Annotated in this window: 88 protein-coding genes (1 of these 88 only partly in view); 41 read left to right on the plus strand and 47 right to left on the minus strand. The window is 56.9% G+C overall.

Annotated features, from left to right (window positions below):
* Position 1 precedes the first annotated feature (1 nt).
* Together Poly51_RS24860 and Poly51_RS24865 are read left to right on the plus strand one after the other, a co-directional pair.
* Complete coding sequence (locus Poly51_RS24860) at positions 2 to 2,431, plus strand: BatA domain-containing protein (protein WP_186775791.1); 2,430 nt, start codon at positions 2 to 4, stop codon at positions 2,429 to 2,431.
* Positions 2,428 to 5,184 (plus strand): VWA domain-containing protein, encoded by a 2,757-nt coding sequence (locus Poly51_RS24865; protein ID WP_146461174.1) that lies wholly within the window; start codon positions 2,428 to 2,430, stop codon positions 5,182 to 5,184. Before Poly51_RS24860 ends, Poly51_RS24865 begins: the two co-directional genes overlap by 4 nt.
* A 54-nt stretch (positions 5,185 to 5,238) precedes the next feature.
* Here the strand turns inward: Poly51_RS24865 and Poly51_RS24870 are convergent, their stop codons facing one another.
* On the minus strand, positions 5,239 to 6,951 hold the full coding sequence (locus tag Poly51_RS24870) for an arylsulfatase (RefSeq protein ID WP_146461176.1): 1,713 nt from the start codon (positions 6,949 to 6,951) through the stop codon (positions 5,239 to 5,241).
* A 106-nt stretch (positions 6,952 to 7,057) separates the two neighbouring features.
* On the opposite strand from Poly51_RS24870, the gene Poly51_RS24875 reads away from it, so the two are divergent.
* The 4 genes from Poly51_RS24875 to Poly51_RS24890 all read left to right on the plus strand — a co-directional run bounded on the left by Poly51_RS24875 (position 7,058) and on the right by Poly51_RS24890 (position 10,965).
* Positions 7,058 to 8,641, plus strand: coding sequence for a hypothetical protein (locus Poly51_RS24875; RefSeq protein WP_146461179.1), 1,584 nt, complete (start codon positions 7,058 to 7,060; stop codon positions 8,639 to 8,641).
* Between the two features lie 69 nt (positions 8,642 to 8,710).
* Entirely contained in the window at positions 8,711 to 9,595 is an 885-nt protein-coding gene (locus tag Poly51_RS24880; RefSeq protein ID WP_146461181.1) for an alpha/beta fold hydrolase, read from the plus strand.
* Positions 9,588 to 10,463, plus strand: a complete 876-nt coding sequence (locus tag Poly51_RS24885; RefSeq protein WP_146461183.1) for a triphosphoribosyl-dephospho-CoA synthase — start codon at positions 9,588 to 9,590, stop codon at positions 10,461 to 10,463. The genes Poly51_RS24880 and Poly51_RS24885 overlap by 8 nt, the downstream gene beginning before the upstream one ends.
* 4 nt (positions 10,464 to 10,467) lie before the next feature.
* The gene (locus tag Poly51_RS24890) at positions 10,468 to 10,965 is read left to right on the plus strand and encodes a 6-pyruvoyl trahydropterin synthase family protein (RefSeq protein ID WP_146461185.1); all 498 of its coding nucleotides are present in this window, start codon (positions 10,468 to 10,470) and stop codon (positions 10,963 to 10,965) included.
* A 7-nt stretch (positions 10,966 to 10,972) separates the two neighbouring features.
* Here the strand turns inward: Poly51_RS24890 and Poly51_RS24895 are convergent, their stop codons facing one another.
* From Poly51_RS24895 to Poly51_RS24905, 3 genes are all read right to left on the minus strand, one after another.
* Positions 10,973 to 12,769 (minus strand): endo-1,4-beta-xylanase, encoded by a 1,797-nt coding sequence (locus Poly51_RS24895; protein ID WP_146461187.1) that lies wholly within the window; start codon positions 12,767 to 12,769, stop codon positions 10,973 to 10,975.
* Positions 12,770 to 12,772: 3 nt separating this feature from the next.
* Positions 12,773 to 15,049: a tetratricopeptide repeat protein gene (locus Poly51_RS24900; RefSeq protein WP_315853686.1), complete on the minus strand. Its 2,277-nt coding sequence runs from the start codon at positions 15,047 to 15,049 to the stop codon at positions 12,773 to 12,775.
* 71 nt (positions 15,050 to 15,120) lie between these two features.
* Entirely contained in the window at positions 15,121 to 15,627 is a 507-nt protein-coding gene (locus tag Poly51_RS24905; RefSeq protein ID WP_146461189.1) for a hypothetical protein, read from the minus strand.
* Positions 15,628 to 15,859: 232 nt separating this feature from the next.
* Between Poly51_RS24905 and Poly51_RS24910 the strand changes: the two genes are divergently transcribed.
* Positions 15,860 to 16,639: a TIGR00282 family metallophosphoesterase gene (locus Poly51_RS24910; protein WP_146461191.1), complete on the plus strand. Its 780-nt coding sequence runs from the start codon at positions 15,860 to 15,862 to the stop codon at positions 16,637 to 16,639.
* Between the two features lie 37 nt (positions 16,640 to 16,676).
* Here the strand turns inward: Poly51_RS24910 and Poly51_RS24915 are convergent, their stop codons facing one another.
* Entirely contained in the window at positions 16,677 to 17,411 is a 735-nt protein-coding gene (locus Poly51_RS24915; protein WP_146461193.1) for a HisA/HisF-related TIM barrel protein, read from the minus strand.
* Positions 17,408 to 17,962, minus strand: coding sequence for a DUF2617 family protein (locus Poly51_RS24920; protein ID WP_146461195.1), 555 nt, complete (start codon positions 17,960 to 17,962; stop codon positions 17,408 to 17,410). The genes Poly51_RS24915 and Poly51_RS24920 overlap by 4 nt, the downstream gene beginning before the upstream one ends.
* Before the next feature lie 172 nt (positions 17,963 to 18,134).
* Here Poly51_RS24920 and Poly51_RS24925 point away from each other — a divergent pair, with 172 nt between their 5' ends.
* From Poly51_RS24925 to Poly51_RS24940, 4 genes are all read left to right on the plus strand, one after another.
* Positions 18,135 to 18,713 (plus strand): anthranilate synthase component II, encoded by a 579-nt coding sequence (locus Poly51_RS24925; protein WP_146461197.1) that lies wholly within the window; start codon positions 18,135 to 18,137, stop codon positions 18,711 to 18,713.
* Positions 18,714 to 18,862: 149 nt separating this feature from the next.
* The gene (locus tag Poly51_RS24930) at positions 18,863 to 20,359 is read left to right on the plus strand and encodes a hypothetical protein (RefSeq protein ID WP_246114748.1); all 1,497 of its coding nucleotides are present in this window, start codon (positions 18,863 to 18,865) and stop codon (positions 20,357 to 20,359) included.
* 124 nt (positions 20,360 to 20,483) lie between these two features.
* A complete protein-coding gene (locus Poly51_RS24935; RefSeq protein WP_146461199.1) occupies positions 20,484 to 21,119 on the plus strand; it encodes a DUF4332 domain-containing protein in 636 nt (211 codons plus the stop codon).
* Between the two features lie 81 nt (positions 21,120 to 21,200).
* A complete protein-coding gene (locus Poly51_RS24940; protein WP_146461201.1) occupies positions 21,201 to 21,935 on the plus strand; it encodes a DUF2007 domain-containing protein in 735 nt (244 codons plus the stop codon).
* Positions 21,936 to 21,951: 16 nt separating this feature from the next.
* On the opposite strand, the gene Poly51_RS24945 is transcribed toward Poly51_RS24940, so the two are convergent.
* The 6 genes from Poly51_RS24945 to Poly51_RS24970 all read right to left on the minus strand — a co-directional run bounded on the left by Poly51_RS24945 (position 21,952) and on the right by Poly51_RS24970 (position 31,644).
* Entirely contained in the window at positions 21,952 to 22,917 is a 966-nt protein-coding gene (locus Poly51_RS24945; protein ID WP_186775792.1) for a patatin-like phospholipase family protein, read from the minus strand.
* Between the two features lie 33 nt (positions 22,918 to 22,950).
* Complete coding sequence (locus Poly51_RS24950) at positions 22,951 to 24,888, minus strand: acyl-CoA dehydrogenase family protein (protein ID WP_146461205.1); 1,938 nt, start codon at positions 24,886 to 24,888, stop codon at positions 22,951 to 22,953.
* A 61-nt stretch (positions 24,889 to 24,949) separates the two neighbouring features.
* On the minus strand, positions 24,950 to 27,127 hold the full coding sequence (locus Poly51_RS24955; RefSeq protein ID WP_146461207.1) for a 3-hydroxyacyl-CoA dehydrogenase NAD-binding domain-containing protein: 2,178 nt from the start codon (positions 27,125 to 27,127) through the stop codon (positions 24,950 to 24,952).
* Positions 27,124 to 28,422: a thiolase family protein gene (locus Poly51_RS24960; protein WP_146461208.1), complete on the minus strand. Its 1,299-nt coding sequence runs from the start codon at positions 28,420 to 28,422 to the stop codon at positions 27,124 to 27,126. The genes Poly51_RS24955 and Poly51_RS24960 overlap by 4 nt, the downstream gene beginning before the upstream one ends.
* Positions 28,419 to 30,110 (minus strand): AMP-binding protein, encoded by a 1,692-nt coding sequence (locus Poly51_RS24965; RefSeq protein WP_146461210.1) that lies wholly within the window; start codon positions 30,108 to 30,110, stop codon positions 28,419 to 28,421. Before Poly51_RS24965 ends, Poly51_RS24960 begins: the two co-directional genes overlap by 4 nt.
* A 268-nt stretch (positions 30,111 to 30,378) precedes the next feature.
* Positions 30,379 to 31,644, minus strand: coding sequence for a lactate racemase domain-containing protein (locus tag Poly51_RS24970; protein ID WP_146461212.1), 1,266 nt, complete (start codon positions 31,642 to 31,644; stop codon positions 30,379 to 30,381).
* A gap of 104 nt (positions 31,645 to 31,748) precedes the next feature.
* Between Poly51_RS24970 and Poly51_RS24975 the strand changes: the two genes are divergently transcribed.
* The 3 genes from Poly51_RS24975 to ilvE are packed head-to-tail and all read left to right on the plus strand — an operon-like array spanning position 31,749 to position 33,935.
* Positions 31,749 to 32,204, plus strand: a complete 456-nt coding sequence (locus Poly51_RS24975; protein WP_146461214.1) for a 3-hydroxyacyl-ACP dehydratase FabZ family protein — start codon at positions 31,749 to 31,751, stop codon at positions 32,202 to 32,204.
* Complete coding sequence (locus tag Poly51_RS24980) at positions 32,201 to 33,031, plus strand: enoyl-ACP reductase FabI (protein ID WP_261344131.1); 831 nt, start codon at positions 32,201 to 32,203, stop codon at positions 33,029 to 33,031. The genes Poly51_RS24975 and Poly51_RS24980 overlap by 4 nt, the downstream gene beginning before the upstream one ends.
* 46 nt (positions 33,032 to 33,077) lie before the next feature.
* Complete coding sequence (ilvE, locus tag Poly51_RS24985) at positions 33,078 to 33,935, plus strand: branched-chain-amino-acid transaminase (RefSeq protein WP_146461216.1); 858 nt, start codon at positions 33,078 to 33,080, stop codon at positions 33,933 to 33,935.
* A 149-nt stretch (positions 33,936 to 34,084) separates the two neighbouring features.
* Here the strand turns inward: ilvE and Poly51_RS24990 are convergent, their stop codons facing one another.
* From Poly51_RS24990 to Poly51_RS25025, 8 genes are all read right to left on the minus strand, one after another.
* Positions 34,085 to 35,434, minus strand: a complete 1,350-nt coding sequence (locus Poly51_RS24990; RefSeq protein ID WP_146461687.1) for a sigma-54-dependent transcriptional regulator — start codon at positions 35,432 to 35,434, stop codon at positions 34,085 to 34,087.
* Between the two features lie 74 nt (positions 35,435 to 35,508).
* Positions 35,509 to 37,167 (minus strand): sensor histidine kinase, encoded by a 1,659-nt coding sequence (locus Poly51_RS24995; RefSeq protein WP_146461218.1) that lies wholly within the window; start codon positions 37,165 to 37,167, stop codon positions 35,509 to 35,511.
* 174 nt (positions 37,168 to 37,341) lie between these two features.
* Positions 37,342 to 38,235: a hypothetical protein gene (locus Poly51_RS25000; RefSeq protein ID WP_246114749.1), complete on the minus strand. Its 894-nt coding sequence runs from the start codon at positions 38,233 to 38,235 to the stop codon at positions 37,342 to 37,344.
* A gap of 18 nt (positions 38,236 to 38,253) precedes the next feature.
* Complete coding sequence (gene queG, locus Poly51_RS25005) at positions 38,254 to 39,366, minus strand: tRNA epoxyqueuosine(34) reductase QueG (RefSeq protein ID WP_146461220.1); 1,113 nt, start codon at positions 39,364 to 39,366, stop codon at positions 38,254 to 38,256.
* Positions 39,363 to 41,096: a prenyltransferase/squalene oxidase repeat-containing protein gene (locus tag Poly51_RS25010; RefSeq protein ID WP_246114750.1), complete on the minus strand. Its 1,734-nt coding sequence runs from the start codon at positions 41,094 to 41,096 to the stop codon at positions 39,363 to 39,365. Before Poly51_RS25010 ends, queG begins: the two co-directional genes overlap by 4 nt.
* A complete protein-coding gene (locus Poly51_RS25015) occupies positions 41,093 to 41,503 on the minus strand; it encodes an ExbD/TolR family protein (RefSeq protein WP_146461222.1) in 411 nt (136 codons plus the stop codon). Before Poly51_RS25015 ends, Poly51_RS25010 begins: the two co-directional genes overlap by 4 nt.
* A gap of 53 nt (positions 41,504 to 41,556) precedes the next feature.
* On the minus strand, positions 41,557 to 42,456 hold the full coding sequence (locus Poly51_RS25020) for a MotA/TolQ/ExbB proton channel family protein (protein ID WP_449314221.1): 900 nt from the start codon (positions 42,454 to 42,456) through the stop codon (positions 41,557 to 41,559).
* A 131-nt stretch (positions 42,457 to 42,587) separates the two neighbouring features.
* On the minus strand, positions 42,588 to 44,441 hold the full coding sequence (locus tag Poly51_RS25025; protein WP_186775793.1) for a tetratricopeptide repeat protein: 1,854 nt from the start codon (positions 44,439 to 44,441) through the stop codon (positions 42,588 to 42,590).
* 287 nt (positions 44,442 to 44,728) lie between these two features.
* Here Poly51_RS25025 and smc point away from each other — a divergent pair, with 287 nt between their 5' ends.
* Positions 44,729 to 48,325: a chromosome segregation protein SMC gene (gene smc, locus Poly51_RS25030; protein ID WP_146461227.1), complete on the plus strand. Its 3,597-nt coding sequence runs from the start codon at positions 44,729 to 44,731 to the stop codon at positions 48,323 to 48,325.
* A gap of 15 nt (positions 48,326 to 48,340) precedes the next feature.
* On the opposite strand, the gene Poly51_RS25035 is transcribed toward smc, so the two are convergent.
* The 4 genes from Poly51_RS25035 to Poly51_RS25050 all read right to left on the minus strand — a co-directional run bounded on the left by Poly51_RS25035 (position 48,341) and on the right by Poly51_RS25050 (position 52,470).
* On the minus strand, positions 48,341 to 49,558 hold the full coding sequence (locus Poly51_RS25035) for an ABC transporter permease (RefSeq protein WP_146461229.1): 1,218 nt from the start codon (positions 49,556 to 49,558) through the stop codon (positions 48,341 to 48,343).
* A gap of 9 nt (positions 49,559 to 49,567) precedes the next feature.
* Entirely contained in the window at positions 49,568 to 50,617 is a 1,050-nt protein-coding gene (locus Poly51_RS25040) for an ABC transporter ATP-binding protein (protein ID WP_246114751.1), read from the minus strand.
* A 331-nt stretch (positions 50,618 to 50,948) separates the two neighbouring features.
* Positions 50,949 to 51,134 (minus strand): hypothetical protein, encoded by a 186-nt coding sequence (locus tag Poly51_RS25045; RefSeq protein ID WP_146461233.1) that lies wholly within the window; start codon positions 51,132 to 51,134, stop codon positions 50,949 to 50,951.
* 94 nt (positions 51,135 to 51,228) lie between these two features.
* Positions 51,229 to 52,470: a DUF1559 domain-containing protein gene (locus Poly51_RS25050; RefSeq protein WP_146461235.1), complete on the minus strand. Its 1,242-nt coding sequence runs from the start codon at positions 52,468 to 52,470 to the stop codon at positions 51,229 to 51,231.
* Between the two features lie 1,204 nt (positions 52,471 to 53,674).
* Between Poly51_RS25050 and Poly51_RS25055 the strand changes: the two genes are divergently transcribed.
* Entirely contained in the window at positions 53,675 to 54,244 is a 570-nt protein-coding gene (locus Poly51_RS25055) for a DUF2141 domain-containing protein (protein WP_146461237.1), read from the plus strand.
* Between the two features lie 67 nt (positions 54,245 to 54,311).
* Here Poly51_RS25055 and Poly51_RS25060 read toward each other — a convergent pair whose 3' ends face one another.
* The 3 genes from Poly51_RS25060 to Poly51_RS25070 form a co-directional block, all read right to left on the minus strand.
* Positions 54,312 to 55,763: a hypothetical protein gene (locus Poly51_RS25060; RefSeq protein ID WP_146461240.1), complete on the minus strand. Its 1,452-nt coding sequence runs from the start codon at positions 55,761 to 55,763 to the stop codon at positions 54,312 to 54,314.
* Positions 55,764 to 55,931: 168 nt separating this feature from the next.
* Positions 55,932 to 57,236, minus strand: coding sequence for a DUF481 domain-containing protein (locus Poly51_RS25065; RefSeq protein WP_246114752.1), 1,305 nt, complete (start codon positions 57,234 to 57,236; stop codon positions 55,932 to 55,934).
* Between the two features lie 113 nt (positions 57,237 to 57,349).
* Positions 57,350 to 57,754: a hypothetical protein gene (locus tag Poly51_RS25070; RefSeq protein ID WP_146461242.1), complete on the minus strand. Its 405-nt coding sequence runs from the start codon at positions 57,752 to 57,754 to the stop codon at positions 57,350 to 57,352.
* A 229-nt stretch (positions 57,755 to 57,983) separates the two neighbouring features.
* Between Poly51_RS25070 and Poly51_RS25075 the strand changes: the two genes are divergently transcribed.
* The 5 genes from Poly51_RS25075 to Poly51_RS25095 all read left to right on the plus strand — a co-directional run bounded on the left by Poly51_RS25075 (position 57,984) and on the right by Poly51_RS25095 (position 64,293).
* Positions 57,984 to 58,685 carry a PTS sugar transporter subunit IIA gene (locus tag Poly51_RS25075; protein WP_146461244.1) on the plus strand — a complete coding sequence of 234 codons (702 nt, stop codon included), beginning with the start codon at positions 57,984 to 57,986 and terminating at the stop codon, positions 58,683 to 58,685.
* Entirely contained in the window at positions 58,675 to 59,553 is an 879-nt protein-coding gene (locus tag Poly51_RS25080) for a hypothetical protein (protein WP_146461246.1), read from the plus strand. The genes Poly51_RS25075 and Poly51_RS25080 overlap by 11 nt, the downstream gene beginning before the upstream one ends.
* An 82-nt stretch (positions 59,554 to 59,635) precedes the next feature.
* The gene (locus Poly51_RS25085) at positions 59,636 to 60,994 is read left to right on the plus strand and encodes a Gfo/Idh/MocA family protein (protein ID WP_146461248.1); all 1,359 of its coding nucleotides are present in this window, start codon (positions 59,636 to 59,638) and stop codon (positions 60,992 to 60,994) included.
* Positions 60,995 to 61,127: 133 nt separating this feature from the next.
* The gene (locus Poly51_RS25090; protein WP_146461250.1) at positions 61,128 to 61,637 is read left to right on the plus strand and encodes an RNA polymerase sigma factor; all 510 of its coding nucleotides are present in this window, start codon (positions 61,128 to 61,130) and stop codon (positions 61,635 to 61,637) included.
* Between the two features lie 73 nt (positions 61,638 to 61,710).
* Positions 61,711 to 64,293 (plus strand): VWA domain-containing protein, encoded by a 2,583-nt coding sequence (locus tag Poly51_RS25095; RefSeq protein WP_146461252.1) that lies wholly within the window; start codon positions 61,711 to 61,713, stop codon positions 64,291 to 64,293.
* A 43-nt stretch (positions 64,294 to 64,336) separates the two neighbouring features.
* Here Poly51_RS25095 and Poly51_RS25100 read toward each other — a convergent pair whose 3' ends face one another.
* A complete protein-coding gene (locus Poly51_RS25100; protein ID WP_146461254.1) occupies positions 64,337 to 64,747 on the minus strand; it encodes an acyl-CoA thioesterase in 411 nt (136 codons plus the stop codon).
* Positions 64,748 to 64,896: 149 nt separating this feature from the next.
* On the opposite strand from Poly51_RS25100, the gene Poly51_RS25105 reads away from it, so the two are divergent.
* Positions 64,897 to 65,400 carry an acetolactate synthase gene (locus tag Poly51_RS25105; RefSeq protein WP_146461256.1) on the plus strand — a complete coding sequence of 168 codons (504 nt, stop codon included), beginning with the start codon at positions 64,897 to 64,899 and terminating at the stop codon, positions 65,398 to 65,400.
* Between the two features lie 131 nt (positions 65,401 to 65,531).
* Here the strand turns inward: Poly51_RS25105 and typA are convergent, their stop codons facing one another.
* Complete coding sequence (gene typA / locus Poly51_RS25110; RefSeq protein WP_146461258.1) at positions 65,532 to 67,385, minus strand: translational GTPase TypA; 1,854 nt, start codon at positions 67,383 to 67,385, stop codon at positions 65,532 to 65,534.
* A gap of 150 nt (positions 67,386 to 67,535) precedes the next feature.
* The gene (locus Poly51_RS30720) at positions 67,536 to 68,051 is read right to left on the minus strand and encodes a hypothetical protein (protein ID WP_186775794.1); all 516 of its coding nucleotides are present in this window, start codon (positions 68,049 to 68,051) and stop codon (positions 67,536 to 67,538) included.
* A 561-nt stretch (positions 68,052 to 68,612) separates the two neighbouring features.
* Between Poly51_RS30720 and Poly51_RS25120 the strand changes: the two genes are divergently transcribed.
* The 10 genes from Poly51_RS25120 (at position 68,613) to Poly51_RS25165 (ending at position 77,708) form a co-directional block, all read left to right on the plus strand.
* Positions 68,613 to 69,965, plus strand: a complete 1,353-nt coding sequence (locus Poly51_RS25120; RefSeq protein WP_146461260.1) for a Na(+)-translocating NADH-quinone reductase subunit A — start codon at positions 68,613 to 68,615, stop codon at positions 69,963 to 69,965.
* A 3-nt stretch (positions 69,966 to 69,968) separates the two neighbouring features.
* Entirely contained in the window at positions 69,969 to 71,258 is a 1,290-nt protein-coding gene (locus tag Poly51_RS25125; RefSeq protein WP_146461262.1) for an NADH:ubiquinone reductase (Na(+)-transporting) subunit B, read from the plus strand.
* Positions 71,245 to 72,150 carry a Na(+)-translocating NADH-quinone reductase subunit C gene (locus tag Poly51_RS25130; RefSeq protein WP_146461264.1) on the plus strand — a complete coding sequence of 302 codons (906 nt, stop codon included), beginning with the start codon at positions 71,245 to 71,247 and terminating at the stop codon, positions 72,148 to 72,150. The genes Poly51_RS25125 and Poly51_RS25130 overlap by 14 nt, the downstream gene beginning before the upstream one ends.
* Positions 72,143 to 72,766 (plus strand): NADH:ubiquinone reductase (Na(+)-transporting) subunit D, encoded by a 624-nt coding sequence (locus tag Poly51_RS25135; protein WP_146461266.1) that lies wholly within the window; start codon positions 72,143 to 72,145, stop codon positions 72,764 to 72,766. The genes Poly51_RS25130 and Poly51_RS25135 overlap by 8 nt, the downstream gene beginning before the upstream one ends.
* A 7-nt stretch (positions 72,767 to 72,773) precedes the next feature.
* Positions 72,774 to 73,412, plus strand: coding sequence for an NADH:ubiquinone reductase (Na(+)-transporting) subunit E (gene nqrE, locus Poly51_RS25140; protein ID WP_146461268.1), 639 nt, complete (start codon positions 72,774 to 72,776; stop codon positions 73,410 to 73,412).
* Positions 73,413 to 73,437: 25 nt separating this feature from the next.
* Positions 73,438 to 74,658 carry an NADH:ubiquinone reductase (Na(+)-transporting) subunit F gene (gene nqrF, locus Poly51_RS25145; protein ID WP_146461271.1) on the plus strand — a complete coding sequence of 407 codons (1,221 nt, stop codon included), beginning with the start codon at positions 73,438 to 73,440 and terminating at the stop codon, positions 74,656 to 74,658.
* 65 nt (positions 74,659 to 74,723) lie between these two features.
* Positions 74,724 to 76,055, plus strand: coding sequence for an FAD:protein FMN transferase (locus Poly51_RS25150; RefSeq protein ID WP_246114753.1), 1,332 nt, complete (start codon positions 74,724 to 74,726; stop codon positions 76,053 to 76,055).
* Positions 76,056 to 76,179: 124 nt separating this feature from the next.
* On the plus strand, positions 76,180 to 76,728 hold the full coding sequence (locus tag Poly51_RS25155) for a hypothetical protein (RefSeq protein ID WP_146461273.1): 549 nt from the start codon (positions 76,180 to 76,182) through the stop codon (positions 76,726 to 76,728).
* A 71-nt stretch (positions 76,729 to 76,799) separates the two neighbouring features.
* Positions 76,800 to 77,183, plus strand: a complete 384-nt coding sequence (locus Poly51_RS25160; protein ID WP_146461276.1) for a group I truncated hemoglobin — start codon at positions 76,800 to 76,802, stop codon at positions 77,181 to 77,183.
* Positions 77,184 to 77,207: 24 nt separating this feature from the next.
* Positions 77,208 to 77,708 (plus strand): hypothetical protein, encoded by a 501-nt coding sequence (locus Poly51_RS25165; protein WP_246114754.1) that lies wholly within the window; start codon positions 77,208 to 77,210, stop codon positions 77,706 to 77,708.
* 89 nt (positions 77,709 to 77,797) lie between these two features.
* Here Poly51_RS25165 and Poly51_RS25170 read toward each other — a convergent pair whose 3' ends face one another.
* The 4 genes from Poly51_RS25170 to Poly51_RS25185 form a co-directional block, all read right to left on the minus strand.
* Complete coding sequence (locus Poly51_RS25170; protein ID WP_246114755.1) at positions 77,798 to 78,790, minus strand: hypothetical protein; 993 nt, start codon at positions 78,788 to 78,790, stop codon at positions 77,798 to 77,800.
* A 395-nt stretch (positions 78,791 to 79,185) separates the two neighbouring features.
* Positions 79,186 to 81,783, minus strand: a complete 2,598-nt coding sequence (locus Poly51_RS25175; RefSeq protein WP_146461279.1) for a DUF1592 domain-containing protein — start codon at positions 81,781 to 81,783, stop codon at positions 79,186 to 79,188.
* A gap of 18 nt (positions 81,784 to 81,801) precedes the next feature.
* On the minus strand, positions 81,802 to 83,082 hold the full coding sequence (locus Poly51_RS25180; RefSeq protein ID WP_186775795.1) for a DUF1552 domain-containing protein: 1,281 nt from the start codon (positions 83,080 to 83,082) through the stop codon (positions 81,802 to 81,804).
* Between the two features lie 129 nt (positions 83,083 to 83,211).
* The gene (locus tag Poly51_RS25185) at positions 83,212 to 84,108 is read right to left on the minus strand and encodes a helix-turn-helix domain-containing protein (protein WP_146461283.1); all 897 of its coding nucleotides are present in this window, start codon (positions 84,106 to 84,108) and stop codon (positions 83,212 to 83,214) included.
* 213 nt (positions 84,109 to 84,321) lie between these two features.
* Here Poly51_RS25185 and Poly51_RS25190 point away from each other — a divergent pair, with 213 nt between their 5' ends.
* Both Poly51_RS25190 and Poly51_RS25195 read left to right on the plus strand, forming a co-directional pair.
* A complete protein-coding gene (locus Poly51_RS25190; protein ID WP_146461286.1) occupies positions 84,322 to 84,981 on the plus strand; it encodes a hypothetical protein in 660 nt (219 codons plus the stop codon).
* 39 nt (positions 84,982 to 85,020) lie between these two features.
* Positions 85,021 to 86,244, plus strand: coding sequence for a lichenase (locus Poly51_RS25195; RefSeq protein WP_146461288.1), 1,224 nt, complete (start codon positions 85,021 to 85,023; stop codon positions 86,242 to 86,244).
* 66 nt (positions 86,245 to 86,310) lie between these two features.
* Here Poly51_RS25195 and Poly51_RS25200 read toward each other — a convergent pair whose 3' ends face one another.
* Together Poly51_RS25200 and Poly51_RS25205 are read right to left on the minus strand one after the other, a co-directional pair.
* Positions 86,311 to 87,363, minus strand: a complete 1,053-nt coding sequence (locus tag Poly51_RS25200; RefSeq protein ID WP_146461290.1) for a vWA domain-containing protein — start codon at positions 87,361 to 87,363, stop codon at positions 86,311 to 86,313.
* 272 nt (positions 87,364 to 87,635) lie between these two features.
* Positions 87,636 to 89,423, minus strand: coding sequence for a 30S ribosomal protein S1 (locus Poly51_RS25205; protein WP_146461292.1), 1,788 nt, complete (start codon positions 89,421 to 89,423; stop codon positions 87,636 to 87,638).
* A gap of 329 nt (positions 89,424 to 89,752) precedes the next feature.
* On the opposite strand from Poly51_RS25205, the gene rpiB reads away from it, so the two are divergent.
* Positions 89,753 to 90,235, plus strand: a complete 483-nt coding sequence (gene rpiB / locus Poly51_RS25210) for a ribose 5-phosphate isomerase B (protein WP_146461294.1) — start codon at positions 89,753 to 89,755, stop codon at positions 90,233 to 90,235.
* A gap of 127 nt (positions 90,236 to 90,362) precedes the next feature.
* On the opposite strand, the gene Poly51_RS25215 is transcribed toward rpiB, so the two are convergent.
* From Poly51_RS25215 to Poly51_RS25225, 3 genes are all read right to left on the minus strand, one after another.
* Complete coding sequence (locus Poly51_RS25215; protein WP_146461296.1) at positions 90,363 to 91,460, minus strand: hypothetical protein; 1,098 nt, start codon at positions 91,458 to 91,460, stop codon at positions 90,363 to 90,365.
* 258 nt (positions 91,461 to 91,718) lie between these two features.
* Positions 91,719 to 92,522 carry an MBL fold metallo-hydrolase gene (locus tag Poly51_RS25220; RefSeq protein WP_146461298.1) on the minus strand — a complete coding sequence of 268 codons (804 nt, stop codon included), beginning with the start codon at positions 92,520 to 92,522 and terminating at the stop codon, positions 91,719 to 91,721.
* A 142-nt stretch (positions 92,523 to 92,664) separates the two neighbouring features.
* Entirely contained in the window at positions 92,665 to 93,558 is an 894-nt protein-coding gene (locus Poly51_RS25225) for an NAD-dependent epimerase/dehydratase family protein (RefSeq protein WP_146461300.1), read from the minus strand.
* A 218-nt stretch (positions 93,559 to 93,776) separates the two neighbouring features.
* On the opposite strand from Poly51_RS25225, the gene Poly51_RS25230 reads away from it, so the two are divergent.
* Both Poly51_RS25230 and Poly51_RS25235 read left to right on the plus strand, forming a co-directional pair.
* Positions 93,777 to 95,030 carry a S1C family serine protease gene (locus Poly51_RS25230; protein WP_246114756.1) on the plus strand — a complete coding sequence of 418 codons (1,254 nt, stop codon included), beginning with the start codon at positions 93,777 to 93,779 and terminating at the stop codon, positions 95,028 to 95,030.
* A 112-nt stretch (positions 95,031 to 95,142) separates the two neighbouring features.
* The gene (locus Poly51_RS25235; protein WP_146461302.1) at positions 95,143 to 96,156 is read left to right on the plus strand and encodes a trypsin-like peptidase domain-containing protein; all 1,014 of its coding nucleotides are present in this window, start codon (positions 95,143 to 95,145) and stop codon (positions 96,154 to 96,156) included.
* A 32-nt stretch (positions 96,157 to 96,188) separates the two neighbouring features.
* Here Poly51_RS25235 and Poly51_RS25240 read toward each other — a convergent pair whose 3' ends face one another.
* The 3 genes from Poly51_RS25240 to metG are packed head-to-tail and all read right to left on the minus strand — an operon-like array spanning position 96,189 to position 99,582.
* Positions 96,189 to 96,719, minus strand: a complete 531-nt coding sequence (locus Poly51_RS25240; protein ID WP_146461304.1) for a GNAT family N-acetyltransferase — start codon at positions 96,717 to 96,719, stop codon at positions 96,189 to 96,191.
* The gene (locus tag Poly51_RS25245) at positions 96,704 to 97,537 is read right to left on the minus strand and encodes an alpha/beta hydrolase (protein ID WP_146461306.1); all 834 of its coding nucleotides are present in this window, start codon (positions 97,535 to 97,537) and stop codon (positions 96,704 to 96,706) included. The genes Poly51_RS25240 and Poly51_RS25245 overlap by 16 nt, the downstream gene beginning before the upstream one ends.
* Positions 97,537 to 99,582, minus strand: a complete 2,046-nt coding sequence (metG, locus tag Poly51_RS25250) for a methionine--tRNA ligase (RefSeq protein WP_146461308.1) — start codon at positions 99,580 to 99,582, stop codon at positions 97,537 to 97,539. The genes Poly51_RS25245 and metG overlap by 1 nt, the downstream gene beginning before the upstream one ends.
* Positions 99,583 to 99,932: 350 nt before the next feature.
* Here metG and Poly51_RS25255 point away from each other — a divergent pair, with 350 nt between their 5' ends.
* Positions 99,933 to 101,360 carry a trypsin-like peptidase domain-containing protein gene (locus Poly51_RS25255; protein WP_246114757.1) on the plus strand — a complete coding sequence of 476 codons (1,428 nt, stop codon included), beginning with the start codon at positions 99,933 to 99,935 and terminating at the stop codon, positions 101,358 to 101,360.
* 81 nt (positions 101,361 to 101,441) lie between these two features.
* Positions 101,442 to 102,347 carry an SMP-30/gluconolactonase/LRE family protein gene (locus Poly51_RS25260; protein WP_146461310.1) on the plus strand — a complete coding sequence of 302 codons (906 nt, stop codon included), beginning with the start codon at positions 101,442 to 101,444 and terminating at the stop codon, positions 102,345 to 102,347.
* An 8-nt stretch (positions 102,348 to 102,355) separates the two neighbouring features.
* On the opposite strand, the gene Poly51_RS25265 is transcribed toward Poly51_RS25260, so the two are convergent.
* The gene (locus Poly51_RS25265) at positions 102,356 to 103,939 is read right to left on the minus strand and encodes a serine/threonine-protein kinase (RefSeq protein WP_246114758.1); all 1,584 of its coding nucleotides are present in this window, start codon (positions 103,937 to 103,939) and stop codon (positions 102,356 to 102,358) included.
* A 122-nt stretch (positions 103,940 to 104,061) separates the two neighbouring features.
* On the opposite strand from Poly51_RS25265, the gene Poly51_RS25270 reads away from it, so the two are divergent.
* Together Poly51_RS25270 and Poly51_RS25275 are read left to right on the plus strand one after the other, a co-directional pair.
* Positions 104,062 to 109,716 carry a hypothetical protein gene (locus Poly51_RS25270; RefSeq protein WP_146461312.1) on the plus strand — a complete coding sequence of 1,885 codons (5,655 nt, stop codon included), beginning with the start codon at positions 104,062 to 104,064 and terminating at the stop codon, positions 109,714 to 109,716.
* Positions 109,717 to 109,837: 121 nt separating this feature from the next.
* Positions 109,838 to 110,308, plus strand: coding sequence for an Hsp20/alpha crystallin family protein (locus Poly51_RS25275; protein ID WP_146461314.1), 471 nt, complete (start codon positions 109,838 to 109,840; stop codon positions 110,306 to 110,308).
* A gap of 254 nt (positions 110,309 to 110,562) precedes the next feature.
* On the opposite strand, the gene Poly51_RS25280 is transcribed toward Poly51_RS25275, so the two are convergent.
* The 4 genes from Poly51_RS25280 to Poly51_RS25295 form a co-directional block, all read right to left on the minus strand.
* Positions 110,563 to 111,576 carry a DUF1559 domain-containing protein gene (locus Poly51_RS25280; protein ID WP_146461316.1) on the minus strand — a complete coding sequence of 338 codons (1,014 nt, stop codon included), beginning with the start codon at positions 111,574 to 111,576 and terminating at the stop codon, positions 110,563 to 110,565.
* Between the two features lie 212 nt (positions 111,577 to 111,788).
* On the minus strand, positions 111,789 to 112,319 hold the full coding sequence (locus tag Poly51_RS25285; RefSeq protein WP_146461318.1) for an NUDIX hydrolase: 531 nt from the start codon (positions 112,317 to 112,319) through the stop codon (positions 111,789 to 111,791).
* A gap of 10 nt (positions 112,320 to 112,329) precedes the next feature.
* Complete coding sequence (locus tag Poly51_RS25290; RefSeq protein ID WP_186775821.1) at positions 112,330 to 113,892, minus strand: BamA/TamA family outer membrane protein; 1,563 nt, start codon at positions 113,890 to 113,892, stop codon at positions 112,330 to 112,332.
* A 137-nt stretch (positions 113,893 to 114,029) separates the two neighbouring features.
* A protein-coding gene (locus tag Poly51_RS25295) for a BamA/OMP85 family outer membrane protein (protein WP_146461322.1) crosses the window boundary here: on the minus strand, positions 114,030 to 115,343 show its 3' portion. 78 nt of this gene lie beyond the right edge of the window; the window shows 1,314 of its 1,392 coding nt (coding positions 79–1,392); its start codon lies off the right edge, out of view; its stop codon occupies positions 114,030 to 114,032.

Raw genomic sequence — 115,343 nt, forward strand, 5'->3', positions numbered from 1 at the left:
CTTGTTCCTTTTTCCAGCCCTCACGATCGGTTTTTTGTTCGTCGTGGTGCCGCTGTTGGTCCACTTGATCAACATGCTTCGGCATCGCCGACAAGCGTGGGCAGCAATGGATTTTTTGCTGGCCAGTTATCGCAAGCAGAAAAAATGGATTCGTTTACGTCAGCTGCTGCTATTGCTTTCACGTTTGGCTGCCGCTGCCCTGTTGATCGCGATGCTGTGCGGTTGGACCGGCGGCGGGCGCACGTTCGGTATTCTAGGTTCGGCGACGACACATCATGTGGTCGTCCTTGATGACAGCTATTCCATGGGCGATGCCAGCGTCAATACAAATGGGACGTTGGAGGCGGGCGAAGCCAACGCGAGCGCATACGCGAGATCATTGGGAGCACTCCAGGACTTGACGCGTCGATTGGCAACGGACGACGGCATCCACCAGTTAACGGTCATCCGAGCAAGCCGCGCCGCCATGCTGACTCGCAGCGGCAGCGAGTCAGCCGACGTCGCGGCCGATCTTTCGGCGCAAACGATTACCAGCGACGTTCGCTTGATCAGCCGAATCATGGCGACGGGTCCCTCATCGATTCGGACCGATCTGGTTCCTGCACTCGACCAAGTCACCGAGTTGACCAACGCGACACCGGCCGATGCCAAGTACTTGTATATCGCAAGTGATTTTCGCCAACGCGATTGGGGCAATTCCGAACGCTTGGCCGCAGCGATGCGGAAGCTGGACGGCGACGTCTCGATACGCATGATCGACTGCGCTGCGCCACCGGCACCCAACTTGGCGATCACCGATATTTCGCCCGCACAGGACGTGTGGGTCGCCGGCGTTCCGGTCGTTGTTCGAGTGAAAGTGAAAAACTATTCCGCGTCGCCGGTCAAAAACGTTCCGCTGACCACCCGCGTCATCCGCTATTCATCCGATGTCGTGATGACCGATCCGACGCGTCAATTCAGCGGCGAAGTTGAGTCGATGCCATCGATCGTGATCGAATCGTTAGCAGCAGGCGAAGAGACCACCAAGAGTTTTCAGGTCTTCGTCACTCAAACGGGCACCCACGCGATCGAAGCCAAGTTGCCCGACGATTCTCTTGCGATCGACAACGTTCGTTCATGCACGCTGCCCCTTTCGGATGTTGAAAAGGTTCTGGTGATCGACGGTGATACCGACCGTCGCGGTGCCTATCACATCGCGTCGGTATTGAATCCTGGAAGCCAAGTGCGCATCGGCGCAATCCCCGACATTCAGCCGCCATCGTATTTGCGTTCGGCAACGCTAGAAACCCTCGCACCCTATCGTGCCATTTATTTGGTGGACGTTGACGAAATCGGCGAGAACGCGGCCGACTCGCTATCGAAATATGTACGCCGTGGTGGAGGTCTGGCGTGGTTCCTGGGTGGTTCGATCGACCGCGAGACGTACAACCGAGTCCTATTGGGACAGGATCGTGCGTTGCTGCCTGCTCCGCTTGGATCATCACTTCCATTGCCGCCGGGATCCGATTCGCAGTCCGACGTCGGGCTGGGCGAATCGGCATCGACGCTGCTGTCGCCTCTTCAAGCGGTCGGCGAAAGCGCCCTGGCACTGGTTGGGTTGTCGCAATCGTGGCAACTCGAAACGGCACCGCTACAGAACGAACTCGATGTTGATAGGCCGCGGGTTCAAACCGTGCTGACTCGCCGCGACGGCTTGCCCTTGGTAACGCTTCACGATGTAGGACGGGGGCGCGTGATCACGGCGCTCACCGGACTGGATGGATCGTGGACGAATTGGCCGGGTGATCCGACCTTTGTGGTCTTCCTTTTGCAATCCAACGCGATGCTGTGGAGCGGTGCTGCCCCGCCGACGCACCGTATGATCGACGATCCGATCGACAAACGATTGTCCGCTCGTGACTATGCCCCCGAAGCCTCGTATGTTCCCGCCGTCAACGAACCGCCGCGCGTGCCGATGGAGATCACGGCCACGGAACAGACCGAAAAAGCTACCGCCGAGTCTTCTGTCATCACGTTCGGCCTCAATCCCAGCGAAATGGTGATCGAAGGACAGGACAACGTCGACGAAATTCTCCGCCCCGGAATTTCCGAGTGGGTACTGGTACGATCCGATGGGCGAACCGAAGTCGTTCCCGTTGCTTCGGTAATTCACGCCGGCGAAGGCGAACTCGATCGCGCCGATCCCGCCGAAGTTGCTCAACAGTTTCTACCGCTTGAGCTGCAATTCGTGACCAGCAGCGATTGGAGCGAGCAGAACCAAACGGCAGGCAGTTCGACCATCACATTGTTACTCTTGTCGCTGCTCGTTGCCATTTTGGCTGCCGAACAGACGCTCGCCTACTGGGCCAGCTACCACGTCAAACCGACCGGAGCCAAGGCGCTGGCAAAATCACAGATGCCAGCCGCCTCGACACTGGGAGGCCAATCATGAACGGAACCGATACAAGTCAAATCGTTTATGAATTTGTGCGAGCCAACTCGTTGGAAGGTTGGTGGGTTTGGGCCTTGTTGGTCGCTGCTTTGGCGACCGCGTTATGGGCTTGCATTCGGTATTACCGCCGCGACGTTGCCGAACTCTCGGTACCCATTCGCGCCGTGCTGGTCGGACTGCGAGTCGCAACGGTCATCGCGTTGGTTTTCTTTTTCTTCGACCTACAACGTCGCGCACAACGAATGGTGACGCGTCCCAGCGAGGTTGCCGTTCTGGTCGACACCAGCCAAAGCATGTCGTTGCCATCGGGCTCCGCAATTAGCACTCAAAGCCGATCCGAACGCGTCGAACAATTGCTGAAGCAAACCGATGTGCTGGATTCTCTTTCCAAAGAGCACCGCGTTTCCGTTTACGGCTTTGGCGACGATTCACAACCGCGGCTGATTCAGTCCCTGGGCATCGGTACCGATCGTGAACCCGAAAACTCCGTCGAAGCCAACAACACAGACCTTTCTAAACCGGCAATGGTAGGTTCGCTGTTGATTGCAATCGGAGCGGTTTTTGCGGTCTTGTCATTGTTGATCGGCGCCGCGGGACGTGGTGCGTCCGTCGGTCCGTGGGTGCTGTCCAGTGCAGTTTGCTTGATACCCGGGATCATCACGCTGGGGACCACCTACTGCGTCCGCACCGAACAAACATTGACGCAATTGATGGGAATCGACGCTCCCACGCCAGATGATCCAGACGACAAAACAGATCCCCAACCGGAGCCCGACCAGCCGATTCGAGTGATCGATTGGAACGATGCCATCGCCGCGTCGGCGCCGCAAACACATATCGGCGACGCGATTCGCGGCGTGCTGGCCGACCATGATCCGTCGACTTTGGCCGGGATCGTCCTGGTTTCAGACGGGCAAGCCAACGGCGGCAGCGATATGGGGACGGCCGTAGCGTCGGCGCGGCGCAGCGAAGTCGCTGTTTATCCGGTCGGCTTGGGCAGCAGCGATGCGCCAACGAACATTCGCGTCGTCGACTTGGATGCACCCCGACGCGTCTATCCGGGTGACAAATTTGCGATCACGGCCGTGCTGCAGGCGAGCGGATCGAAGCCATTGGAAGTCGAGGTGCAGTTGCTCGACGGCCTGGACAATACGTCGACCGAGAACGGGCAAGACGATTCGCGACAAGCGGATGGAAAGATTAAACCGCCCGGTGATGTCGTCGACTCACAAACCGTCCAAGTCAACAACGACGGCACACTGACGGGGATTCGTTTTGAACTTGAGCCGGAATCCGTCGGCCGACGTCGACTGGCGATCCGAGTCATTGCACCAGCCGAAGATCAAAACGATCGTGATGATTTGCGCGACGCCCGCTACGAAGTGGTCTCTCGCAAATTGCGCGTGCTGGCGATCGCCGGTGGCCCGACTCGCGAGTACCGGTTCGTTCGAAATTTGCTTTACCGCGATAAGTCGGTCGAAATCGATGCATGGTTACAGACCGGACAACCCGGGATCAGTCAAGATGCCGATCGGTTGCTAACCACGTTTCCGGAAACGGCGGAGGAGCTATTCGAATACGACGCGATCGCCATGTTCGATCCGAATTGGAATAGCCTTTCGGCGGAAGATTTGGAACTGCTTGATCGATGGATATCCCAACAAGCCGGCGGCATGATTCTTGTCGCCGGACCGGTCTATCACCCGCAATGGATTCGTCGCCAAACGGACCCGAGAGTCGCTCGGATTCGCGGATTCTTTCCTGTCAATCTGTCGACGCAATCACCACTGTTGTCGGGAGGCCGTCAGGGCGGCGAGACGGCGTGGCCGCCTAAATTCACTCCCGAGGCGCGTCGTGCAGAATTCCTGTGGATCGCCGAGGCTCCCGAAGACAGCTTCGATGTCTGGGATGACTTCGATGGCGTATATGATTACGTCGATGCAAAGAGCGCCAAACCGGGTGCGAAAGTCTATAGCTACTTCAGCGATCCGACGACCGAAATCGCGGGCTCCTTACCCGTCTATCAGGCGTCACAGTTCTACGGTGCCGGACGGATTTTCTTTCAGGGCAGTGGCGAGATGTGGCGACTGCGAGGCGAAAGCGACGCGTACTTTGACAGTTTCTATACCAAGCTGGTCCGTTGGGTCAGCGAGGGTCGACTGCTGCGTGACAGCAACCGCGGTATCTTGATGGTTGATACATCGCGAGCCATGGTTGGGGACACGATCACCGTTCGCGCCGTCTTGTCGGATGAACAATTCGAACCATTGGACGTTCCCGAAGTACGCGCAAAACTACTGGCGCCCAGCGGCCGCATCGACGATCTGCGCCTGAATCCGCTCAAGGGCGAACCCCGCGCCGGCACCTATGGTGGTCGCTTTGTTGTCCGCGAAGCTGGCAGTTACGAGATCCGATTGACGCTTGGTGATGCGCTCGACGAACAAGTCGTTCGGCAAAGCGTGCAAGTTCGATTACCCACCATTGAATTGGAGCGTCCCAAACGCAATGACGTTGATCTAGAACAGTTCGCATCCATGACCGGTGGCGTCTACTTGCCAATCAATGATGACGTGACCGACGAATCGATCGCTACGGCTCTGGTTTCGAATCTGAAACCACAGCCGCAAACAACGATTCTGCCAGGGACACCAGACATCGACTTCAACCGACGCCGAAATGCCGTTCTGATGTGGTTGATCGGAACGATGTTGACGATGGAGTGGGTCACCCGTCGACTGCACCGATTGGCGTAAGTGATTGGCAGCACGCTTCGTTCTTACGACCATCATGACCGTGGTGTCGTTCCGTTAACGCTTGCCTCGGCCGGGCTGGTTTTTCGGATTTAGCGGCAGCACGTTTGCTCGCTGAGCATACGCCATCCACATGGCCACGAGCTCTTTAACGCGTTCGGGCTTTTCGAGACTCAGATCGTTTTGTTCACTACGGTCGACCGAGATGTCGTACAGTTCCCATTTGCCGTTCTTGCCTTTCGCGACCAGCTTTTCGTTGCCGACGCGAATCGCTCGGTTACCTTCGTGTTCCCAATAGATCGCCTCGCGCTCAATGGAATTGCCATCGAACGTGGGAACCAAACTTTTTCCTTCCATCGGCTTGATCGTTTGCCCGCCGTGGAACGTGGTCGGATAGGTTGCGCCGGCAACATCAACGGCCGTCGCCATCAAATCGATCAAGTGGCTTGGTGTGCTTTCCAATTCACCGTGACGGCGGATGCCTTCAGGCCAGTGCGCGATCAGCGGCGTCGCGATTCCCCCTTCGTGAACATAGTGCTTGTATTCGCGAAAGGGCGTGTTGGAAACCGTCGCCCAGCCTTCGCCATAACCGATCGCTGTATCCGCAGGTCCGGCCATCGCCCCCTTGCCCGTTCGCATCGGAAATCCGTCACGAGACTGTTTGGGCGTCATATCGGGCTGGAGATAGTCATCCGCCAACACCGCCATCGTCGGTGCGGCGGCACGAGGCCCACCCATGCCGCCGCGGCCGTAACCTTCGGCGCATCCGCCGTTGTCTTGGAAGAAACAGATCAACGTATTCTCGATCTCGCCCGTCTCTTTCAGTGATTCGATCAACCGTCCGATCCCTTGGTCCATGTTGTCGATCATCGCCGCGTAGACCTCCATGTTTCGCTTATCCCAGTCCCAATAGGTCAATTCTTTTTTGTTGTCAGGGATCGGCCAATTGACCGTATCGGACTTTGTGATCAGACCGAGATCAAGCATTTTTTGGTAACGCATGTTACGGATCGAATCGTAGCCCTGGTCGTACTTACCTTCGTGCTTAGCGATGTCATGTTCTAGGGCGTGCATCGGCCAGTGAGCCGCAGTGAAAGCGACGTACATAAAGAACGGTTGATCGCCGTTGTCGTAATGATGTTCGCGAACGAATCGCGACGCATGATCGGCGATCGCATCGGTGTAGTAGAACGTACCGTTGGCCATCTGATCCGGCGTGTACTCGGGATCGGTCAGCGGCGAAACAAATTGGTTGTCACGAGTCAGTGTGTTGGGATCAAAGAAACTTCCGGCACCGTGGATCGTTCCGTAGAAACGATCAAACCCACGTTGCAGCGGCCAGTTGTGCTTGTCCGCTTCGGTCTTTGGATCAACTTGCTTTGTCACGTGCCATTTGCCGGCCATGTAGGTCCGATAACCTGCCGGCTTCAATGCCTCGGCAATCGTCACGCAATTTCGATTGAGTTCACCGCGGTAACCGTCGAACCCTCGGTCATCCATCATGTGACCGACGCCCGCTTGATGAGGATAAAGCCCCGACATCAAACTCGCCCGCGTGGGACAACACCGACCCGTGTTGTAAAACTGGGTAAAACGCAGGCCCTTGGACGCCAATGAGTCCAAGTGGGGCGTCGGTATCTCGCTGCCATAGCAACCAATATCGGAAAACCCCATGTCATCGGACAGAATATAGATGATGTTAGGCTTGTCGGCGGCGATAGCGACGCTCGACGACGTCAACAAACACAGAACCAAACAATAGAATCGCATTAAAAAGCTCGAGGCGATCGTGGAAGAAAATCGTAGAACGGATAAACAGAATACACGCATGTGGATTTGCAAATCGACGCAAACGAGGATTTCATCGATCATTGTCGTGAATCATCTGACGCAGTACGCCAGCTTGCCGTTGTTTGCAGTGTTGTCGATAGCGATGATTTCAGTTTCAAATTCTGATGCCCTCGCGGCCGGTGGAATCTTGAACCTAACGGTTCACGACGAAGATTCAGGCGCACCGACCACAACACGAGCGGAGATCGTGCGAGTCGATAAGCCCGACAAACCAATGCCGATCCGAAAAACGGTCCCGGCCGGGATGGGAATCGTGTTGGATCGGGCCCTTGAGCTATCAGTGCCCGATGGTGCGTACATTTTCCGCATGATCCGTGGCCCTGAATACAGAATCATCACGGGCAATTTCACGCTCGAAAGATCAAGCCTGGACGACCACAACGTCGATCTACCCAGGATGATCGACATGCAATCCAAGGGCTGGACCAGCGGTGACTGCTGCGTTGTAACCTCGCCGTACAGCTTGCCGCTGCGGATGGTTGCCGAGGACCTGCACGTTGCGGCGGCGCTAGGACACGTTGACGCAAAGCCGATCGCAGGACGTGACCGCGACGATCCGCCGACGATCGATCCGATGTGGATCCGTGAAGATGCAAAGCACCGCGACGGATTGGTCTTTTATGGCATTGACCCCGCCTCGTCCGATTCACCAGATGAAACGAATCGTGAAGCAATGGATGTTTCCACATACGACCCAAGCATCAAGATTGCGATCGAGAACCCATTTGCGTGGCCTTTGCCTATTTGGTTGGCAAGCGACCGAATCGATGGGCTTTTTGTCATGGGCGATTGGTTGCGTCTGGATCGCAAGGTGTTGTCGGTGAAAGACGGCCGTGAAACGACCGGCTTGATCAAGGGCACGACGCAGGCGGTGGGACGGTGGGCTGAACGAATCTATTGGAACACGCTCGAAGCGGGGTTTCGGATTCCGCCAATGGCCGGAAGCGGCAACGAAAGCGGTGCATCGCCCGTCGGCTACAACCGGCTGTACGTGACAGCCCCAATCGGAAGCTATCGCAACGACGGTTCGGCGGAAACTGCCCGTGAAGGAAACTCCGTTGCGAACGAAGATGCTTGGTGGCGAGCCGCGTGGAACGGTCAAAGTGTCGCGACAAACGGCCCGATGCTGCGACCGATGCTGGGCGGCGAAATCCCAGGCCACGTCTTTACCGCTACCCAAGGCGAAGCATTGCAACTGCAACCCGAAGTTGACTTGTCGACGCGAGATCCCGTCGACTACCTGGAAGTCGTTCACAATGGACAAGTCCACTACAAAGCCAAACTCGACGAGTTTGCCCGAGCCGGTGGAGTGATCCCGCCGTTGGTCGTCCGCGAAAGTGGATGGGTCGTCATGCGGGTGGTGACGTTGTTCGATGATCACTACAGGTTCGCGACCAGCGCCCCGTGGCACATCGAATTCGATGGTCATCGCCGAGTGACCTCGGAAGCGGTACAGTTTTTCCAACTGTGGCAGAACGAATACGAAGAACGGCTAAAAAAACTCCCCCCCGACGAACTGACCCAATACATTCCACAAGTCAAAACGGCCCGCGAATTTTGGTCCCAACGATCGTCGGAAGCGGTCGACGCCACCGGCATGCGTCCCTGATTTGCCGACCTGGACGGGCTCTCTGGTGACGGGTTTCGCAACTCATGCCGATTGGCGAAACTAGCGGCCATGAAATCGATCGCTGCAGACCTTTTGCCCTATTCGTCCGCCGAGCTTGACCTCGGCCGTCACACGCTGCGCTATTTGGATGAAGGAGACGGTGAACGTACGATCCTTTGCGTCCACGGAAACCCGACATGGAGTTTCTATTGGCGACGGGTGATCGACCGATTCTCGCCTTCGATGCGAGTCGTTGCCGTCGACCATCTGGGTTGTGGCCGGAGCGACAAGCCGCCACGAGACGACTTTGCCTACACGATGGCGGCCCACCGAGACAACTTGGTCAAGTTGATCGATCATCTGGATTTGAAAAATGTGACGCTGCTGGCGCACGACTGGGGCGGCGCGATCGGATTGTCGTCGTTGGTCCAGCGGCACAGTCGCTTCGAACGAATCATGCTGCTCAATACCGCCGCATTCCCACCGCCGTACCTGCCGTGGCGGATCGCGGCGTGCCGCATCCCAGTAATCGGCAAGGCTGCGGTACGCGGCGGAAATGCGTTCGCGCGAGCCGCAATCACCATGGCCATGGACCGAAATCGGATGACGCCCGACGTCGCCAAAGGGTTGTTGGCGCCCTACAACAATTGGGAAAATCGAGTCGCGATCGACGCTTTCGTGCAAGACATCCCGATGCACCCGAGTCACCCGACCTACCAGACACTTGCCGATTTAGAAAACGAACTGCCGGGCCTTGCGGACATGCCATCATTGTTGGTGTGGGGCATGAAAGATTGGTGTTTTCGTCCGGAGTGCCTGCGTCGTTTCCAGTCCGTTTGGCCGAGTGCGACATCCGTCGAGATCGCGGATGCCGGCCACTATGTTATCGAGGATGCCCCCGACGAGACGCTTGACGCAATCGATACCTTCTTGTCGCAAACGACCGATGGTTGATCCCTTCGAAACCATTCGTCATCAGATACATTCACCATCGGATGCCGTTCGATGGGCGTGCATTTTGGAAGCAACCGCTCCCAAAGCTGGCAACGTCTTTCCGGGCCGGCCCTTTGATGACCTGCAATACATTGACTTCGTCAAAGCTGCCGAAGTCACTGCCACTGCGTTCAATGACGCATCGCTTCCGATTACTCGACGCATGCTGATGGCGGCGACGGCAACTCGGCAAGCGACCGCGACCAACGTGAACTTGGGAATCATCTTGCTGCTTGGTCCGCTGGTCGCGGCGGACGAGTCGCTTAAGGCCAGCGAGAAAGAACCGAACGATTGGTTGGCCGCACTTGAAACGGTGCTTGATGGTTTCGATCCCACGGATGGACAGAACGTATATGACGCAATCGCAATGGCGTCCGCCGGCGGGCTGGGCAACGTGGATTCGATGGACGTTCATCAACCACACGATCAAGTCGATCTGCGAGCAGCGATGATTTCGGCGCAGCAACGCGATCGAATCGCATTGCAATATGCTTCGGGATTCCGAGACTTCTTTGAACACGTTGTTCCCGTTGTCCGAAACGAGATCATGGGACAGGGCGACCTTTTGACTGGAATCAACCGTGCCCATGTGCAACTGCTTGCCGAATCGGTCGATACGCTGATTGCTCGGAAATGTGGTGTTGATGTTGCGAACGACGTTCAATCGCGGTCTAAACTCACGTGCCTGGATTCGGTACCGGAGATGGCTGAACTAGACGCTTACCTGCGTTCCCCCGACCATCGTCTGAACCCCGGCACGACGGCTGACTTGATCGCGGCGGCACTCTATGTATTGCTAAGAACCCCCAACCACTCTTTTCGAGATTGATTTCGTGACAAAAGCTACGTTCCGTGTTGATGTGACCAAAGAACAGTTTGTGTTTTCGGCCGCACACTTCATTACTTTTGCGGGCGATATCTGCGAACGCCTGCACGGCCACAACTATGGCGTCCGCGCGTCAGTGGAAGGTCCGCTGGACGAAAATCGCTACGTGGTGGACTTCATCGCGCTTCGCGACGCGGTCCTTCAACAAACCCAAGCACTGGATCACCACGTCGTGCTGCCGCGTGACCACGCGGAAATCAAAATCATTAGCGACGCCAAAGAAACGACGGCGACGTTTCGCCAGCGCCGATGGGTGTTTCCCAACGAAGACTGTGTCATCCTTCCCGTCGTCAACACAACGGCGGAAGAAATGGCTCGTGTGATCGCAGAGCGAGTGATGGAAGCAACACGTGAACAGTTTTCCGATGCGATCGACTGGATCGAAGTTGCCGTCGACGAAAACCATGGCCAGTGGGGTGTTTGCCGATTGCCGTGGAAAAAATAGAGCACCGCTACTGCAACGGTTCGACCACGCCATCGCGATCGACGTTCACGCGACGTGTTTTTCCATCGACGGTCACATCATACTCGCCAATAAAACCGCGAAACTGGACGTTCCCGTTTCCATCGGCGACCAACGATTCTTCCGTCGTCCATTCTTCCTTTGTCAACCGAATCCACTCGGCTCCCATCGCTGTCGGCGTCCAATCCTTGCGAAAGAGAGCCGCGGTGGGCTTCCAGTGTGCCCCTTCCCAGAAACCCCACGTCAGAACGCCGGCAACAGCCGGATGGGAAAAGCAGACGGTCAAAAAGTCTCGCGTGAAATCGGCCTTCAAAGGTTCGCCGGGAACTTCGACGTCATACTCGGTGATCAACACTTTCAACCCGAGCGAATGCCAGTGGTCCAGTTCGGCGACCAATCGTTCCGGCGGCGTCAACAAAGCACCGAAGTGCCCTTGGATTCCGATCCCGTCGATCGGCGCGCCATTATCGATCAAGTAGCGAACGGTTTGTTCGAAGTGTGCCTTGTGAGTCGTTGGAAAACCGCCGCGTACTAGACCCGCGTAATCGTTGTAGTAAAGGTCGGCGGTACTGGCGACTTCGTCCGCCGTCTTGAACCATCCCACCATCGCTTCGTCGCCCAACGTCGCGGTCAATTCGACGTTGTCGAATACTTCGTTCAAGACATCCCAGTCACGTACCAGCCCCTGGGTAACAAAACCCATTTCGCGAATGTGACCGTCAAGGACGCGAGTCAGCGCTTCGGGGCGATCTAGAATCGTCGGAACCCACTCGGGCAGGTTTCGTACGCCTGGCCAAATCATGACGTGCCCCCGCGCGGGAAACCTTTCTTGCTTCATCCAATGCAGCGCATCGATCGTGGCCTGGTGGCTGATCCAATTCGAATCCCAGCTTTGCCACTTCAAGCCGTTTTCGATGGTGCCGACATTGAAGTATTCCTTCAATGTTTCACGATATCGGTCGTTGTCCGAACCCTCGCCCGTCAACATCGGTACCGATACCGCGGTCCCAAAATCGAATGCGTGTCGAACCAATTTGACTTGGGCCTTCGAACCGGCACGAGCATTGCCGTCATCATCGCGAAGCGTCATTCGGATATCGCGTTTGCGATACTGCTCAATTCGTTCCGCTGCTTCGGTTCGCCAGGACGCATCGGGCTCCCGTCCCGCGTAAGTCAGTTCCGTGTTGGGAAGCGAGTCGGCATCGAACCCAGCGCCAAAGTTTTTTGCCGTGATGCCGCCAATTTCTAATGTTTCTGGCTGGTATCCGATTTGAAAGTTCAAGCCTGCTTGGCCAGCGTCGTAACTTTCTAGGCTCTTGAATCGGACCCAGTACTGCCGCCAACTGCCATCGGCGGGTGTCTCGGCGAGAAACTGTACGCTCTTGGTGTACGGCTCGCTGAAGCGTTCGAACACGAATTCAGCAACCGCTCCGCCCACACCACTCTTCGCGGCGCCTCGCATCCAAAATCCGACTAGCAACACATCATCTTTTTTTACCGGTGAAGTGATTGCCACGCCGAAAGCCGCGTCCCACGTGTTGTCGGGCTGTGTCGTCAACTGCACGCGCAAGGATTGGTCGAAATCAGCGTGGTCGACACTTGAAATTTCCGAAGTGCCGAACTTCCCGTCTCCCAACCGAACCTTCAATTGTTCGATTGTCGACGAATCCACCGCGACCAGCGAAACGCCCCCAGATACCGGTTGATCACCGTTGGCGACATGGCCGTCGAAATCCAATCCGCACAACAACAGAAACCCGAAGATCGAGATAGCGTTTCGCATCATTTTTCATTCCTGTTCTAGCTTTTCTTTCAACAAGTCACGTGCTTGTTGAAATTCGGCGACCTCGGGAGCCAACGCGACCGCACGCTCGATCTGAGCAAGTGCTTCTTCCATCTCACCGGCCAAATACAAAGACAATCCCAATCGATATTGAATCGGCGCGTTGTCGGGTGCCAAGCCGGCGTCTCGACGTAGTAGCGGCAACTCGGCCGTTCGAAGTTCTCGCACCCGAACCATCATAGCCGGCCCATCGGGCGAACGATTCTGCGAGGCAACGTTTTCCAGCAGGGATGCAAAGTTCGATCGCGGACCTGTCGTATTCGGCTCGATCCGAATCGCAGTTTCATAGGCGGAGATCGCTTCATCGATTCGACCACGCCGTTCACACAGCATTGCCCAAGCCATGTGAGCCCCCGCGCGATCCGATGTTTCCATCAACGACGCTTCGACTTCACTCAGCGACTGATCGACCCTAAGTTGTTCGGCGCCTGTTAGCGTTTGGTAGCCGCCCGACGCGACCAGCATCCGAGCGGCCTCGGTACGAACCAATCGCGACGGATCGCTCAGCAGCGGCAACAGAGTACGACGTGCGTCCTCCGGTGAGGACAACGCGAATGCACCCACGGCGGCGGCCCGAACGATCGGTGCCTGACTGGCGTCGTCGATCAACTGTTTCGCCGTCGGAATCACTTGGCTTGCTCCGGCGTCGACCAACTCGGCAATCGACGAGGCTCTCGCGAGTGCCGGCGCCGTTTCATCTGACTCCATCGCCAACCGCAACATCCCTTCCAACGATCCCGCTTCACGGCGTCTAAACGCGACAATGGGTTCGGCGAAATGAACCGGTTGCTTACGATCGTTTCCGTACCATTTTTCGCATGCTTCATCGCACCACTTATCCGTGGCCGAAATCGCATCGGAAATGACTTGGTTGCCTTGCTCGGCCGCCATTAGCCACTGTGAATACTCTTTCGTCGTAAACGTCTTCTTTAGCGGTTCACCGATCGATTCAAGCTGGTCGGCAACGTGGCAATGGCTGCACGCGTTGGGCGTGCCCAACTTGACGGACAAGTCGGGTCGCGGCACTCGAATACTATGGTCGCGCCGCGCGTCGACTTCCATATACGTCGTATGCGGCATGTGGCAATTGACGCACATCGCACCCGCCGATCCAACGGCGTGATGGTGGTGAGACGGCACGTCGTACTTGCCGGCGGCGTGTTGATGACACGAGGTACATGTTTCGTTACCGGTCTTCTTTAGCTTCAACGAATGAGGATCATGGCAATCGGTACAGCGAATGCCTTTGTGGTACATGCGGCTTTGGATGAAGGATCCAAACACATAAACTTCGTCTTTGATTTGTCCATCGGCGTGATAGGTGTCGGGCCTCAACAGTTCAAGGTTGTAGTGATCGGTGAACAGATCGCCTGGTTTGAATTGGTCGTCCAGCAAACCGCGACGACTGTGACATGGGGCGCACGATTGCAACTGGGGTTGTGGATCGAGTCCCTTCAATCGGGCAAGGCCGTATCCATGGATGCGATCCCAGAACAGCGACTTCTCGTTTGCCAATTCGACATGCAGGCTGCCCGGTCCGTGACAGGATTCACAGCTGACGTCAATCTCCGAATACGTCGTGTGGTATCGATTGGCGACGGGATCAAAGTTCCGCTTCAAATTGGTAGAGTGACAGTCCGCGCACATGGTCTGCCACCGCTGGGCGATGCCGGTCCAGTGCAGCGGGTCATCGGGCAATAGCTTGTCGGCGACGTCTGGTGGACGCAGATAAAACCATCGCTTATTGGCCGTGTCCCAACTGATTCGCAAGACCTGGACCCGCGCGATTTCGTGGTCCGGCATGTCCGCCGTCCGATCGAATTCGACCATGTACTGTTGCAGCGGATCGACGCCGAACACGTACTTGACTTCAAAGTCTTCCAATTCACCGGATGGTCCGTCTGTTCGAACCATGAATCGTTCGCCATCGCGAAACATCCGGCTGACCATGCCATCGTGCTCCAACGTTGCATCATCAAAATCGCCGAGCACCGTTTCAGACGTTGCGAAATCCATCGCTTTATCGTGATCCGAACCGACAAACAGCGCGGCTTGGTCGCGGTGGCAATCAATGCACGCTGACCGGCCGACGTAGTCCGCTTTTGTGCCAATCGGTTTCGCCGACCAGTAGTCAGCAAACACGCCGCCGGCCAGCAGCAACAACGCCGCACCGGCGATCAGCACCAAACGTTTGGATTTGGGCGAACTAGAAATCAGATGCAAGAGACTGTGTCGGGTTGGGAAAGGTAAGAAAACGGAAAGCTACAAACAGTCTACTCAGACGCCGCATCGAATCAGTCGTCGGTGTGGCTTAGTAGTTTGACCGCTTCCCGCCGCATTTGGGCAACCAGTCTGACGCCCGATTCGCTTGTTGGGTCCGCCGCCAACAACAACCGGGCCGCCCGCAGGAGTTGCTCGGCAGCCACCGCTCGTCGGTCTACATCAACGCTTTGGCGAGTACGACTGGTCAATCGGCGACCGGGATCCGTGTTCGTCGTGCGGTCATCCAAGATGCTGCCGTCAAGAATGCTGCCCTGGCTTTTGATGACGCCAAGGACATCGTCAAGGACACCGTCGCCCGTTTCGGCTGGCGCGTTCCCATCCAGTGCCTCGCGAATCTTATGCTCGACTTTCTCAGCGGTTTCCGGAGCGATGGTGTTGGTCCTCGGGACGGAATTTTGCGGCAACTGGATTTCCGCTGGAAGATCGGACTGTGGATTCAACGGTAGAGTCGCATTCTGGCCCGGCGCGGCAGATGCGATCCCCCACAAACACACCGCGAAGATCAAGTACTTGGTCATTCTGGCTTTGGTCCCATGCATATTTTCACTGATCGCCTTGAGTCTGGTTCGTGAAGAATATACGCGAAAACGCGAAATATAGCTCCCATAGGGCCGCACTTTCTGATACCGATCTCGCTTCACTTCGCGTGCGTGACCTAAACGTCGTCGGTGTGATCGCGTACCATATCGGCCTGCAACCGGCCTCGATGCCGATGGATTGCTTCGGACACAGGTCAGAACGGCTTAGCTCATGCGGATTCTCTTTCTCGGCGACATCGTAGGAAAACCGGGCTATTCGGCTGTCGTGAAGTATGCAGAATCGCTGCGGTCGGATTTGAAGCTCGACGCGCTGGTCGTGAATGCTGAAAATGCTTCCGACGGCTCGGGACTGATGCCACGACAATTCAAGCGGATGACCGATGTTGGCGTGGACGCCGTGACCCTAGGCGATCACATTTACCGCTGCAAAGAAATCATCGCCACGTTGAAGAAGACCAATCGAATGGTCAAACCGGCGAACTATCCTGCCGATTCGGCCGGCCGAACTTGGGTCGTCATCGAAACGCCCAAGGGCCCCCTAGCCGTAATATCGTTGATGGGACGCGTTTACATGCGACCGGTCGACTGCCCGTTTGACGCCGTCGATCGAGCGATCGAAGAAATTGGCGAATCCGCCAAACACATCCTGGTCGATGTTCACGCCGAAGCGACCAGCGACAAACAGGTCCTGGGGCGTTATTTGGACGGCAAAGTCACGGCGGTTTTGGGGACGCATACGCATGTGCCGACGGCCGACGCGTGCATTTTCCCTGGTGGAACGGCGTTTCAGTGTGATGTCGGCATGTGCGGCCCCTACGACAGCATCATCGGAAGAGACATCAAACGAATCATGCAGACGACACGGTCTTTTGAACCGTGCCATTTTCATGTCGCGACGCGCGATGTTCGGCTATGTGGCGCTCTCGTCGAGGCAAAGGAAAACGGGAAAGCAAAGTCGATCGAAAGATTTGAAATGAAGGTCGAACCGTGAATCGCTGAATCAAAAACATCGGAAAACAGACGTTCGATCAACCGGGCAAATCGTTATTTTCACGAAACCTATTCTCGTGCAACATCGTGCCGACCAAACATCCGTGGCATCCGGCACGAACCAATGTTTCGACGTCGTCCAGTGATCGAATTCCGCCACCTGAATAGATCCGTTGGCCTCGGCATCGGTCGGCGAGACGCTGGCATCGGACGGCAGTGATAGGGCCACGGCCCGTCCCAACTTGGGCGACATCCAAAACGATGATGCCACCCAATGCGAATTCCATCGCAGCTTCGATCCACCGGGACTCTGACGTTCCGTCGCCAACAAGATTCCCGTCGCGAAAATCGAGACTCAGAAAGACTCGCGATGCCCCAACCACATCTGCCAATTGCCCCACCGCGGCGATGCCGCTGGCGGATTCTGTTGCCGCGATGAACCCGACGGACGCATTGGTGTTGTGAAGAACATCGTTCACTGCTTGAAGCTGGTGTGGGCAATCGCCTTTCCAACCGACATCCAAAAGTATCTCTTCGTGGGGCTTGCGATTGCAAACATCGATCAAAGTTTGTGTCTGAACCTGGCCATGAAGAATTGCGTCCAGGTCGGCGACGTACGTGCGATTCACACCAAGGCGATGGTAGTGATCGACCAGTTCAGTGGGTGAACCGTTGCACCACGGCATCGGTTGATAGTTGCGACGATCACCCGCGATGGCGTGAACAGCGCACGAGTCCAACACATCAAGCACGCCGATGATCTTGTCGATCAAACGGACTTGTTTCCAGCATCGATCGAGAACAGCGACTCGACCTTGACGATTGCAAAGTCATCGGGAAACGTATGAATGGCTTGGACCAACATCGAATGACGACGCATTTCGACGCTAACGTAGCTGAGCGCCCCGAGTGCCATTCGCCCACTGGCGTCAAAATTGTGCAGCAAGCCTTCCGTGGGACCACTACCAAGTTGCTGTTGAACCATCCAAAACATGTCGGGGTCGACGGGTTCCAATTGGAAATGAGTCCGATAGTCGATGCCTTGACGGCAGTCCGCTCGTTCCGTGCGACTTCCCTTCAGAGGTTTCGACAACAACAAACGGCGCCGAGGCAGCGGTTGGTGGGCGCTGGTCGCGACCTCGCACAACGTCAATCCACCGGCGTTCCAAGTGACGACGTGGCCACAGTTGGTAATCTCGATCTGTGCAGAATAGTTGTCCCGTTCGACCCGGCGGCTTTTATGAATCGTGTACAGCTCGGGATGAAGCGAGCGGCTGAACACGTGGAATGCCAATTCGGCAACTTTAGGACGAACCGAAAGCACAGCAGATTTCCGTGGGGACGAACAAGGGAGTCAGTCGGTCGCCGTGGCGACGAGCTCATTATAGGCACCGTATCCGAACTGGCTAAAGAGCGTTTAAGCTAGTATCGAAAGAATATCTTTTTTGCTCGTTTCGACTTGAATCTCCATTGACATCATCGACGGGAATAGCCTCATGGTCGTCGTCATCGATAACTACGATTCGTTTACTTACAATCTGGTCCAGCGTCTCGGCGAAATCGATCCGTCGATCGACATTCGCGTTTTTCGCAATGACGAGTTGACGATTGCGAATCTGGACGAATTGTCTCCATCGCGAATCCTGGTCTCACCCGGTCCGTGTACGCCGAACGAAGCCGGGATCAGCGTGGATGTGGTCAAGCATTTTGCGGGGCGAGTTCCGTTGCTGGGTGTTTGCTTGGGTCACCAATCCATTGGACAGGCATTCGGCGGCAAGATCGTTCGCGCGCCGCAACTGATGCACGGCAAGACGGACGCGATCGTACATGACGATGGAGGACTGTTTGCCGAGCTCGCCAATCCCTTCATTGCGACGCGATATCACTCGCTCGTGATTGAGCCGTCAAGTTTGCCGCCCGAATTGATGGTGTCAGCGTGGACTGAGACGGGAGGCGAGCGTCAAATCATGGGCGTGCGCCATCGACACCACAAAATGGAAGGCTGGCAATTCCATCCGGAAAGTTTCTTGACCGAACCAGGCGTCGAAATGTTGAAGCGGTTTTTGCAGTGGTAAAAATTTCCAACCGTTTTTTCAGTTTCGATCAACTTGGATTCTAGATATGCCGAGCGATTCGCCTTGACCGGCAGTATCGCGGCAAGGTAATCCCCAATGACGGACGAGTGCGTTTGCCGTCCTCTTGAATTGCCTCGCCTCGATGTGCGATGAAACTAACCGCTTTGCGAAGCCGATCGAAGCCTTACAAGGGCCAACGTCATCGTCTTGAAACGACGATGTCACGCTGGGCTTTCGTGTTTGTGTGCTTGTGTTTCACGAATATTGTTTCCGCCCCGACGGCTTCAGCGCAGGTCAACATCGGCGCCGCACCGCAAAGCCCACAAACCAATCTGGTTCCCGTCGGCCCGCCGCCCGCTTCGTATCCACCGAGCACCTACGGCAGCTTCGACCCTTACGCCAATACGCCTTCGGCGAGCTCTGGCATCGGTCCACCCGTCGGACTCAGCACGCCACCATCGGCGTATCCAAGCACCGCGTATCCCGGCACAAGTTTTCCCGCCACGACACAGCAACCGTTCCGTCCTTTCGGCGGACTGTTCTCTCAACCGGCATCGGTGCCAAGCAATCCTCAGTTCAACGCGCCTCCTGGGGTTTACGGTTCACCTAGTGTTGCGCCCAGCTATGGCGACTCGTTCGCAGCGCCATCTTATGGGCCACCGTCCTACCAATACGACAACTCAAACGTCTACGGGCCTCCCGCCAGTTTTAACTCTCCGACGGCTTCGGGGTTTCCGAGCACCATTTACCCGTCGTCCTCGCCGACCACGCTATTCCCCGAAGGCATGTTTTCGGGGCCCATTTTTCCGGGCATGGACTCCGGCGGCTACAGCGCGTACCAATTGCTGCGCGGCCCCCGATTTCGCAACGGCTATGTCGGATTTGGTGACAGTGACGACGACTTGAACATGAACGACACGGACGTATCAATCGTCTTTGCGTTTCCCAATTTCTTCTATTCGAATCAACCCATTTTCGTTGTCCCGTCTTTCTCGATGCACCTCTGGGACGGCCCGAAAACGACTGCCAACAAGAACGCCGACCTGCCCGGCAGCGCCTACAGCGCGTTCTTGGACGTCGGTTGGAACTCCGATCCGAACCAGATGATCAGCACCGAACTTGGCGTCCGCATCGGAGCGTTCACGGACTTCGACACCTTCAACAGCGATAGCATCCGCATCCTGGGCAAGGCGCTCGCAAGTTTTCGGTTAACGCCGACATCGACGCTGAAGGGCGGCATTTACTATTTGGACCGGAACGAGTTGAAAATCGTTCCCGCCTTTGGTGTGCTGTGCCAACCGAATCCCTACACACGGGTCGATCTGTTTTTCCCGCAGCCCAAGTTTGCGAGATATTTCCGAACGTTGGGCACCCAAGACTTTTGGTGGTACCTGAGCGGCGATTACGGCGGCGGTTCGTGGACCGTCACCCGGGCCAGCGGAGGTGAAGACAGCATCGACATCAATGATATTCGCGCTGTGCTGGGTCTTGAGTGGGGCCGCAGTGACGAGATCCGTTCCGGCAAACGCATCGGCTTTGCCGAGATTGGATACGTGTTTGAACGCGAACTACGCTACCGTCGCAATCCCAATGACAACTTGAATCTTGACGACGGAATCATGTTTCGCGTCGGTCTCGGTTACTGAGCGACGTCGCCCGTTTCTAGACGATCGTTCTTTTTTCAAAACGGTCTAGCGGCCAGTGCATCGCGTCGACTAATCGAAGAAGTGTCGAGTGCCTTTTCTTCTCTCTCACTCCGCGCGGTAAACTATGATATTGCGATCTCTTCTGCGACTGTTTGGTACACCCACTGCCCCCAAGCCGATCACGTCACAACCTGACAACATCGTGCTGTACGCCCATTTGCCGCGTATGGTGGGCGAATCGAAAAACGACCCCACGCCTACGTCGAAGGCCAAGAAACGGCGATCAAGTCAAATACGCAACAGCGGCTCTCACCGCCAGCACCTGTTGAGCATGCGGCTGGAACACATTCGCATTTGCAGCCCACGTCGATGCAAGCGACTCAACGAATTCGGCATTGTCACCGCGGGTGATCTAGCCTCGGCCGACCCACACCGCTTGGCCGAACAATTCAACGCGCCGCGTAAGGCGTTGCGGACCATTCAACACTACCGTCGTGCGATTCGCTTCTCGGCGTCCGTGCCAGGAATGATGCCACGCGATGCATTGCTGTTGGTCAGCATTCATCGTCGCAGCATTCGCGGACTGGCGACCGAATCGGCCGCACAACTGTATCGGGACCTGCAACGGTTTGCCGAGAGCAGCCAGGGGCAAGCGTTATTGCGCGGCCGACGACTGCCCAGCACCCGAAGGTTGAAACGGTGGATCGCCCAATGCGAATCGATGGCGTCGTCGCCCGGGCTGCGGACTCGCGCCGCGTAGGACCCCGCTGTTGCCGACGCCATACGGACATTGCGATTAAAATGGCGGGGTGTAACCTCCTGGCCTGACCGAGACGCTGCGATGTCAACGAAAAATCGAATCCTGCATGTCTACACGGACGGCTTCGAGGCCGAAATCGTTCGAGACCGATTGGCGGCCGCCGGCATCCAAGCGTTCGTGGTCGGCACGGACATGGCGACGGCACTCAGCCTTGGCGGCGCAGGGACCATCCAAGGCGTTCGTTTGGAAGTCTCGCCCGCAGACTATGACCTGGCAATCGAAACGTTGGTCGACGACGATCGCCGTCTGCGCGAGGCCGGGTATTGGAAGTGCGGTCGATGTTCGGAACCGAATCAACCCGCGTTCGAACTTTGTTGGAGTTGCAACAAGCCGCGAAGCGACGACGACGAACGCATCCAAGCCGACCTATCGGACTTCGAACCACCATCGGCGCAAGCCAGCGACTTTGACGCGATCGAAGTACCGACGCAGGCGCCTTTGCCGACCGAGGATGGCAATCCGTATCGCCCCGTTCTGATGGATGATCGCGACGGTCATACGCACGAAGCTCGCTACGCTCCTGGGTTCAACGAAGATGAACTCGACGACAAAGTTCGGCGCGCGCTGGTGGCGGCATGCGCATCGACGATGTTATTGCCGCCTCTTTCGTCGGCCTATGTCATTTCGCTGCTGTGGCGACTGCCGCCCGCTGCCTATGGACACCCGTCGCGACGCCGGCGCATCAACGCGGCATGGTGGATCACGATGCTAGGCCTGATCATCGGCGTCGCTTACCTGAGCCTCTTCTTTGGGTAGGCCACATCCGACCAAGCTATGCCGCACCAATTTTGCGACCGTTGGAACGTTCGAACTGACCGAGCGATTCGATGGCGGCATGACGTCCCTCTTCGATCACTTGATTGGGATGGCTAAAGTCGAACCAAGCACGGGTTCCAATGTTCGGACGGATGACAACGTCCGCGGCATCCAGATAATATCGGCGCATCAAACGTTGACAAACGTCGTCCATCCGCATCATCACATCCAGCGCCGTGTCACACGCATCCACTCGCGTGTCGCCTTGGCCAACATCGACAGCGATCGTCAAATCATCGGCGTAAGATTTTGCGATCATCGCCGGCACCGTTTCAACCATGCCAATGTCGCAAAGCAGCAAGTCATCCCATCGCACCGGTGGAAAGATTCCTGGAATCGCTGACGAAGCTTGCACGGCCAACCGAAGTGGCCCTCGCTCCAAGACGACGCGTTGCCCGGACAACAAGTCGGCCGCCACAATGCTGGTCGGGACCGACAAATCGCTGATGTCACAATCTGGCAACAATCCGGCGATCGCATCTCGCAGCGGGGCATCCGAAATCAATGACGAACTAGTCACCGCTCGCGTCAATTTGCGATGCGCCGAAAGGATCTTTCGGATTCGCGAGTACCAACCGAACGTGCCTCCGGTTGATTCGTCATCGGTCGGCGGTGCCGCCCCGCAAAGTATCTGTTGCCCCAGTTGGAACTCGGGTGAATTCAGCAAGCCGATCGCCACCGATTCGGCGCGCCGAATGTCACCTTCAACCGCATAGAGAGCGCCGATCAAACTGCCGGCACTGACGCCGACGATCCGTTCGATGGAGATCCCAGTACGCAAGACACCTTCGATCGCGCCCAGGTGAGCTAGTCCCCGAGCGCCGCCACCGCCGAGCGCAACGACGGCCTGCCGACGAGACGGCAACCCACGATCGGCGTGAGAATACGCTTGCGGAAAGAATCGATTGATGAAGTTAACCACGGATGTCTCCCAGACTGAGTTCAGATAGGTACGTTACTTGTACGGCATCAAGATTTTCCCCGCTGCAACACCCTCCAGTTCCTGCCAGCCCTCCGTCGCGATCATCCGTCCCAAATCCGTTTCGGCGCGAAAGTCTTTGTCGGTTGGCGAGGCACACGCGATTCGTCGGCGCAGTTCGCCACACGCCACCGCGCCGGCCGCTTCGGTGATCGGATCACCCGACTTTGCCGCATGCAGGCTGGTGACCAACATGACGATCGCGTTCTGCAGCTTCGACGAAAGCGCCGACATGCGACATTGACGATCCGCCAACTTCAATTGGTGCGACCGCATCACGCCGCTAACCTCCATGGCCGCGTCGGAGAGTTGACGCTGTGCGAACAAAGCATGCGATCGGAGCACGGGTGACATCGTTGGCAGCCGCGACCATCGACTTCCCAAAACCATTTGGCCGCCGATCCAGCGTGCGTATCCCATCATGGGTGATCGCAGTGCCCACAGATGATTTGGGTTCATCAAATTGGGCTTGCTGATCCCACGATCATGCAGAACGCGACCGATCGGTTCAAAGTACCGCTTGCCGTGCTCTTTCACTAACGACTTGAAGAATGCCATTCCCAACATTTCACCTTCGCCTTCATAGATACACGGTGCCAGGAACTCGTGAACGTTGTCACCGAAAAGGTGTCCCTGCAAGAACGAACGGCCACCATGTGTCTTCATGAATAACTCAATTGCCGCTTCCTTTTGCGACTCGCTGCCGAAGATTTTCGCGACGATGCACTCCATCTCGCCTCGATATCCTTGATCCAGCAAGCCCGCGCACCAGTTCGTCAATGCATCGCACGCGACGATCAATCCGGCCATCCGGGCGACACGCCGTTGCACCAATTCGCGTCGTCCGATCGCTTGACCATAGGTCTTTCGATAGTCAGCCCAAGGCAACATCTCCGCCAGCATCCAACGCATCGTTCCGGCGGCGTTGGCACACAACGAAACCCGTCCGAGATTCAAACCGTGATACGCAATCGTCAATCCATCGCCATGCGCAGGAACCAAACGATTCTTTGCGGGGACACGAAAGTTCTTGAAGATCAGACCGTTGTTGTGAGCACGCGCGAGGGCATAGATCTTGTAGCGATGGACGCGGAACGTTTCGTCCTCGACTTCGGGAAGGTCGATGATCAAGACGCTGGGAACGCCATCAATTTTGCAAACCAGCCCGATCGTGCGGCCGGGAATTGCATTGGTGATGAACAATTTTTCTCCGTTGACGACGTAGTGATCTCCATCAAGCACGGCGGTCGTCTTCAGAGCCGTCAGGTCGCTGCCCGCACCGGGTTCGGTCAACGCGAATGCCGACAACGCGGTGCCATTGGCAAGTTTCGGAAGAAAACGTTGCTTCTGATCCTCGGTACCGAACGAACGCACCGGATCCACGGCGCCAATGCAACCGTGGACTGATGCCAATCCCGCGACCGTCGGATCGATCGCTGCCATCTCGGTAATCATCCGAGCGAACTCGGACATCGACGCTCCGGAACCACCGAACTCGGAATCGACCAGCAATCCCCAATAGCCGGCGTCGCCGAGTTGATCGAGCACTTCGTCGCTGATCTTTCCTTCACTGTTAAGCAATGTCCCTTGGTCGCGATGTCGACGGACAAGTCCCACCGACCGATCAACCACCGACTTCACCAGCGCCGACGTTGATCCGGTGTCATATGAAAACATATCAGACGACACTCGAGCATCCCAAACGGCGCGGTGCGCCGGGCTGCTGGTTGTTTGATATTGGGGCGAGAACAGACCCTCGACTTGATCATCAGCCGTGTCCAACACTCCGGTCCGACGCGCCTCGTCATCCGAAGCTCCGCCCAATCGCAAGGCAACTTCGGCGAACGAAGTACCGTTTACTTTGGGCACTTCGTGGTCGGTACCGCCAGATATCTCTCGAATATCAACGCTCATGTTCATTCTCCAAACGCGTTTCGTGGACCTATTCTGCGGGATGTCGCTAACACACTGTCGCTTAGGGTGACTCCTGATGTCCCAACTCGATGGAAGGCAACGGCTGTTTTGTACGGAAGGCGACGATGTCGTTGGTTGTGAAACGGTCACCCAATGTCATCTCAAGGCGTTCCGCATTTTCGAGAACGGTTTTCTTCCCGATCGATTCGATCATCTGCAACGGTCCGCCACGATGCGGGGCGAAGCCGGTCCCCAACACCATCGCCAGGTCGATCGCCCATGGTTCGTTCACGACCCGTTCTTGGTGGCACCGCGTTGCCTCCAACAACATCGGATAGATCAATCGCCGAGTGATGGGCGACAACCCGTCGTCGATCATGCCGGCGAATGATGGTGCTGTGGTAACTGCATTCCGTGTGCTCGACAGCATCCCACCGCCGCGTTTGCCGCCACGGTAGCGGTAAAATCCTTGTCCCGACTTTCGTCCCAGCAGTCCACGTGACACCATTGAATCCAAATGGTTGACGACCGACGCAACATCGGGCAGGACGCCGTCGAGCGATTTTGCAACATGGGCAGCGACATCAATCCCCACCTGATCGAGCAACTCAAGTGGCCCCATCGGCATTCCGAAACGACGAACTTCGCGATCGATCGCTTCAACGTCGCCCCCTTCGGCCACCATCAAAATGGCTTCGCCCAGGTACGGGAACAGAACTCGGTTGACCAAGAAACCGGGTGTGTCGGTGGTCACGACAGGTGTCTTGCCAAGTGTTTTTACAAACGCGACCAACCGAGCCATCGTCGCGTCGTCCGTGTCATGACAACGAACCACCTCCACCAGCTCCATCCGGTGAACGGGGTTGAAAAAGTGCAGTCCCGCCACTTGTTGCGATCGCTTCGTCGCCATCCCCATGCGAGTCACCGACAATGATGACGTATTGCTGGTCAAAATTGCGGATGACTTCAAGTGATGATCGAGTTCGGAAAACACGCGTTCCTTGACGTCGATTCTTTCAACGATCGCCTCGATCACCAAGTCGCAATCACCCATCATTGAAGCATCCGTCGTGACGACGATTTTTGAACGCAACCGATCGCGATCGATAGCGCTGAATTGTTTCCGGTTCGCGTATTCGCGCACCAGGCCATCGATGCGTGACGTGCCGGCACGACACGATTCATCGTCGACTTCTTTGATCACAACAGAGTAGCCGCGGACGGCGGCCAACTGACCGATTCCGGCTCCCATTACACCCGCGCCGACGACACCAACGCGGCGAATCGGCGAGCTGTGCATGGCCTTATGAGCATTGCTAATCCAAGTCGATGTCTTTCGCGCCCGCTCGCGAGCGAAAAATAGATTCAACAAATTTTTGCTCGTCGCGGTGCCCAACATTTCGACGAATCGATCCCTCTCGACCTTGAAACCATCGCGGCGTTTGTCGAACCCAGCGGCCATCGCATCGATCGCCGCCGACAAGGCAGGGTGATGCGTGCTTTTCGACCGAACCGACCGGCGTGCCATCGCAATCGTTATGCAGCGTCCAAGCGTTGTGTGATCCAGCAAACGAGACTTCCATGAAAGGGAATGTCTCGATTCGGATCGACCGTCGACCACTTCGTCAACGAACCGGTTCACCTCGCGTTGCCAATCATCGGGCTTGATGGCCAAATCGACCAAACCGATCCTGGCTGCCTCTTTTGCCGACAAGTGTTTGCCAGTCAATATCATCGGCATGGCTGCGGCTAATCCGACGACTCGGGGCAACCGCTGGGTTCCGCCCCAGCCTGGGATCAAACCTAATTGAATCTCGGGCAGCCCAATTTTCGTCGATGAGTTATCCCGAGCGATGCGATGGTCGCAAGCCAGGGCCCATTCCAAGCCGCCTCCCAAGCACGGACCATCGATCAAAAGGATTGTCGGCATTGGCAATTGTTCGATTCTTGCGAACAGTTGCTGCCCCGCTTCGATCAAACCGAACCCTTCCACTTTCGTTTCGATTCCCGCGATGACGGAAACATCGGCGCCGGCCAGAAAGCCACTCTCTTTGTCGCTGCGAAAGATGACCCCCGTGACGCCGAACGAACGCTCGAGTTCGCCCACGATCGTTTCGAGCTCCAACATTGCTACCCGAGTCAACACGTTGAGCGGACGTCCGCCAACATTGATCGCTACGGTGACCACACCACGGTGATCGGTGGAAACAACAAAATTTTCATACGGATTGATGTTCATGATCGTTTCTCCATTTCGGTTTCAACTATCACTGCAGCTCCTTGACCGCCGCCAACGCACAGCGTTACCAGCCCACGCTTGCCGCCCGATTCACGCAGGGCACGCAACATCGTCAATATCAACCGAGTCCCCGTGGTTCCCACTGGATGGCCCAAGGCAATCGCACCGCCATGGATGTTCAAGCGATCGCGATCGAGCGTTCCCAAGGGCGTCGATCGACCAAGATGCTTTTGTGAAAAGTCACGCGACTGCATTGCCCGCTCGCAAGCAATCACTTGCGCGGCGAAGGCTTCGTTGATTTCGATCAAGTCAAAATCAGCGAGCGAGAACCCCGTTTGATTGAAGAGTCTGTTCATCGCAAAAACGGGACCGAGTCCCATCCGCCGCGGGTCACATCCGGCCACGGCATACGATGTGACGTAGCCAAGTGGCTCGCCAGAAAATCGCGACACATCTTCGGAACGGCAAACCACCATCGCTGCGGCACCATCGGTCAACGGGCAACTGTTGCCCGCCGTCACGGTCCCGCCACGTTCAAAGATCGGACGCAGCTTCGACAATGATTCCATCGATTGACCGTAACGAATTGCGTTGTCTTTGCTCATCGACGTGTTCCCATACTCCATGGGGACGATTTCTCCAGACAAAAAACATCGCTTTTGAGCCGTTTCAGCCTTACGGTGACTGGCCATGGCGAACGCGTCTTGATCGTCGCGCGAGATAGAAAATTCTTTCGCAAGGATTTCAGCGGTTTGGCCCATGTTCAAGCCAGACACCGGATCGGTCAGCCCGAGTTCGACGCCGACGATCGGTTTGAAGTGTCGCGGTCGGAACGTGAACAAAGTCTTGATCCGCTCGAGCAACGTTTTTGATCGCGCCAACTTCATCCATATCGCAGCGGCTTCGGGGCGGACCAACAATGGTATTTGCGACATCGATTCGGTGCCGCCTGCCACGACGATGTCTGATCGCCCCAGTGCCAGCGAGTGCCACGCACCGATCACGGACTCGATCCCCGACGCGCAATTGCGATTGACCGTGTGGGCGACACGTTCCGGAGGAATGTTGGATGACAGCGCGATCACGCGAGCGATATTGGCGGCATCCGGCGGACCGGCTACGTTGCCGAACACGACTTCGTCGACATCGTCCACCGGGATGCCGCACCGTGAGACGGCACCCGTGAGCGCCGCCTTTCCTAATGTCACGGCCGATGCGCCCGCAAGCTCACCGAACGCTTTCGCGAAAGGAGTTCGCACTCCGCCGACAACCGCGATGGGGTCAACCTTGATCATGATTGCGTCTCCCGTAATTGGCGTCTCAGAACTTTTCCTAGGAAGTTGCGAGGCAGATCTCCGTCGACGCAGTGCCAGCGTCGCGGTCGCTTATATTTCGACAAGTGGACTTCACAGTACTTGTCGGCAGCATCTTCATCCCACGTAGCGCCCGGTTTCACCACGATGAACGCCACGACAATTTCGCCGCGGTTCACATCGGGCACTCCGACCACGGCGACATCGTCAACTTCCGGCATCTCGCGAATCGCGTCCTCGACTTCGCCGGGATAGACGTTGAATCCCGACGTGATGATCAGATCTTTTTTGCGGCCGACGATTCGGTAGTAGCCATCGGGTTCTCGTATCGCTAAGTCACCGGTGTGTAACCAACCGTCACGCACGGCTTGGGATGTTGCTTTTGCGTCGTTCCAGTAACCCAGCATGACTTGCGGCCCTCGAACGATCAGCTCGCCAATTTCGCCCGATCGAACATCCCCTGACTCAACAACCCCGAGCCCGTCATCTTCGGTTGGGTTCGCATCCACGATACGGCAATCCGTTTCGGGCAGTGGCAGTCCGATGAATCCGTACCGAGGCTCGCGAAACAGGTGCCCGACATGGGTGACCGGCGACGCTTCACTTAGGCCGTACCCTTCGACGACCAATGATCCGGTATGTTTGGCGAACTCCGATGCAACGCTTTGCTCCAGCGATGCGCCGCCGGAAATGGTCCACCGCAATCCCGAAATTTTCGGTGGGGCGCTGCGAAATCGCTCGTTCATGCTGACCAGCATCGCGGGTACCGCATGAAAGACCGTTGGGTGATGCGTTTCCATCAACGAAATGACTTGGCGCGTGTTGAATCGGTGGTGCAAAACCAACGTCGATGCGGTCGCGGCGCCGCCCATGATGTTGGCCGACATGCCGTAGCTGTGAAAAAACGGCAGCACCGCCAGCATCGTTTCACGGCCGAACGAACATTGCGTCCATTGATATTGTTGCCAAGCATTGGCGACCAAGTTGGTGTGGCTGAGCGTGACCGCCTTGGGAACGCCCGTCGTTCCGCCGGTCGGCAAGATGTATGCCGGATCCGATTCCGGATGGATCGTGATCGGTTGCCATGACTGAGTCGTCGCCGCGATCTGATCCCAGAACCAACGTTGACGGTCGCTCGACGGCAATGTCCAGCATCCTGTGCGTTGGTGGCGTTGCCACAAATAACCGATTTGATACAGCGACGGTAAATGTTCTCGAATCGACACCAACAACAGTCGTACCTTGGGATCGACAACCGATTGGCTGAGCATGTCAAGCGATACGACCATTCGACAATCGGTGCTGTCTAGCAACGTCGATATTTCTTCGGCAACCATCAACGGGCTGATCGCGATCGCGACAGCACCACATCGCCAAATTGCATTAGCTGCGATCACATATTCGGGAACGTTCGGTAACAGCAGACCGACGCGGTCGCCCGGTCGCACACCCAACCGTTGAAACATCGCCGCGGCCACGATCGTGTCGTGATTGAGCCGCCGGTAATCCCATACCTGATCGCCGTAGATCACTGCCGGACGATCCGGAAGTTGTTCGGCGGCGTGCGACAAAACGCCGAAAGCGGGAACGTCCGCGTAGCTCGCCAACCCGACGGCGTGAACGCTAGGTGACGTTTCTGGTCGAACCTGACTCGGGAACATCGCTCCCATGATGGGCCTCCCACATCTCAGTCGGATCGCGGCCGTCGGCTCGGAACCAGCCCGGACCAAAACTCACGCCACAGCGAGCTTGACGTTCGCCGCATGCGACACGAGCAAGAGAAGCGGAAAACCGAGCCGAAATCGCTCTCTCACCGCGTGCAATGCATTCTAGGCCCGAAACACACGGAAGGCAAGTAATTTACCCGCAAAGTGCAATAAGGGACAAAACGCAGCCTCAATCGAGTTTTCGAGCGATCCGCGTGATTTTAGACACACCTTAGAGCGGCGCCTGCCACAGCCCCAGGGCCGGGTTTTGGATGTAGTAAAACTCGGACCCGTCGATGTCGGTATGGAATCCATCGTTCAATTTCGTGACGTCATACCGCTTCATCAACTCGTTCACATCGCCCGGTGTGTAATTGACGCTTCGAATTTCATCGGCCGAGAGTTTGCCGGCCGCATAGACAACCTCGAAACGATTTTCGTGTGAGCCGTGAACCAAGTGGGCCGCTGCCGACGGGTTGGCTCGCAAGTCTTCGTTCTCGGCAAACAACTGAATGATTTCCGCCTTGGTTCGATAACCGTACTTGCGGATCAACAGGTCGATCGACTTGTCTTCGCCGAACTTTTTCACCGCGGGTCCGAGCACCGTCAAGCGTCCGCCTGTCGCGATGGCCAAGCGGGTTCGATAGATGGACTTGTTGCCCAGCCATGTGCTGGAGAACTCGCGCGGATCCAGATAAGCAACGATATGCTTGGGCGCATGATCCAGGTGAGTGATATTGACCTTCCTTGCCAACTCGGCCGCGGCAAAGAAGGTTTCGTGATCGTCGCCGATGTACAGCCCTCGCGTGTGAAGCGTCCCATCGGGCATTTGTTGAATGACCGTAAGCGCGTACAGCAACGGCATGCCTTTACAGAACTCGTCTTGAGCGTGGTTCAGGATTTGTCGCAACGGTGTGTTCGCTTGCCCCAATGTTTGCTCGATGCCATAGACAGCACTCAAGTAGTGGCTTTCATTGATTCCGGCAACGCCGCCGGTACCCACAAAAATGTTCTTGTTGTAGTTTGCCATTCCGATGACTTCGTGCGGCACAACTTGGCCGAGCGAGAAAATCAGGTCATGCCCACCCTCGACCAACATCTTGTTGACCTGTGCCTTCCATGGTTGGTCGTACAAACCGCCGGTCACCTTCTTGACGTATTCCGCGGACACTTCGCCAAGGGTGACGACGTCATCACGCCATCGGTGTGGGCGAAACAGGTGGTGCGGCACACCGGGGAACATATGGTCGAGTTGCTCGGGCTCCATTTCATCGTGAGTCCCCAGAGCCGGCATGATGTCGGTGACTCGATCGCCGAGCAATTCGCGACACAGCACTGTCAATTCGCCCGCCCGGCTGAACAATCGGGTTTGGTCGGGCGGCAACAAGAGGACTTTTTGCCGAGGCCCGATCGCGGCCAGCGTCTGCTGGAGTGCGTCTCGCAGGTCGTCGCTGGTTAGCGAGTTGGATTCGTTACCGTTGGCGTAGTAGGTCGTCATGTTCGAATGGGACGTCGAAGGATGAATGGATTGCAGCCGAAACGCGATCCTATCAGATCCTCACCCGCTTGACTTCTGGTGCAGATTTGCCGTCTTATATCACCATGAAAGACCAAGAAATCCAGAAACGCATCCCTCATCGGGGTCCCATGCTTTTGGTTGACGAAATCGTCTCAGAAACGGAGACTTCGATTGTTTGTCGAAAAACGTTTCGCGCCGACGAGTTCTTTTTCCAAGGCCATTTTCCTGACTCGCCCATTGTTCCTGGGGTGATCCAGTGCGAATGCTGCTTGCAGGCCGGCGCCGTGCTGTTGGCCGGTCGCGGGGGTGACATGGCCGCAGACGCCGTCCCCGTTGCGACTCGAATGGACGCCGTCAAGTTCAAGAAAATGATTCGCCCGGGCGACACCGTGGAGATCGAGGCGACGCTCAAAGAGCAAGTGAGTAGCGCTTTTTACATGACTGGCAAACTGACCGTCGACGGCAAGTTGGCGACGCGATTGGACTTTTGCTGCAGCATGTCCAGCCCCTCCCCGAAGCCAGAGGCACCCACATCGTGAGTGACAGTGAACCCGTCTTCGATTTTTTGGGTCTATCGGGCAAGACCGTGTTGGTCATGGGCGTCGCCAACAAAAAGAGCGTTGCCTTTCGCATTGCCAAGATCTTGGAACAGTCCGGTGCCGAAGTGATCTACAGCGTGCGAAGTGAAGCTCGCAACGAGAGCCTTGGAAAGTTGCTGAACGGTCGCCGAACCATCGTTTGCGACGTCGAACGACAAACGGAAATCAACGCGCTTGCCAAAACGCTTGCCGACGACAAAGTTCGCTTGTCGGGACTCGTTCACTCGATCGCCTACGCTGATTATCCAGAAGGGATCCGTCCGTTCCACGAAACAACAAGAAGTCAGTTTTTGCAGGCGATGGATATATCGGCATATTCGTTGACCAGTATTTGCAATGCACTGAAAGACATTTTTGAACCCGACGCTTCCGTTGTGACCATCGGCATCAGCACGACGCGGATGGCAAGCGAAAGTTATGGATTCATGGCGCCAATCAAGGCGGCACTGGAATCATCGCTCGCATTTCTGACCAAGTCATTCAGTCGGTTTAGCGAAGTGCGTTTCAACAGCGTTGCGGCGGGTTTGTTGAAGACGAGCGCGTCGGCGGGAATCCCCGGATATGTCGATTCGTATCTGTACGCCGAAAAAGTCATTCCTCGCGGACGCGCCGTCGAAACCGATGAAGTCGCCTCCACCGCCGTGTTCCTATTGAGTCCCCGCAGCAGTGGCGTGACGGCTCAATCGATCGTCGTCGATGCCGGCATGTCGATCAATTATTTCGATGCAGCGATCGTCGGCGCCGTGACGGCCGCCGAAGTCGATTGATGCGTCTGTCTTCCATTTCAATCACCCTGCCTGAATCAGATTTCTCATGAGCCAACAGATCTACATCAACGGTGAGTACTTTTCGCGAGATAACGCCAAGATCAGCGTCTACGATCACGGTCTTCTGTATGGCGACGGAGTCTTTGAAGGGCTTCGCATTTACAGCGGCAAGGTATTTCGCCTGCACGAGCACTTGGTTCGGCTGTGGGAATCGGCTGCGGCAATCGCTTTGCCGATGGGAATGACAATCGACGAACTGGCCGCGGACGTGAACGAGTGCGTCAAAAAGAACGGCCTGGACGACGGTTACATTCGTTTGGTGGTTACCCGCGGCAGCGGCCCGCTGGGCTTGGACCCGTACAAGTGCAGCAACCCGCAAATCATCATCATCGCTGACAAAATCTCGCTCTATCCGGCGGAGATGTACCAGAACGGCCTCGAGTTGGTGACGGCTTCGACGATCCGCAATCACCCCGCAGCGCTGAGCCCACGGATCAAGTCGCTGAACTACTTGAACAACATCATGGCCAAGATGGAGGGCCTTCGCGCCGGATGCGTCGAAGCGTTGATGTTGAACATCAAAGGGGAAGTGGCCGAGTGTACGGGCGACAATATTTTCATCGTCAAGAATGGCAAGCTTTCGACGCCGCCGATCGATGCAGGAATCTTAGAAGGCATCACTCGAAACGCGGTTTTGGAATTGGCCGTTGCAGCAGGCATCGAAACGTCGGAACACCCGATGACGCGCCACGACATTTTCATTGCTGACGAATGCTTTTTGACCGGCAGTGCGGCGGAGGTGATCGCGGCTGTTAAGTTGGACGGCCGAACGATCGGCGACGGCAAACCCGGTCCCGTCACCACCAAACTAAACGAAGCTTTTCGCAAACTAGTGCGGTCTTAGATCGGGGACCACATCGGGACACCCTTCGTGGCCCTACGACTCCGGCCTATACACTCCGTTCGCAGCGTGTACGTTGTTTCATCAGCTGCTTTGCAGCTGACATCCCGCGAGCGGAGTCGCGGGTCCACGTAGGGTTGCCGCAAGAGCACTCAGCCTGCTTGCTTCTTTTCTTCGGCGGCGTTCAGTTTGTTGTAGAGCGTCTTTAGACTGACGCCCAACTCTTCCGCCGCAGCGGGTTTGTTACCATCGTTGCGCTGGATCGCTTGATCGATGGCGATCATTTCCAAATCTCTTAGTGTCATCGGCCCCGAATCACGGATCTCTTTTCGCAGTTGGCGTTTTCCGAAATGACGCGGCAAATCCTCCGCTCCGATCGGCATCGAATCGCAAAGAATCGCCGAGTGCTCAATCACGTTGGCCAGTTCGCGAACATTGCCCGGCCATTGATGGGACAAGAGTTGATCCAGTGCCTCGGGTGTGAACAACTGATCGTCGGAGCCATCGGTACGATGACGGCGAAGAAGGTGTCGCGCGAGTACTGGAATATCTTCCGTGCGTTCGCGCAGTGCGGGCACGTGAATCTCAAACGTATTGATTCGGAACATCAAGTCTTCGCGAAACGTTCCCTCTTCGACCATCTTTTCCAGATCGCGGTGAGTCGCACAAACGACACGAACGTCAACGTGAACGGTTTGATTGTCACCGAGACGACGGATGTCACCGGTCTCCAGCACTCGCAATAACTTTGCCTGCATCGATAGCGGCAACTCACCGATTTCATCAAGAAAAATCGTGCCGCCATCAGCGACTTCGAACAAACCGGTCCGCGCCGTATCGGCACCCGTGAAGGCGCCACGACAATGACCAAACAGTTCGCTTTCGATTAGATTTTCGGGAAGGGCGCCACAGTTGACCGGCACCAACGGTTTATCCGCCCGAAGGCTGGCGTTGTGGACGGCGCGGGCGACGAGCTCTTTCCCGCACCCCGTTTCGCCGCGAATCAACACCGAACTGTCCGTGGGCGATACCTTGGCGATCAACGATCGAACGGCGTCCATCGCATTGCCGCTGCCGACCAATTGCGAGTCACCTTCGGCATGACGCAATCGCTGGTTCAGCGCAGCCATCTGTTTCCTGATTTGCCGCCGCTCGTTGACACGTCCAAGCAGACCGGCGATGTCGGCTAAGCGACAAGGTTTCGTCAGGTAGTCGAACGCTTGATGTCGCAATGCTGCGATCGCGGTTTCTTTGCTGGGGTTGCCCGTCATCACGACCGCTTCGATTTCTGGGCGCAACTCACGCGCCTTTCCGATCACCTCGATTCCGTTCATACCGGGCATGTCGAGATCGACAAGAAGACAGTCGAACGGTTCTTTCTCTAGCGCCGCCACCGCGGTCAAACCATCCGGACAAACGGTCACCGAATATCCCATGCGGGGCAGTTCGGTCCGCATCAGCTCTTGCAAATTCTTTTCGTCGTCGGCAAACAGGATATGCATCGCTGCGGGCTTGGCGAGTTTTGGTTTAGTCATGGTATTTTTTTTGAACGAAAGAGCCAATGATCGCTTTGAGTCTAGGCGGCTTGCAGAATTCGGCTGCTACTTGAGATGTCGCCGTCGCTGGGTTGGTAGGGCAGGGACAGTTCCATTCGGGAGCCCAAGCCTTCACCTTCGCTAAACGGCACAAGCGAACCGCCGTGCTGCGAGATGATTCGGTATGTGATACTCAAACCCAACCCCGTCCCGGTTCCATCGCGTCGCCGCGTAAAGAACGGTTCGAACAGATGCTGAATGACTTCCTGGCTCATTCCGCAACCGTTGTCTTCGACGATGATGGACGCCTTTTGGTCGTCGCCTCGCACAATGACATCGACGGCACCGTCGTGATCGACACTTTCCAATGCATTGGTGACCAAGTTCAGAACGACTTGGCGAATTTCTTGCGGATTGACTTCTGCAATCACGGCGCCGTCGATCTTGGTGCGGATCGCCTTGCAACGAAATTTGCCGACCGTGCCCACCATCGCGACAACGTCTTGAACCAGTTCGGACAAGTCCGTGGGAGCTCGACGGACTTCGTTCAGGCGACTGAAATCAAGCAGTTTTTCCGTGATCCCCTTGCATCGATAGGCCTCGTCTTCGATGCGTTTCAGGTTCGTGGTCAGCGCATCGAAAAGTTCATCGTCGACAAGTCGTTGGTTGGATGCCACACCAGCCAATTCGCCGACGCGTGACTGCAACGCTTCGCTGCTCCACGCGATCGTCGCCAGCGGATTGTTGATTTCGTGGGCCACACCCGCGGCTAAAAAACCGACGCTGGCCAACTGTTCATTTTGGATCACTTCGCGAGTACGTTCTTGGACTTGGCGGTCCAGGTTGTTGCACCAGGAATTGACAGTCGCAAACGCGTTTTGGAATCGGTCGGTCATCTCGTTCATCGCTTCCGCCAATTCGCTCAGCTCGTCGCCGGTGCCCAAATCGATGCGATGATCAAATTGACCTCCGGCGACCAATCGAGAACCATCCAACAGCGTTCGAAACGGTTTGACGACCAACGAATTCAACGACCAAAGCAGGACTGCCATGATTGCGATCGCCGTGATCGTGCAGAACCATGCCATCGCTGTCCAAGTACGGTACTGACCACGCACATCATCGCTGACATCGGCCATCGAACCGTGGATCATAGCCAGATGCTTGTCCGTTTCATCGACAAGATTGTCCAGGTAAACACCGAGGTTGCCGTGTGTGTATCCGTCGATCGCGGTACGTTGACGACGAAAAGCCTCGAGCGCCTCGTAAGCGGATCGGACGTCCACGAGACTCTTGTGTTGTCGTTCGTTATCCACCAACAAGGAACGTTCTTGAGTTCGCGAATCGACAGTGGCTTGGTATCGATCCAGGATCAGTTGAAATTCAAGACTGGCATGATTGAATTGATCCATTTCGAATTTTTCGAAATTGATCAACGGATCGCCCAGCGGCAACTGGTGGATCATGCCTTCGCTGCTGTGTAATTCGCTGCTGCGTAAATTGCTTTCCCGCATCGCCAGCGCGTAGCGGTTCAAATCGTTGACGTAAGGAATCTCCATCGCACGCTGGCTGACGGCGTCGGCCAGTCGTCGATAGCGGTTCAGTCCCCAGAAACCACTGAATGCCAGCAGCAGGACAATTGCGGACAATAAAGTCAACGCAACAATGAGTTTGGTTCGAATCGATCGTCGTTTCAACATGCTCTCGCCCTTCCTGGACCCACCCGTGAAACTTCATGCTTCTGGGTACCAGCGTATCGTTGAGCCCAAACGACGACAAGGCGAAAAGGACCGTCGTGAACTCGCGGTTTGTTTCAGTCGCGTAGCGAAGGCGATTTGCTAGCACAAGGATACTGAGCACCAAGCTGACACGAGCTACGAAACTTTCGTCAGTTGTTCCAACGGGACGTAGAACCGGGTGTAGCGTTTACCGTCGTTGAACGGTTCGCCCTTCGGATCATTCACCAGGATCGTTGCCCGGCGTGTGATCCGATTGACCCGCCCGGTTACAACCCGACCGTCGCGGCGAAATTTGACTTGGTCGCCGACACGGATATCAAATTTGATCGCCGCGCGTTCGCGTTGCGTGATCAGGGCGTGACGATAATCGGTATGTGCAAAGTAGCGGTTTGCGATGGATTGGAAACGCGACTCGCTACAATTTCCGTCGTTCCAAATCAACATTTCGATCAAGTGCGTGAACTCGTGTTCGGCCACTCGTTGCATGGCTTCCAAGCGATCACGGCACATGCGACCGGTGACTTCGACAGGCCGGTCAACGTCTTCGAAGGTCTGGAACAACAACGTTGATGACAGTACCAGTTCAAACTTACGCGGCCCCGACCGACGCCGACTCGAATAGTGAGTCACCAATTTCCCCGCGACGCTTGTCATTCGGGACGAGATACCGAACGTCAAACCTTCGGCCATCGCGACGGGCAATATGCGTCCGCCGAAAAAACGGTCGTCATACATACGGATCATCCTCATCAAATCGTCACGCCCGACGCTGGTGAAGTTCGGGCGGTCGATCGTTCGCGAAAGCATTAACGTTTGCTCGTGAATCTCACGCTGCATGCGATCGATTTCCTCACGAGGAAACGTTCGCAGCGCGACCTCGCCCGCCAACTTGCTCAATACCGCGGGATCACGCGGTTGGATCGTCGGCGAATTCCGTGGCGCGGCTTGCTGTTTCGCCGGCGCGTCGTACCGGGCGACCGGTTGGCCGATTCGCGAGAAAACACGTTTGATCTTTTCGTAGCGTGACATGGTCCCATGATAACGAAATCACGCCAACGCGGCGGTGACTTCGATGATGACGTCAGGATCCTTTTCCATGGCCAATCGGTCACGCAGATGTTCAATCGCTTCGCCCGTGCCGATTTGCCCCAAAGCCCACGCCGCGGCACCTCGAACGACCGGGTCTTCATCGGCAAGCCCGGTCGACAATGCGGGAACCGAAGCTGCATGTTTTTGGTTCCCGATAACGATGGCAGCATTTCGCAGCATTCCCCGTCGCCGCGTTCGCCACAACGGCGACTTGCGATAGCGAGCGTGAAACTGGTCATCGGTCAACGAAAACAACTCGACAAGATCCAACGTTTCCATGGGCTGGACCGGCCGATCGTCTCGCCGCGCCGGTTTGCGGTTCCATGGACAAACTTCTTGGCAAACGTCGCAACCGAATACCCATTCGCCGATGCCGGGTCGGAGCGCGACGTCGATGGCGCCGCGATGCTCGATCGTCAGATAGCTAATACATCGACTGGCGTCGAGCACACCGGGACGAACGAAGGCATCGGTCGGGCAGGCTTGCAAACACGCGGTACAGGTTCCACAGTGCGCGGTCGCCATCGGTTGCGAGGACGGCAATTCGATGTCGGTCAACACACACGCCAGAAAGAAATAGCTGCCGCGCGTTCGGTGCAGCAGCAGGGTGTTCTTGCCTCGCCACCCCAGGCCGGCAAGCTGGGCGATTTCGCGTTCCATCAGTGGTGCGGTATCGACGATGCCCCGCGCGTTAGCATCGGGCGACGTGTCGCTGATGATGCGACAGACGCGTTTCAGCTTGGGATGGATCACGTCGTGATAGTCGATGCCGGACCACGCGTACCTTGCGACTTTGCCGTGACCAATCGCCGTGTCGTGATGCGAACGGGCGGGATATGGAAACGCCAGGACGACGACCGACTTTGCTCCCGTTAGCACACCGCGGGGATGCCGGTAAGCATCGACTCGGTCGGCAAAGTACTGCATCTGACCGGCGTACCCCGCATCAATCCATCGCACCAGATCGGCGTGTCCGGTCGAATCGATCGCCGGCGCGACTCCCCACAACACAAACCCCTCGTCTTCGGCGGCTTGGTGAATCGAGTCGGTGAGGGGATCGAGGGGGTTCAACGGTTCGAAAAATCGTCAGATGGTCGGGCGATGCGTTGCTCGTCGCTGCGAAGCGAGTGGCGGTAATAGACTTCCAAACACAATGTTGCCATCGCGGTCGTGTAAACGGAACCACCGTACCCGCCCCAAACCGAATCGGACGGCCAGCTTCCGTCGCTTCGCTGGGTGGCCAGCAATCGATCCTTCAGCGCCGCGTTCCAACGGTCCCAGGCCGGATCCTGCAATTGATGCAGCGCCATCGTCGTATAGTACCAGTAATAGTAGTTGTCTTGACCGACGCCGGGCAGTTGGCCCAGCAGGCTGCGTTCGGCTTCGTCGATTTCCGCCGCCGGAATCTGTTGTCCGATCAACAAGCGAGTCGCCATCGCTTCGGCCGTCATCGTTCGGCTTGCCGCCTCGCCGGCGCGGTAGGCGGCCAGTCCGCCGGTAGATCCCGCCCGAACGCTGCGCAAGAATCGTTCGACACCGGCGAAGTTTCGCGGATCGACGGCAACTCCGGCCCGCTGTCCCGCATCCAATACCATCGCCTGCCATCCCAATTGACTCAAGTCACCAGGGTCACCCGCCGTGTACCGCCATCCACCGGTCGACTGATGCTGCATCGAGCGTGTGTATTGGATCGCGCGTGTTGCCGACGCGATCGCCGACGGATCGTGAGTGATCGCTGCGGTCTCGCACATCGCAAGCGCCGCCATGCCGTGGCAATAGGTAGACTCATAGACCGATGCGCGGCCGGCCAAAGAACCATCGGGTTTTTGATTTTGGATCAGATAGACGAGGCCACGATAGGCGTTGTCCGCATACGCGCCTTTTTGGTGCGTATGTCCGGCACCCGTGATCGCCAGCAGCGACAGTCCCGTCAGCGCCGTTTCGGCGTTCGCCCCGGCGCCACCGCGAGTCATCCCCAGCGGCTTTCGCTCGATGCCCGCACCAGTCGAACGTGGATCCCAGGCGCCGTCGGCCCTCTGGGCTTCCGCTAAAAATCGCAGAGCGGCGTCAACGGCCGCCTCCGTGTTCGCGTCGCCGCCGGTACGCAGCAGCGCCTCATTCTTCGCCGCACCCACTCGGTTGGCGAAGTCGTTTTCAATATCGCCAGGCACCTTCGCGCGCGGCGCCGGCGTATTCGCAGCCACATCGCCGACGTGCACGGGCCGAGTCACAGCAGCTTTGTCAGGTGCGGGTGGCTCGGCAAAAGCATCATCCAATTCGTCGCTAAAAATGGTGTCCAGCCTTGCCATCGTGTGGGCCGGTGTGATTTCGGCCAGCGACGACGGTGCGGTATCCGTAGCCAGCTCAGGTGCATCTGATGGTTCTTCGTCGGCGGATTCGTGCTGGGTCGGCTCGGGCTGGGTCAACAGTTCCGCCAAATCGGAAACCGGCAGCGGAGCGATCATCGATTCGGAGTCATCCGCAGAAGCATCTGCGGCGACGGCATCAGGATCGAACGTTGAAAATTCGATCGCATCGATACCAGCCTCCTGGTCTGTTTCCGCATCCGCCGTCGACGAACCGCCCGAAATCGACGGCAACATCGGTACCAAAAAGATCAGCGCGGCATGCAGAACGATCGACAGCACCAAGCAGATCAAACCGGCTTGTCGACCACCGCGCCGGCGGCGGCGAAACAACCAGATCGTGAACAGCAGCGTCGCCACTGCAGCAGCGGCGACGGTATAGACCAATCTTGGGTCGGCCCACAGATCAGCGTTGAATTCGGCACGCGGGATCAACGCTGGATCCTCTTGGTCGCAATTCCGATCTGATCCACGCCGCTGACCCGGACCGCTTGCAGAACGTCAACCAATTGCTGCTGAGACCCTTGGGCCTCGCCGCGAACAGCCACTTTCAAACCGGGATAATTCGCGTGCTCTTGGCGCAGTGTTTGTGTCAATTGGCTTAGGGACATCGGCGAATCATCCAACGTTACGGTTCCATCGATCCCGATTGCGACGACACGTTCATCGGGGACACGCGCCATCGATTGCATTTGCCCGACGCTTGGCACGTTGACTTTGATGCGACTCTCTGCCTCGCTGAATTTGCTACCCACCATGAAAAAAATGACCAACAGAAAGACAACATCGATCATCGGCGTCAAGTTGATGGTCGCTTCTTCGGAGTTGTTACGTTTGGCCATGGTTGTCTTCTTTCGGGTGAACGGTCCTGCATGCCGCCGCGATACGCAGCGATCTAAGCGGCGCGTCGTTTTCGACCGGCCGACCGATTCGCATTGCCCGCATTCTCTAGGCCCTCGGCCGAGATGCAGTCGACGACGCGCTGGCAGAGCTTGTCGATCTCGTTCAGATAACTGTCTGACTTGCTACTGAAGTACATGTACGCCAAGTACGCCGGGATCGCGACGGACAGGCCACCCGCGGTCGTGATCAACGCGACGCTGATTCCCGACGCCAACATTTCCGGACGCCCGATCGATTCTTGGCTACTCATCATGTCGAATGCTTCGATCATCCCCAGCACCGTTCCGAGCAAACCCAACAGCGGCGCCACGTTGCTGATCGCGTGAAAGACTCTTAGGAAACGTTTCAACGAATCGGACACGCGATCGCCCGCGTCCATCACCGCTTGTTCGACTTCGAACATCGGACGGCCCCAACGGCGCACCGCTGCCTGGAAGACTTCGGCCACCGGGCAATCGAACTCGTCACAAATCTCTGTGGCTTCTTCATAGCTGAGTTGGCCGTCTTCGACACATTCGGTGAACCGACGCACGAAGGGGCGTGGAATCACTCGGCCGCGGCGTAGTGCGATCATTCGCTCGATCGTCAACGCGAAAACGATCAGCGAGCAAACGCCAAGTGGCACCATCAGCCATCCGCCCTGCATCACTTTCTGGGCGAACGCGGGCACCTTCCACTTCGACTCCGTGGTTTCGATCGGCTGCTGTGCATCGCCCGGCATCGGACTGGTCATCGCGGCCGACGGAATCGTTGGAATCGAGTTTTGACTTTGGTAGTTTGGATTTTGTGCGATCTGGGGAACATTCTGGTAGCGTCCCGATTGATCGAATCCCGTCCGACCATAGTTCTGGTTCGACGGAAATTGCCCCAGCGCAGGCTGCATCGCGACCATCCACCAGAGCGAACCCAACGCCAGCACCAAGACCGGCAAGACGCGAGACATCAAACCAGCAAGATGTCGCCGTGACGAGACGGTTCGGCCGGACAACAATCGGCGTTGATAAGTGGATGAAGACATTTGGTTTATCGACGAAGGGAAGGATTGGACGGAGAGTTCGCCGGATCAATTGCCGCCATCCGTCGGCGGGCGACCTGGGCATGGGGGCTGTCGGCGAATCGACCGATCAGACTCCCATAACAAACCGCGGCCTCGCGTGTCCGCCCCAATTGTTCAAACGACTTACCCGCTTGAACCAAGGCGGCTGATACCCACACGCCACTTGCGTCGATGCCCTCGACACGTCGATAGGCTTCAATCGCCGCCGCATATTGTGTTTGCAAAAAATGCGTTTCGCCGATCAACCACTGCGCCCGACCGCGAACGGTGGCGTCGATGTCGGACGACCGGACCACGCTTTCAAGCAACGAACGAGCTTCATCGAAACGTGTTTTTCGGATTGCCAATTCGGCGGCCAACATGTCGACAAGCGTTTCGTTGAACCGATCGCCCGTGGCGGCGGCGCGGGCAAGCGAGATTCGCGAACCCGCCAGCGTCACGTCGGTACCGACGGACGTTTCCGCCTCGGCGCAGCGTAGCAGCGTTGCAAAGTCGGTTGATTTGCGGCGGTCGACCAGATGGTCCCACCACTTGCGACCTTCTTCGACGCGTCCCGTTTGCATCAGCGACTCGGCGAATAGTCGCTCGACCACCACCGACCGGCTTTCCGACGCTTGATCGAGTCGCTCAAGTTCACTTGCCGATGCTAGTGCCAACATCGACCATCGCTCGGTCCGCCCGGCCCATCGACACGCAGCCTCGCGGGCGGCCGTCGATACTTTGTCGTTCGGCATTGGCGAAATGAGCGTTGCCGCCCATTGCTCGGCCAATTCGGGTTTTCCTTGATCGACCATCGAAGTCAAAACCAACATCACGGAATTTCCGTCCTGGTCGATGGCCGCCAAGTGTCGTATCAGATGTTTCGTCGCATCACTGTCGCCGGTTTCGGCGGCAAGCTTGATTCCCAGCTCCGTCGCTTTCGCGTTCAGGTCTTTGACTTCGCCGCCTTTCGCGCGGCCGATGATCCAGTCCTTCACGGCCGGCGGAACCATTTCGGACGCCACGTCGCTGTAACCGGCAACGACTTCCGACGCAGTCGCCGACGTGGGCCAACGCGTCAACAGATCCGCAATCACTGCGGCCGAATCGTTGGGCCGTTCGGCTTGCCGCAGACACTCAGCACACGCACGCATGGCCCGTGGTGCATCCGAATGTTGGGGAAACTCGTCGACGAATGCGGCTAGTTTTTTAGCAGCTTGTACAGGTTGGGTTTGCGAAATCGCTGTCGCCCAGGCGTCACCCAGCTTCGCCTTCGGACGCTGGTGTGCGTCGGCATGCGCCGCCGCTAACGAGTAAGCCTCAGCCGCCGTGACGGCATCGCCACGCGCCAACGATGTACCGCCGATTTGCAGCGCGATCGAGACACCCGATTGCACCTGAGTCGGCGTTGCCGCGGATGGCGGACTCAACAGCACCTTCAAAATGCGGATGGATTCGCCCGACTTCCCCGTCTGGGCCAGCGCACCGGCCGCAGCCAGGCGGACGAACACGATTTTTTCGGGATCTTGAGAAGCCGCCGCCGGCTGGGCCGATGCGAATGCGGCACGCGAATAGAACTCGGCCGACGATTCGATATCACCGGCTTTTTGAAAGGCTCGCCCCAATCTTGCCAACACCATGGTCAAATCTGTCGCTGGATCCACGCTACCGTCGACCGAACGAGCAATCTGGGCAGCCTGGGCGAGATCACCCGTCTCGATCGCCCCGTCGATGGCCGAAACCCCATCCCCCCAGGATGGCGAAATACCCAGCATCAACACGGCTAGCAGCAGCCCAGCAGCCGTTTTGAGGGTTTTATTGATGATTTGCGTCGGCTTCATGCTTTGCCATCCTTGGCGGACCCTCGAGCGAACCCCAGAGCGGATCTTTGAGCGGGTATCCCTACGTTCGTGTGCAAATACCCTATTTTCCGACATCGTGGCAATGCCAAGCGACAAGTTGGCCACGGGACAGGCGGAACTCGAAAGTCCCTGCAAAAACCATGGAAAACAGAGCTAGGCCGCAGACTAGCTTTCATTTACCCTGGACTTGTGACTTTCACCGTGGCCAACCTTCGCTAGCGTGCCCCCCGTTATTCCGCTCGTAAGAAACTGATTCCGAACTACTCATGCTAAAAGCGCTCGAGCTGGCCGGTTTCAAGAGTTTCGCGGACAAGACGCGATTCGATTTTCCTGACGGGATCACGGTCGTCGTCGGGCCCAACGGCAGCGGAAAGTCCAACATTGTCGACGCGATGAAGTGGGTGCTCGGATCGCAGAGTGCTAAAAGTCTGCGCGGCAAGGACATGTCGGATGTGATCTTCAAGGGATCCCAGACTCGAGGTCCGGCGGGTTCGGCCGAAGTCACCATCATCTTTGACAACCACGACGGTGCGCTGCCAATCGATGCACCGGAAGTCCACGTCACGCGGCGGGTTTATCGCAGCGGCGAGGGCGAGTACCTGATCAACAACCAACCCGTGCGCCTGAAGGACGTCAAGGACCTGATTCGCGGCACGGGCATTGGTATCGATGCTTATAGCCTGATCGAGCAAGGCAAGGTCGATAAAATGCTCAACGCGAACGCCAAGGATCGGCGCGCGATTTTCGAAGAGGCGGCGGGCATCAGCCGGTTCAAGGCCAAGAAGGTGGAAGCCGAGCGTCGGCTTGCGCGAGTGCAAACGAATCTGACGCGATTGGGCGACATCGTTGACGAAGTCGGTTCGCGGCTGAAGAGTCTGCGCGGCCAAGCGAGCAAGGCCGAACGTTACCGCCAAGCCAGCGAGCGACTGAAGGAACTTCGGTTGCAAGTCGCGTGGACGGACTGGGGCGTGCTGTCGACCGAATGGAGCAGTTCCGAATCGGAACTCGCCGCCGCCATCACCAAACAGGGGGAACTGGAAACGCTTCGCATCAAAATGAGCGAAGCCCGCCAAGTCGCCGACGGGCAACTGCAACAGATCGCCGAAGACGCGCGATTGATCGAAGAACGTCGCGGCGGATGGCTGAACCAGATTGCACAGTTCGCCGGTCGACGCGATGCCGACCAGGCTGCGATCGTCGACCTTCGACAATCGGTCGCCAAGTCGCTTCGTCGAGTGCGGTTGCTGCAATCACAAGCCGGATCGGCCGCCGCAGAATTGCGAGACGCCGTTGACCGATTGGCGACCTATGAGGCCGAGCTGGCGAACGTCCGCCAAGCCAGCGCCGACGCCGAAGCCGCACGCGACAAGATTCAAGCCGAAGCCGCCGAAGTCCGCAGCCAACGCGACTCGCTGCAACATCGTCATCTTGCAACCGTTCGCCGCGTCGCCGATCTAGAAGGCAAACGCCAGCGAACCGAACAGCGCGTCGCCGAAGCCGGCCGCAACCTTGCCAACTTGGCGAAACGCATCGCTGCCGCCGAGAGTGTCTTTGCCATCGCGCGCTCGGAATCCAAGGCGGCCACCGATCGCGTCACAAAACTGAATTTAAGCATTGCCGAAGTCACCAAAGAGAGTGAGCTTGCCGATGCGAAGCTGCAAGAGAGCAAGCGAACGCTGGAACGCCGACGCGAAGAAGTCGCGGCGCTAAAAATTCGCTTGCAAGGCTTGAGCGAACGCGAGCGCGTGCTGGCCGACCTGCAACGACGCCAGGAAGGCATTTCCGGCGGCGTGAAAACGATCCTGCAGCAGCTTCGCGAATCATCGTCGCCGCTATCCGACAAGATCCTTGGTATCGTCGCCGATTCCTTCGAAGTCGATTTGAAAGTTGCCCCGCTGATCGATTCGGCTTTGGGCGAGCGCAGCCAGTACGTGATCACCAGCGGTGGCGAACTGCAGCGAGCGATTCTGGACGGATCATTGAAAATCAACAGCCGCGTCGGACTGATTCGCTTGGACGAATTGCCCGGACGTAGGCCTGGCGACCGCATTCGTTTGGACGGCCTGAAGGGCGTCATCGGCCGCGGCGACAAGATGGTCAAGTGCGTCGAAGACCTAGAACCGCTGGTGCGTCACCTGCTTAGCAACACGTGGTTGGTCGATACGCTGGAAACCGCGTACGGGCTGCGGAAACTCAGCGGTGCGGGTTTGCGGTTCGTAACGTCGGCCGGCGAATTGCTGGAAAACGACGGATCCACCGTCGTCGGACCGGTTGCTTCGACAACAGGTTTGGTCAGCCGTCGCAGCGAGCTGGCATCGGCACAGGGCGAGATCAAGCACTACCAATTTCAACTGCAAGAGGCCGAGACCGAAACCGCTCGCTTGGCGAAACGCGTCGACGAAGAAGCCGCCACATTGGGGCGCATCGAACAACGCCACCGAGGCATGATCACCGACCGCGCAGCGGCGGACGCCGAACTGCGGCACCGGAACGAACGATTGACGGTCCAGCAAACGCTTTGCGCCGAGATCACCGGCGAAATCCAATCGTTGACCCAGTCACGCGATGCCGCGTCGCTCGAAAACACTCAATTTCAGACTCAGATCACGACCGGTCGGCAAGAAGTCGAACAGCTCGAACTCGAAGCCGCCGAAGCCGACGAGATGCTGTCGGAAACTCAAACGGCATTGCAAATCGCGACCAGCGGCGTGATGGCGATCTCGGTGGACTTAGCCCGTGCCGAACAAAGGTTTGAAGCGTTGTCGGCGACGATGCAGCAGCAACAACGCGACCAACACCAACGCGAAGCCGCCGTCGAAGAAGTCCGCAGTCAAGCACGATCGGGCCGCGGTCGAATCGGCGAACTGACCACGCGCGTTCTCGATGCGACGGCCCAACTTGCGAAACTGAATGTCGATGCCGAACAGACCGACGTTCAATTAAAAGAACTCGCCCAGTACGCCGCCGAAGTTCGACGCGAGAATCGCGACATCATGAAGGCCAGCGAAAGGGCCATGAAGGATGCGACCGAGGCCAGCGCAGCGGTTCACTCGATCACCGCGCGTCGTGACAACGCGAAACTGCGACGCGACGCGTTGGCCCAGCGTTTGATCGAAGACTACGAAATCGACATGCACGCTGCCGAGTCGCCCGAAGACTTGCAGGCGATCGAGGATCGCGACTCGGTCGAAAACGAAATCAGCGAATTGCGGGCACAGCTGCAAAGGACCACCAGCGTGAACATGGAAGCACTCGAAGAACTCGAGGGCTTGCAGGCTCGCTATGACGAACTGCACGGGCAATATCAAGACTTGACCGCCGCCAAGGATTCACTGCAGCGAATCATTGGACGCATCAACGCCGATTCGCGCCGATTGTTCTTGGACACGCTGGAAGCGATCCGCATCAACTTTCAACAACTCTATCGCAAGTCTTTCGGTGGCGGTCACGCCGATTTGATCTTGGAAGAAAGTGACGATCCGCTGGAGGCCGGTGTTGAGATTGTGGCAACTCCGCCGGGCAAACCCAGTTTCAACAACTCGCTGCTGTCGGGCGGCGAGAAAGCACTGACGGCAGTTGCACTATTGATGTCGATTTTCAAATACCGGCCAAGCCCGTTCTGTGTTCTCGACGAAGTTGACGCGCCATTCGACGAAGCCAACATTGGCCGATTCGTAACGGTGTTGAGCGAGTTCTTGGACCAAAGCAAGTTTGTCGTCGTGACCCACAGCAAGAAGACGATGACCGCAGCGACGACGCTTTACGGTGTCACGATGCAAGAATCCGGCGTCAGCAAGCGAGTGTCGATCCGGTTCGAAGACGTCAGCGAGAACGGCGAAATCGCCGATGGCGAAGCGGCCTAGTTCGCAGCCCGTTGATCAGTCCGCTTCCCATCGAATCGCTAGCAGTCGGGCGGCGACCAGCATCACGACGCCGCTGACCAGAAGGACCGACAATTGGGGCGCCAAAGACGCGACCGGCAATTCACGCCAAAACACCTTGTCGTATCCATCCAGTGCCCAGGCGTTGAACGTGATCAATCCATACTCGCGCAGCCGATCGCTCATCACGTAACGTGGCACCATCGATCCGCCCAGCGCGCTCATCGACAACACCAAAATCACCGACAATCCGTTCAACTGGCCACGCGTCTTGCAAAGAGTTGCCAAAAACAATCCAAACGCCGCCGCCGCGGATGCAGTAACCAGCGTCATCATCACGAACCCGTCGACATGTCCCATCAGATCGACGCCAAACACCACTTGCGCCCAAACGAACATCACCGTGACTTGAAGCGTCCCGATGCAAGTCATGTAAAACCACTTGCCAAGCAGCAACTGGTCCATCGACAACTGTGTCGACAAAAGTCGATCGAGCGTTTGGTTTTCGCGCTCTTCCAAGAACGAACCGCCACCGCCGGTCGCACCAAACAGCAAGAACATCACGGCGATGCCAGCGGCGTACATGCTAATGACGGGATTCACTTTTCCTTGGCCGATCACATCGATAACTTGCACAGGCGTCACTTCGGTTTCCAATTCCGCGGGTACCTGGGGTGCCTCGGCTTCCAGTTGCCCATTGTCGCCGCCCATGACCTCGCCGCTCATGACCTCGTTCGAGATCGCCGCGTTCAACGACGCCGTATCGAGCGAGAACGCTTGTTGATCGGCTTTTACGATCATCAGCGAACGCGCCACCAGCGCCGTCGCTACCTGGGAAGCGATTTGATCAGACGAATCGGCTAGCAAGTCTGCCGACAACTCGCCGTCTCGTTCGCGCAAAACGATCGCCATCGTCACCGAGCCTCGGCGCACCATCTCGGTCGCGGTGGGTCGATCGATCGCGACATCCGCGTCTCGCATGAATCGCAGTCCGACGCTATCGCGAAGCGATGCGATCACATCCCGGCTGGCCGGCGTCGCAAACTCGTCGACAGCGACGACCTTGATTTTTGGCGTGGTACCGCCGCCGATGCCGCCGCCGAAAATCATCGCAAAGATGCTGAAGAACGCGATCGGAACGACGAACGTCAACAACAACTCCACTTTGTTGTGCAGCAGTCGACGCAAACTGACCTCGATGACCGTCCATATCATCACAGCGAATCAATCCCTCAATTTGTGACCAGTCATATGAAGAAAAACGTGATGCAACGACGGCGACTGGACTTCCAGGTCGACAACGTCGTAACCGTTTTTCTTGACCGCGTCTAACAGTCGGGGCAACTGAACGGCAACATCGTCGATTCGCGTCGACACCATCGCGTCGCCTGCATGTCCCAGTGAACCCGAAAGACCAGAGTTCGAAACCATCCCCTCGGGATCACCTTGCAAGACGACCAACGGCCGTTGAAGGGGGCGATCGATCTTGATCCGGACCATTCGGGACGTTCCGATGGATTGCTTGACCAATTCTTCGATCGTTCCGTCGGCAACAACTTTGCCTTGGTCGACGATGACGATTCGGTCGCTTCGTTGTTCGGCTTCGTCCAAGTGGTGCGTCGTCAACAAGATCGATGTTCCCGATTCGTTCAGTTGATCGAGCATCGTGAATATTTTTTCGCGGCTCTGTGGATCGACGCCGACGGTCGGTTCATCCAGCAGCAAGACTTTGGGCGAATGCATGACACCGCACGCCAAATTCACGCGGCGTTTCATGCCTCCCGAAAAACCGCCGACCAGATCGTCTGCGCGATCGACCAGTCCCGTCCACGCTAGTGCCCAATCGACTCGATCCATCAGCACGCCGCGGCGCAGCCCATGGAACTTGGCGAACGCACGTAAGTTTTCTCGTGTCGTTAAGTCGGGGTAAACCGCGATCTCTTGCGGCACCAAACCGAGCGATTCACGGACACCGGGTTGATGGATGGGGCGGCCAAGCAATTCGATGCTGCCGGCATCCGGTTTCGTACGTCCCGACAAACAGCGGATCAAGGTCGTCTTACCGGCCCCGTTGGGCCCCAAGAGCGCCAACCGTTCGCCGAATTTCAGCTGAAACGATACGCCTCGGATCGCTTCCAATTTCCCGAACGACTTTCGCAGTCCGTCGATCACCAACGCAGGCTTGGCCGGCGACGGGCTGGCGCCACGCGATCGCGGATCGGCATTGCCAGTGGCGTCGATCAGGTAGCTCTGGTCGGCAGTCAACGGCTTCATTCTCATCGGCGTGAAAGGCGAAGTGACTTTTCGAAGAGTATCGTGGCGGGGCAGCCCGTCGGTGCTTGGTCGCCTGATATGGTCGCCTTTTTCTAGCGTCGAATGCTAGCCGAGAAATTTCCGCTTTGGCGCACGGTGCATTCCGGGGCAAATGTTGATGTCACACCATGATTTTTGGGGCTTTCACCCCGAGCTACTGACGACGACTCCTTGGGAGTCGTGAATGCTCAATCGCCTTGGTGGTTTTGAGGAGCATCCCAGGAAGCAGCAGCGGCGGCGTTTTAGATCGCCGCTCACTGGAACTCTGCTCACTGGGGGCAAGGGACCGCGATTATTCCCCGTCCCCCTCTTCTTCGTATGCCCCATCAGCATTTGCAGCGGCCAGATCTGCTTCGTACTTGGCGAAATCGTCCGCGGTTAGGCCGTCTGTGATAACGGCATTTTCCTTCTTGGAATCGCAACCAGGCAAGGCAACCATGGCGCACAAAACCACTAGACATACGTAAGCTGATTTCATCGATTCGCTCTCCTGTTCTTTCTTGGAATTTTTAACGTGAAAAGACCGCCTACTTTGCCAGGGCAGAGCAGGCGGTCAATGAGAGGACAGCGGACTACAGCTCTTCCTCAATGACTTCCGAGGAAGCTCGGGTGCCCAGAGAGCCCCACAATCCATACGGGCTCATGGACCCCGGCGCGCTAACGCCAGTGCCATTATGCCAAACCATCCCCGCATTTGAGTTACCCGCCTCGATCGAATCCGTGATGAACTTCACGGCTCCATCACCCATCAAAATGTGAGCACCACCTTGGTGCCGACTTGAAACCGTTGCCACAAGGGTTGTCCCCAAGGCATTGAAACGGCCACATGCTTCACGGTTTGGCGGAAGAATGGTCATGACTGCGGACATAATTGGCAAGCAGTCAGCCCAGCGATGCCCCCGGGCGAAGTTGCGCCGGTTTTGCTGTTGAAAATTGGGGAGGTAGAACTGTGGTCGCAAAGGATCAATATAGCCACTGTCAGTACAGAGGTTGGGGTTGTTTCGCAATGCCGCATGGCCGAATGGGCCCGAATTTCCTCCGTTGGTTGCAACGCCGTTCCCACGCTTGTCGCCATCTTGCAAAGCGGTGATCATCTCGCCCATCGCAATGGTGTTCGACAAGCCATCGAGCGTATCACGAAACTTTGACCTGTTAGCCGTGATGAAGAAACCACGACAGGCGGCACGACCTTCCTGTGCTGTGGCGCTTGTTGGTTCGTTACGAAGTACATCTTTCCTGCCTTGTTGAGCGAGCCACATCGAATCGCCGAGGCATGCTCCGTAGTTCGTGCGGCCCAAGGCGGGCAACCCTATTCCTGGATCGCTGGGACACCGGAAGGTAGGGATCTCATTGACCCAGGGCTTGTATTGAATCTGATCAGGGGTGGGGCCCATCGCATTCCAAGGGACGGTGGGCGTTCCAATCGCAGCCATCAGGTCACCGTCAGATCGTTCTGCATTTGGGTTGGAGATTTGCTCCCAAAGCGCTTGTTGTTCAACGAACGGTAAAATCGGAACAAGCATACTGAGGCGTTCATGGTTGCTAAAATTTGTCGACCGCCAATGCTGAGACTGCGTCGCAATCGGATCGTCGTGTGATCCTGTTCCATGTGTTGGAAGCTGCTTGTACGCCGAATGGTAGTTGTGAATACCCAGCCCAAGCTGCTTAAAATTGTTGCTACAGCTCATCCGCCGAGCGGCCTCACGAGCGGCCTGGACCGCCGGTAGCAGCAACCCGACCAACACCCCAATGATGGCGATCACGACGAGAAGCTCCACAAGCGTGAAACCTCTTCTAGAATTTGTGTTTCGCATTATCAAACACTCCCAAGAACAAGAAAAAAATGGTTATCGGGCCAGTTGATACGAGTTGATTCCGTCACCATTGGCGAGAAAAATCCGACGAACGAGCACTCCATGTTGACGGGAACCGGCGCCGCACTAGCCTTTACATAGGTCAGCATCTCAGTAACCCAGGCGGAGGCAATGGCATTTCGAGGCACCGGACTAACGATTTGCGCCATGGCAGCATTTTTCCTGTCGCCTGCGTCAACAAACGGGGCCCGCCCGGTTGGGGTTTTTGTTGGGAAAATCGGGCTCTCGACCTGCCTCTTGGGCGCATCGTCAATTCGAGGCTCCGTCAACGTGCGATTGTTTCGACGCAGCCTTCATCACCAAGTGGGCAACCGCGACTGGCGGAAAGTCGGACTGACGTCAGTTCTTTTCAGAAAGCGGTTGGCTCACGCGATCAACCCATTTTGGTTTCCGGGGCAGTGGCCACGGAGAGAGCAAACGTGTTTCTGGTTCCGCTTAGCGAGGGATCGACATGAAATCCCTCGCTAACGCGTCGGGTTACCATTTTTCGAAGCAACTTCAAGTCGTTCTCGAGGCATGAGTGGTCTGTCAATATTAAAACGTGGGGTAGGCATCCCGCCTGCCAATGCGCAGATACTGGAAATCGCAGGCTGGAAGCCTACGCCACGAAAGTGCCAACCCTACAATTGAATGTTGACAGAGTACTGGCAGGCTCCCCCAACAGGCTTGGCCGAAACGAGTTCACTTGATTACGGCCCCCCAGTCTCGTCCAACTCTTCCACTTGCTCTCCACCTTTTCTGTTGAAAACGCAGTCACTTTCAGATTCTCGGTGGTTACGGCCTCCCCGAATCGGGACTTTCACCCGACCGTTCAATCGCCTTCGCAGACGCACTGCCCATCACCCTCCGGCTGATGTAGCCCGACTGAGCGAGCTAGCCATCACCGAGAATTTTTGTCGAAGGACCACCGCTTCAACTTGCGAACCCGTCACTTTGATAGAAGTCTTGCAAACCCGGTCGTGCGTCGCGGCCTACTCCCATTCAACCAGAGGAGACGATCGACGGAGCGACAAACCACTGGAATTTTGGCTCCCCACACCAGGGCGTGTAAATCGAAGGTGAATTCGATTACATTGCGGGTTCCACTTCGGTCACCGACTCTTTGTTTTTGGACATCATTTTGACGGAACAGCCCTCGGTCGACATGGAACCACATGAACCGTCAGCCCCGCCCAGCTTGTGGCAGGAAAACCACGGGAACTTGTTGTTAGGATTCGCCGTTTTGGTGACAATCGGCGGCGCGATGATTCTCCTTTACATCCAGAATCGTTTCGTGCCACCGCGTTTTCCCAATGAAGCGTCGATCGTCATCCCGGATTCCCCCGACGGCGTTGAAACCCCCGTGGATGGCAATGCGATCTCGGTCAGTCTGATGGGCGCCGCTAATGACGAAGGCACGTTTCGCTTGGCGTTCTATGAAAACAGTGAATCGTTCAATGACGTGGAACGGGCGTTTTTAAGAACGACCGCGCCGATCAAAGACGGCGAGTGCCGGATTCGTGTCGGTTACGAAATGATCCCGGAAGAGTTTGCGGTCGCGGCTTACCATGACGAAAACGACAACGGTGTCTTGGATCGAAATCGCCTGGGGATTCCAACCGAGCGTTACGGATTCTCATCGAATGCACGAGGGTTGACCGGTCCGCCGGATTACGAAGAGGCGACCGTTCAGCGTCCCGAAGTCGGTGGATCGATCACGATCGCGATTCGGTAACCGCGATCAACACGTCCGATCCATCCGGGCACTCAAACACCGCTGGTTTTGTACGCCGGCCCGTCGGTCATTCCGACGAAGCTTGCCGTCGTCGCCTCTCGGCCGTTGGCACACCAGCGACTTGGTCACTCGATCGACGTCCTGCACCCAAGTAATCGCTCCATCGACGGCCTCCGTTGATGTCCGATGGACCCGGTGCGATCAGAAAGACCGCGCCGAGGCCGAAGATCAGTCCGGCCATCATCGATCCAACGGTCAGCACGGTGCCACCGGGGCCGACCGGATTATCTGTGGCTTGAGGCGGCCCCAGTTCGGCAATCAAGTTGGTCGACAGCGCAGCCGATCGAGTCGCGTTGGCCTCGGCCAATGATCGCTCGGCTTCGCCAAGCATCTCCGTGCGATGCTGCACATCAGCATCGATTTTGGCATAGTCCGTTCGGATCGTTGCCAAGTGGTCCAGCCGCAGCTTTAATGCCGTTTCACGTTCTCGCAATCGAGCCAATCGGTCGCGTTCCAATTTCAAAGCGGGTTCCATCGCTCGCAGCGCGGCAACCGTTTCTTGTTGCATGCGCCGTTTGATTTCCAACTCGGTCGCAGCCGCAGCCATGCGTTTCGGATTTTCGGGTGTATAGATGCCCGCCAATTGACTTGCCGCCAATTGGGCATCAATCAGCCCATCTTTCAGCCGCTGCAACGACGGCTGGCTGGCGAGCATATCGCTGCCACTGACCAATAATTGCTGAGGGTCCTCAGCGCCCAGGACCAAGACGGCTTTCAACGATTCCAGTTTTTCGACTTCGAGTTCGACGACCTGGGCTTCACGAGTGGTGTCTTCGAGCGTCCGTCGGTTGGTTCCATCGCCGCTGATCGTATCATTCAGATTCCGCAGGTCGCCCAAGTCGGTCCCGAATTCCACTTCGATCTCACGCATGCGCGCCGAAGATGCATCCAGATTTCGGGCAGCCAAGTCACGCGAGTGACTGAGTTCGGCGATAACGCTATCGGCGCGAACCTGGCGAACTTTCCGCAACTGTGCGGTCAGGTTGTCATACATCGCACGGCAAAAATCGGTTGCCCGTTGTTGCGTGCTGGATTTGACTTGCAGATAAACGACTTCCGTGTTTCCAAACTCGGAACCTTTGGGGGCCGCAAGGTTGACGGCGCTGGTAGCGACATCGTCAACGATCGTTGTACTCGGCCATCCTTCGGCTGACTTGTTCGAGGGTGGACCGATTTGACGTAGTGCGGCGGCAACGACTTCGGGGTTCTGAGTCATCTCGAGAATGGTTTCTTGCGCCGCCTTCAAGTCCGTTTGACTGGCAAATCGCCCCAAGCGATCCACTGACGTGGTGGCTTCATCGCGAACGACCAACGGTTGGCGTGCCGAATAGACGTCGCTGCGGAAAAGGCTGTATACCGTTCCGATCGCGCCAAAGACCAGCACTGCGCCCACCCAAAGAGGTGCGAACAGGACCAAAACGTTGCGTACGTGTTTCCACGGGATCGGCGATGAATTCATGACGTGAGCTGCGAAATATCCAGAGACATCGGGACGGTACGCAAAACCCTAGGTCACCGTCGGCGTCTCAATAGAAAAATTCATCCGTCGCCACAAAGATGACCGTGCGGATTGTGACGAATGAATGCTCTGTTCGGATATCGCCGATCACGTCGGACACCTTGCAGATCAAAACTTGTACAGCAGCAGCAACGAATAGTAGATGTCGTTGGGCCTGGCACCCTGAGGCGTGCTGTCGTAACGATCGGTTGCGGCCAGCTTCAAGCTAAGATTGTCGCTTCCGTCTAGCAGCATTTCCCAAGAAGCATCCGCCACCAAACGGTAGTTGTTGAAATCATCCCAGGCCGGAAAGTAATCGACCTTACCCTTCAATTTTTGGCGATCGGTCAGCTGGCGTTCGGCTTCGATACCGAACACGGCTTCGGGCGACCACGCATCGTCGGGCGAACCGATCTCTTTTGACGCACCAGCACCGAAGCGAGTGACCAATGTCGCCGTGTCCGTTCGGATCCAGTGATACCCCAAACCGGCGTTCGTATTGATTCTCAAATCGAACGCTTTGAACTTGTCCCATTCCAAACCAAACTTGCCGAACAACGACCAATTGGTATCACCCAATAGCCGGTCATAGTCCAAATTGAATCGACCGTTATCCTCGATCGTCGTGTCACGACTGCTCGCTTGGCGATAATCGACATCGATGGTGAACGTCGAAATGTCAGTTTTGCGTTTCAATTCGAGCCCCGTTTGCAGAGCCAATGTTTCCGCGTTACCACCGCTTCCGTCGATTCCAAATTCGGCATTTGAATCCCATCCCTTCATCCATCGCGCCGGATACTGGTACCAATGCGTCACCGATTCTTGCAGCGGTGGTGTATCGATGGCTGCTTGATCTCCCATGGCTTGGTCGAACGCCGAAACATCGGATGGTGATGCTGGGACGACCGAACTTCCAACGTAAGATTCATCAGTCGATTGTGAAGGACTGACCAGTGGCATCGGCAACGACGGCACCTCATTAGAAACCGTTTTGACTGACGAACTCGATGTGGGGTTTGGCGCCGAAGAACTTGATGAATCCAAGATCGCTCGTGCGACGGCCGACGTGTTCGCACGCGGCATGTCGAAATACGGATTGGCGACCGATTGACTTGCGACGTAAGGATTCGATCGTGGTGATGCGGGATCAACCGGAACAACGTACGGCGGCGCACCGCCATCGGATGCACCGGAGATCGTTGGCAAAGTGAACGTCGATGACGGAGCAGCAGGGGAAACCGTCGAAGCCGGGGCAGCGGGCGAAGCAATGGCAACGGGCAATGCGTCGGTATCCGGCAAGTCGTAGCCGGTTCCGTTGAATGTCGACACGCCACGCATCCATGACGGTGTCGTGGTTTCGTCGGCAACAGCGGAGCCGCTCGTCCATACGACGGCGAGGGCGATGACAAATGCGTTGAAGGTGGTTTGGTTCATCGGTCGACTGGGCAAACGAGACTCGAACGTATAAATCGGAAGAAAAACTGTTTCTCCCATTCGAGTCTTAGCAAACCACCGCCGGTCAAGTCACGACCGATCTGAGCCAAGTTCTAACGCTGTTGATACGGCGGTGGCCCTTGTTGTTGTTGCGGATACGGAGTTCCGTACGATGGCGGCGGATAGCTCGGTCGTCCGTAAGCATCGGGTTGGCCGTAGGCATTGGGCTGGCCATAAGACGCAGGTTGGCCAAAACCGCGGTCGTTGTATTGGGTAACGGGCGGTTGCGGATAGCCTTGACCTTGTGGCTCTCCCTGCTGCTCGGCATAGCGCTGTTGTTCTTCCTGCTCTCGCCGGTCCAGCACTTCGCGACCCTTATCGATAGCTTTTCGAGTATCGCTGCGAATTTCCGCCCGATTGATCTCGATCGTCGTACGATCGCCGTCGCGATTGATTTTGAACCATCCCGCCATGAAAGCGGCCATACCCAACATTCCAATAATGATCAGATTACGCATCTAAAAAATCCGTTCGCGCGCGAGTCAGTAATAATCGATTCAGTGTCGTTATCGGCTTTGAAGCCCCACAGAGCGAGATCAGATCGGGAAAAAACGCTTCGGATCTAGCGTGACGGCCGCAGCCCAGGAAAGCTAGCAAATCACATCGCGTGTTTTTTTCGGTCGAGGACACTAGATTCGACGCAACGCTATCATAGAGCCGCCCCAAACACACATAGAAAAAGTCACGATGGAAGATCTCGACGTCGCCCAGCTCGCCGCCTATTTGCACCTGCTACCCGATCAAGTCTCCAAAATGGCGATGCGGGGCAAGCTCCCCGGTCGCAAGGTCAGTGGCGAGTGGCGATTCAGCGAAGCCGAAATCCATCACTGGCTGGAAGAACAAATCGGCGTCAGCGACTCCGAAGAACTGGGCAAGGTGCAACGCGTGCTGGACCGTGCTGCCCCCGAGATTGTCGACCGACCGATTCACGAATTGTGCCAAATCGAGTCGATCGAAGTGCCGCTGAACGCGCGGACGCGGGGATCCGTCATCCGTTCGATGTGCGGTTTGGCCGGCAACACGGGGTTGATGTGGGACGCACCGACCATGGCCGAGGCCGTTGCGGCCCGCGAACAAATGCATCCGACGGCGCTGGATTGCGGGGTGGCATTGCTGCACCCTCGCCGGCCTCAAACTTCGATCTTGGCGGACTCGGTGATCGCGCTTGCGGTGTGTTCGTCGGCGATCCCTTTTTCGGACCGCGGTCAGTTAACGGACGTCTTCTTTCTGATCTGCTCTTACGACGACACCGTCCACCTTCGTATCCTGGCCAAGCTTAGCCGAATGATCTCGGCCGGTGACATGCTCGAAAATTTGCGGATGGCCCGGTCGCCTATGGATGCATGGCATGCCTTGAAAGATGCCGAAGCCGTGATCGATGAAGCTTGAAACAACGACGCGCGAGACGACGGCGTTCAAGAAACACGCTCGCAACAATCGAATCTTCACCCACGTCAAGGAAGACATTCCGGTGCAATCACAAAACATCCAATCTGGGCCGGGAACCGTTCTTTGGATCGGCGAGCGGCAAGCCATCGATTTCCAAGCCGCCTACCAGTTTTGCGAAAACCGATCGTCGCAACTTGCCTGGCGCGCGGACATGCCGTCGGCGATCGAGCGACCGGCCCAGAACGTGAGCTTGACGGTATTCGCTCAGCACACGCGTCAGCCACCCGCGACCGAATTGCTGGAACAACTGTTGGCAATCTATCCCGATTCGACGCGGGTGAATTTGCTGGGCGTCCTCTGCGAAGCGATCACTCGCACACCCATGATCGGATTTGACGGGTCGCGTCACCCGTGGCATCGATGGAACCAAGTGTTGACCGATTTGCTGGACAAGTCGAACGATCCCAGTGACATCCGTAGCGTCTTGATCATGTCGGCCGATGTCTCGGCTGCTCAAACGCTACTGGACTTGGCGGACGAGGGCGGCGCGACGGCTGTCTGGTCACGAACGATGGATCCACCCGGAATTCGCAATGTCGACGCCGTTTGGTGGGACGATTCGATCGCCGGACCGGCGACGGCCCAGCGATGGGCGGATCGTGCCGCGAAGGTCTCGTCGGCGAAGGGCCACTTGAAACAAGCATGGCTGGTCAATTCGCCGCGGCCGCGGGACTTGAAACATGCCCAACAAGGTGGGGTCGACATGGTACTTAGCAAACCGCACCGCATCGAACCGCTGCTGCGGATGATCGAAGCCTCCGCCGCTACGCGTTTTCGCTCAACAGAAACAAAAGTCCGCGTCGCTTGAATTGGCCGTCGGCGGTAGATCACAAGATGGACTAGAATGGTGGTTGATCACGACTCACCGCCATCCCACCCCAGTGCCATCGATGACCTCCCAGAACTCCGACGCAACTTCGAAACAATCATCCGACGCGAACCGGCGTCACTTTCTGAAATCGGGAAGCGTCCTAACGGCGGGTGCTGCGACCGTGCTTGCGGGGACTCGCCCGGTCCGCGGCGACGAAGAAGTTGCCGAATACGAACGAACGCTCGCATCATCCGAGCCGCCGATTCGAATCGCACTGGTCGGTGCAGGTGGCCGTGGAAGTGGCGCGATCAACGATTCCTTGTCGATCAACGAAGGTATTAAACTGGTCGCGATCGCCGACTTGGACGGATCCAAACTTGGCGGACTGCGTGACTCGTTGGCCAAACGTCATGAAGGAAAAGTCAACGTTGCCGACAACAAAATTTACGGTGGTATCGACGGGTACAAACGAGTTTTGGATGACGCTGATGTCGACGTCGTGCTGTTCGCGACTCCGCCGGCGTTTCGTCCATCGTACATCGCCGAAGCCGTTGACGCGGGCAAACACATCTTCGCCGAGAAGCCCTCCTGCGTGGATCCGGCCGGCTATCGAATCTGCCTTGCCGCCCATGACAAGGCCGTGGCCAACGGTACGTCGATCGTTACAGGAACTCAGTATCGCCGGCAAACCAATTACGTCGAATGCATCAAACGCATCCACGAAGGCGCGATCGGCGACATCGTTTCGGCGTCTGCTCGTTATTGCAGCAACGGCATCTGGAACAAGATCCGTCGTCCCGAAATGAGTGATACGGAATTTCAAGTCTTCAATTGGATGCACTTCATTTGGTTGTCGGGCGACCAGATCGTCGAACAAGCCGTCCACAACATTGACACGATCAACTGGATCATGGGCGGACCACCTGAATCGGCGTTCGCCGTGGGCGGACGATTCACGCGTCCCGAAGGCAGCGAGATGTGGGACAGCATGGCCGTCGATTACCAATACCCGGGCAACCGAATGGTTTCGTTCATCTGTCGTCAAATTCCTGGTGCCGCCAACGAGAACGCCAACGTCATCTACGGCACAAAGGGAAAAGCGACGATCTATGGGATCAATTCCGGCGCCAAGATCGAAGATCGCGACGGAAAAGAAACCTTTTCGATGGAAGGCAACATCGGTGCCGCCTACCAACAGGAACACAAGGACTTGATCGATTCGGTTCGCAGCGGAAAGCCGATCGTCGAACTGAAAGAAACGGCCGACAGCTCGCTGACCGGTGTTTTGGGCCGCGTCGCCGCTTACACCGGCCAAAACGTGTCGTGGGATTTCTTGGCCAATGAATCGAAGCTTTCGTTATTCCCCGAAGACTTCGACATCAACGGCCCTCGCCCCGAATCATCGTTTGCGATCCCGGGTCAGTCGAAGTTGATCTAGGCACGTCGGAAGAGCACTCGCCGACCGGTTACGTGGGCGAGAAATGTTTTCCGGAAATCTTCCTAAGAAACCTGCCTCACGTTCGTTGTCATGCTGAAACCGCGTTCTTTTCTTCTGCTGTTGACGCTCTTCCATGACCAAACACGCTTGCCAGTGGCCGCCGGGCTCGATCGATGAGATCGTCGAACGATACCAGCGGCCCCTGATTGCGTATGCGGCTCGGATGATGGGCGGCGATTGGCAAGGGGCTCAAGACGCGGTTCAGGAAACGTTCCTGAGGCTGTGTCGCGAATCGCCCGACGACGTGCAAAATCGCCTCGCAGCTTGGCTCTTCTCTGTCTGCCGAAGCCGAGTGATTGACATGCAACGAACCTCTCACGCGACGCCCGTCGATGCGTCGCGGATCCCCATGCCGGACCCTTCGCCGGGTCCCGAGACGACGGCCATCGACGCCGAAGACCGCAGCCATTTGGACGAACTGATGGACCGGCTGACGCCGCGGCAACAAGAAGTCATGCGGCTAAGGATGACGGCCGGCTTGAGCTACCGCGAGATCGCTGACGTGACCGGTTTGTCGGTCAGCAACGTCGGTTTTCATTTGCACGAAGCCGTCCGCAGCCTGCGCAGCGCGTTCCCAGCCTGACCGGATCGTTCATCCGCCAGTCCGCAACGCCGCTTCTAAAAAAACACGTTCCTCCAAAACCAGAACTCAAGCCATGAAACCATCATCCCCCTGGGACGATTCTCGCATCACCGCCTATGTGATGAACGAATTGTCCGACGACCAGCGCGTCGCATTCGAAAAAGAGCTCAAAGGCAACGGTGAACTGTCGGCCGCCGTCGACGAAGCTCGTCTGGTCACCGACAAACTTGCCGGCCTGTTCGCCGCCGAGTCGGCGCCGGTACTGAGCGACAACCGGCGAGACGAAATCGCCTCCGGTGCATTGCCTAGTACTCACCTCGGCACCCCACCGAAGCCGTGGACGGTGCCGATTCTGATATTGGCCACTGCGGCGGTGGTGGCCCTGATGATCGGCATCGCGCCGATGCTGCAGAATCAACCAATGACGGTTTCGCAGACGAAAAACGATGCCGTGACAATCGACGAAGATATTGCGGCGGTTGAATTCGAGCAAATGGTGGTTGATGAATCCGCAGTTGATCAACCCACTTCAACCGTATCGGTTCCATCGCTGACTTCGGCCGCCGAGACGGCCGGCAAGCCGATTCTTAGCAAACGTGTCGAAGCACTAGACGTTCTTGAACGGCGTTCGCAATCGGTCGACAAAAAGAAAATGCAATCGTCGGTCGGTGGCGGTGCCATGGGTGGTGGAATAGGCGGTGGAAGCGTGGAGTTGGATTCCGCCAAGGTTGCCGGCGATGACATCGTGGCCGACAAAGCAATGACGCGCGGCACGGCACTCGCTTACGAAGTACATCAGCCCTTTTCGGAAGACTTGGAGATGGAGCATTTTGGCTTTGATGATGGCAACGAAGCAAAAGGCAATCGCCCCATGGCAGCAGCTCCTAGGCGACGGTCGAAGCGAAGCGAAGCCGACATGGACGGCATGGGAGGCATGGACGAATTGGGAATGGACATGATGGGAATGGAGGGCATGATGATGGAAGCAGAGGGAATGGACATGGCTATGGGAATGGGAATGTCTGCTCCCACCCCGAATGCTGTCGGCAACAAAGCGACTCCCTATTTCGCTGGAAGCAATCGATTCGATAGCACGCGGTCCAACCTGGAACAGAACCGCTATCGACTGGAAAAATCGCGACTTCTCGAAACCGCACCCGGCCTGGCGGACGCGCCGGACATCCGGGTCATTCCGCTCGAAGAATCGCTGCACGGGCGAAGCTCCGGCGACAAGTTTTCACCGATCACCGATAACGAATTCAAACGAGCCGACGAGCATCCGCTCAGCACGTTTTCGATCGACGTCGATACCGCTTCGTACAGCAAGACTCGCGACATCCTGATGCGAGCGAATCAGTTGCCGGGTCCCGATGCCGTGCGTATCGAAGAATTGGTCAATTACTTTAACTACGGCTACACGCCGCCAGCCAACGATGCCTCGCATCCGTTCGCCGCCGCCGTCGAAATCACGTCTTGCCCTTGGAACGACGAGCATCGACTCGCTCGCATAGCCATCCAAGGCAAGACGATGAAATCCGACGAGCGTCCCCGGTGCAACTTGGTGTTCTTGGTCGACACGTCCGGATCGATGAATTCGCGAAACAAGCTGCCGCTGGTCATCGAAGGCATGACGATGCTGACAAAGCAGCTAGAAAAGAACGACAAAGTTGCTATCGTCGTTTATGCCGGGTCGGCCGGACTGGTACTGGATTCGACTTCGGCCAAGAAAAGCAAGAAGATCAACAAGGCACTGTCGCAACTTTCCGCCGGTGGCAGCACCAACGGTGGTGCGGGTATTGAACTGGCCTACCAAACCGCTCGCGAGAATTTCGTCGAAGGCGGCGTCAATCGAGTGATCCTGTGCAGCGACGGTGACTTCAACGTCGGAACCACCGGCACCGATGCCCTGGTGCGGTTGGTCGAGGCCGAAGCCAAGAGCGGTGTGTTCTTGACCGTGCTGGGTTTCGGAATGGGCAACCACAACGACGCGATGATGGAACAGATCAGCGGCCGCGGCAACGGCAACTATGCCTTCATCGACAACTCGCAAGAAGCACATAAGGTCTTGGTCGATCAAGTCAGCGGGACGTTGGTGACGATCGCCAAGGACGTGAAGCTGCAAGTCGACTTCAACCCCGCCAAGGTCGCGTCGTATCGCTTGATCGGTTACGAGAACCGCATGCTGGCCAAAGAAGACTTCAACGACGACAAGAAGGATGCCGGCGAGATCGGTGCGGGTCACTCAGTGACCGCGCTGTACGAAATCGTACCGGTCGGCGCGGATTCGGATCCGGCACAACCCAAGGTCGACGAATCGAAGTACGTCGCGAAACCGGCACCGACCGAGGCGACCGATGGCGACGAAATGCTGACCGTTCGGATCCGGTACAAGCAACCCGACGGCGACACGAGCACTCGCGTGGACTTTCCGATCGTCGACGAGGACATGTCGTTTGACGAAGCCGACGAATCAACCCGATTCGCCGCCGCTGTGGCGGGATTCGGAATGCAACTTCGCGGCAGCCGACATGCCGGCGACTGGAAGATGGCCGACGTGATGAAAGCCGCCAAGGCGGCGAAAGGCAGCGACGAAGAAGGACTCCGCAGCGAGTTTATCCAGATGGTCAAGAAGGCGAGCCAATTGAAGGGTCAATGACTCAAGCGTTCTTTCACTCGTGTTCAAGTCACTCGTGTTCAAGTCACTCGTGTTCAAGGAAAGCCTTCGGTAACTTCGAAGGCTTTCCCGTTTCGTCCACACAGGCGATCGTCGAGTCTGCGTCAACGATCAGTTCGTCGCCGCGGTGAATCTGATAGCGATGTCGAATCCGAACCTTTCGGATCTCGGTCGTCTCGACGGTCAACGTCAGCAAGTCGTCGAACTCGGCGGCTGCGGTGTAGCGGACATTCATTTGGGTCACCACCAGCATCTTGCCGGCGTCCTCGAACGATTTGTAGCTGACGCCCGCCGCTCGAAGCATCTCGACCCGACCGCGTTCGAAGTAGTTCAAGTAGTTGGCGTGGTGGACTCGCCGTTGGCCGTCGGTTTCTTGATACGTGACTCGAATCGTTTCCTGATGCCGATTCAGCGGGTTATTGGGATTCAAGGGCATGGCAATGGGCGGGGTGATGGAAGAATACTGGGGCAAAATGCCGGTCGAATTGACTGCAAACCGCAATGGAGCCTAGACTCTGCACAGGCTTTAGGGCAGATCAATCTAAGGCGACGCGGCAAAACCACCCATCACAGGATGAACCGACGATGAGCAGCGGCGACGATTCAGCAACTTCGTTCGAAACCATTCGCGGCCGCAACTATCCGGCCCTTCGACAGTTCACAATATTTTTGGAGAACCGCGTCGGGCAGCTCTTGGAAGTGGTCAAACGTTTCGAAGGCACCGGAATCCGGGTTTGTGCGCTTTCGATCAGTGACGCAGCCGAGTGTGCGTTCGTTCGATTCCTAGTCAGTGACGCGGACCGAGGTCGCGAGATTTTGGAACGCAGCGGATTGGCGATGATCGAAACGGACTTGATCGGCGTTGAGCTGCCCGAAGGCCCACAACCGTTGCTGCGAGTTTGTTCGGCGCTGCTGCAAGCGGAACTGAACATCACGCAAGCCTATCCGATGTTGATCCGCCCCAACGGCAAGCCGGCCGTCGCGATCATGGTCGACAACATCGAATTCGCAATGCAAACGCTGCAAGAAAAAGGCTTTACGATTATCACCGAAGGCGATCTGTTGGACGATCCAACAAAAAACCAGTAACCCGACGAACCAGCAGGCTGACGCTGTCGTTTGCAATGACGGCGGCGGGATGACCAAGTCGCGAACTCGCCCGCGAGACCCGATGTCCCGCCGGCTTGGTGCGATCGGCTTATGCTGAACGGCCGTCGGAACTACGCACTACGTCCAGTGCGTCGACGATCAGATTCTTTCAACAAAATCTTTCGCAAGCGGATGTTCAGCGGAGTGACTTCGACGAGCTCGTCTTCTTCGATGTATTCCAGTGCGGCTTCCAACGACATGTCACGTGGCGGCTTCAGGACGACGTTTTCATCGCTTCCGGATGCACGCATGTTGGTCAGTTTCTTTTCGCGGCACGGGTTCACGGTCAAATCATTCTCGCGTGCGTTTTCGCCAACGATCATGCCTTCGTAAACTTCGATACCGGCCGGCACCAACAACTCGCTACGGTCCTGCAAACCGAACATCGCAAACGGAACCGTTTTGCCACCGACCATCGAAATCAGCACGCCGTTGGAACGCTTGGGCACGTCGCCTTCGATCGGACGATAGCTTTCGAAGCGGTGATTGATGATCGCCGTACCGCGAGTCGCGTTGAGCAAGCGTGTACGAAGTCCGATCAGTCCTCGCGATGGGATCAGAAACCTTAACATCGTGTATTCGCCGCGAGGATTCATTTCTTCGAGCTGACCGCGGCGAAGCCCGACCAATTCCATCACCGGCCCCATCGTTTCGGTGGGCACTTCGACTTGAAGCCTTTCGAACGGCTCGTGCTTCTTACCGTCAATGTCTTTGAAAATAACGCGTGGTTTGCCAACCGAAAGCTCAAAGCCCTCGCGGCGCATCGTTTCGATCAGAATCGCCAAGTGCAAAACGCCGCGGCCTTTGACGGCGTACGCTTCGGCGCCTTCGATCATTTCGACTCGAAGCGCGACGTTTCGTTCGAGTTCTTTTTCCAGCCGCGCCTTCAATTGACGCGTCGTCACGAACTTCCCTTCGCGTCCGACCATCGGTGAACTGTTGACGCTAAAAACCATCTCAAGCGTTGGTTCGTCGACCTTCAATCGAGGCAGTGCGTTATTCGCATCGATGGCCGAGATCGTGTCGCCGATTTCGACGTTGACCAGTCCTTCGAGTGCGACGATGTCGCCGGCACTTGCCGATTCGGCGGCGGTTCGTCCCAAGTTGTCGAAAACGAACAAACCGGCTGCCTTGACTTTGACAGGGCCGTTCTTCTGATGCAGTTCGATCGTTTGACCCGCATTGATTTCACCAGCAGCGATGCGACCGATCGCGATTCGACCGACGTACTCGCTCCAACCCAATGTCGTTACCATCATTTGCAGCGGAGCTTCTTCGTCGACTTCGGGACCCGGCAGTGCCGAAAGCACCAAGTCGAACAACGGCCGCATGTCGGTTGTCTTGACGGCGGGATCCAGGGTCGCGAAGCCTTCCTTCGCGCTGGTGAAGACGTACTTCACCTTGTCTAATTGTTCCTCGCCACCGAGTTCGGCCAGCAATTCAAGCGCTTCGTCAAGAGCTTCCAGCGGGCGCCCATCGGGGCGGTCGACCTTGTTGACCACGATGATCGGCGTACAACCGGCTTGCAGAGCCTTTTCTAGCACGAAACGCGTCTGAGGCATCGGGCCTTCGGCCGCATCGACCAAGACCAAGCAACCGTCGGCCATTTGGACGACTCGTTCGACTTCGCCGCCAAAGTCAGCGTGTCCCGGCGTGTCGATGACGTTGATCTTCACGCCTTCGTAGGGCAGCGCGATGTTCTTCGAAAGAATCGTGATGCCGCGTTCTTTTTCCAGGTCGTTCGAATCAAGGATCCGCTCGCCCCGCAGTTCGGCGTCGCGGAACTGACCGCTTTGACGCAGCAAGCAATCCACCAACGTGGTTTTGCCGTGGTCGACGTGGGCAATGATGACAACGTTTCGAATATCAGGACGGCGCAAAGTACAGGTCGCGAGGTTGGAGAGAGTTGGGGTCGTGAGCGTCATTGGATTTGGGTCTGATTTCCGACGCTTGTGATTGACGAGCGTCGAATGAAGGTGGGGGATGAGGGATTCGATTCTTGAACCCCCCCTCGCCGCCCGCACGCGTGCCCTTCGCAAACGAGAAAGGCAATGAAAGTGTGTGGGGTGGCTTTTTTAGTGGGCGTGATGAACAACTTTTCCAGTCGCTTCACCTTCCTTGGTGGTGATCACGAGAACGGTTTCGACCGCGTCACCCATCTTGATTGCCGTCAGCAATTCAGGACTCGTCAACGAGTAGACCGTCATTGAATCGTCGTCGGCTTTTTCAAACGGATAGACCGTCGTTTCGCCCTGGATCGTTGTTTTCATTTCGACGCCGGTAACCTGATCCGCATTCTCGGGATAAACCGCAAGCAACTCCTGATCGTCGTTGTGCGCCCACTCAGCGTGCGCGCCGCCCGTCAGATCGACCATGTGACCGCCGTTGGGGCCATGCGCGGCGTGATCGTGACCGGCATGATCGTCGTGGTCGTGGTCATCATGATCGCCGTGGTTGTGATCATCGTGATCATGGTCGCCGGAAGTTGAAGCAGGCGCAGGTGCCGCCGTTTTTGTTCCGCAACCCGGCGTCAACACCAACGAAACAGTCAAAACAAAAATGACAGCAAAGAGGGGGCGAATGTTAGCCATGATCGAACAATTTCCTAGTGTGCAGACCGCTGGGAAGCAGAAGAGTCAAAGTGTGCGAAAGATCGCGGGCGTGCGCCCGCGACGTAAGTAGCCCATCATCTGACATATTTTCCGTAAATAAGTCGAGGCGCACCTCATCGACACTCGCGATGCGATGCCCTTGCGGCGACTTAGCGGAACGATCCACCGCATTAGCGCCGGTTCGACATGAATTGCCCGCCAGAAAACACAGTGGCGTTGCGACGAATCGGCCTCTGTGGCATATTTCGTTCTCGCATGAATCCGCAAGAAAGCGTTGATTGCTGGCGTCGGATTCGACGCTCATCAAAATCTCTTGCGGATTTGGTCGAATGCTCAGGGCACCCTCTTGGGCGACGCATTCGCCGGGGGCCAGCCCTGGAACGACCGAGTTTGGCCCGCACACCGTCAATGGAGTGCGGGCTTTGACTCGGACCTACTTTGTGATTTTTTTCACAAAGTCACCTGCTTTTCCGAAATTTGCGATTCGGCGAAGCGACGTTTTTTTCGGCAAAAGATGCTCTTTCCATCAGAAAGTCATTGATGACAACCATCAAACGAGGCCTCGACCTACCTATCCTGGGTAGTCCAGAGCAACACATCGAGATCGCTCCGCGAGTCGCAAAGGTCGGCCTGCTTGGCGACGACTACATCGGGATGAAGCCGACGATGTTGGTTGCCCCGGGTGACCGCGTCCGATTGGGCCAAGCGATTCTGGAAGACAAGAAGAATCCTGGCGTCGTTTACACCGCCCCCGCTTCGGGCACCGTCGCCGAAGTGAACCGCGGCGCCAAACGCAAGTTCGAATCGGTCGTGATCGAAGTCGACGGTGATGGCGACGACCGCGTCGAGTTCGAAGGGATTGTCGGCAAGGACCCGCAATCACTGTCTCGCGAGAGCTTGACGGATAGCTTGACTCAAAGCGGCATGTGGACGGCGCTAAGAACGCGTCCGTTTGGCAAGGTGCCGGTCCCTGGTTCGGTGCCCCATTCGATCTTTGTCCAAGCGATCGACACCAATCCGCTCAGTGCCGATCCTGCGATTGCGATCGCCGATCGCAAAGATCAGTTCAACCTTGGCCTGCAATTACTGACCAAATTGACCGACGGCAAAGTCTTCCTTTGCAAGGCTCCCGCGTCAGAGATCCCTGGCTCCGGTGTTGCCGGAATTCAAGTCGAAACGTTCGGCGGTCCCCACCCAGCCGGATTGGTGGGAACTCATATCCACCACCTCGATCCGGTCGGCCCGACCAAGACGGTTTGGTACATCGGTTACCAAGACGTGTGTGCCTTCGGTTCGTTTCTACAGACCGGCACCATCGACGTCCGCCGTGTGATTTCGCTTGCCGGACCCGTGATCGGGCAACCGCGATTGTTGCAGACCCGGCTTGGTGCCAGCGTCACGGAACTGATTGACGGCGAGTACGACGCGTCCATCAAAATTCGTCCGATCAGCGGCAGCGTGCTTTGCGGCCGCCAAGCTGTCGGATCCAAGAGTTACCTGGGCCGATACCACAACCAAGTCTCCGTCATTGCCGAAGGTGACGAGCGAGAGTTCCTGGGTTGGCAAAAGCCCGGCTTCGACAAGTTTTCGGTCACACGAGTCTTTGCGTCCGCCGGACTACCAAACAAAAAGTTTCCGTTCACCACCAGCACCCACGGCAGCGAACGCGCCATGGTGCCGCTGGGAACGTACGAAAAAGTCATGCCGATGGATATTTTGGCGACGCAATTACTTCGTTCGCTGATTTACCGCGACACCGATGAAGCCCAACAGTTGGGCGTTTTGGAATTGGAAGAAGAAGACCTCGGGCTATGCACGTTTGTGTGCCCAGGAAAATACGAATACAGCTCACTGCTTCGCCAGAGCCTGAATACGATCGAACGAGAAGGTTGATCCATGAAAGCACTTCGCACCGTCCTCGATAAAATTCACCCGATCTTTGCCAAGGGTGGGCCGCTCGAGATGGCTTACCCGATGTACGAAGCCCTCGACACGTTCCTTTACACACCCGGTGAAGTCGCGAAGGGTGCTACGCACGTTCGCGATGCCATCGACCTGAAGCGGATGATGATCACGGTCGTCATGGCCTTGGTCCCCGTAACATTGTTCGGCATGTGGAACGTCGGCTACATCGCAAATACCGCGATGGAACAGGCTGCTGCCGTCGGCGTCAGCGTCGAACAGGATTGGCACTATGCCATCCATGACGGGATGGGCTTTGGTCACGACCCGAAAAACATCGTCGACAACTTTGTGTTGGGCGCGATTCACTTCCTGCCGATCTACATCGTTTGCATGTTTGTCGGTGGTCACATCGAATTGGTCTTCAGTGTACTTCGAGGCCACGAAATCAACGAAGGGTTCTTGGTAACCGGGCTGTTGTTTCCGTTGACGCTTCCCGCCTCGATACCGCTTTGGCAAGTGGCGGTGGGTATCGCCTTCGGGGTGATCGTCGCCAAAGAAGTCTTTGGCGGCACCGGACGAAACTTTTTGAATGTCGCGCTTACCAGTCGCGCGTTCCTTTACTTTGCTTATGCCGGACAAATCAGCGGTGAACGCGTTTGGACAGCCGTCGACGGGTTCAGCGGTGCGACCGCACTGGGCCGAATGGCCGCGGCGCCCGCAGGCACCAAGGCTGTCGATGCACTTTCGACCATCAACTACACCGTCGGACCGGCCGCTGGCGAACAAGCCAATTGGACCGGTTCGATCACTTGGACGGACGCATTCCTGGGCACGATCCAAGGTTGCATCGGCGAAACCAGCGCACTGTTGTGCATCGTCGGTGCATTGATCTTGATCGCTACGGGCGTCGGGTCTTGGAAAATCATGGCCGGTGTCGTCGCGGGCGTCACCGCAACGTCCTTTTTGATGATGGGCGTCAACAGCGGCACCAACCCGATGTTCAGCGTTTCACCCCTGTGGCACTTGGTCGTCGGTGGATTGGCGTTCGGTTTGGTGTTTATGGCAACCGACCCGGTCAGTGCTTCGATGACAGAAACCGGTAAATGGGTTTATGGCGGATTGATCGGTTTCATGACCGTTCTAATCCGTGTCGTGAATCCGGCTTATCCCGAAGGCATCATGTTGGCGATTCTGTTCGGCAACGTGTTCGCGCCGCTGATCGATTACTTCGTGGTCCAACTGAACGTTCGCCGGAGGATGGCACGCTATGCAACAACCTGATTCACTCTCTCGTACGATCGCAACTGCGGCCGTTCTATGCGTCGTCTGCTCGCTGGCCGTTAGTGCCGCAGCGGTCGCGCTGAAGCCGACGCAGATTGCCAACGAGAAACTTGACCAGCAAAAGAACATTCTTGATGCGGCCGGCTTGGCCCTTGGAGAGTACGGCTTGCCGGCAAGCAAATTGTCAAAGAAACAAATCGACGAACTGTACGGTTGGGTCAGCGAAGCGTTGATCAACATGAATGACGGTTCGTTCAACAACGAAGTCAAAGCGGCAGATTGGGACTTAGCCGAAGCGGCTTCGGATCCCGACACCAGCGTGCCGATCGAGAACCCGACCTATGACCCAGGCGAAGTGTCGCGTCCGTCGGTGATGAAGGTTTACTTCGTCAAACGACCGGGCAGCGATACGATCCAACAAGTCGTATTGCCGATCTACGGCAAAGGCTTATGGGGGACTTTGTGGGGTTATTTGGCGTTGAAGAGCGACCTCAAAACCATCCAAGGTTTGACGTACTATCAACACAAAGAAACGCCCGGTCTGGGTGGCGAAGTCGACAATCCGGCTTGGAAGGCCAAGTGGGACGGACGCAAACTTTACGACGCGGACGGTACACCAGCGGCACTCGTATTCAAGGGCCCCGCGCCGGCTGAAAATGTTTACGCCGTCGATGGATTGTCCGGCGCAACGATCACCAGCAACGGTGTCACCAAGATGCTGCGTTACTGGGCAAGCGACGATGCTTACGGTCCGTTCTTGAAGAAACTTGGCAAGGACATCGAAAGCGGCGCCCCGATCGGGAACGCAACGAAGTCCGACAAAAAATCGTCTGACGCATCGAGCGATCAGTCCGCCGACATCCGCCAATCCGGAGAATCGATCAATGGCTAAGAAACCTTTGGACGTGCTTGTCGACCCATTGGTCGACAACAATCCGATCGCGCTGCAGATCCTAGGGATCTGTTCGGCGCTCGCGGTGACCAGCAAGATGGAAACGTCGTTAGTGATGGCCCTTGCGGTGGTCGCGGTCACGGCGTGCAGCAATTTTTGCGTCAGCGCGATTCGACAGTTCATCCCCAGCAGCATCCGGATCATCGTGCAGATGACCGTCATCGCATCGCTGGTGATTGTGGTCGACCAACTGTTGAAGGCTTACTTTTATGACATCAGCAAACAGTTGTCCGTCTTCGTCGGCCTGATCATCACGAATTGTATCGTGATGGGTCGCGCCGAAGGATTCGCAATGAAAAACAATCCGGGCATCAGCTTCCTTGACGGGATTGGCAACGGATTGGGTTACGGTGTAGTGCTGCTTGTCGTGGCGTTTTTCCGCGAACTGTTCGGCAGCGGTTCACTGTTCGGCATCGAAATCTTCGCGCTCGATCGCAATGGTGGCTGGTACAACCCGAACAACTTGATGCTGCTGCCTCCCAGCGCATTTTTCATCATCGGATTCATGATCTGGGCAATCCGAGCCTGGAAGCCTGAACAAATCGAAGAGGCGTAAGCGAACCATGGAAAATCTACTCAGCATCTTTTTGCAAGCTGTTTTCATCGAAAACCTTGCGCTCGCTTTCTTCTTGGGCATGTGTACGTTTCTGGCGATCAGCAAGAACGTCAAAATGGCCCTCGGACTCAGCGCTGCGGTGATCGTGATCGAAGCAATCACCATTCCGGCTAACCAAGTGCTTAATGAATGGTTGCTGAAGAAAGGCGCCATGACTTGGGTCAACGACTTGGGCGTTTCGACCAGCACGGTCGACTTTGCCAACGTTGACTTGTCGTTCCTGGGCTTCATCAGCTTCATTGGCGTGATCGCAGCGATGGTTCAGATCCTGGAAATGGTTCTGGATAAGTTCTTCCCGCCGCTTTACAACGCGCTGGGTATTTTCTTGCCGCTGATCACGGTGAACTGCGCGATCCTGGGCGGATCGTTGTTCATGCAGGACCGCAGCTACAACTTCCCCGAGGCCTGCGTCTACGGATTGGGTTGCGGCGTCGGTTGGGCGTTGGCGATCGTTGCGCTTGCCGGCATTCGCGAAAAAATGAAATACAGTGACGTTCCGCCACCGCTTCGCGGTTTAGGTATCACGTTCATCACCGTCGGCCTGATGGCTTTGGCGTTCATGTCCTTCGGCGGCATCAGCCTCTAACAATCACTCACGAGCTTAAAAAAGCATGACTACCATTCTTCTTGGCGTCGCGATGTTCACGGTTGTGGTGATTGCGCTCGTCTTTTTGATCTTGGCTGCCAAAAGCCAACTCGTGGCTTCGGGTCCGGTCAAAATCCTGATCAACAATCAAAAAACGGTCGAAATCCCCGCCGGTGGAAAACTACTGGGCGCCTTGGCCGATGCCGGCATCTTCGTCAGCAGTGCGTGCGGCGGTGGCGGGACGTGTGCCCAGTGCAAGGTGAAGGTCACCGATGGCGGGGGCGACATCTTGGCGACCGAAAAGGGCCACATCAACAAAAAAGAAGCCGCCGAAGGCGAACGTCTTAGTTGCCAAGTCGCAGTGAAGACCGACATGACGGTTGAAGTGCCGCCGGAAGCGTTCGACACCAAGAAGTGGAACTGCAAGGTTCTGAGCAACCGGAACGTCGCGACCTTCATCAAGGAATTCGTACTGCAGTTACCCGAAGGCGAGGAAGTCGATTTCAAGGCCGGCGGTTATATCCAAATCGAATGCCCGCCTCACGTTGTCAACTACAAAGACTTCGATATCGAGGAGCGGTTCCATGGCGATTGGGACAAATTCGATATTTGGCGGTACGTGTCGAAGGTCGACGAACCGGTGGTCCGTGCCTATTCAATGGCAAACTATCCCGGTGAAAAGGGCATCATCATGTTAAACATTCGCGTGGCTTCACCGCCGCCGCGGATGCCCGATGTGCCGCCTGGCAAAATGAGCAGTTGGATTTTCAGCCTGAAACCCGGCGACGAGGCGACAATCAGTGGTCCGTACGGCGAGTTCTTCATCAAAGACACTGACGCGGAAATGGTCTACATCGGTGGTGGTGCGGGAATGGCGCCGTTGCGAAGCCACATCTTCGAGTTGTTCAAACGTGGCAAGACAGACCGCAAGGTTTCGTATTGGTACGGCGGTCGAAGCGCTCGTGAACTGTTCTACGTCGATCACTTTCGTGAAATCGAAAAGGACTTTCCGAACTTCAAGTTCAATATCGCGTTGTCGGAACCGGCGCCGGAAGATAATTGGGACGGCTACGTCGGCTTCATTCACCAAGTACTTTTGGAAAACTATCTGTCCAAGCACGCGGCACCGGAAGATATCGAGTACTACATCTGTGGTCCGCCGATGATGAACCAAGCCGTCTTCCGCATGTTGGACGATTTGGGTGTTGAACCCGAAAACATCGCTTACGACGACTTCGGCGGCTAAGCGATTGACGAATTCAGGCCGTGGAAATCCACGGCCGTTTGCGATGGCTCCTAACTTCGAGCGAAATGATGATCCGCTTTCGCGGTCTGGTGATGGTCGGCTTTGTCGGATTGCTACTTTGCGATTCGCTCTCAAGTGTTGTTGCTGCCGATTCAGTGATGCTCGAATTTTCCGGCCAAACGATGGCAACGACCTACTCGGTCAAGGTCTTCGGGCCCGCTGAATCGGTCGACGTGGATGACCTGAGAATCGACATCGATGGCGTCCTTCGTAACGTCAACGACCAGATGTCGACGTACTTGAAATCGTCCGAGATCAGCAGGTTCAACGCGTCGGATTCGACGGACTGGTTCCCCATCAGTCCCGAATTTGCGGACGTTGTTGACGCGGCGCTGTCGATCGCCGTTAAAACCAATGGTGCCTTCGACATTACGGTTGCGCCGCTGGTGAACGCCTGGAACTTCGGCCCCAGTCCTCGCACCGGCAAAGCGCCTAGCGACGAAACGATCCAGCAACTGCTCGCGACGATCGGCTATCAAAAACTGACTGTCCGCATGGACCCGCCATCGTTAAAGAAGTCGATTCCATCATTGATGGTCGACCTTTCCGCAATCGCAAAGGGCCACGCCGTTGATCGCGTGGTCGAGTTTTTGAATTCTAAGGGTATGAAAGATGTGTTCGTCGAAATCGGAGGCGAAGTTCGCACCAGCGGCTCGAAGGCCGGCCAGTGGTGGAAGGTCGGTATCCAAATGCCCGACGCAGCCACCGATCAATGGACCGTCGCCCACGCGTTGAGCACCAGTGACAGCGATCGCGCAATGGCGACATCAGGTGACTATCGGAACTTTTTTGAAAGCGACGGCAAACGCTATTCGCACACCATCGATCCACGAACCGGACGACCGATCGATCATGCCCTGGCATCCGTCTCGGTTGTCACGGCAAGCTGCGTCGACGCAGACGCTTGGGCAACAGCGATCAATGTCCTAGGCCCGGACGACGGTCTGGCGATCGCCACCAAAGAGGGTTTAGACACTTTGTTGATCTCGCGAGCTGGCGATGAATTCTTGCGAATCGGAACCGGAACATTGTCCCAGTACTCAACCGCATCACCCGTCGGTGCCGTTCAGGCGTCACCCGTTAAAGCGGTTGATTCCGCCGGCTCTCCTTGGGTGGTAATGGCGATCACAACGATTGCTTTCGCCACGATATTGATGGCGATGGCGGTCGGCGTCATTTTCGGCCGCAAGGCGATCAGCGGTTCGTGCGGCGGTATCGCCAACAAAACGAACGATGACGGAAGCGTGAGTTGCGGATTGTGCAGCAACCCGGCGGATGCCTGCAAAGAGCTGCGTGATCGGATGCAGACAACTCACTCGCAGGAAACGAACGCCTGAGGCGATCGGATTCGCACACACCGTGCGTCACTGTCTCGCTTCTAGGTCACTAAGACGTCGATTGACCGACGGCACAAAATTTGCCAAACCCAAAGATGGCATTTCTTGGCTGGAGGCTTTCACGATGCGTAGATTCATTGGAGTTCGGGTTGGATTGGTTTTGTTGGCCGGCGTTTGGATCGCCGTTGGGGGCGGATTCGATGCAGATCTTTGGGGTGATCCTCCCGTCAGCCAAATCAAGGACGCAGAAGGCGACTTGATGAAAGCGAAGCTCTCAAGTTCGCAGAACGTGCTGGAAGGCTTGTGCCGAAATGATTTCGATTTGATCGGCCGCGGAGCTCGCGAGATGAAACGTATCAGCCATGCGGCGGAGTGGCCTCGGCATCGAGATCCGGTGTACGAACATTTCAGCACAGAGTTTCGCCGCCAATGCAATCTGCTGGAAGACTTCGCACAAAGGCGAAACCGTGAAGCCGTCTCTTTCACCTATCTTCACACCACAACGATTTGCATTTCGTGCCACGATTACGTTCGTGATTCACGGCGAGTCGCTGATATGAAGCCGCGTGGCGATGTTCAGCTGATTCCGTCTGAATGGCCTGAACCGAATCAAGCGGAAGTGAAGCCATCCGATGCCCGAAAAACCGTACCCGGATCGCCGTCCGGTCGCTAAACTTGTGATGTGATCGTCTGCCTTTCACAGTGATATTCATCCGACGATTTTCTACGCCGAGATTTTCCGTTATGTCAGATGCGTCTGAAGCTTTATTTGATCGTTTAGGTGGCGTAACAGGCGTCACAAAAATCATTGACGAAATGTATCGACGTGTTTTGGAGGACGGGCTTCTGTCACCTTTCTTTGAAGGCGTACCGATGGATCGCCTGCGAAGTATGCAGTACCACTTTTTCGCCTCGGCGCTCGATGGGCCGTCGACTTACACCGGCGCCGAACTCAACTCGATCCATCACGGTCGCGGAATCACGGCTGTGCATTTCGCGAAATTCTGTGGTCACTTTGCCGATGCGATGGAGCACCAAGGTGCGTCTCGACGTGACGTCGACGACGCCCTGGCCCGGCTGGCTACCTATCGCGATAAGATCACCGGTGATTCGAACATAGACGGTTAAACCCGATGCCGGTGGAGCGTTGGCATGATCAAGTTTTTGCGGCTGCAACCTTCATTCACCATCGACACTTCGATGCCGGCCAAATCGGTCATCGAACGAATGCGGCTGGCGTTCAAGTCACCCGAACTGCAAGGGATGGCTGTCGCAGCATCGATGTGCGTTGACTACAAAATCGAGCAGCAGCATCGACGGTTTTGGTCGCCCCATCTTTCGGTCCAGGTCAGCGACACCGAGGCGGGATCCCGGCTGCATTGCCGATTTGCACCGCGTCCGGAAATCTGGACCATGTTCATGGCGATCTACTTCGTCGTTTTGATTTTAATGTTTGCCGCGTCGATCTACGGATATGTCCAGTGGTGGATGGGTGACACGCCGTGGACGTTGGTCGCGATCCCAATCGGCGCAGCGACCATTGCCGGGCTACACGTTGCCAGCCTTGTCGGCCAAAATTTGAGCACCGATCAAATGATACTCCTACGAGACCGACTGGAACGCACGTTGACGGTGGCCGAGGTGGCAACGTAAAAACCTTTCGTCCGAGCAAATACTCGAACGAAAGGCTTTTCATTGATGACAGGGCGTCGAGGAGCGGATATTTCCTCTCGCTGGAATTCTTAGTAGCGAAAGATCATTTCGAACTGCCAACGATCGCGGATGATGTCCTTAAAGGAAGTCAGCGGGAATTCGTAAGCGGCACCGGCTTCGAAGTTACCGTTGGGCTTGTACTTCAGACCCACGTTCTGTGTCACCAAGTCATTTCCGGTGACATTGGTGGCGTTCAGGTTCAAGAGATCTTCACCGGCAACCCCCAGTGGAAGACCAACGTTGGCGCTGTCGGTCCAATGACGCCACGAGAATTCCGTGAACGCGTAGGTTTGCTTCGTCATCCGCACGTCAAAGTGATTCAGCCAGTGAATCGATGTCGTTTGAACGTCGTTGTCGACCGGGAAAACGTAGCCGAACGAAGTCAGATAGTGCGCATTGCCACCGAGCAATCGTTGGCCGGCGGATGCAAACAGGTGGAACTCGCCATCACCAATCGCTTGCAACGCGTCTTCAGATCCCATCGGGATTTCGTAGGTGAAGCCGGCCGAAGCGAGCGTCCCCGTGTCTGCATTGCGAATCAGGTTGTACTTCAAACCCGCCGAAACGTCGGCCCAACCTGAATCGAGCAACCCATCCAGCGTTCCTTTGCTGCCGTCGACGATGTAGCCGTCTTTGACTGCGATCAAGCTCAACCGATCGGTCAGTGCCAATCGAAACTGCAACGCGTACAGTTGCAGATCACCGCCCGCGGGAATGTTGGCTGGGCCCAAAGTGTTGGGGAAGCGATGTTGGACGAAAATGGGTCGAAGTTCTGTCAGCGTCCGCGGGTCTTCGAAGAAGACAAAGTCGATCATCGGACTGATGAAGTCGTCAAAGCAATGATCGCTTGGCTTAATTAAACCGGCCAACAAACAATCGCGGTCGCCACAAGCCGCATCGAAAGCCGAAGCGTCACATGCTTGATCGCAAGCGACGTCGTCGAACCATCCGGCATCCGCCGGGGAAGCGGAAGCTTGCCATCCCGCTAATGCGACCAGAGCCGCGGTAAGTATATGTTTCATCGTAGTGTCCTCCGTCCTTGAATCGCCCGCTTGGCCGCACTCGTTGCAACTTTCTTCGCGAGACACGATTCCTATCGACCCATGCGGCGTGAGAAGCCGATCTTTCTCCTCGGTCCGACACGATCCGCAAATCTTTCCACAGCAAAGACTTGCGAACGCACCGGAGTGTGCATATCGGCACAAAAACACTTCGAAGTGCGCCCCAGTGGAACACTTTCAAGCAAGGGCGCGCGAAGTCATGTCCACCGAAATCGTCGCTTCGATGCGCGCGGAACGAACGATGGAAAAAAGCAGCATCGACAACGGGCAATGCAACCCGACCGAGCGACGATCGTGTTGAAGCGTTGTGCGTTCCACAAACGTGGTGCGAAAAAAACCGTAAACAACTGCACCGTTTACTTGGAACGAAACGATTCGCTTTGGACCACGGCAACGATCAGATCGGCAAATCCGTTGCCCCGTTGCCGCACGTCGGCGACGACGCGGTCGATCACCTTACGGTCGCCATAGTTCATCGACCGGCCCGTCGCATAGGTCAGTAGTTTGTCGGTCAGGCAGCGAGAAAAGATGTCGATATTTGCAATCAGGTATCGTTTCAGATCCGTCACATCGCCCAGTGGCGTTCCGTCCGGCAGCGTGCTGCTGGATTGGACCGGTAACCCGTTTGATGCGACGACTTTGTCGCCTTTTTTGATGTAGATCGGATAGAATTCTCGCCACCGGCCGACGGGATCATAGTTTTCAAGCACGAAGCCGGGCGGATCGATTCGCTCGTGACACCGAGCACAACTGGCGTCGGCCTTGTGTCGATCCAACAGTTCGCGAATCGATTTCGCACCCGTTGTATCAGGCTCGATGGCAGGCACGTTCGCCGGTGGTGGCGGAGTCGGCATTCCGAAAACGTTCTCTAACATCCAAGCGCCACGTAACACGGGTTGAGTATCGACGCCGTTGGCGGTTGCCATCAGCACACTGGCCTGAGTCAGGATGCCACCGCGACGTCCGCCGCGCGGGATGTCTACCCGTGTCATTTTCTCAGAGTTTGAGAACTTGATCTCGTACAGCTTCGCGTTGCGACGATTGAGGTAGGTGAAATCGGGATCGATGAAGGTCTCAATCGAGAGATTTTGATTCAGTATCTCTGCGACGAAAAGTTGCGTTTCATCCGTGACTGCTCGCAGATCTTTGTCGGTCCACTTCAATAACCGCACGTCGGGCATGATTTGTGGCAATAGTCGCAGGTCGAGCCATTGTCCGACGAACGAATCAAGGAAATGCTTTACCTTGTTGTGCTGGAGCAAGCGACGCGTTTGCTGTTCAAGTACATCGGGATTGGAAAGCCTGCCGTTGGCAGCAAGTTCGCGAAGCACATCGTCCGGCGGGCTGCTGGTTAAAAAGTAGCTCAGCCGCGCGGCGAGGTCGAAGTCGTCCAGCGGGCCGACGCGATACTCCCGAAACAGAAAACTTGGCGAGCAGAGTGCCGCGCGAAGTGCGAGGTGAAGCCCGTCTTCCAAACGGCCGCGTTGGGCCGCGTGAGACATCGCGATCGAAACATACTTGTTCAATTGGGCATCGGTTGCCGGTCGCCGGAACACCTTGTCCAGCACCGGTCGCAGGACGTCCCGAGCGTAAGACGCGTCGTCGCGAGGGTTCCCTTTGCCCAGGAAACGTTCCGTACGCCGTCGTTGCTGGACGACCGATTTATCCTCGATCACTCGCGTCGGCCCAACGACGGACATCTGGTGAATTTCGATGCACGGCCCCCGAAAGAAACTCATGCAGTCCATCGTTTCAACCGTGTCGACATTCCGGCGGGCCATCTCGATCGCAAAGGCCTTCACCTGCGCCGAATCCGGATCGAACGACGCGACATCGAGCCCACCTTTCGTCCGTATTTCTTGGATGCGTTTCCACCACGACCATCCGCGATCGGATCGTTGATAGCCGGCCTTCATCCACGCCGCGCCCAGTTCGGGGTCTTCGCGAAACGCTTCCAACAACTGGCCCGAGATCCGTTCCAAACTTGAGGCGTTATCGACCTTGTCGCTTCTCAGCGGCGAGTTTTCATAGTGAACGACCAGCGTTTGGCCGCGTTCTAGTTCCACCGTTGCTCGGAACGTCTCGGGGGCATCGCCTTCGATCCGAAATTCGGCCAGTAACGGCAGTGAACTGGCTCTTTCGTAGGCGTTGCCGGCCGCATAGTGAGCAAGCAGTTGGACGATCGGAACGTGGCCCTTGGTCGGCTTGAATGATGAGAGAGTGACCTCGACGTCATAGACGCCGCCGACAATCGCTTCGAACCGGTTCGGCCAAACCGAACCGCGTGCCAGCGGATCGCTGGAGTTCGCCATTCGAAGGACGCCGTCAATTTCGTGACCGGTCGTAAAGTTCAACGTAAAGTCACCGGGGCCAATCTGGAAACTCTGGGGCTCGACTTTGACGGTCGCTCGAATCGGTGGAAGCACCAGATCAGCCGCGACCGCCGCCATCTCGACATACTGTGCCATCAGCGGAGGTGAGAGCATCAGCCCTTCACCAACGTTGTCGAAGCCGTGCAATTCGGTGTCGGCCGGAAACGATGTCGGAACCGAAAACGGGATCCCCAGCACATCGCGCACCGTGTTTTCGTATTCTTCGCGATTGAGCCGCCGCAGTACTGTGCCACCGGGACGAACGTGTTTCGTAAGTGTGTCATCCAACCAAGTAACAAAGTTGGCGACTTCATCATCAGAGGGTTGGTCTTCGTCGACCGGCGGCATCTCTCGCGAACGCATGACGTCGTAGACCCGAGTCCATCGTTGCGGCGTGGATGGGTCGCCCCAATCGAGGCTGTCACCATCAAGAACAATCTCACCACTCGCCGCATCGGCACCGTGACAATCCAAACAGTATTTCCCGAGAAAGGTTTCGGCGACCATTCCCGACGGTTCGTCACCCATGACCGACCCGAGGAAGGACATCACGGCGACGGCGAAACAAAACCTTCTATCCATGGGTCGACCCTTTGCGAATCAAAGCAAGTACTCGTTCATGTTTCGATTCGCCTTCACGAACCGCTGCTCTTCCAACCCCATCGATTCCATGACGGTTAAGAAAAGATCGCCAAGCAGCGGAGTCGAGCGAGATGCATCGCTTCGATCGATCGAGTGATGAACGCCATGTTTGAAACCGCCGCCGGCGAGCAGGATCGGTAAGTGGCTATTGTTGTGCGTATTCGCATCGCCCATTCCGCTCCCAAAAAGCACGGCAGTGGTTTCCAGCAGCGGTCGCCCTTCGACGTCTTTCTTTTCGTTCAATTGCCGTAGAAAGTTTCCGAAACGCCGGACGTGCTCGGCGCCGACGCGGTTGAAATCCGCGATCTTCGACGGGTCGTTGCCGTGATGGGAAAGCCCGTGATACCCGGCGCTCAGTTTTTCGCCGTCGATGGTGAAGACTTGGCCTTGCCCCGGCGCGATGAACGAGATCACTCGCGTCGAATCAGTTTCCAATGCGAGTGCCATCAGGTCATACATGATGCTCTCGCACTCCAACGACAGATCCGGCGCGACGGGATCAAAATCGGGCAGCTCGAATGTCACCTTCGGCGTCGGCACATCAAGCCAATCGCGTTGTTTTTGGAGCTTCTTTTCCACTTCGCGCACGGACGTGAAATACTCGTCAAGTTTCGCCGCATCGCGAGCGTTGACCTGACGCTGAAAGACACTCGCTTCGTCCAAGGCAAGATCCAGCACACTGCCGCCGCTGTCCAACAGATAGCCCATGCGGGCTTTGTCGGTTCCCGAACGAAAGAGGTGACCGAACAGAACACTTGGACGACCGATCGCTGGCAATGCGATGCCTTCCTTGGTGAAGCTCATTCGCCCTTCGGCACCCGATCCGCAGGTGACCTGCAGCGATTCGAAACGAGTCTGATCGCCGATCGACTTCGCCACGATTTGATCCAATGAAATTCCTGGTGTGCCTTTGCCCGTCAGGTAGTTTTTCCAGTTCTGGTGCCCGTTGGGGGCCCGGTGGTCAAGTCCCGAAAACACCGAGAACTCGTTTCGCAGATCCTCCAGCGGCTTCAACACCGGTGACATTGTGTAGTCGCGTCCCTGCTCGGACGGTGAAAAACTTGGCAAGTGGAAACCAAGATAGGTCCCGATCGTGACCAGTCGCTTCGTCCGCGGCGACGACACCGCCGCGGCCGTCGCACGTCGTGGCGAAATGGACTCCAACATCGGAAGCGCGAGCGCAAGTCCTGATCCTCTCAGAATTCTGCGACGATCGACCAACGGGGAAGCGGTACTCATGAATGCGTGCCGTTGAGTTCGACGGAGATTCTCACGAAAAAACGTGACGTGTAACTGCCCCATCATACACACAACACCGGTGGCAATCGTCGATCGACCGCTGCAAGCAACTAGGAGTCCGCTACGGCACTACGTGACGCCGCGGAATCGTGATCGATAGTCACGAGGTGTGGTCGAACGTCGTTTTCGAAACTGGCGGTTGAAATTCGATAGGTTCGCGAATCCGGACTGGTTGCAGATCGCTAAGATCGATTCATCCGTATCGGTCAACAGTCGGCATGCCAACCCGATTCGCAGTTCGCTAATGTAAGCCAACGGTGTGCGTCCGGTCGATTGCCGGAAGAATCGCGTGAACGCCGACGGGTTCATATCAATCAAATCCGCCAAGTCCATTTGAGTCAGATCGGAATCGGCAAGATGGTTCGCAATGTGGTCACAAACCGTTTGAATCTTTGTCTCGGCTGCACGACGCGCCGGTGAAACGCGTGCAGCTGATCCGTTGCGTGAATCGAAGGACTGCGTCGACAGCGGAACCGGATCATCATAGATCGACAATTCGTGCAGGATCGAAAACAGCCCAAGCAAACGTTTCGCCCCCTTGGTTGTTACCAACGCCTCCATCTGCGCTCCGACACGGTGAGCTACTTCGGCTGGGTACCACAGACCTTGCTGCGAGCGTTTCAGTAAGGCGTCGATTCGAGCCATCTCGCCGCACTCGAAAAATTCGACCCCGAGAAACTCAGGGTGGAATTGCAGAACGATCGCATGGTGTCGGTCACTCGCCTTCCCGAGGTATTCATCAGACGCCCATGTATGGGGAATTTGCGATCCGATCAGCACCAGATCGTGGTCGGTGTAGCTGCCGATGTGATCGCCAACGATTCGAGACCCTGAACCAATGGGCACGTAAGTCAGCTCGATTTCGGGATGCCGATGCCACTTTGCCGGTGATCGCAATTCTGAACGATCGAAGCATCGAAATGATTCGCCAGTTCGCGGGACCAGCTTTTCGAAAGTCGGCTTCATGGTTCTCGAAAAAGTCGAACGAAACGGGGGCTCAAGATTGGCCTTACCCCCCCATATTACTCGTTTAGCTTCTGATTAAACGGAAAAAAACGATTCTGCGCACAAAAGATATCGTTTTGGGTGCCATTCGAGGTGGACGCGAGTTCACAGAGCAAGCAGAATCAACACCAGCGAGAAAAATTAACTCGAAAACGGTTACGTGAAAGAAAGAATATGAATACGAATCGAAAACTAATTTGCATCGGGGCGTCAGTATGCGTTTTTGCCGTGGCATCTCTTTTCGCTGGCAACGAAGCTCGGGCTGATTTGATACTTTTTGAGAATACGGTTCAGCACGGAGGACTTTTCGCGAACGGAACTGCCGCGATCGATACCTTTGCAGGCGATACTGTTATCAAGTTCACACCAGTCGGAAATTATAGGAGTGGCGGACTAGAGTTTTACGGCGGCAAGGCGTTGGTAATTCCGGCCGGGGAAACGCTTTTGAAGGTATCAGCGTATTCAACTGACTCAGGCAACATGAATGGATTTACCATTAATATGAGCACCGGAAGCTTCAACCTGGGAACGGACAGTTGGACATTGGATGGGAATCCAGGGGCGATCAATGCATTCTCGGGAGGTGCGTGGCACGAATTGGAGTTCGACTTAAGCACTGTCGCCGGTTTCGTTTCCGGCACATCCATACTGAATGGATTGGTAACTTTTAAAACCAACACAAGCCAGAATCCCGTCTATTTTCGAAACATCAGTCTCGCAACCGCAGCCGCCGTCCCTGAAGCATCCTCGATTGCGATGGCAGCGTTGGGAGGTGCGGGTGTGATCTTTCAAATGCGTCGTCGCAAGAAAGCGAAGACTACGTCGGTGGTTTAGTACGCGTTCTCACTCTTTCTGCTTGATCGTTTGAATCGAATGAAAAACGAACTCCAAGGCATCATCGCGGTCGCGATGATGCCTTTTCTTTTTGGTTGCTCGCTTGCTGTTGCACAAGACACTCCGGCGATTGCAAGTGCATCGGCGAAGGCTCGTTTCGACTACGAACTGGTCTTCGATAGCGACTTTTCGAAGCCCGATGTGCTGGATCCGAAAACCGGCCTGTGGCGGCGTGAGACCATGACCGTCAGCAACAATTCCGGACAGCACCGTCAAGCCGAGGGGCGACGTCACGCGGCGTGGTACGACTCGTACCCGACAGAGACGGCGTCGCTTGAAGACGGTGTTTTGGTCCAGCGAGGATTCGTTGCCGACGCCGATCTCGACGACTTCACCAGCCGCGACGCCGGCGCGGCTGCTCGCAATTTTGCTTACACGGACCCGGACCCCCGGGATGCTCGGTTGGGCGAGGTCAATTTCGCCGACTTCGAAATCCATACGTCCTGGTTCGATACCTTCGCGGTGAAATCGGTCGACGGAAAACAGGTTCCGGTGGAACGCACGGACGAATTGCTTCCCAAAGGTGGCTACTGGGGACAGCCGGGAAAGACGGACACGTTGTCGCCGAATATTTCGTTTGAACCGGGAACCTTCTTTGAAATCGAAGTCAATTTCGAAGGAATGGAAGCTCTCTCGCATCGCCATTCCTTTTGGTTGATGCCGGCCAAAGAGCAAGGCCTCGCTTACGATGACGATCATCGCAACGGGCTGGAAATTGATATCTACGAGCACGAAATGGTCGTCGCCCCGGACCAGGTTCCCGATTCAGGGGACAACCCGAACGAGGTAATGCTGATGAAGTGCATTGGTGGCAAGACAACGCCGCCGTCAACGGTGAATGAACTTCGAAGTGACGGCAAGACATCGATTCACTCGCCAGGGATCAACCAGGGCTGGCACAAAGTCGGACTGCTATGGACGAACGAAATTTTGATTTGGTTCATTGATGGGCAGGCAGTGGTGCGCGATCGGAAACTGGTACCTCAAGTGCCGATGTATCTGATTCTTTCACGCGAAGCCAACACGGGGGCGGGACTCTCGTCGGACGGTCAAAACCTGAAAGCCGATGGCGATCGCATTCCCGTTGACGCTGGGCTTTATGGACGTAACGTCGCCACGCCTGCAAACCGTGACTTGATCAAACAAGGTCGCGACGATGTGAAGGTACGTTCGGTACGTGCTTGGAAATTGACGCCCCGGTAAAACGCTGCAGTCGCCCTTCTTGCCCCTGCGACGCCGTTCGCAGGGTGTGCTGCCCAAGTGCTTTAGTCAAGCGTTGCTCTTCTTATTACGCGCTCGACGCCTGATGCTTACAACGACGCCAAATCCGATACAGCAGGCCGCGAACGTCGTTGGTTCGGGTACGGCAGCGACCCCCAGCACGGTGAACTCGGCGGAGCGGACGACTCCGCTTGTGCCGGTGACTTGTGCTGTAAAGACGTTGGCACCCAGTCCAATATTTCCAGTTACCGCGAAACTGCCATCCAGATCGGTTGGGACGTCGGACAGGCGGCTTCCATCTGGCAAGATTACATCCAATCGTTCAACAGAATCGAAATTGTCAAAGATGCTGATCAGCTGATTTTCGAAGTTGGTCGCATTTGCGATATTCGCCAGGGCTCCCATGCCAGCATCAGCGAACAATTGCAGACTTGTCAGGTTCGATCCAGGCAGTCCAACGACGCTAACCGTATCAATGCGGTCACTTGCGAGACTGCCCGCGATCGCGTCGGCTACGTCCTGGGCAGTTTGACGTCTGCCATTTCCATCTGCCGCGTTGGGCCGACCATCCGAAATGAGCACGACGTTCTGGTTGCGATTGGCGATCGGATCTAAATCAGTGAGTTGGCCAGCGGCGTTGAAGATAGCACCCTCGATGTCAGTCGTTCCGAAACGCCGAAGTCCACCCAGGGAATCGAGTAGGATCTGCCGGTTGTCGCTCTCGCCAATGATTCGGACGGGCGACAATACATCAGTTCTTGCCGAAAAGGACGATACGCCAAGCCGAATGCGTCCGTCCAAGTCTTGAATCAGGCGCTGTGCCGCAAACAACGCCCAATCCCCAATCTGCTGGCCGCCATTTGGGGCCGTCTGGCCTGTGTCGAGCGTCATGGTTCCGGAATCGTCGATCATCAGAATCGCGTCGTAAAATCCACCAACCATGCCACTGGCCGTATAGTCGATTGTCGCGTCTGGCCCCAATACGATTGTCGGCGTGCTGGCAGCGGCCCAATCGACACTTACCTGGGCAAAGAGACATCCCTGATCGAGCCCAACGAAGCCTAACATCAAGATCAAAGCTACGCGAAAATATCGAACCATGACCACGACCTCAACAGGGAACTGGGCGAAATGAGCAAGCTAGGCGAAAGCTAAAGCAGGATGATAGATTTCACTGCAGCCCGCGCCAACCACTGTAAGGGGGGTACATTCTCGGGGTGCCTGGACCGAACGGATGCGCAGGGGCGAAAGGGGTCGCGAGAAGAGAAGGTCAAGGGCGGAGAGAAAGAATTTGACCGTCATCCACCAACGAAAAGAGGCCCGCCATTGCTGACGGGCCTCTCTTTTTGAACTCTAACTGTTCGCGACTGCGACTATTCGCTGGTCGGGATCAGTGGGCCTTCGCCGCTGCCCAGACCACCCTTCAAGTCGCCTGCTTCCATTGGCGTCGGCATACCGGCGGCTTCGGCTTCGGCGGCCGCCTTCTCTTGCTCTTCGCCCCATTCGACTCGTTTGAGCGAAAGGCCGATCTTGCGTTCGTCGGTGTCGACGCGAAGGACTTTAACCTCGATCGGGTCGCCGACTTTGACGACTTCTTCGGGGTCTTCGACCTTGTGTTCGGCAAGTTCGCTGATGTGCAGCAAGCCTTCCAGGCCATCTTCCAAACCGATGAAGACACCGAAGTTGGTGATCTTCGTGACGGTTCCCTTGACCAATTGGCCGGGTTGGTAGTTGTCTGGAATGTCGCCATCCCAGGGGTCGTTATCGAGTTGTTTTAGACCCAGTGCAATTCGGCGACGTTGTTCGTCGACGCTGAGCACGCGGCAAGCGATCTCTTGGCCCTTTTCCAGCATTTCGCTTGGATGACCGATCTTGCGAGTCCAGGACATGTCCGAAACGTGCAGCAAGCCGTCGATGCCTTCTTCCAATTCGATGAAAGCACCGTAATTGGTGAGGTTTCGCACCTTGCCGGTGACGTCCTGGCCTTCGGGATAACGCGAGATGACCTCGTCCCAAGGGTTCTTCTGGGTTTGCTTCATACCCAGCGACAACTGTTGGCCTTCGGGATCGACGCCCAGGATTCGGACTTCGATCGCGTCGCCGATGTTGACCAGTTCGCTGGGGTGATTGACCCGTTTGGTCCACGACATTTCCGAAATGTGGACCAGACCTTCGATGCCCGGTTCCAACTTGACGAACGCACCGTAGGACATGACGTTGACGACTTCGCCGTTGAAGTCGGCACCGACAGGGTACTTCGTTTCGATGTTTTCCCAGGGGTTGCGGTCCTTTTGCTTCAGACCCAAAGCAATCTTTTGCTTTTCGCGGTCGATGTGCAGGACCTTGACTTCGATTTCTTGGTCGATCGAAACCATTTCGGTCGGGTGACCGATGCGTTCCCAAGCCATATCGGTGATGTGCAGCAATCCGTCGATGCCGCCCAGGTCGACGAACGCACCGAAGTCGGCGATGTTCTTGACGATCCCCTTGCGGATCTGGCCGACTTCCAGCTCTTTCATCAAGTACGCGCGATCTTCTTCGCGTTGACGTTCGATCAGCGATCGGCGGCTGATGACGATGTTTCGGCGGGTGTCGTCGATCTTCAGCACTTCGGCCTGGATGACGCGACCGATGAAATCGCCGATGTCGCCGGGGCGTCGAATGTCGACTTGTGAACCGGGCAGGAAGACGTTCACGCCAATATCGACAAGCAATCCGCCCTTGATCTTGCGGATGACCGTGCCGGTGACGACTTGGCCTTCGCTGATCTCGCCGATGATTTTTTCCCACTCGATGATCTTCTCAGCTTTATTTTTGCTGAGCGAGATCATGCCGTAGGGGTCGTCGGCGGCACCAAGTTCGTCCTCCATCTCTTCGATCAGGACTTTGACCGTATCGCCAACCTTGGGCGCGTCCTCTTCGGGACCCCATTCGTTGACGTTGACGGTGCCTTCACTCTTGAATCCGACGTCAATCAGCACCCATTCGTCGTTGATCTCGACGATCTTGCCGTCAACGATTTCACCTTGGGCGTAATCCTGCTGGTCTTGCTGGAGATACTCCAGCAGCCATTCCTCGGCTTCTTCTTCCGGTGCGAGGATCGCCAATTCGTTGGTGATATCGTCGTCGTCGAGGTTTCGAATGAGGTTGCGGTTGACCATAACTTGTTGTGTGTTCCAGTACGTTTGAGCGGTTTCGGTTCAGACAGACGACCAGAGTCGCCGAAAGGGCTCGGGGGGGTTAGAGAGCGGAATAAAACGTGTCGTCGCCTAGCGATGCGCCAGCGCCTAGCCGGGTAAGGTATCAAAGCAGAAAAAACGTCACAACAGCTAACGTCGCAGTTTCACGGCAAATTGTGACCAACGGGTCCCCGCGGGTTCCCCCGCCTGCGGAACGCGCCGCCGAACCTAACCCGTAGACCGACCGGCATCGGTGTGAAAAGATGCAGGGGTACTGCGACGAGAAACCTAGGAACAAGAATCGAGATCCGATGGCTGCCACTTTTCCGCTCCGCATCGCCCTGGGTGGCGACCACGCTGGCTTTCCATTGAAAGAAGTCGTTGCCGCGAGACTGGGTAGCCAGGTCACGCAGATGACGGATTGTGGCACGCACGACACGTCCAGCTGCGATTACCCCGATTTCGCGATCGCGGTGGCTCGCGAGATCGTCCAGGGCCGAGCCGACCGAGGAATCGTCATTTGCGGCTCGGGCGTCGGCGTCAGCGTTGCGGCGAACAAAATCCCCGGCATCCGCGCGGCGATCTGCCACGACACCTATTCGGCACACCAGGGTGTCGAGCACGATGACATGAATGTCCTGTGCATTGGCGGACGTATCATCGGCAGCGAATTGGCATTCGCGATCATCGACAGCTTCCTGGCCGCAAAATACGAGCCCCAGGAACGACACCAACGGCGACTCGACCAAGTGCTTGAGATCGAGCGATTGGGCCTGGGGATCTTCCAAGCCTGATCCTACCGCTTTCAAGCATTTTCATCGTTGAAGTAGCTACCATCGCCAGAGGGTGGAGCACGTTCTGGCGTAAGCAGCTACTTTTTGGGACGCCTTCTGGGACGCCCAGGTCAATTCTCAAAATGTTCTAGTGCCGGCGGTTGAAGAGATCGGGGCTGAACGGATCAGCGACCTGTGGCAATCGTGCCGGTGCACGCCGGTTCTCGATGGCCTGAATTTCTTCGGGCGATGGATCAACAGCGATGTCCTCGTCGATTGCGATTTCATCCACCACGTTTGCGGTTTCGGCCGCGTGGACCGGACGCTGGGCGACGTAGGTGTCCGAACTCACGCCGCCACCGGATCGAGCCACCGCGGTCAGCCAAATTTTGATCGCTTCGACCGCTTTGGCATGCCGAGGATCCAAAGGCGCCGTCGTGCCACCGTGAGCCGAAACGGCTTTGGAAAGCAGTTCGCTGTCGAGCGGTGAGTCGCGGTCGACGAATGATAAGGTGGCCGAAAGATTCTCGCGTGTCATCCGCGACGACGCGCGGGATCCGGCCCCGGGTACGTCCATCGACCAAGGGCGGCCGACTTCGCTCGCGTGACAATTGCCGCAGCGATTGATCAGCGTCGGCTGGATGTTGGTGGCGAAAAAACGCAGCATCTGTAAATCGACACCCGACATGTCCACTTCCGCGTCATGGCTGACTTGGTCGACTTCGGGCGTTTGGACAACGGGCACCGAACGGGTGACCTGCCGCGTCGCACGGGTGATTTGAGCTTCGATTGAGTGGGCCAGCGGATGGTTGGGGTCAATCGATTTGGCAGCTTTCCATTCCTTCGCGGCCAAGTCAAACAAGTCGTAGCGAATACACCACTGGGCGTCGGCCAGATGGTTGGAAACGTCGTCCCGCGTTCGATGATCGACGCGATACCTATAAAGATCGCGCAGAGAGTTGGCCCAGCAGGCGACGTCTTGCCTAGGCAACTGCACTTCGCTGGCGTTGCCGTCCCGAATGACGACAAATTGGCCCAACTGGTGAGCCTGGCCGAACAGAACGTTCCCGTTATGCAGCAGGACGCACGGGCGATCCACGTTTAACGCGACCGAACGTCGCGTTACCGAATCAATCCCGGCACCGACTGTTGGAGACTGGGCGTCGGATGCCGAAATCGGCAAGACCGTGAAGGCCCCCAACGCAATCGTAAATACGACCTCTCGCTTGATTTTTCTTTTCGCCATAGTGCCGCTGGGAGTACCAAGTTTGCACCCTTGCAGTCAATGGAACTCGTCAAGAGCTTGATGAAAGTATGCGATGGCCCGGTATAACGATAATCCCGACGAATCTCGCCTCCTCAGTACTCAAGAAGTCAGACAATACCTGCCATCCGTTGGCACCCCTAGCAAGGAAGTCTGGAGGGAGGCATGTTTCGAAACGCCAAAATCAATCGCCCTTCGAAGGAACCTTGGTCTTTCAGCATCGACGATCGAAACTCTGCCTCAGGGATTGGAGGGATCCAGACCTTCGGGCAGCTTCCCGTCGGCGACTTCGTCTTCCCATTCGTCCATCAGCGGCCATCCTTCGGCGAGCGTGCCGAAATCGGCCATCTTCAAGTAGCCGCGTACTCGATCGATCGTGCGGTTCATGAAGTCCCGATCGTTGCGGAAAATCGGACCGTGGCTGGGGGCCAACCACTTCACGTCACTATCGCGAATGCGTTCGAGCGACTGAACAAACGCCTTGATATCGCTGCCGTGGTGAGCGTCGATCGCTCCGATGCAACCATCGCGATAGATATTGTCGCCGCTAAGCAGCACGTCGCCGGTCCGAAACGCCAATTGGCTGTCCGTGTGACCGGGGGTATGCCAGACCTCAAGCTCCAGCGACCCGACCTTGATGATGTCACCATCGTTGACCTGATGTTCAATCTCAACCGGCGGCATCTCGAGTTTCAAATTCTGGGCCGTGATCTCGGCCAGCGTGATCAGCGTGTCGCCGGTTTGCAGCGGCACGACCGCGTTGGGGTGCGCCGTCACAGTCGTTTTCAACAACGATTTCGCCTTGGCGAGTCCCTGGATGTGATCCACGTCGGCGTGCGTTGCGACCAGCGTCTTGCATCGCGAAAGCGGGAAATCGAGCTGGCGAATGATCTCGACAAAGTCCTCGACCGTTTCTTCGTATCCGATGTCGATCAGCAACCACTCGTCGGCGTTGTAGACCAGGTAAACATTGCATCCCAAGACTTCCCCGGCTTGGAAATTGAGTTCGATGACACCAGGAAAAATCGGCTTGTGAGTCAGCATGGTCGACAAGTGAGAGGCGTGCGGGAGAGATAAGGCCGGAGTATCCATTGAGGATATCGGACGGGGCCGTATTGTAGGACGTGACCCAACGATGCGAACACCCCGCACGCTGCCAGCGGCCGTTTCGACTGCCAAGCACTGCTCAGCCAAGCACTGCTCCACCCATCACTTGGGCCAAGCCCTCGCGGAACGTGGGGTATTTCAACCGGTTCACCAGTTCGGACTTCATCCGCCGATTCCACACCCGTTTGTCACCGTCGCTTCGCATCCGCGTCGATGCGTCGGCGGGCGGGTCGATAAAGACGGGGTCGGGAGCGTCGATTTCACGAGCGATTCGTCGATAGAAGTCCACGCGGGGCGTCGGTTTATCATCGCTAACCACGTACATCCGCCGCCGCAAAGAACCGTCGCTGCGTCCCCACACCGCCATGACTGCGGTGGCCGCATCGTCGACGTGGATCAAATTCAGATGCCCACCCCCGTGGCTGGAAAAGCCCGGGATCGAAATCGGCCGACCGGCCGCCACGTCCCCGGCCCGGGGTACCCGCCCGGGTCCGTAAATTCCTGATAGACGCAAGATCGACCAAGGCGACTGGGGACGCATCCGGTGGAGCATCGATTCGGCCTGCAAGTGGACGCGGCCGCCTTCGCGGCTGGGCCGGGTCGGCGATCTCTCGTCGACCCACACGCCGTCGGTTTGGTGATAGACGCCGGTCGTGCTGATGTAGCAGACGTCGACGTTGGGTGGCAAAACGGACAACAGATTCGTCAGGCCCCCGACCTGGCTGTCGTACCGCGAAATTCGGCTGGTTCGATCGTAGCTGACCGCGACCAGCACCCGATCCACTTCTGGCAATCGGGCACACATTCGTCGATCGGTCCAATCCAGCCGAATCGGAGTGACCTCGCCTCCCCAGGCCGGGCCGACGGTGCTGGGATCGCGGGATGTGGCATAGACGGTGTGCCCCGCCGCCACGGCTTGCCGCCCGACTCGTTTACCCAAGTACCCGTGTCCGACGATCAATGTACGATTCATAGCGAAAGCTGGGGTGACAGGCTGGGGACATCGGGTGGACAGACATAGAATGCCCAAGCCGGCTTCAGAACGACGACCGGCAAAAGCGAAGTCTCGCGGGGAAATCCTGCCCGTGACAACCCAAACATTTGGAACCGCACACTTTTTTCCCTCGCTTGAAATCAGGTTACAATACCCACGAGGCAAAATTGCGTCTGCGAACGAGATTGGAAAGCACTTTGAAGTCCGCTACGGATTCACGATCAGCCACCGGTAAGCGGCCCTACGGGCGAGCTTTTGTGTTGTCGCACACGATTCACTTCGCCCGGCGTGTTACCGGTCGTGGACTTGCCGTCGCAATGTTGACGACATCTCTGACGTTTACGGCCATTCCCACCATGGCCCAACCGCCAGCGATTCTCGATTCCTACCCACCGGGCTACATCCCGCCGACCTACGTTCCACAAACGAGCATTCCGTCGAACGTTGGCTCAACGTCGCCAGCGGCCCCACCGATAACGTCCGAGCCCGAAGTTCTTCGTGTCAGTACCGATGGCACCTTGGTCTCTGTTCCAGGTGTGCTCCAGGACCTTTTGCGTTACGGCGGTGTCCCGTCATCGGTCAGCCAACTGCGGCTGATGGAATCGCAACAAGCTCGCGTTGCTCAAGTCGCAGCAACTTGCACAGTCAGCGTCCAAATCGGACCTGCCCAGGGCTGTGGAGTCATCATTACCGAAAGCGGATTCATTCTCACAGCCGCTCACGTCGCGATGCGGCCGGGCAAGATTGCGTTGGTGACTTTGTCGGATGGACGAACCGTGCGCGCGAAGACTCTTGGCATGGACCGCAGCGTCGATGCGGGGCTGATGAAAATCGAATCCAACCAGAACGGCGGCCGTCCTTGGCCCCACGCATCGTTGGGTACCAGTGACGACTTGGTCGCAGGCATGTGGTGCATCGCGACGGGGCACCCCGGTGGCTACGACGCCGACCGTGGCCCGGTCACTCGCGTGGGTCGAATCCTGAGAGTTCGCGAGGGTGCAATCGAAACCGATTGTGCGCTGATCGGCGGCGACAGCGGTGGTCCGTTGTTCGACATCTCGGGGCGTCTGGTTGCTGTCCACAGTCGTATCGGAAATGACGTCGCCGAAAATTTGCACGTCCCTGTCGATTACTATGGCAAATCTTGGGATCGAATGCGGGATGGCGACGCGTGGGGGTTTCTGCCCGGCTTCCAACCCCGATTGGGCGTCGTTGGAAAACCCAAAACGTCTCAGGCGATTGTCGAAACGGTACGAACGGGTTCTCCAGCCGAAGACGCGGGGATCAAAGAAGGCGACATCATCGAACAGTTCGGCGAGGTCGTGATTCGGGACTTCGAGTCGCTGCAAGCGGCCGTTGCCGATACGATGCCCGGCGAACGAGTTTCGGTTTGGCTTAGCCGTGCCGGTTCGCGAATGCGTTTGAATGTGGAAGTCGGTCGATCGGAATAATCATTCATCCGCAACCGGCGGACATGTGCTGTGAGCAGCGAAAACGTTCTGCAGTTCAACGGGTAACACCACAACACACGAGAGAGTCTTGTCACGTGGAAAATCAATCGATATGAAACTCGAATCAATGAACATGGCCGGCTGTCTAGCGATGGGTCTCTTCCTGTCACTCGGTATCCACGCATCCTCGTTCGCTCGTGCGGATGAACGTCGCGACAATTCCGAAATGAATGCCCTGATTCGGCCGATCTCTGACTCGGTGCAGTATTCTGTTGCCCAAGTGATCAGCGGTGGTCGCCCGGTCGCGCTGGCAACGGTTGTTTCCTCGGATGGTTACTTGTTGACCAAGCGAAGCGAACTGAGCGGCGATCCGATTCGAATTCGATTGCATGACGGGCGACTTTATCCCGCTCGAGTCGCGGCCGTTCGCCGCCGAAACGATTTGGCACTGCTGCGTATCGATGCCGACGTTTCGCTAACGCCCCTTCAGTTGAGCGACCAGACTCCGCCGGTCGCAAGTTTTCTAATCAGTGCAGGCCGTACCGGTCGCCCCGTCGGAATCGGCGTGTTGGGTGTGCAGGCGCGAAAGATTGAACATCACGGGCGACTAGGCGTCATGTTGGTCGACAACGTCGACGGCCGCGCGGTCGTCGATGAAGTGTTCCCCAATTCGGGCGCCGACAGTGCCGGTGTTGTGCGTGGTGACTTGATCGTCGCGATCAACGGCCATCAAGAAGTCAATAAGAGCAGCGTGATCGAAACGCTTCGAGGAATGTTTCCGGGTGAAGATGTTCGGCTGACGATCCTGCGTCCGGGAACCTCGCAAGCATTGGAAACACTCGAAATGGATGCACGAATCCGCGACTTTCATCTGATGAAGGAATCCGAAAACGATTCACGAGTCAACGGACCACGCAACGACCGGCTAAGCGGTTTCGATCGCGTGATCCAGCACGACACCGTGCTTGATCCCGATGAATGCGGCGGTCCCGTGCTGGACACATCCGGTCGTGTCGTGGGTATCAACATCGCCCGAGCCGGACGTGTGGTCAGCTACGCGTTGCCGTCGTCCTTGGTGATGGCCGAACTGGTCAGCATGCTTCAAGAGGCGCGCGGCGCCGAGTAACACTCGGTGTGACCTTGAAAGGGTCGCCGCGTCTACGACGCAGGCGTCAATATCTTTTGCATGATCGCCAAGTCGATCCATCGGTCATCCATGTGGCCGACCTCTTTTTGAATGCCAACCAATTCGTAGCCGTGTCGCCGATGAAACGCGATGCTTCGCTGGTTCGTTGAAATGATGCGTGCCATCAAGTGATGGATATTGGCGGCTCGACACCGTCGTTCGACGTCCTGCTGCAGCAAGTCGGCTATGCCTCGGCCCATCGCTTCGGGCGCCATGTAGATCGCCGACTCAAGACTCATGCGAAACCCGTGTCGGGTACTAAATTGTCGTGCCGACGCCCAGCCCAGCATGTCATCATCGCTGGAACAAATCACCCAAACCTCGGGTGGTTTGATTTGCAAGAGTTCGCGAACTTGGATTGCGGTCCAAGTCGCTAGATCAAACGTTGCTCCGCCGACACGGACGTAGTGATTATAAATCTCTGCGATCTTTTCGGCGTCAGTCGTTCGAGCTTCTTGGCACCTCGGATCGGACAAAGAGTCGTCGGTTAGCGCGTCGCCCATTCACGAGCCTCCACGCCGGTCCGTTGCCACAGCCACTGGATCCCCGATCGGATCTGTTTGTCGTGCCGGTCCGATGCGATCCCGCCGTGATCCAAACCTTCCATTTCGACCAACTGATGGTCACCTGCGTAGTCTTCAATCACTTCGTTTTGCATCTCGGGAGGGACCAAATCGTCGCTGCCCGATTGCAAAAACACGGCCGGGTATCGAACGTGCGGCGCTGTCATCATCGCGTTCATTTCGTCGCAAACACTTTCCGCGATCGCGTCAACGAAACGACTTCCCGGATACCGCTTCGCGATCCGCTTGACCACCGGGACCAACGGTGGCGGATTGCGCAGGATCAGCCCGATCGGAATCTCGACATCCGAGAGTTTGGTGGCAACGAATAACGCCGTGTTGCACCCCAGCGAGTTGCCGATCAACCAGATCGTTTTCGGCGAGTCACCGGATCGCCGCAAAACTTCGCTGGCAAACCGCTGGCCCGCATGTGCCATGCCCGTCAGCGATGCCCGGCCAGCACTTTGACCATAGCCGGGCGGATTCCAAGTCCAAGTCTCACACGAGACGTCATCAAGCATTCCCGACGGCCACGAAGACGAACGTTCGGCGCGACCGGCAGTTCCCGGGAATTTGATTGCCAATACGTCGGCCGATTCACCCGTGCAAGGATGTCGATGGACAAAGCATTCGATGTTGGATCCCTCAGCGCCTAGCATCACAGGTTCTTGCGAACCGTGATCCACGAATCCACGCGAAGGCCGAAGCACCATTCGGTCCAACAACGATCGGCGGAACGATTGGATGTATCGACCCATCAATGAACGCGTTGCCCTGGTTTGGCGCCGTCGTCGACACCCAACACGAACACCTCGGCGCCGCCCGGTCCCGATGCGGTGACCATGCCTTCGCTCAACCCGAACCGCATCTTACGCGGTTGCAAGTTGGCGACCATGACGACCAAACGCCCGACCAAGGCTTCCGGTTCGTAAGCGGCTTTGATGCCTGCGAAAACCTGACGACGTTCGGTGCCGCCGAGGCTGAGTGTCAGTTTCAACAACTTGTTGGCTTCCGGCACATGTTCCGCAGCAACCACCCGCGCGACTCGCAAATCGACTTTCACGAAATCATCGATCGTGATTTCGTCGGCCAGTGGTTCGTCCTTGAGCGGTTGATCGCTGTCGTTGTATGGGTCCGCCACGTCGACGACGTCATCGGCTTCGGTGATTTCTTTGCTCTCGTCAATCATCTTCTGCAAATCCTCGGGATTGAGTCTATCTAACATGCGTTGAAACTTGGCGACCTTCGTCCCCAGCAGCGGCGTCTTGCTTTGGTCCCAGTGGGTGATCGGGTCGCCCAGCAAATCGCCACACTGGGCGGCCAATTCGGGAAGAACGGGCGCCAGGTAAATCGCCAGTTGGCGGAAAAGGTTCAGTGCGACCGTGCAAACGTTTCGCAGCTCGTCCTCGCGAGCCGGGTCCTTTTTCATTTCCCATGGCTTGGCGTGTTCGACGAACGGGTTGGCGGCGTCGGCCAGTTCCATGATCTTTCGCGTCGCCCGGCTGTAGTCGCACGCTTCGTAGGCCGCCGCGATTTCTTCGCCCGCGTCGGCCGCCGATTGGAACAATCCTCCGTCGTCGGGATACGTTTCGGCCAAGCCCGTTTGACCGGCAAACTTACCCACTCGGCTTGCCAAGTTGATGACCTTGCCGACCAGATCGCTGTTCACCTTGTCCGCGAACTCCTCGATGCCCAGGTCCAAATCCTCGACACGCGGCGACAACTTGGTGGCGTAAAAATATCTTAGGTACGACGGATGCGCGTGTTTTAAATAACTCTCGGCCGATACCAACGTTCCGTCGCGTTTGGACATCTTCTTGCCGTCGACGTTCAGAAAACCGTGAATGTGAACTTTGGTGGGCAAGCTGAATCCGGCCGTCTTCAACATGCCTGGCCAGAACAAAGTGTGAAAGTACGTGATGTCCTTGCCGATGAAGTGATGGACTTCACAGTCATCACTCTGCCACCAATCGGCAAGCGATTCACCGTTGGCTTGGCACCACTGGGACGTGCTGGCGATATAACCGATCGGCGCGTCGAACCAGACGTACCAAAAATTGCCCGGCGCGTCGGGGATTTCAAAACCGAAATACGGCGCCGGACGACTGATGTCCCAATCGCGAAGCTCGTCGGCCAGAAAGTGGCCCTTCAAGTAGTTGGCGACTTCGCTCTGCAACGCGCCACTGGATTCAACCCAGTCGGCCAAGAATCCGTGCAGCTTTTCCAGTTCGACAAACAAGTGCGTCGCTTCTTTCATCACCGGCGTCGCACCGCTGAGCGTACTCTTCGGATCGATCAACTCGGTCGGTGAATACGTGTGGCCGTTGTTACAGTTGTCGCCCGCCTGGTCGGTCAAGCCGCAACCGGCAACGGGACACGTGCCGCGAACAAAGCGATCGGCCAGGAACGTTCCCGCTTCGGGGTCGAAAAGCTGTTCGATGGAACGTTCGGTGATCAGTCCCGCGTCACGAAGCGACTTCCAAAACTGATGACAAACGTCGCGGTTCGCTTCGCTATTGGTGCTGCCGTAATGATCGAACTCGATGCCGAATCCGGCAAAGTCCCGCTGGTGGGCTTCGCTCATCGCGGCGATCAAGTCTTCTTCGCTGCGGCCTTCCGCGCGAGCGCGGATCATGATCGCGGTGCCGTGGGTGTCGTCGGCACAAATGTAAAGACAGCGGTTGCCTCTGAGTTTCTGAAATCGCACCCAAATGTCGGTTTGGATGTATTCCACCAAGTGCCCGATGTGGATCGGGCCGTTGGCGTAGGGCAGGGCACTGGTGACGAGAAGTTTTCGAGTCATATCAATCGCATGTTCGGTTGGTCGCGTCGGGAGACGTCATGTCGGATCGTTCCAGTCCGTTGCATTGGACATCGGGTGGATTGAGGGTCGGAATTGTAGTCGTCTTGCCCAAACTCGACGACGTGTGTTGTTTTTTGCCGAAAATACGCTGTGAAACTCGAAAAAAGTTAAGTTCGCCGGCCTCTCGCGGCGTTTGCACTTGCCTCGGCGTGGTGCCTTGACGCAGTATCAGCGTCGTCGCCCGCAAAAAGGGTGGGTGACGCAGTGAGTTCGGCCGGCCGCAAGGATTGCGGCGTAGCCGAAAAAATACGGAATCGAAATCACCGACACTGGTCCACGGAGGGACGCACGTGACGAGGCTGATGTTCGCAGGGTTGTCAATCGTTTGGTTGATGGCTTTCGCTTTGATGGGTACGACGCAAGCCGCCGACGCCATCCTGATCGACTTTTCATCATCGCGTTGCATGCCATGCCAAGCGATGAAACCCGTTCTGGCGGAGCTTGAACGTCGTGGTGTGCCGGTTCGGCATGTCGACGTAGGCGCCGAACCCAACGTCGCATCACGATACGGAATTCGCCAAACGCCGACGTTTGTCGTGCTCTCCGGCGGCAAGGAAGTCACTCGATTGGTTGGCATTCAATCGATCGATCAGTTGCAGGCGGCGCTGGCGACCAATCCGGCCGGGCCCTTGTTCGCCACCGGCGCTGTCCGTCGCCCCGTTGAAGACATTCCCGCACCGCAAACTCGTCTGGCCCCGGTTTCTGGACTATTGGGTCCTGAACTTTCCGGTCGCGAATCATCCGGTCCCTCTTCGATGGACCGCAACCAAACATTCACGGCGGCGGCGACATCATCCGGCGCCGAAGTCATGCCAAACGTCTCGATCGCCGATGCCGTCCAACGAGCCGAAGCAGCCACGGTGCGGTTGAGAGTCCATGACGGGAAGGGCTATGGTGCCGGTACGGGTACGATCATTGATACGCACGGTGAAGACGCATTGGTGCTGACCTGCGGCCACCTGTTCCGCGACAACGAAGGCCAAGGCAAGGTCGAAGTCGACTTGTTCGTCGGTGGTCAAGTTCGCACGGTCGAAGGCGAAGTCATCGACTTCGATGCCGACACACGTGACATCGCTTTGGTTGCGATTCGTCCCGGATTTCCAGTGGAATCGGTCGACGTGATCTCCGCCGATCAAATGCCCCGCAATGGCCAAACGGTGTTCAGCTTCGGTTGTGACCGTGGCGACGATCCGTCTCGCCGGGATACGCGCATCACCGGCATCAACAAGTACAACCAACACCTCGGTGCTTCCAACGTCGAGATCGACGGTGCACCGATCGATGGACGCAGTGGTGGCGGACTGTTCGACGATCAAGGTCGATTGGTCGGCGTTTGCAATGCCGCCGACTACAAGAATGACATTGGCATCTATGCCGGCCCCGGTGCAGTCCAGTGGCAACTCGATCGCGTCAACCTTTCGCACCTTTACGATTCGCAACCCGGTGCCGCGGTTGCAGCGACACCCGCGGCGTTTGCGCCCAGCGATCGCATCGCCAGCCTTCCCAATGCGAGCCTGCAAAACGCAGCGCCACAAAACTTTGGCCAGGTCGCCCAAGCATCGGCCCAGTCCGCATCGCTGCCTTCGTCATTGGCGGGCGACCAAGAGGTCATCGTGATCGTCCGTGATCGCAACAATCCGAGTGGACCGTCCCAAGTCATGACGCTGACCGAACCGTCCGCCGATCTGATGCAGATGATCCAACGTCACGCCCAGTGATGGGAAGCACCGCTCGCTTGAAAAGCTGGTAAATTAGCCGTCGTGAACGGTTACTTTCCTACTCTTTAAGCGAGTGCGACGATGCGATTGTGTTTGTTGGTGTTGTTCAGCTTGGTCGGCGCAATCGGTCACTGCCAGGAAGCGGCCGACGTCGTGGTTGCTGACATTGTCGCGGCCGAAGCCACGCTTGAATTGGTGGGTGAAGGCTATAAGTTCACCGAAGGACCGACGGCCGACGCGGACGGCAACGTCTATTTCACCGATCAACCGAACGATCGAATCGCCTTCTACGATTTTGCTGCCAACAAAACTTCGACGTGGATGCAGCCGTCCGGACGCAGCAACGGTCTGTACTTCGTCGCTCCCGATCGCTTGATCGCGTGTGCCGACGGTAACAACGAACTGTGGTCGATCGATCTGACAACGAAGGAACACAAAGTTCTGGTCAGCCAAGTCGATGGCCGTCGCTTTGGCGGACCCAATGATTGCTGGGTCGATGCGGATGGTTCGATCTACTTCACCGACCCGCTTTACAAACGGCCGTATTGGACGCACACGATCCCCGATGACAATCCGCGTGGCGTTTACCGTTTGTCAACCGATGGAAAATTGGTTCGCATTGCCGATGACTTGGTTCAGCCCAACGGTATCATCGGCGACTCGGAAAATCGGAAGCTTTATGTTGCCGACATCGGTGATAAGAAAACGTATCGATACGACATCGCAGCCGACGGAACGCTGACCAACCGTGAATTGTTTTGCGAATCGGGCAGCGACGGGATGACGATCGATACGGAACGACGGATCTATCTGACGGGCAACGAGGGCGTGACCGTTTTTGATGCTTCCGGCGCGAAGGTGGAAACGATTTCGGTCCCGAAGGGATGGACGGCCAACGTGACATTTGCGGGCCCCCAGCGAAAGCATTTGTTCATCACCGCCGGCGACAGCGTCTTCACGATCGAAACAACGGCGACCGGTTTGTAGGCCCCCATCTAAACTCTGGGCCGTCGATAGTGATCGGCCAACACCGTCAAACTGACCAACCATGTCGCGCCGAACAACAGCGGTGCGTAGGCCGGCACGATGGCGGTTACGAGTGAAGTCACTTCGAACGCAATCCCCAGAATCGCCGCGCCGCCCCAGATATGACCGCTCATCGCGATGAATCCGAATCCGCTTAGCGCTGCGGCAATCGGAATCAATCGCGACGGCTCGACCTCGCCGATCATCATCAAGATGCTCACGACCGCCAGTGTCGCGAGGTAGCCCAACCAAATCGAATACACCGGCCGTTCGGCAACGGTCCGCGGCGCGATTCCGCCGCCCCGCGCCCGGGATATGATCGCCAAGATCAACACGAACATGCACAGCCGTGGGATCCAAAACGAAACCCAAATCGGATAATCCAGTCGACCCAGGAAAAACATCGCGACGTGAAAGCCGAAGATGACCAACCCTAACGTCACCAACGTTCGGCTCCAGTTCACGAAATGACTCTGGTGCTGGTCGCGTCGAATCTCGCGAGCAACGCGGTCCATCAATCCGCTGCCCTCGGCGCTGGTGGCTTCCCCTGCCAAAAACCGATCCAAGTCGTCCGCCAACGCATCGGCACTGGCATAACGTTGTTCGGGTTCGTACCGGATCGCTTTCAAACAGATTCTTTCCAAACCCGGCGACACATCGCGTCGGTGGTGTCGCGGGGCTTCGGGTTCATCTTGCAGCACACTGCGAAGCACCTCGGCCGCCGACGTTCCCGCGTGCGGCGGTCGGCCGGTCAGCATCGCATACAGCATCGCACCGAGCGAGTAGATGTCGGCCGGCGCGTTGCCGTCTCCCATTCCGCATGCTTGCTCGGGACTCATGTAGTGCGGCGTTCCAAGCACTTGGCCGGTGCGCGTGACCAGCGTCCCCTCGCGATGCCACTTGGCCAAACCGAAATCGGTGATCAACGGTCGCCCGTCATCGCTGATCAAAACATTTTCGGGCTTCAAATCGCGGTGTACGATTCCGGCACGGTGTGCATAAGCGACGGCGCGAGCGATGTCACGAATCATCTTCGCGGTTGCCGTGTCGTCAAAGATCTTGCGATCCACATGGTCTTGCAACGTCGGGCCTTCGACCAGTGTCATCGAAAAATATTCGTAGCCCTCCCAGGAACCGATCTCATGAATCGCGATGATGCCCGGATGATGCAATCGCGCGGCGGCTTCGGCTTCGATACGAAACCGCGTCCGTTCTTCGCGACTGGCCAGGACGCCGCTGCTGATCAATTTCAATGCGACCGGGCGATCGAGTCCCTGTTGGCGAGCGCGGTAAACGACGCCCATCCCGCCGCGTGCGATTTCGCACTCGATTTCGTAGGGCCCGACGCACGTGCCCGCCAGCGAAGGCGGCCCCGTCGGCGCGTTGTTGTCGAACCACTGTTGGTTGCGAAAAAAGCTCTTCAGGTCATCGGCAAACTGTGGATAGGCACGCACGTAGTCGGCCGGATCCGGTGTTTGGCCCTGCTCGGTTCGTTGCAAATAATCGGCCATCACGGACTCGAAATCCGGATTTTCCTGCGGCAGCATGCTCATGGGGGAAATTATGACAGATTCGTTCCGAATTTGCGCGCAAGCAGGATACTCCCGAGGGCTCTTTCACTTGTGATCCTTTGCATTCTGCCTGCGTCCCGTCGTTTCCTCGGTGAATCCGTCCCATGGAAGTCCTGCTTTTCTTGATCTTCGTTTGGGGTTTCATCACGGTCGTGGGCCATGCCAGCTGGGTCGCGATCGCGGCCATTGTTCGGCTGTTTGCCATTGCCGACAACGACGGCAGTCGACCCCCGAGCGAGTCGTCGGAAAGTCGTGACTTGGCGGCCGCCCAGCGAGTCGTCAGCCGATTGGTCGCGAAAGGAGTCCTGGGCGCCGAAGCAGCCAGCGAGATGCGGGGGCAACTGCGCGAACTGGAACGGGCCGGCCAACCGGCACCGATAACAGCCCCGGTTGTGATTCAGAAACCCGTCGCCAATGTCGATCTAGCCATCCAGGGATCAACCGAACCCACGTCGACTTACGATCAAGAGGAAGAAGTTTTCGAGGCCATCTTGGTCGCTGCGGACGAGGCTGACGCATCGGGCAAAACATCGCCAACGGATGACTCCTTCAAGAACAATGCACCTGCCAAACCGTCGCTTTCAACATCGGAAGTCATCGGTTCATTCTTGGCGGCTCGGAACATTCGCTGGGGCGAACTGGTCGCCGGAATGATGATCGTCGTTTGCTCGATCGGATTGGTCATCAGCCTTTGGAATACGTTGGTCCAGACACACCGTGCGATTCCATCGCTGATTTTCTTGACAGCCAACGCCGCCATCTACGCCAGCGGTTTCTACACACTGGGGCGTTGGAAGCTGCGACACACCAGCCGCGCGGTGCTGGTGATCGCAACGTTGTTGGTGCCGCTAAGCGTGTTGGCGGGAATGGCCGCCGCCGGCACAGGAACCAACGCGGTGCAATTGAGCGATCCGCTCACGCTGATCACGATCGCGATTGCCGCTGCGGTTTACCTGACCTTGGTCTACCGCGGATCGATCGCTTTGGTTCGCCGACACTTGGCGCCGTCGATGACATTGGCGGTCGTCGGGCCCGCTGCGATATTGCCGTTGATGCCCGCGATCGTCCGCACTTGGGAACATCATGCGGGTTGGATCGCCGTGGTAGGTTCGATCGCGGTCGCGATTGCCGTGGTCATAGCGACGCGCATCGGTTTACACAAAACAACCGTCGGCGCGGCTCGCGTTCGATCTCAATTCCTGGTGATCGCGGTCGGCTGGTTCTCGCTGGCCATGGCAGTTGGATACAGCGTCTTTGCGATGGCCGCATCGGAGCGGTTAGTGATCGCGATCGCCACAATTCCGGCATTGGTCGCGACTGCGGGCGCGACGCGTCATTTGATAACAAAGACGCGCAGCGCGGTGGGGTCGATGTCGGCAGCCGTCGTCGGTGCCGTGTGCCTGGGTGGCTCCGTCGCGATTCTTCCGCCCGCCATGTCGGGCGAGACTTGGTTGTGGGCGTGGGCCCTTACTTGGACGGTAAGTGGTTTGGCCGTGGGACGTTTGTTGAAGCAACCGCTGCTGACGGTTGTCGCCAGTGTTCCGATCGGGATCGCCACGATGCTGACGTCACCCGGTTGGATCAGCGGGCTGGCGTGGCATGACGCCCCACTGTTGCGGCGTGTGATCGGTGGCGAACCGATGTTGGTGGCCTTGATGCTGGGACTTGCCTGGTCTGCGGTGGCCTGGACGCGACGAACTGAATCGAACGCGAGTTGGGCCAAATTTTCGGCCGGCGGATGGATCGCGATCGCCGCTGTCGTTGCCATGGTCTTGTCGGTGACGGATGTTTCTTCGATGGGTGCTGTTCCCGCTTGGACCGTCACGGCGGTCTTGATGATTGGTGCTGTCGCGGGAGCTTGGGTCTCGCGATCGGAGACCGATGGACTTCGTCGGATCAGTGTGCTGCTGGGTGCCTGCGCGACGGTGTTGGGATGGATGTCTGTCTTTCATCCATGGTCGATCGGCGAGCCGTTTCAAATCGCCGGGATACCGGATTGGATTCGCGTGGGTGTCGCAGCGGCGACAACGTGGACGCTGTTTTGCGAAGCATTGAAAACGAGCCCCAGCCTACGTCACTGGAATGATTTGGCAGTCGGCGGATGGATGATCGTGGCCGTCGTCGCGTGCTTCACCGCTGGGCTCCATGGATCTGTTTCAACATTTGCCCTTGCCGCTTGCGCTGCGGGTTGGCTGTGGGCCGCAAGCATCAACCCATCGGTGGTGGTATTGCGACTCTCGCAGATCGCGACGCTGGCTCTCGCAACGGTCGTCGGATACTTGCACGCGTGGCCGTGGATGTTCACTTCGCTCGCTTGGCAAAATGGATCTGCCCTTTGGGCTTGGGCCGCCGCATTGGCGTTGGTGTCGTTGTTGTGGTGGATCGTCCGCACGATCGCTCGCATCGATCATACGGGGGTGAACTCGCGTCTCGGTTTCATAAACGATTCCGATGCAAGATTCTTAGGAATGCCCGACGGACAATCCTGGATCGGCGCAATCGGCTTGATGGTGGTCGCCGCCGTTTGGCCGATGGCGTCGCTGGTCTTCGGCATATTTTCCGATCCAGGTTTTGGACAACTTCCCGTGCTGCTGCCCATCGCCACGCTGGCCGGCTTGGCATGCTTCACGCAATTGCACGAATCCCATCGACGCTGGACGCTGTATGTTGTGGGGCCAGCAATTTCCTGGTTTATCGGCCGTGGCGTTTGTGCGTTGCCGATGGATGCACCTGAGCGTCTGGTGCTGGCCACGTCGGTGGTGGCAGGCATCACATTGCTAGTCGGATTCTTGCGTCCGTCGCGGACGTGGGTCGGATTGGCCGCACCCACTTTGATCGCGATTTCATCGGCGGCATTGCTGGCCAAACATTGGTGGTCGCCGGTGGTGATGGGCGATACGGTATCTTGGTTCCCGGCGGTCGCCGTCGCAAGTTGGTGGACGATCGGGGCGTTGGCCATGCTGTTCATCGCTCGACAAAAACAACGGCCCGAGTTGCCAGCCGTTTCCACCGCACTATTCACCGCAGCGATTGTCGTCGCCGCATCCGTTTGGACGGTTTCACCGATCCATTGGTTGCAGATCGCCGGGATCGGATTGATCGGATGGGGCGCAGGGATGCGAATGACTACGTTGCGATCTGCGAAACCCGAAAACAACGTAGGATTTCTAACAGCCACACACGGGTGTATCGCCATCGCTGGCCTGGTGGGCTTCGGATCATCGGTGGCTGTGACGGGTGCCATTTTCACACGATCGTCCTTCCTGATTCCTTGGGCGACTGTTGCCGGGTTGGGCTTGTCCGTCGTGACCGTCCTGATCTTTTCGCTTCGCAACACCCGTACGTTCTTCGGGATCCAAGAATCACGCGGCAATCTGGTTTGGCCCGCGGGCATCACGCTTTTGGCTGGGCAAGCGGCATATGCGGTGTATGCGCTGGGGGGACTTAGCGGACCACCGTTGATCACCGTCATTGCCGGACTTTGGTGGCTCGGTTCGGTCGCTACGCTTTCGCGATCGGCGTGGGTGTCGATGTCCGACACTGAACAGAGTCCGTCGATGACTCGGTTTGCCGACCTGATGCACATCGCCGTTGTTGCACTGGCAATCTTGACACTGGTTGTGATGCAAGGATCGGTGAGTGCGGTGATTCCCTGGTTTGCGCTTGGCACGCTGGCCGTCCTTGGCCTGCAAGTCACACTGATCCAAGCAACGCGAAACCCGTCACGATGGGTCCGACAATCATCCCAACTCTTCGGCTGGTGCGTCATCTTCGCTGGCGCGTTCGCTTGGAATTTGCTGGTGCCGAGCTCGTCGAATGACTGGACTTTGGCAACTCTCAGCCTTGCCTGGGCGTCGTGTTGGTGGATCATTTGGAGGGTCGGATCGTCGCGAGAGTCCGAACATCAACCGGCAAGCCCCGATGCAGGTCTGATCGGCGGGTTGACCATGGCGGCGATCGGCGAAACGGCCTTGGTTGTCCTGGGCAGTTCTAGGATTCCGATTTCAGGCGTCGCAGAGATGGGATTCTGGATTCGGCTTGCCAGTTTCGCAGCGATCCCAGTCGTTGGCTTTTTGCTTACGACGAAGCGACTGAGTCGCGGCAACCTAGTAGCGATGGCCGTCGCGGCCGCGACGCTGTTGTCCGTCCAGGCGTTCCAAGGGATCGCGCCCGATGTACAAACTCGTTGGATGGTCGCGGCGATTGCATCGGGCTTTGCCGTTGCACTGGTTTCGCATTGGATTCCGTCTTCACGAAAGCTGGTCAACGATACGGCACAAGTTGCCGGATTGGTCGCCCTCGCGGGCATTGTCGCTTCCGTCTTCATGATCGCGTTCGACATTGCCGATGACCGCAGCACTTGGGCGACGCAGTTGACTGTGCTGTCCGTCGCCTTTGCCGCTTGGACGTATGCGATCTTGGCCGAGACGGCTTCGGAAAATCGATTCCGTCATATCGCCGTTCAGTTGGCGATGGCAACGGTCGCGTTGATGGCCAGCGTTGGCTCGGCATCGGTGCAGCATCCGATGTTGGAAACGGCGATGCGTTGGTTGGTTGCGTCGGTGGTCGTCATTCCGATGTGGATGTTCGCGTTCCCGAAATTGATCGGTGAACGATTGCACGCCAGTTGGTCGTCTGCGGCGCGCGGTGGTGCGATCGTCGGAGTGGTCGCGGCAGTGGGTTCGCTATTGTCGATGCTGGTGATGGAAACGATGCTTCGTTTGGATGGCGGGATCGGTGATGTCTCGCGAACGATGGTCAGTGGCGTTGCGGTAACGCTTGCGTTGCTGAGCGGTTTTTCGGGTTGGGTCGCATTGCAAAGCGGACCGACGTCGAAGTGGCAGGCGACTTGGCAACTGAGCGATGGTGTTCGTCGATCACTTGTCATCGCGGCCCAGGTCGTTGGTGTTGCGTGCTGGCTGCACTTGTTTCTGTGCAAGTCGCCTTGGGCAATCGTGGGGCTGCGTGCCTATTGGCCGCTGATCGTCATGGCATTGGCGTTCGTCAGTGTCGGTATATCCGAGTGGGCTCGCCGCCGCGGCGACCGAGTGATCGCCGAAACGCTTCAGCAAACGTCGCTGTACTTGCCACTGATTCCCGTTTTCGGTTTCTGGATCGGGTCGGTCGGATCCGATCCGGCGGACTGGACCTTTGTCGGTGGCAAAACCGGATACGAATGGTTGCTGGCGATCGGTGCGTTCTATTACCTGGCTTTGTCGACGATCTGGAAGAATGTGCTGCCGCGAATCACGGCCGTGGTACTGGCGAACGCGGCACTGTGGGTGGTGCTGGTTCAACAACCGGGCTGGGAATTCGCGACGCACCCGCAAGCCTGGCTGATCCCACCGGCCGTTTGTGTTCTGATCGCCACGCATCTGTATCGCAAGCGCATCGATGCACCGGCGCTGGCATCGATTCGATACGCCGCGACGCTGGTGATCTACGTCAGCAGCACGGCTGACATGTTGATCGCCCAGATCGGCACGTCGCTGGCCGGTCCGATCGTATTGGTCACGTTGGCGTTGGCGGGCATGTTGGCGGGTGTGCTGCTTCGTGTTGCCCCGTTCTTGTACCTGGGCGCCATCTTCGTTTTCTTTGGCGTCGCCAGCATGGTACGTCATGCCCAACAGTCGATCGACGCCGTGTGGCCATGGTGGGTCTTTGGCATCACCACTGGAATCCTGCTGTTGGTCGGATTGACGTTGCTGGAGAAGAACAAGGCGGGGCTGCGAAGTTACGCGCAGACGCTGTCCTCGTAGGTGCAATAGGTGCAAATTGGCACGCCACTTGCAATCAAGTGTTCTAGAAACACGGTGGCTGTCAACTTTGCAGCCGCCGAAATCGAAGTCCAATGATTGTGTTTTGTAGAGGAGAATTACAATGAACAAGACGATGTCTCGCAGCGACAACGGTCGGGGCTCCCGAGTGTATGACGACCCATTCCAAATGATCGAGAACCGCGTCAATCACATGTTTCGAGGAATTCTGGATTCCGCAGGAACGGAATCGGGATTGACCAACTATCCCGTTGATGTAACCGAGGATGACGATCAGATCACGATCGAAGCAGAGTTGCCCGGGTTCAGCAGCAACGAAATTGACGTCAACATGGAAGACGGAGTTTTGACGATCAAGGCGGAACGAGCCGACTCGGCTGACGGGAACGGAAAGCTCAAACGCCATTTGCACGAGCGACGGTTGACTCGGTTCGAGCGAGCGTTTTCGTTACCAAGAACCGTTGACGGCTCGGAGGTACTCGCCAACCTGGACCAAGGCGTGCTGACGCTGAAACTGAAAAAGAGTGAAGCCAGCAAACCACGCAAGATTTCGATTCAGAGCGGCAGTCTCTGATCGCCGTGGTTGGCGGTAAATTGCGTAGCAGTTCGCACCGTGACAGGTCCCAATCGGATCACCCTACGTGGACCCGCGACGCCGCTCGCGGCAAGTGAAAACAGTGGGAAAACCGTACTCGAAAGTGTGAGCTATGTCTCCGATCGAGCGTTACCCATGTCGCCGGACCAAACGACGGAGTCGTAGGGCCACGAGGGGTTGCCCGACGTGAACTGCATGTACGCCCTGCGACGGCGTCGCAGGGCAACTGGCCATCACTCCGGTACCGCAACGACTTCGTGTCCGGCGCGGGTGGATAGGTCTTGCCAAAGATCACGATCGATCGAATCGTTGAATGTGCGAACCGATCCGTCCAACATGCCGACCGTCACACCACTAAGGTGATAGCTTCGGGACGTAACCGCCGCATACGTTATCGGGATCGGTGAACCCGACGTTCGGCCTTCGCGGAAGTTGGTGAAATCGACGTCGTATTCGACACCCGTGTCGATGCAAAGGATCTTCTTGTTCGGCGTGAAGGTTGTCGTGAACCCGCTTTGGTGAACGCGACCATCGACCCATTCGGTGTGTCCGGTGTCTCGCTTGAACGAGCCCGCCAGCGCACAGATCTCTGATTCCAAAACCGGCTGACTGATGACTCCGGTGACGTCTGCATCGCGGTAGTAGGGGTTCCACGCTTTGACTTCTGCGAAGGCGAGCGTGTTGCTTAGTCCGTCCAAACAGTCACGAAACCGTCGCGCCTTCGACGCCGTGAACATGCCTTCGCCGACCGTATCGTCATTCGCGTCATGGACCTTCCAGACGCCCGCGTTGTAGGCGTAGCTGAGCGGGTAGTGTTCCGGGCCGTTGCTACCAATTCGCTGAATGTCGTTGATTTCACTTGGGCATTGATAGGTCGGCACACGGAAACTTGACACCGGAATGTCTTGACCGTCTACATGAAGTGTCGCCGCGCCGTACCCGGCACCGAAGTCGACGGCCGACGAAAGCGCGAGGGCCTCGATGTAGGGCAGGATCCTCGCTTGGGCCGACCAACCGTCGCCCGACATCGCCGGTTTGCTCCAAGCCGCCGGCAACCACTTCGTCGACGACTCGTAATTGTGCACCGCCAACACGACCTGCTTCATGTTGTTCTGGCAGCTCATGCGGCGAGCAGCCTCGCGTGCCGCTTGGACGGCCGGCAACAAAAGGCCGACCAGGACGCCGATGATCGCGATCACGACCAGCAGCTCGACCAGGGTAAACGCATGTTTTGGGGAAGGTCGCATGTTCGAAATCTCCGTCCGCGGCGTTCCAACGCCACGCTAATGTTATTGAGAATCACTCGCAACAAGGCAGCATTCTATCGAATTCCTCAATTAACGCAACGGTTGCAGCGATAAAAAAGAGATCCTCGGCGGCGGGCGGAGATCCCGCTATTTCCCGGTCAAAGACGGCGAAGCGGCACAATACGACCGCGATCGCGGCTGCTGTGTCGCTGCTACCGCGTTGCTGCGAGCCAGCATTCGACGGCGATACGATTGGATTCGAACGCCATATTCTCCAGATGCTCGGCTTGGGGCCGAACCCACTGATGAAAATCGAGCTCGTCTTCGGCCAACTTCAGTTCGCCAATCGAGACGGCGACGCACTCGAAAAAGAAATCGATGACTGGCGAAACCACGCCCGCGTATGCGTACTGGTTCGGCCGCGACATCAGGAACTGAATCCGTTGGATGGACAGGTTCGTTTCTTCGCGAACTTCTCGGTGAAGTGCAACTTCGACCGTTTCGTTCCGATCGACAAAGCCGCCCGGCAATCCCCATCGCCCAAGGCCGGGCTGACGAGCTCGGCGGACCATCAACAGCTCATTGTCTTCGTTGACTACAAGCCCGCCAACGGCTGCGACCGGCCCCAAGAACAAAACCAAGTTGCACGAATCACACCGAAACGGAATCGATCCGATTTGATTTTTTGCTACGCCGCATCGAGGACAAAAGGCGTAGGCATCTTGGATGGATTGTTCTGACATGGACCAGCCCTTAGCGGATCAGACTCATGTAAAAACTGAACATCCGCTCTTGGTCGGTGTCGGCTTTCGCAACCGGGAACGCAAAGTCGAATGCCAATGGTGCGGGGCCCAGCATGGGAATTGCGACACGCAACCCAAAGCCTGGTGCGACACGGAAACTTTCCGTCGCAATTTTCAACTCTTGTTCGACGGTTCCAAAGTCAACGAATGCAACGCCGCGGAACGCGTCGTCCGCAGTGATCGGAAACATGTACTCGACCGTGTTGAGCCACTGGAACCGACCACCCAGCTCGACGCCGTTGGTGGGATCGACGGGACCAGCACCGCGGAAATCGAAACCACGAATGGTCGCGTAACCGCCGGCAAAGAAGTTCTCGAAGATCGGCGTCTCATCGCCGCTGTATCCGAACTTGGTGGAGTACGAGATTGTTTGCTTGCCCGAACCGTCGGCCCGCTCGCGGACCAACCAGTACTGGCGGAATTCGGTCTCGAACCTTGCATACTCGAAGTCACCAAATGCTTCTTCGAACTTGAATTCAAAGTAGTGGCCACGACTGGCTTGAATCGGACTGTTTCGAGTATCGTGCGTCAGCGAAACTTCGCCGGCGTAAAGTTCGTTGTCACCGATCACGTCGGTCAGCGCGGACGGGCCGCTACGGCCTGTTTCCAGGTCGACGTTTTGGCCTGTCACACCGAACGTCAATGACAAGTCCGGGGTGATTCGATACCCGAACGCCAATCGACCACCCAACCGTTCTTCATCCCAGTCGTTGAATCGACGGTCGTATAGGAATCCGCTAACGGACATGCTCAGCGGTAAGTACCCGAACAGGTTCGGGTCAACGAATTGAGCCGTGTATCGCTTGAAGTTTGTTCCCGGCGCGGCTTCGATTCGGAACGTCTGACCGGCTCCGCGAAACGCGGTCCCGCTAAACAAGTCTTGCAGCGACCGCGGGAATCTTGTGATGTCAAAGTTTCGTTCATCAATGGTGATTTGGCCAGTCACGCCGGCATCGCTATTGACTGCACCACCCAGCATGATGCGACCGGTTCGAGCGGGAAAGCCGTTGATGACCAAGTCGGCTTCGCGAACACGCGGGCCTTGGACGGCATTGGTAATCGAACCGTAGGGAAGCCCGGGAGCGTACGGATCGACCAACCCGTCGTCGAACGAATTTGCATTCGGCGCGTTATACGGGGCCGGTTGGTTGTAAACAGGCGGTTGATTGTAAACGGGCGCGCCGTTGTAAGCGGGTGCATTATTGGGTACCGGTGCGCTATTGGGCACAGGTGCACCGTATTGCACCGGAGCCACACCCGTGCTCTGCGGGAACTGACGCGCGGTGTATTGGCCCGTCACACCGGGCGTACCCGTTTGCGTGAATCCGGCTTGGGCAAGCGTCGGATTTGCCGGCGTGCCCGGTGCTGGCATCGTCACATTCGGCGGGGTTGCGTTTGTTGCGATTCCCGGCGTGTGCTGCGTCTGCCATTGGGAAGCATTCTGCGACATCGACTGAAATTGAGCGCAGCCCGTCGATCCCAGCATTGAACCGCATAGCGCAAGCCAGCCCATCGCGAGCCAGCCGGTGCGGCGAGCGGATTGGGAGTGGTTGAGATCCTTCATGCGGTCAGCTTCGACGTAGGTGAAGTAGTGAGTCAGTGGAGCAGAGCGATCGAATCTTCGTCGCTGGCTCGAATTATCCGGTTGCATCAGAATCGGTCGCCGCCTTCATCGGTGGGAACGACTTTGATATCCGGCGGTTCGGCAATCTGGGGGTTGGTTTCAAGCAGTTGGCTGCGTTCCAATCGGGATCGGTTGAGTTCCAACTTGCGTCGATCGATAAAGTCGCCTTCGCGAAGGTCGATCAAGTTCAGCATCGTGGTTTCTTTCATCAGGTGCGGCTCGCCGTCGATGTTGACGGTGATCTTCCCGACTTTCCAACGATCGCCTTCGGTGATCTTGTAAACCAAGTCGACGACATTGGCTTCGTCTTTCATCACCGTCTGCGGTTCGACCTCGGCATAGATGAACCCGGCCTCGCCGTAGCCATAGACGAGCTCGCCGACATCCTGGCGCAGCTTGCTGCCGTTGAACGTATCGCCTGCCTTGAGCTTCAATCGCGATCGCAACGTTTCTTCGGTCGCCCAGTGGTGACCGACAATCTGCACATCCTTGACTTTAAACTGAGGCCCTTCATTGACGACGAACGTCAGCGAGACCCATTTGCCGGCGGCGTCGTATTTCCACTGCCGTCCAACCGTGGCGGTCAGAAAGCCCAAGTTGTGATAGTAACCGGCCAAGATGTCGACATCTTGATCGACTTGAACGAGGTTGAATTTGTTTCCAATGTAAGGAATCAAGCCTCCGGCAAAGCCTTCACGACTCTTGATGATCGTTTTCAAGCGAGATTCGGATACGAACGTGTTCCCCTGAATCGCAATGTCGCCGATGCGTTCGAGCGGACCTTCGTTGATTCGAAACACGACGGCCGATGGATCGCCTTTGATACCGGTCGCACTTTGGATCGAGACCTGATTGAAACCTTCTTCGCGGTAGTAGTCGGTCAATCGACGTCGCGCCGACTCGATCGAAAACTCACTCATCGGATCGGACGGGTTGACGCCGGCGCGCCCCTTCAGCTCTCGCTCGCCCATTGCATAGTTGCCGTGGAAGATGACCTGCGAAATTGTCGGCCGTTCGTGAACCACGAACGCGACGGCGACTCCGCCGGGCTGTTCTTCCAACTTGAAAGTGACGTGATCGAAGGCGTTCATGTCGTTCAAGCGTCGAACGTCACCGAGTACCGTTTCATAGTCATAGAAACGGTCCTTCCGAGTTTGAATTTGTTGCAGGATTTTGTGCGTCGTGATGCGACGATTCCCAACGACGCGTACATCCGCGACCAAAGCATCACCCTGCTCGCGTCGGATGGCGATCCCGGCGCCGTCGTGGACGTGTTCGCGAAACTTGGGTCTCGTGTCCGGGCCGGGGGCTGATGCGCCACCGCCTCCACCGCCCATTCC

Source organism: Rubripirellula tenax, assembly GCF_007860125.1.
GTDB lineage: Bacteria > Planctomycetota > Planctomycetia > Pirellulales > Pirellulaceae > Rubripirellula > Rubripirellula tenax.

Coding starts and splice junctions, on each gene's coding strand:
- typA (WP_146461258.1), bottom strand. CDS start 67,385: ATGACGCTCACGACCCCAACTCTCTCCAACCTCGCGACCTGTACTTTG.
- nqrE (WP_146461268.1), top strand. CDS start 72,774: ATGGAAAATCTACTCAGCATCTTTTTGCAAGCTGTTTTCATCGAAAAC.
- Poly51_RS25080 (WP_146461246.1), top strand. CDS start 58,675: ATGAAGCTTGAAACAACGACGCGCGAGACGACGGCGTTCAAGAAACAC.
- Poly51_RS24965 (WP_146461210.1), bottom strand. CDS start 30,110: ATGGGAGCGATGTTCCCGAGTCAGGTTCGACCAGAAACGTCACCTAGC.
- Poly51_RS25015 (WP_146461222.1), bottom strand. CDS start 41,503: ATGGCCAAACGTAACAACTCCGAAGAAGCGACCATCAACTTGACGCCG.
- ilvE (WP_146461216.1), top strand. CDS start 33,078: ATGAGCCAACAGATCTACATCAACGGTGAGTACTTTTCGCGAGATAAC.
- Poly51_RS25060 (WP_146461240.1), bottom strand. CDS start 55,763: ATGAATTCATCGCCGATCCCGTGGAAACACGTACGCAACGTTTTGGTC.
- Poly51_RS24940 (WP_146461201.1), top strand. CDS start 21,201: ATGTCAACGAAAAATCGAATCCTGCATGTCTACACGGACGGCTTCGAG.
- Poly51_RS24880 (WP_146461181.1), top strand. CDS start 8,711: ATGAAATCGATCGCTGCAGACCTTTTGCCCTATTCGTCCGCCGAGCTT.
- Poly51_RS25165 (WP_246114754.1), top strand. CDS start 77,208: ATGATCAAGTTTTTGCGGCTGCAACCTTCATTCACCATCGACACTTCG.
- Poly51_RS25000 (WP_246114749.1), bottom strand. CDS start 38,235: ATGTCACGCTACGAAAAGATCAAACGTGTTTTCTCGCGAATCGGCCAA.
- Poly51_RS25225 (WP_146461300.1), bottom strand. CDS start 93,558: ATGAATCGTACATTGATCGTCGGACACGGGTACTTGGGTAAACGAGTC.
- Poly51_RS25025 (WP_186775793.1), bottom strand. CDS start 44,441: ATGAAGCCGACGCAAATCATCAATAAAACCCTCAAAACGGCTGCTGGG.
- Poly51_RS25170 (WP_246114755.1), bottom strand. CDS start 78,790: ATGAAACATATACTTACCGCGGCTCTGGTCGCATTAGCGGGATGGCAA.
- Poly51_RS24865 (WP_146461174.1), top strand. CDS start 2,428: ATGAACGGAACCGATACAAGTCAAATCGTTTATGAATTTGTGCGAGCC.
- Poly51_RS25235 (WP_146461302.1), top strand. CDS start 95,143: ATGAAACTCGAATCAATGAACATGGCCGGCTGTCTAGCGATGGGTCTC.
- Poly51_RS25270 (WP_146461312.1), top strand. CDS start 104,062: ATGGAAGTCCTGCTTTTCTTGATCTTCGTTTGGGGTTTCATCACGGTC.
- Poly51_RS25070 (WP_146461242.1), bottom strand. CDS start 57,754: ATGCGTAATCTGATCATTATTGGAATGTTGGGTATGGCCGCTTTCATG.
- Poly51_RS24955 (WP_146461207.1), bottom strand. CDS start 27,127: ATGAACATCAATCCGTATGAAAATTTTGTTGTTTCCACCGATCACCGT.
- Poly51_RS25120 (WP_146461260.1), top strand. CDS start 68,613: ATGACAACCATCAAACGAGGCCTCGACCTACCTATCCTGGGTAGTCCA.
- Poly51_RS24975 (WP_146461214.1), top strand. CDS start 31,749: ATGAAAGACCAAGAAATCCAGAAACGCATCCCTCATCGGGGTCCCATG.
- Poly51_RS30720 (WP_186775794.1), bottom strand. CDS start 68,051: ATGGCTAACATTCGCCCCCTCTTTGCTGTCATTTTTGTTTTGACTGTT.
- Poly51_RS24970 (WP_146461212.1), bottom strand. CDS start 31,644: ATGACGACCTACTACGCCAACGGTAACGAATCCAACTCGCTAACCAGC.
- Poly51_RS25090 (WP_146461250.1), top strand. CDS start 61,128: ATGACCAAACACGCTTGCCAGTGGCCGCCGGGCTCGATCGATGAGATC.
- Poly51_RS25240 (WP_146461304.1), bottom strand. CDS start 96,719: ATGGGCGACGCGCTAACCGACGACTCTTTGTCCGATCCGAGGTGCCAA.
- Poly51_RS24995 (WP_146461218.1), bottom strand. CDS start 37,167: ATGTTGAAACGACGATCGATTCGAACCAAACTCATTGTTGCGTTGACT.
- Poly51_RS24960 (WP_146461208.1), bottom strand. CDS start 28,422: ATGATCAAGGTTGACCCCATCGCGGTTGTCGGCGGAGTGCGAACTCCT.
- Poly51_RS25220 (WP_146461298.1), bottom strand. CDS start 92,522: ATGCTGACTCACAAGCCGATTTTTCCTGGTGTCATCGAACTCAATTTC.
- rpiB (WP_146461294.1), top strand. CDS start 89,753: ATGGCTGCCACTTTTCCGCTCCGCATCGCCCTGGGTGGCGACCACGCT.
- Poly51_RS25065 (WP_246114752.1), bottom strand. CDS start 57,236: ATGAACCAAACCACCTTCAACGCATTTGTCATCGCCCTCGCCGTCGTA.
- Poly51_RS25125 (WP_146461262.1), top strand. CDS start 69,969: ATGAAAGCACTTCGCACCGTCCTCGATAAAATTCACCCGATCTTTGCC.
- Poly51_RS25150 (WP_246114753.1), top strand. CDS start 74,724: ATGATGATCCGCTTTCGCGGTCTGGTGATGGTCGGCTTTGTCGGATTG.
- Poly51_RS25180 (WP_186775795.1), bottom strand. CDS start 83,082: ATGAGTACCGCTTCCCCGTTGGTCGATCGTCGCAGAATTCTGAGAGGA.
- Poly51_RS25085 (WP_146461248.1), top strand. CDS start 59,636: ATGACCTCCCAGAACTCCGACGCAACTTCGAAACAATCATCCGACGCG.
- Poly51_RS25100 (WP_146461254.1), bottom strand. CDS start 64,747: ATGCCCTTGAATCCCAATAACCCGCTGAATCGGCATCAGGAAACGATT.
- Poly51_RS24950 (WP_146461205.1), bottom strand. CDS start 24,888: ATGAGCGTTGATATTCGAGAGATATCTGGCGGTACCGACCACGAAGTG.
- Poly51_RS25055 (WP_146461237.1), top strand. CDS start 53,675: ATGGAACCACATGAACCGTCAGCCCCGCCCAGCTTGTGGCAGGAAAAC.
- nqrF (WP_146461271.1), top strand. CDS start 73,438: ATGACTACCATTCTTCTTGGCGTCGCGATGTTCACGGTTGTGGTGATT.
- Poly51_RS25155 (WP_146461273.1), top strand. CDS start 76,180: ATGCGTAGATTCATTGGAGTTCGGGTTGGATTGGTTTTGTTGGCCGGC.
- Poly51_RS25185 (WP_146461283.1), bottom strand. CDS start 84,108: ATGAAGCCGACTTTCGAAAAGCTGGTCCCGCGAACTGGCGAATCATTT.
- Poly51_RS25105 (WP_146461256.1), top strand. CDS start 64,897: ATGAGCAGCGGCGACGATTCAGCAACTTCGTTCGAAACCATTCGCGGC.
- Poly51_RS25290 (WP_186775821.1), bottom strand. CDS start 113,892: ATGGGCTGGCTTGCGCTATGCGGTTCAATGCTGGGATCGACGGGCTGC.
- Poly51_RS24910 (WP_146461191.1), top strand. CDS start 15,860: ATGCGGATTCTCTTTCTCGGCGACATCGTAGGAAAACCGGGCTATTCG.
- Poly51_RS25195 (WP_146461288.1), top strand. CDS start 85,021: ATGAAAAACGAACTCCAAGGCATCATCGCGGTCGCGATGATGCCTTTT.
- Poly51_RS25205 (WP_146461292.1), bottom strand. CDS start 89,423: ATGGTCAACCGCAACCTCATTCGAAACCTCGACGACGACGATATCACC.
- Poly51_RS25045 (WP_146461233.1), bottom strand. CDS start 51,134: ATGAAATCAGCTTACGTATGTCTAGTGGTTTTGTGCGCCATGGTTGCC.
- Poly51_RS25260 (WP_146461310.1), top strand. CDS start 101,442: ATGCGATTGTGTTTGTTGGTGTTGTTCAGCTTGGTCGGCGCAATCGGT.
- Poly51_RS25020 (WP_449314221.1), bottom strand. CDS start 42,456: ATGGTCGCGATGCAGCCTGCGCTGGGGCAATTTCCGTCGAACCAGAAC.
- Poly51_RS25050 (WP_146461235.1), bottom strand. CDS start 52,470: ATGCGAAACACAAATTCTAGAAGAGGTTTCACGCTTGTGGAGCTTCTC.
- metG (WP_146461308.1), bottom strand. CDS start 99,582: ATGACTCGAAAACTTCTCGTCACCAGTGCCCTGCCCTACGCCAACGGC.
- Poly51_RS25280 (WP_146461316.1), bottom strand. CDS start 111,576: ATGCGACCTTCCCCAAAACATGCGTTTACCCTGGTCGAGCTGCTGGTC.
- Poly51_RS25075 (WP_146461244.1), top strand. CDS start 57,984: ATGGAAGATCTCGACGTCGCCCAGCTCGCCGCCTATTTGCACCTGCTA.
- Poly51_RS25190 (WP_146461286.1), top strand. CDS start 84,322: ATGAATACGAATCGAAAACTAATTTGCATCGGGGCGTCAGTATGCGTT.
- Poly51_RS25130 (WP_146461264.1), top strand. CDS start 71,245: ATGCAACAACCTGATTCACTCTCTCGTACGATCGCAACTGCGGCCGTT.
- Poly51_RS25035 (WP_146461229.1), bottom strand. CDS start 49,558: ATGATATGGACGGTCATCGAGGTCAGTTTGCGTCGACTGCTGCACAAC.
- Poly51_RS25245 (WP_146461306.1), bottom strand. CDS start 97,537: ATGGGTCGATACATCCAATCGTTCCGCCGATCGTTGTTGGACCGAATG.
- Poly51_RS25160 (WP_146461276.1), top strand. CDS start 76,800: ATGTCAGATGCGTCTGAAGCTTTATTTGATCGTTTAGGTGGCGTAACA.
- Poly51_RS25135 (WP_146461266.1), top strand. CDS start 72,143: ATGGCTAAGAAACCTTTGGACGTGCTTGTCGACCCATTGGTCGACAAC.
- Poly51_RS25040 (WP_246114751.1), bottom strand. CDS start 50,617: ATGAAGCCGTTGACTGCCGACCAGAGCTACCTGATCGACGCCACTGGC.
- Poly51_RS24930 (WP_246114748.1), top strand. CDS start 18,863: ATGAAACTAACCGCTTTGCGAAGCCGATCGAAGCCTTACAAGGGCCAA.
- Poly51_RS24925 (WP_146461197.1), top strand. CDS start 18,135: ATGGTCGTCGTCATCGATAACTACGATTCGTTTACTTACAATCTGGTC.
- smc (WP_146461227.1), top strand. CDS start 44,729: ATGCTAAAAGCGCTCGAGCTGGCCGGTTTCAAGAGTTTCGCGGACAAG.
- Poly51_RS25175 (WP_146461279.1), bottom strand. CDS start 81,783: ATGGATAGAAGGTTTTGTTTCGCCGTCGCCGTGATGTCCTTCCTCGGG.
- Poly51_RS25275 (WP_146461314.1), top strand. CDS start 109,838: ATGAACAAGACGATGTCTCGCAGCGACAACGGTCGGGGCTCCCGAGTG.
- Poly51_RS25265 (WP_246114758.1), bottom strand. CDS start 103,939: ATGAGCATGCTGCCGCAGGAAAATCCGGATTTCGAGTCCGTGATGGCC.
- Poly51_RS24870 (WP_146461176.1), bottom strand. CDS start 6,951: ATGCGATTCTATTGTTTGGTTCTGTGTTTGTTGACGTCGTCGAGCGTC.
- Poly51_RS25095 (WP_146461252.1), top strand. CDS start 61,711: ATGAAACCATCATCCCCCTGGGACGATTCTCGCATCACCGCCTATGTG.
- Poly51_RS24990 (WP_146461687.1), bottom strand. CDS start 35,434: ATGCATATCCTGTTTGCCGACGACGAAAAGAATTTGCAAGAGCTGATG.
- Poly51_RS25285 (WP_146461318.1), bottom strand. CDS start 112,319: ATGTCAGAACAATCCATCCAAGATGCCTACGCCTTTTGTCCTCGATGC.
- Poly51_RS24935 (WP_146461199.1), top strand. CDS start 20,484: ATGATATTGCGATCTCTTCTGCGACTGTTTGGTACACCCACTGCCCCC.
- Poly51_RS24885 (WP_146461183.1), top strand. CDS start 9,588: ATGGTTGATCCCTTCGAAACCATTCGTCATCAGATACATTCACCATCG.
- Poly51_RS25200 (WP_146461290.1), bottom strand. CDS start 87,363: ATGGTTCGATATTTTCGCGTAGCTTTGATCTTGATGTTAGGCTTCGTT.
- Poly51_RS24895 (WP_146461187.1), bottom strand. CDS start 12,769: ATGATGCGAAACGCTATCTCGATCTTCGGGTTTCTGTTGTTGTGCGGA.
- Poly51_RS24905 (WP_146461189.1), bottom strand. CDS start 15,627: ATGACCAAGTACTTGATCTTCGCGGTGTGTTTGTGGGGGATCGCATCT.
- Poly51_RS25215 (WP_146461296.1), bottom strand. CDS start 91,460: ATGGCGAAAAGAAAAATCAAGCGAGAGGTCGTATTTACGATTGCGTTG.